The sequence below is a fragment of the Bacteroides sp. AM10-21B genome (assembly GCF_003472565.1).
GTDB classification, from domain to species: domain Bacteria; phylum Bacteroidota; class Bacteroidia; order Bacteroidales; family Bacteroidaceae; genus Bacteroides; species Bacteroides propionicigenes.
In genome coordinates, this window is record NZ_QRME01000012.1 from 1 (window position 1) to 103697 (window position 103697).

The 103697-nt window shown below is 43.7% G+C and carries 84 protein-coding genes and 3 tRNA genes; 62 read left to right on the plus strand and 25 right to left on the minus strand.

The features are described 5' to 3' along the window. Positions 1-173: 173 nt before the first annotated feature. The 4 genes from DW121_RS14300 (at position 174) to DW121_RS14315 (ending at position 6774) form a co-directional block, all read left to right on the plus strand. Entirely contained in the window at positions 174-698 is a 525-nt protein-coding gene (locus tag DW121_RS14300; RefSeq protein WP_118324194.1) for a glycoside hydrolase family 108 protein, read from the plus strand. A 64-nt stretch (positions 699-762) separates the two neighbouring features. Further along, a complete protein-coding gene (locus DW121_RS14305) occupies positions 763-1305 on the plus strand; it encodes a hypothetical protein (protein WP_118324196.1) in 543 nt (180 codons plus the stop codon). After that, positions 1292-5002: a phage tail tape measure protein gene (locus tag DW121_RS14310; protein WP_118324198.1), complete on the plus strand. Its 3711-nt coding sequence runs from the start codon at positions 1292-1294 to the stop codon at positions 5000-5002. Before DW121_RS14305 ends, DW121_RS14310 begins: the two co-directional genes overlap by 14 nt. Then, a complete protein-coding gene (locus DW121_RS14315) occupies positions 4999-6774 on the plus strand; it encodes a hypothetical protein (protein ID WP_118324200.1) in 1776 nt (591 codons plus the stop codon). The genes DW121_RS14310 and DW121_RS14315 overlap by 4 nt, the downstream gene beginning before the upstream one ends. A 54-nt stretch (positions 6775-6828) precedes the next feature. On the opposite strand, the gene DW121_RS14320 is transcribed toward DW121_RS14315, so the two are convergent. Beyond that, positions 6829-7248 (minus strand): DUF5053 domain-containing protein, encoded by a 420-nt coding sequence (locus DW121_RS14320; protein WP_118324202.1) that lies wholly within the window; start codon positions 7246-7248, stop codon positions 6829-6831. Between the two features lie 44 nt (positions 7249-7292). Continuing rightward, a complete protein-coding gene (locus tag DW121_RS14325; protein ID WP_118324204.1) occupies positions 7293-7490 on the minus strand; it encodes a hypothetical protein in 198 nt (65 codons plus the stop codon). 282 nt (positions 7491-7772) lie between these two features. Between DW121_RS14325 and DW121_RS14330 the strand changes: the two genes are divergently transcribed. The 6 genes from DW121_RS14330 (at position 7773) to DW121_RS14355 (ending at position 11217) form a co-directional block, all read left to right on the plus strand. Continuing rightward, positions 7773-8144, plus strand: coding sequence for a hypothetical protein (locus DW121_RS14330; RefSeq protein WP_118324206.1), 372 nt, complete (start codon positions 7773-7775; stop codon positions 8142-8144). A gap of 388 nt (positions 8145-8532) precedes the next feature. Beyond that, a complete protein-coding gene (locus tag DW121_RS14335) occupies positions 8533-9846 on the plus strand; it encodes an exonuclease domain-containing protein (protein WP_118324208.1) in 1314 nt (437 codons plus the stop codon). Between the two features lie 337 nt (positions 9847-10183). Further along, the gene (locus tag DW121_RS14340; RefSeq protein WP_118324210.1) at positions 10184-10381 is read left to right on the plus strand and encodes a hypothetical protein; all 198 of its coding nucleotides are present in this window, start codon (positions 10184-10186) and stop codon (positions 10379-10381) included. Further along, the gene (locus DW121_RS14345; RefSeq protein ID WP_118324212.1) at positions 10378-10737 is read left to right on the plus strand and encodes a hypothetical protein; all 360 of its coding nucleotides are present in this window, start codon (positions 10378-10380) and stop codon (positions 10735-10737) included. The genes DW121_RS14340 and DW121_RS14345 overlap by 4 nt, the downstream gene beginning before the upstream one ends. Further along, on the plus strand, positions 10734-10919 hold the full coding sequence (locus DW121_RS14350; protein ID WP_118324214.1) for a hypothetical protein: 186 nt from the start codon (positions 10734-10736) through the stop codon (positions 10917-10919). Before DW121_RS14345 ends, DW121_RS14350 begins: the two co-directional genes overlap by 4 nt. Beyond that, entirely contained in the window at positions 10912-11217 is a 306-nt protein-coding gene (locus DW121_RS14355; RefSeq protein WP_118324216.1) for a hypothetical protein, read from the plus strand. Before DW121_RS14350 ends, DW121_RS14355 begins: the two co-directional genes overlap by 8 nt. A gap of 62 nt (positions 11218-11279) precedes the next feature. Here the strand turns inward: DW121_RS14355 and DW121_RS14360 are convergent, their stop codons facing one another. From DW121_RS14360 to DW121_RS14375, 4 genes are all read right to left on the minus strand, one after another. Next, positions 11280-12434 (minus strand): tyrosine-type recombinase/integrase, encoded by a 1155-nt coding sequence (locus tag DW121_RS14360; protein WP_118324218.1) that lies wholly within the window; start codon positions 12432-12434, stop codon positions 11280-11282. A gap of 128 nt (positions 12435-12562) precedes the next feature. After that, positions 12563-12635 (minus strand) — tRNA-Pro (locus DW121_RS14365). A gap of 16 nt (positions 12636-12651) precedes the next feature. Continuing rightward, a tRNA-Phe gene (locus DW121_RS14370) sits at positions 12652-12724 on the minus strand. A 91-nt stretch (positions 12725-12815) separates the two neighbouring features. Then, positions 12816-13817: a malate dehydrogenase gene (locus DW121_RS14375; protein WP_117711536.1), complete on the minus strand. Its 1002-nt coding sequence runs from the start codon at positions 13815-13817 to the stop codon at positions 12816-12818. A gap of 220 nt (positions 13818-14037) precedes the next feature. On the opposite strand from DW121_RS14375, the gene DW121_RS14380 reads away from it, so the two are divergent. Both DW121_RS14380 and DW121_RS14385 read left to right on the plus strand, forming a co-directional pair. Beyond that, positions 14038-14886, plus strand: coding sequence for a S1 RNA-binding domain-containing protein (locus tag DW121_RS14380; protein WP_118324220.1), 849 nt, complete (start codon positions 14038-14040; stop codon positions 14884-14886). Between the two features lie 117 nt (positions 14887-15003). After that, positions 15004-15765, plus strand: coding sequence for a hypothetical protein (locus DW121_RS14385; RefSeq protein ID WP_118324222.1), 762 nt, complete (start codon positions 15004-15006; stop codon positions 15763-15765). 96 nt (positions 15766-15861) lie between these two features. Here the strand turns inward: DW121_RS14385 and DW121_RS14390 are convergent, their stop codons facing one another. Genes DW121_RS14390 through DW121_RS14410 form a run of 5 tightly spaced genes read right to left on the minus strand, consistent with a single transcriptional unit; the run spans position 15862 to position 21629 of the window. Then, positions 15862-17190: a TolC family protein gene (locus DW121_RS14390; protein ID WP_117711533.1), complete on the minus strand. Its 1329-nt coding sequence runs from the start codon at positions 17188-17190 to the stop codon at positions 15862-15864. Between the two features lie 29 nt (positions 17191-17219). Continuing rightward, positions 17220-18326 (minus strand): efflux RND transporter periplasmic adaptor subunit, encoded by a 1107-nt coding sequence (locus tag DW121_RS14395; RefSeq protein ID WP_118324224.1) that lies wholly within the window; start codon positions 18324-18326, stop codon positions 17220-17222. Positions 18327-18382: 56 nt separating this feature from the next. Next, positions 18383-19624: an ABC transporter permease gene (locus tag DW121_RS14400; RefSeq protein ID WP_118324226.1), complete on the minus strand. Its 1242-nt coding sequence runs from the start codon at positions 19622-19624 to the stop codon at positions 18383-18385. Between the two features lie 6 nt (positions 19625-19630). Beyond that, positions 19631-20887, minus strand: a complete 1257-nt coding sequence (locus tag DW121_RS14405; RefSeq protein WP_117711530.1) for an ABC transporter permease — start codon at positions 20885-20887, stop codon at positions 19631-19633. A 25-nt stretch (positions 20888-20912) separates the two neighbouring features. Continuing rightward, a complete protein-coding gene (locus DW121_RS14410) occupies positions 20913-21629 on the minus strand; it encodes an ABC transporter ATP-binding protein (RefSeq protein ID WP_117711529.1) in 717 nt (238 codons plus the stop codon). A gap of 177 nt (positions 21630-21806) precedes the next feature. Between DW121_RS14410 and DW121_RS14415 the strand changes: the two genes are divergently transcribed. Next, entirely contained in the window at positions 21807-22787 is a 981-nt protein-coding gene (locus DW121_RS14415) for an ROK family protein (protein ID WP_117711528.1), read from the plus strand. Between the two features lie 383 nt (positions 22788-23170). Here the strand turns inward: DW121_RS14415 and rplS are convergent, their stop codons facing one another. Next, positions 23171-23524 carry a 50S ribosomal protein L19 gene (gene rplS, locus DW121_RS14420; protein WP_009122351.1) on the minus strand — a complete coding sequence of 118 codons (354 nt, stop codon included), beginning with the start codon at positions 23522-23524 and terminating at the stop codon, positions 23171-23173. 170 nt (positions 23525-23694) lie between these two features. On the opposite strand from rplS, the gene DW121_RS14425 reads away from it, so the two are divergent. The 3 genes from DW121_RS14425 to DW121_RS14435 are packed head-to-tail and all read left to right on the plus strand — an operon-like array spanning position 23695 to position 28381. Then, positions 23695-24465, plus strand: a complete 771-nt coding sequence (locus DW121_RS14425; protein WP_118324228.1) for a 5'-nucleotidase C-terminal domain-containing protein — start codon at positions 23695-23697, stop codon at positions 24463-24465. A gap of 28 nt (positions 24466-24493) precedes the next feature. Continuing rightward, positions 24494-25339 carry a bifunctional metallophosphatase/5'-nucleotidase gene (locus DW121_RS14430; RefSeq protein ID WP_117711526.1) on the plus strand — a complete coding sequence of 282 codons (846 nt, stop codon included), beginning with the start codon at positions 24494-24496 and terminating at the stop codon, positions 25337-25339. A gap of 3 nt (positions 25340-25342) precedes the next feature. Further along, complete coding sequence (locus DW121_RS14435) at positions 25343-28381, plus strand: glycoside hydrolase family 3 N-terminal domain-containing protein (protein ID WP_118324230.1); 3039 nt, start codon at positions 25343-25345, stop codon at positions 28379-28381. Between the two features lie 113 nt (positions 28382-28494). On the opposite strand, the gene DW121_RS14440 is transcribed toward DW121_RS14435, so the two are convergent. From DW121_RS14440 to DW121_RS14450, 3 genes are all read right to left on the minus strand, one after another. Beyond that, entirely contained in the window at positions 28495-29124 is a 630-nt protein-coding gene (locus tag DW121_RS14440; protein ID WP_117711524.1) for a porin family protein, read from the minus strand. Positions 29125-29184: 60 nt separating this feature from the next. Then, on the minus strand, positions 29185-29838 hold the full coding sequence (locus DW121_RS14445; protein WP_118324232.1) for a DUF4136 domain-containing protein: 654 nt from the start codon (positions 29836-29838) through the stop codon (positions 29185-29187). A gap of 190 nt (positions 29839-30028) precedes the next feature. Beyond that, positions 30029-31030, minus strand: a complete 1002-nt coding sequence (locus DW121_RS14450; RefSeq protein WP_117711522.1) for an aldo/keto reductase — start codon at positions 31028-31030, stop codon at positions 30029-30031. A 195-nt stretch (positions 31031-31225) separates the two neighbouring features. On the opposite strand from DW121_RS14450, the gene DW121_RS14455 reads away from it, so the two are divergent. The 18 genes from DW121_RS14455 (at position 31226) to DW121_RS14540 (ending at position 59782) form a co-directional block, all read left to right on the plus strand. Next, on the plus strand, positions 31226-32113 hold the full coding sequence (locus DW121_RS14455; RefSeq protein WP_117711521.1) for a helix-turn-helix domain-containing protein: 888 nt from the start codon (positions 31226-31228) through the stop codon (positions 32111-32113). 148 nt (positions 32114-32261) lie between these two features. Further along, entirely contained in the window at positions 32262-34853 is a 2592-nt protein-coding gene (locus DW121_RS14460; protein WP_117711520.1) for a beta-glucosidase, read from the plus strand. Positions 34854-35157: 304 nt separating this feature from the next. Further along, on the plus strand, positions 35158-38301 hold the full coding sequence (locus DW121_RS14465) for a SusC/RagA family TonB-linked outer membrane protein (protein ID WP_118324234.1): 3144 nt from the start codon (positions 35158-35160) through the stop codon (positions 38299-38301). Between the two features lie 26 nt (positions 38302-38327). After that, positions 38328-39998, plus strand: a complete 1671-nt coding sequence (locus DW121_RS14470) for a RagB/SusD family nutrient uptake outer membrane protein (RefSeq protein WP_117711692.1) — start codon at positions 38328-38330, stop codon at positions 39996-39998. A gap of 39 nt (positions 39999-40037) precedes the next feature. Beyond that, positions 40038-41144, plus strand: coding sequence for a glycan-binding surface protein (locus tag DW121_RS14475; protein ID WP_117711518.1), 1107 nt, complete (start codon positions 40038-40040; stop codon positions 41142-41144). Between the two features lie 90 nt (positions 41145-41234). Beyond that, positions 41235-43022: a hypothetical protein gene (locus DW121_RS14480; protein ID WP_118324236.1), complete on the plus strand. Its 1788-nt coding sequence runs from the start codon at positions 41235-41237 to the stop codon at positions 43020-43022. Further along, positions 43019-46234, plus strand: coding sequence for a carbohydrate-binding protein (locus tag DW121_RS14485; RefSeq protein ID WP_118324238.1), 3216 nt, complete (start codon positions 43019-43021; stop codon positions 46232-46234). The genes DW121_RS14480 and DW121_RS14485 overlap by 4 nt, the downstream gene beginning before the upstream one ends. Beyond that, a complete protein-coding gene (locus DW121_RS14490; RefSeq protein ID WP_117711515.1) occupies positions 46231-47352 on the plus strand; it encodes a glycoside hydrolase family 26 protein in 1122 nt (373 codons plus the stop codon). The genes DW121_RS14485 and DW121_RS14490 overlap by 4 nt, the downstream gene beginning before the upstream one ends. A 28-nt stretch (positions 47353-47380) precedes the next feature. Then, positions 47381-48676 carry a glycoside hydrolase 5 family protein gene (locus DW121_RS14495; RefSeq protein WP_187120046.1) on the plus strand — a complete coding sequence of 432 codons (1296 nt, stop codon included), beginning with the start codon at positions 47381-47383 and terminating at the stop codon, positions 48674-48676. Position 48677: 1 nt separating this feature from the next. Then, positions 48678-51122 carry a glycoside hydrolase family 3 N-terminal domain-containing protein gene (locus tag DW121_RS14500; RefSeq protein ID WP_118324240.1) on the plus strand — a complete coding sequence of 815 codons (2445 nt, stop codon included), beginning with the start codon at positions 48678-48680 and terminating at the stop codon, positions 51120-51122. Positions 51123-51127: 5 nt separating this feature from the next. Continuing rightward, positions 51128-52384: a uroporphyrinogen decarboxylase family protein gene (locus DW121_RS14505; RefSeq protein ID WP_118324242.1), complete on the plus strand. Its 1257-nt coding sequence runs from the start codon at positions 51128-51130 to the stop codon at positions 52382-52384. Between the two features lie 24 nt (positions 52385-52408). Further along, entirely contained in the window at positions 52409-53047 is a 639-nt protein-coding gene (locus DW121_RS14510) for a B12-binding domain-containing protein (RefSeq protein WP_187120049.1), read from the plus strand. A gap of 17 nt (positions 53048-53064) precedes the next feature. After that, positions 53065-53763, plus strand: coding sequence for a vitamin B12 dependent-methionine synthase activation domain-containing protein (locus DW121_RS14515; RefSeq protein ID WP_117711511.1), 699 nt, complete (start codon positions 53065-53067; stop codon positions 53761-53763). A 5-nt stretch (positions 53764-53768) separates the two neighbouring features. Then, a complete protein-coding gene (locus DW121_RS14520) occupies positions 53769-54779 on the plus strand; it encodes a uroporphyrinogen decarboxylase family protein (protein WP_117711510.1) in 1011 nt (336 codons plus the stop codon). Positions 54780-54871: 92 nt separating this feature from the next. Beyond that, positions 54872-55984: a glycoside hydrolase family 26 protein gene (locus DW121_RS14525; protein WP_117711509.1), complete on the plus strand. Its 1113-nt coding sequence runs from the start codon at positions 54872-54874 to the stop codon at positions 55982-55984. A 13-nt stretch (positions 55985-55997) separates the two neighbouring features. Then, positions 55998-57188 carry a glycosidase gene (locus DW121_RS14530; protein ID WP_118324246.1) on the plus strand — a complete coding sequence of 397 codons (1191 nt, stop codon included), beginning with the start codon at positions 55998-56000 and terminating at the stop codon, positions 57186-57188. A 7-nt stretch (positions 57189-57195) separates the two neighbouring features. Next, complete coding sequence (locus tag DW121_RS14535; RefSeq protein WP_117711507.1) at positions 57196-58578, plus strand: MFS transporter; 1383 nt, start codon at positions 57196-57198, stop codon at positions 58576-58578. A gap of 13 nt (positions 58579-58591) precedes the next feature. Next, positions 58592-59782 (plus strand): AGE family epimerase/isomerase, encoded by a 1191-nt coding sequence (locus DW121_RS14540; protein WP_187120047.1) that lies wholly within the window; start codon positions 58592-58594, stop codon positions 59780-59782. A gap of 98 nt (positions 59783-59880) precedes the next feature. Here DW121_RS14540 and DW121_RS14545 read toward each other — a convergent pair whose 3' ends face one another. Continuing rightward, positions 59881-61218 carry an aspartate kinase gene (locus DW121_RS14545; protein WP_118324250.1) on the minus strand — a complete coding sequence of 446 codons (1338 nt, stop codon included), beginning with the start codon at positions 61216-61218 and terminating at the stop codon, positions 59881-59883. Positions 61219-61506: 288 nt separating this feature from the next. On the opposite strand from DW121_RS14545, the gene DW121_RS14550 reads away from it, so the two are divergent. The 8 genes from DW121_RS14550 to DW121_RS14585 all read left to right on the plus strand — a co-directional run bounded on the left by DW121_RS14550 (position 61507) and on the right by DW121_RS14585 (position 71154). Next, the gene (locus DW121_RS14550; RefSeq protein WP_118324252.1) at positions 61507-62850 is read left to right on the plus strand and encodes a sigma-54-dependent transcriptional regulator; all 1344 of its coding nucleotides are present in this window, start codon (positions 61507-61509) and stop codon (positions 62848-62850) included. Between the two features lie 486 nt (positions 62851-63336). Beyond that, the gene (gene kdpF / locus DW121_RS15955; protein ID WP_081446778.1) at positions 63337-63417 is read left to right on the plus strand and encodes a K(+)-transporting ATPase subunit F; all 81 of its coding nucleotides are present in this window, start codon (positions 63337-63339) and stop codon (positions 63415-63417) included. A 12-nt stretch (positions 63418-63429) separates the two neighbouring features. Beyond that, positions 63430-65136: a potassium-transporting ATPase subunit KdpA gene (gene kdpA, locus DW121_RS14560; protein WP_118324254.1), complete on the plus strand. Its 1707-nt coding sequence runs from the start codon at positions 63430-63432 to the stop codon at positions 65134-65136. Positions 65137-65161: 25 nt separating this feature from the next. After that, positions 65162-67210 carry a potassium-transporting ATPase subunit KdpB gene (gene kdpB / locus DW121_RS14565; protein WP_118324290.1) on the plus strand — a complete coding sequence of 683 codons (2049 nt, stop codon included), beginning with the start codon at positions 65162-65164 and terminating at the stop codon, positions 67208-67210. A gap of 17 nt (positions 67211-67227) precedes the next feature. Then, on the plus strand, positions 67228-67809 hold the full coding sequence (locus tag DW121_RS14570; RefSeq protein WP_118324256.1) for a K(+)-transporting ATPase subunit C: 582 nt from the start codon (positions 67228-67230) through the stop codon (positions 67807-67809). Positions 67810-67817: 8 nt separating this feature from the next. After that, the gene (locus DW121_RS14575) at positions 67818-68573 is read left to right on the plus strand and encodes a hypothetical protein (RefSeq protein ID WP_118324258.1); all 756 of its coding nucleotides are present in this window, start codon (positions 67818-67820) and stop codon (positions 68571-68573) included. Then, complete coding sequence (locus DW121_RS14580) at positions 68570-69694, plus strand: sensor protein KdpD (RefSeq protein WP_118324260.1); 1125 nt, start codon at positions 68570-68572, stop codon at positions 69692-69694. The genes DW121_RS14575 and DW121_RS14580 overlap by 4 nt, the downstream gene beginning before the upstream one ends. Positions 69695-69714: 20 nt before the next feature. Next, complete coding sequence (locus tag DW121_RS14585) at positions 69715-71154, plus strand: ATP-binding protein (protein WP_118324262.1); 1440 nt, start codon at positions 69715-69717, stop codon at positions 71152-71154. Between the two features lie 18 nt (positions 71155-71172). Here DW121_RS14585 and DW121_RS14590 read toward each other — a convergent pair whose 3' ends face one another. The 4 genes from DW121_RS14590 to DW121_RS14605 are packed head-to-tail and all read right to left on the minus strand — an operon-like array spanning position 71173 to position 76179. Then, entirely contained in the window at positions 71173-72039 is an 867-nt protein-coding gene (locus DW121_RS14590) for an AraC family transcriptional regulator (RefSeq protein ID WP_118324264.1), read from the minus strand. A 36-nt stretch (positions 72040-72075) separates the two neighbouring features. After that, positions 72076-73716 (minus strand): MFS transporter, encoded by a 1641-nt coding sequence (locus DW121_RS14595; protein ID WP_118324266.1) that lies wholly within the window; start codon positions 73714-73716, stop codon positions 72076-72078. 25 nt (positions 73717-73741) lie between these two features. Next, on the minus strand, positions 73742-74833 hold the full coding sequence (locus DW121_RS14600; protein ID WP_117711496.1) for an HlyD family secretion protein: 1092 nt from the start codon (positions 74831-74833) through the stop codon (positions 73742-73744). A gap of 20 nt (positions 74834-74853) precedes the next feature. Further along, positions 74854-76179, minus strand: coding sequence for a TolC family protein (locus DW121_RS14605; protein ID WP_117711495.1), 1326 nt, complete (start codon positions 76177-76179; stop codon positions 74854-74856). 347 nt (positions 76180-76526) lie between these two features. Between DW121_RS14605 and DW121_RS14610 the strand changes: the two genes are divergently transcribed. From DW121_RS14610 to DW121_RS14620, 3 genes are all read left to right on the plus strand, one after another. Then, entirely contained in the window at positions 76527-76826 is a 300-nt protein-coding gene (locus DW121_RS14610) for an RNA recognition motif domain-containing protein (RefSeq protein ID WP_117711494.1), read from the plus strand. Positions 76827-77027: 201 nt separating this feature from the next. Next, positions 77028-78146 carry a DEAD/DEAH box helicase gene (locus tag DW121_RS14615; protein WP_118324268.1) on the plus strand — a complete coding sequence of 373 codons (1119 nt, stop codon included), beginning with the start codon at positions 77028-77030 and terminating at the stop codon, positions 78144-78146. A 61-nt stretch (positions 78147-78207) separates the two neighbouring features. Then, the gene (locus DW121_RS14620) at positions 78208-78648 is read left to right on the plus strand and encodes a cold-shock protein (RefSeq protein ID WP_117711492.1); all 441 of its coding nucleotides are present in this window, start codon (positions 78208-78210) and stop codon (positions 78646-78648) included. A 236-nt stretch (positions 78649-78884) separates the two neighbouring features. Here the strand turns inward: DW121_RS14620 and DW121_RS14625 are convergent. Continuing rightward, positions 78885-78958 (minus strand) — tRNA-Met (locus DW121_RS14625). A 254-nt stretch (positions 78959-79212) separates the two neighbouring features. On the opposite strand from DW121_RS14625, the gene DW121_RS14630 reads away from it, so the two are divergent. The 4 genes from DW121_RS14630 to DW121_RS14645 all read left to right on the plus strand — a co-directional run bounded on the left by DW121_RS14630 (position 79213) and on the right by DW121_RS14645 (position 84088). Next, positions 79213-79599: an START-like domain-containing protein gene (locus DW121_RS14630; protein WP_117713405.1), complete on the plus strand. Its 387-nt coding sequence runs from the start codon at positions 79213-79215 to the stop codon at positions 79597-79599. Between the two features lie 76 nt (positions 79600-79675). Continuing rightward, on the plus strand, positions 79676-81586 hold the full coding sequence (locus tag DW121_RS14635; RefSeq protein ID WP_117713406.1) for an LptF/LptG family permease: 1911 nt from the start codon (positions 79676-79678) through the stop codon (positions 81584-81586). Between the two features lie 12 nt (positions 81587-81598). Beyond that, on the plus strand, positions 81599-82813 hold the full coding sequence (locus tag DW121_RS14640; RefSeq protein WP_117713407.1) for a bifunctional 3,4-dihydroxy-2-butanone-4-phosphate synthase/GTP cyclohydrolase II: 1215 nt from the start codon (positions 81599-81601) through the stop codon (positions 82811-82813). An 81-nt stretch (positions 82814-82894) separates the two neighbouring features. Next, positions 82895-84088, plus strand: coding sequence for a pyridoxal phosphate-dependent aminotransferase (locus DW121_RS14645; protein WP_118324270.1), 1194 nt, complete (start codon positions 82895-82897; stop codon positions 84086-84088). A gap of 134 nt (positions 84089-84222) precedes the next feature. On the opposite strand, the gene DW121_RS14650 is transcribed toward DW121_RS14645, so the two are convergent. The 4 genes from DW121_RS14650 to DW121_RS14665 all read right to left on the minus strand — a co-directional run bounded on the left by DW121_RS14650 (position 84223) and on the right by DW121_RS14665 (position 89440). Beyond that, complete coding sequence (locus tag DW121_RS14650; RefSeq protein WP_117713409.1) at positions 84223-84393, minus strand: DUF362 domain-containing protein; 171 nt, start codon at positions 84391-84393, stop codon at positions 84223-84225. A gap of 137 nt (positions 84394-84530) precedes the next feature. Then, positions 84531-85625, minus strand: coding sequence for a sensor histidine kinase (locus tag DW121_RS14655; RefSeq protein ID WP_118324292.1), 1095 nt, complete (start codon positions 85623-85625; stop codon positions 84531-84533). Next, positions 85622-87493: an ATP-binding protein gene (locus DW121_RS14660; protein WP_410492045.1), complete on the minus strand. Its 1872-nt coding sequence runs from the start codon at positions 87491-87493 to the stop codon at positions 85622-85624. The genes DW121_RS14655 and DW121_RS14660 overlap by 4 nt, the downstream gene beginning before the upstream one ends. A gap of 165 nt (positions 87494-87658) precedes the next feature. Further along, the gene (locus DW121_RS14665) at positions 87659-89440 is read right to left on the minus strand and encodes a DNA polymerase III subunit gamma/tau (RefSeq protein WP_117713369.1); all 1782 of its coding nucleotides are present in this window, start codon (positions 89438-89440) and stop codon (positions 87659-87661) included. 140 nt (positions 89441-89580) lie between these two features. Here DW121_RS14665 and DW121_RS14670 point away from each other — a divergent pair, with 140 nt between their 5' ends. The 13 genes from DW121_RS14670 to DW121_RS14730 all read left to right on the plus strand — a co-directional run bounded on the left by DW121_RS14670 (position 89581) and on the right by DW121_RS14730 (position 103627). Next, positions 89581-89889 (plus strand): FtsB family cell division protein, encoded by a 309-nt coding sequence (locus DW121_RS14670; protein WP_117713370.1) that lies wholly within the window; start codon positions 89581-89583, stop codon positions 89887-89889. Further along, a complete protein-coding gene (locus DW121_RS14675; RefSeq protein WP_117713371.1) occupies positions 89886-90221 on the plus strand; it encodes a hypothetical protein in 336 nt (111 codons plus the stop codon). The genes DW121_RS14670 and DW121_RS14675 overlap by 4 nt, the downstream gene beginning before the upstream one ends. Positions 90222-90356: 135 nt before the next feature. After that, on the plus strand, positions 90357-91355 hold the full coding sequence (locus DW121_RS14680) for a tyrosine-type recombinase/integrase (protein WP_118324274.1): 999 nt from the start codon (positions 90357-90359) through the stop codon (positions 91353-91355). Between the two features lie 380 nt (positions 91356-91735). Then, the gene (locus tag DW121_RS14685; RefSeq protein ID WP_118324276.1) at positions 91736-92983 is read left to right on the plus strand and encodes a DUF3575 domain-containing protein; all 1248 of its coding nucleotides are present in this window, start codon (positions 91736-91738) and stop codon (positions 92981-92983) included. Positions 92984-93010: 27 nt separating this feature from the next. Next, positions 93011-93928 carry a FimB/Mfa2 family fimbrial subunit gene (locus tag DW121_RS14690; RefSeq protein WP_118324278.1) on the plus strand — a complete coding sequence of 306 codons (918 nt, stop codon included), beginning with the start codon at positions 93011-93013 and terminating at the stop codon, positions 93926-93928. A gap of 187 nt (positions 93929-94115) precedes the next feature. Continuing rightward, positions 94116-94925, plus strand: coding sequence for a KilA-N domain-containing protein (locus tag DW121_RS14695; protein ID WP_117713379.1), 810 nt, complete (start codon positions 94116-94118; stop codon positions 94923-94925). 71 nt (positions 94926-94996) lie between these two features. Further along, positions 94997-96961 (plus strand): fimbrillin family protein, encoded by a 1965-nt coding sequence (locus DW121_RS14700; protein ID WP_118324280.1) that lies wholly within the window; start codon positions 94997-94999, stop codon positions 96959-96961. 245 nt (positions 96962-97206) lie between these two features. Further along, positions 97207-99021, plus strand: coding sequence for a fimbrillin family protein (locus tag DW121_RS14705; protein WP_118324282.1), 1815 nt, complete (start codon positions 97207-97209; stop codon positions 99019-99021). 333 nt (positions 99022-99354) lie between these two features. After that, positions 99355-99672 (plus strand): hypothetical protein, encoded by a 318-nt coding sequence (locus tag DW121_RS14710; protein ID WP_117713382.1) that lies wholly within the window; start codon positions 99355-99357, stop codon positions 99670-99672. 143 nt (positions 99673-99815) lie between these two features. Next, a complete protein-coding gene (locus DW121_RS14715) occupies positions 99816-100085 on the plus strand; it encodes a hypothetical protein (RefSeq protein WP_117713383.1) in 270 nt (89 codons plus the stop codon). Positions 100086-100869: 784 nt separating this feature from the next. Beyond that, positions 100870-101475, plus strand: a complete 606-nt coding sequence (locus DW121_RS14720) for a hypothetical protein (RefSeq protein WP_118324284.1) — start codon at positions 100870-100872, stop codon at positions 101473-101475. A 12-nt stretch (positions 101476-101487) separates the two neighbouring features. Beyond that, on the plus strand, positions 101488-102864 hold the full coding sequence (dnaB, locus tag DW121_RS14725) for a replicative DNA helicase (RefSeq protein WP_118324286.1): 1377 nt from the start codon (positions 101488-101490) through the stop codon (positions 102862-102864). Positions 102865-103126: 262 nt separating this feature from the next. Next, complete coding sequence (locus tag DW121_RS14730) at positions 103127-103627, plus strand: HU family DNA-binding protein (RefSeq protein ID WP_117713386.1); 501 nt, start codon at positions 103127-103129, stop codon at positions 103625-103627. The last annotated feature ends 70 nt before the right edge of the window (positions 103628-103697 follow it).

Here is a 103697-nt window from a genome sequence, read left to right on the forward strand (position 1 = left end):
AAAGAAAGCCTTATCCGTACAATGCTTGAATATGGATACAGCAAGGCCGCTATTTGCCGAAAACTGAAATGCAATCCCAAAACTCTTAATGATCATCTTCAGCGGATGAATGTCCTATGTAATGGATAAACCACACACTACTTTTGCTTCGATTTTATTAATTCAAAATATCTATGGCAAAAGCAGAAGTCTTATTTAAAATCATCCGTAAATGGGAAGGCGGATGGAGTGACCACAAAAAGGACAAAGGTGGTAAGACCAATATGGGAATCACCTTGTCTACATGGAAATCATGTGGTTATGATAAGGATAGTGACGGAGATATTGACGCAGACGACCTACGTATGATAACTCCGGACGATGTTTTTCATGTTTTCAAGAAGCATTATTGGGACAGGTATCAGGCTGATTTTATACACAATCAGTCCATTGCCAACATTTGCGTGGATTGGATATGGGCATCCGGACGTTCCGGTATTACAAGAGTACAACAACTCCTGCAAATCAAGGTGGACGGCATTGTAGGACCTCAGACTGTTGCCAGTATCAATCTGGCCAATCAACGTCAGCTGTTTGAAACCATCAAGGCAGATAGAATTCGATTTGTTGAAGAAATATGCAAAAGAGACCCCTCACAAGTTGTATTCCGGAAAGGATGGATGAACCGGATTAATGATTTCAAGTTTTCTGTCCGCTGAATTCTTGTCCTTTTTTTCACTCTTCTCAGCCTTTAGTTTTGCGTCCGGAACTAAAGGCTTTTTTATGGCAATAACTGAAGAAAAGAGTTTAATGACCTCCGAGAAATTCAATCGAGGGGTTGAGAACTGGACGTGGAAAGTCAGGAATACTTCCGTAAGCATTCTACAACAGACACACGCAACTGGTAGATTACGTAGGGAACTGCAATCCCGTTGGCTGAAAGACCGTGAAGGCGGACCGGCTTATGTCGGTCTGGGCTTCCGTTTTGCCCGATATGGTGCATACCGGGAGTATGGCGCCGGGCGTGGATATATCGTCAAGAACGGAATTATAATGAAGGGACATTCGGCATGGAGCGATAAGAAGAAACGTCAGGAACTGCGTTCTCTACGTGTTTCTGAATATCGCATCCGGCGTATGCGCACCATTGATGAACACTATGCTGTTATCCGACGAAGTCCCCTACCCTGGTTAGACCCTCCCATTGTGAATAACATCGAATCACTGGCTGATTTATCCGGAGAGTATTACGGTGACCAGGCACTCAAGAATGTACTTCAGAAGTTTGATAAAATAACAATCGAAAAACGTTATGGCAAAAAGTGACAAGACTGTCAAAAGAGGTGTCTACTTGTACATCGATGGCAAAGAAATCAAGAATGACATCAATTCCATTGATTTGGAGATGAAACGTCTACAGCGTGACATTAAGGAAATGACACGCGGTTCTGAGGAATACAACCGCACCATGGCGAAGATACAGCATCTTCAGGGGATTTTAAAACAACATCGCCAGGAGATAAAAGGCATCACTACTGAAACCAAGAAGGCTACAATCAGTATCGGTAGCATGGTGGACTGGTTCAACCGGTTTGGTGGGGTTATCTTGTCCGTAATAGGTTTCCTGACCGGTTTTACCCTTGCCTTGCGCGCCATCAGAGACGAACGCAACAAGTTAGAGGAATCCCAGGCCGGGCTGAAAGCCTTGACCGGACTTGATGATGACAGCATTGCCTGGTTGACCGCTCAAGCTAAAACACTTTCTACTACCATGACTAAAGAGGGATTGCGTGTCCGACAGTCGGCAGCTGAAATCCTTGATGCCTTCATGTTGGTTGGTTCGGCTAAACCGGAACTGCTTGGAGATAAGGAAGCATTGAAACAGGTCACTGAAGAAGCGATGCGATTGCAAGCGGCAGCCAAAGATATTACACTCAATGAAGCGGTTGACTCTCTTACCTTATCACTTAACCAATATGGTGCGGCAGCTGACCAGGCAGGACGGTTTACCAATGTATTGGCAGCCGGTTCCCAAGCTGGTTCCGCCAACATTGCAAGTCAGGCAAAAGCTATCCGGAATGCGGGTACGGCAGCTGCTTCTGCCAACGTCCCCATCGAGCAGACGGTTGCATTGATTGAAACACTTGCCTATCGAGGCATTAAGGATGAAGTGGCCGGAACGGGATTGAAGAAATTCTTCTTGGTTCTTCAGACAGGAGCCGATGAGACAAATCCTAAAATTGTCGGATTGGATAAGGCTCTGGAGAATTTGAAGAATAAAAATATGGATGCAGGCGCCATTAAAAAGATGTTCGGGGAAGAAGGTTATAACACGGCATCCGTAATCCTTCAGAACACGGAAATGGTGAAGGACTTTACCGCTGCTGTTACCGGAACCAATGTGGCGTATGAGCAGGCGGCAATAAACAGTGATACGGCACAGGCGAAATTGGAACAGGCACGTAATAAAATGAAGTTGGCAGCTATTGACCTTGGCGAAAAGTTGAATCCGGCTTTGACGGTGAGTACCAATATGCTGACTAATGTCATTAAATATCTTCCGGGACTAATTGACTGGTGCAATAAATGGGGTGGCACCATCCTATATGTGGCGTCCTGTATAGCTATCTATACCTTACGCACCAAAGCATCCACCATTGCTACTGCAGCATGGAATGCTGTTACCAAAATTGCTACCGCATTACAGCTTGCCTACGGTATTGCTGTCAATACAGTTTCAGGTTATACAATCACTTCCTTTACACAACTGCGTAGACTCAGTACGTTAATGGCCGGTCATAATGTATTGCTCAAGGCCGTCCGGGTATCTACTTATCTCTTTGCCGGAACCATGCAAATGCTACAGGGGCGTGTGGATCTTGCTGCAAAATCCATGAAGGCTGCTTGGACGGTTATGAAACTGAGCCCTGCAGGTGCTCTATCTACGGTTCTTTTTGCAGGGGGCGCCGCTTTTTTATACTTATACAAACGTGCCAACGAGTACGTTGATGTCCAAAAAGCCACTAATCGTCTCCAAAAAGAGGCAGCTAAATCCACCGCTGACCAGCGCAAAGAGTTAGATGCCTTGTGGATGGTAGCGCAAAACGACCGTGTAGCTATGGATAAGCGTAGAGAAGCCATGGAGAAAATCAACAAGATTGCTCCCGATTACTTGGGTGATATCACTTTGGAGACAATCAATACGCAGAAGGCGGCTGATGCCAAGGCCCGATATGTGGAACAGTTACAAAAAGAGGCGATGTTGAAAGGTGCGTCATCTTATATTGAGTCTGAGAGCAAGAGGCTAATCGAATACCAGGTAGAACTGAACAAAGCATTGGCTGGTCAAAAGAAAGCGCGTGAAAGTGCTACGTATGCCCAGACTGGTTTCACCAGTTACGATGCTGCAGTGGAACAGCTAAAATTCGACATTGAGCACACTAAAAAGGCTATCGAAAGCTATATGACCATTTATGAACAGATTAGCAAAGAGTTGGAAGTCTCCACTAAAACAAAAGATGGGATGAATGGAAATTCAGGTGGCAATGGTGGCGACAACGGAGACAAATGTCCGATATGTGGGAACAAGCCTTGCACCTGCGATAAAAACAACACTGCTAAAGACAAATTGGCTCAAGCTGAAGAAGAACGTAAAAAACGCGTGAATAAGGAACTGGAAAGAATAGAAACTAAGCATTTGGCAGAACAGGCTCAATTGAAACAACAGTATTTGTCCAATGATAAAATGACACAAGAGGAATATTTGCAGTTTTTATCAGATTTGGAGATTAAATATTTGAATGAAAAGCTCAAAATTGCTGGCTTGGAACCGGAAAAACAGGAAGAGATAAATAATCTGATTCTTGATAAACAACTCAAGTTAAAAGAAAAAATCCGTGGTATTCTCAGTGCGATAGACCGATATACAGATGATGAGAAACAGAAGCAGCTGAATAAGTTGGATGCACAAGAAAGAAGTGAGCTACTGACGTTAAAGCAGGGGCAAGAACGCAAGCTCATGTCTGAAGAAGAATACCAGCAGGCTTTATTGGACATTCGTAAAAAATATCAGAAAGAACGGGAAAAGCTACAAGGCAAAGAGGATAAAAAAGAGCAGGAATATTATAATGAAAAACTTAAAAACATAATCTCAGATGCATATAAGTCCAAAGAAGGTAACCCGTTGAACTTTAAAGGATATTTTTCTTCATTGTATGAAGAAATGCAAAATGCACAAGAGGAATTGGACCTTAATCCGGAAAACTCCCCACTTACAAAATATCTGGGAGGATTGGAAAATGAAGCTGAACAAAAGTTGAAAGACATTATCAGCTTACTGCAAGAAACATCTACAGAAATAGGTAATGCGCTTGGCAATCTCATGACCGGTAATCAAGAGAGTTTCCGTGAATCTTTGAGAAGTATCCTTCAAACAATGCTTAGTTTCGTAGAGAAGGAAATGATATTGGCCATCGGCAGCGTTACGATAAAAAGTTTTTTTCTCAACCCGATAGGAGCTTTGGCCTCTGTTGGTAAAATACTCGCCATCAAAGCAGCTTTTGCTGCTGCTAAAACTGCTATCGGTAATTTCTACACCGGCGGCTACACCGGCCCGGGTAGTTGGGACCAACCACAGGGTATCGTCCATTCAAATGAGTTTGTCGCCAATCGTTTTGCTGTGGCCAACCCAAGTCTACGGCCGATATTTGATGCCATTGATGTGGCGCAACGCAGTGGAAATGTCGGCAATCTGACTACTGAAGATATAGCTGCTGTGGCAGGTCCCGGAAAGAGTACACGTTCCGTACCGGCCAAGGCACCTGCTGCCAGTGCAACAACGACGACCAATGACCCGGCGATGGTGGCGATGCTGATAGAATGTACCCGTATACTTCGCAAATTAAAGACTCGTTTGGACGAGCCGTTGGTGGCGGAAACTTATGTTACCGGCAAACGGGGTATCAATCAGGCTCAGAAAGAATATCAGAAGTTGAATAACAATAAATCACGTAATAAGCAATGACCGAATTATATATTAACGGACAATTGGCTGTTCTTCCTGAAGGGTTCAACATCACGTTCACCTCCGAGAATCCGTATTTCACCCGTAGCTCCAATTATTCCTTGGACATAGAACTCCCCATGCCTGCCAATCATGCCATATTCAAGCACGTAAACAGACTGGATGTAACGAAGAAAAAAACTATTCTTCCCGCCATGCTTATTGTTGACGCTAAGTGTCTGCTATATGGTAGCGCGGTGCTGCTGGCAGTAGAGGACACATTGGTCAAAGTACAGCTTGTGTCGGGTAATGCGGAATTTAACCTTCTGACAAATGATGATATTTATATCGATGAACTTGATTTGGGAACGGTCAGTTGGCCAAACAATAATCAGAACCGTTTCCAACCACCTGCCAATATGGTAAATTACTATGGGTCGGTGGATAATAGTGAAGCTGTATGGCTGCCGGTATTCTATCAGGAGGCCAAATGGGAGAATCTTCAGAACGATGCAATTTATGAGTTTGGAACGAACAATTTCACTCTCTGCCCTTATTATGGTCGTCGATGTGTACAACCATATCTTCTGACCGTTATAAAAAAAATAGTGGAGTATTTCGGTTATACGTTTGATACCTCTTTCTTTGATAATAATTTCTTACGAAATATTTATGTATGTAGCGCAGTGAGCAGTAACCGTATATCCGCAGCATTGCCACATTGGACCATTTCCCAATTTTTTGATGAATTGGAGAAATTTCTTTGTGCGGTTACAACAGTCAATGAACATACTAAAGTTGTAAAACTTGTAAAGCTGAATACCTATTTTACAGAATCCAGCAAAGAGATTATCCATGCTTCTTCTCTACTGCAAGAATTCATTGTGGATATTGAGGATGAAAAGAAAGAGAAAGATTTGAGTATCGGTAACGTGAGTTACAATCTTCCTTCTCATACAGATGACGGTTATTTGAGACTTGATAAGGATTTATTAAATGCAGCACATAAAATAGAATATACCACCTATTCGAATATGAAATACGCCTATGACAATATGAATAAGGAAGAGAGAAAGAAAGTGATATTTGTCGTAGGTAAGCGTTACTACATCAACTACAATGAAAACAATACAGATACCTTGCGTGAAGTAAATCTATATTCAGATTTGATTCGCAATCCGGAATCTTCAGAGCCGGATACCTCGCTTAATATCGTTCCAGCCAAAATCCTTCAGTTTAATGTTGGTGTGTATGGGTCTGTAGCCGAGTATGATCTGAACCAACCATATACCTCTATGGTATTGAATATTCCGGCAGTGGGATATCAAGTCACTGTGGACAAACAAGAATATTTCAATATTCAGGAAGCAATAAATGGTAATGTTGAGTTGAAAGATAAACAAGAGAAAAACGAGCGTATGGAAGTGGCCATCAATACAGGAGAGTTCAACCGTCAGCGTGTAACTTACAGTGGCCAGACGCATTTATATGATTATGCCTACCCTTTTACAGACTATCGACAGTACACTGAAGCTCAGGAAACAGCTTTCCTTAGATATTCCCTCAGCCTGAATGATGTCTGTACGGACAGTGTAGGTAATCTCATGACCAATCTTAAAATATTTCATTCTAATATTCCTTACACCATTCAATTTACAGCCAATAGTCTGCCGGATGTGAATAAGGTATTTCTCATAGGCAATCAGCAGTACTTATGTGAGAAGATTGAGGCAGAGATAGATGCAGATGGATTGAATAAGGTATTGAAAGGGACTTTTTACAGGATAGAATAAAAATCCCCGCAGTGGCTCGAAACTGCGGGGGTAAAATGTTCAATAAAACGTCTATCAAGCTATGGATAGCGAGCCTAATTTGTTACAAATGTCATGGATGGCATTATTAAAAATCAGCCTGTCCTGTTCACTTAGCGTATAGACACGGCCACGCACTTTATAACCGTAAATGCGCTGTTGCAGCCAAGCCGTACTTTTCCCGAAATAGTTACGAGCTATATAAGAGATTGGTACTATTTCTTTCATCTCTTTTATCCTTTCCTGTAAGGCTATCATACGGTTCAGTTCGTCCGCTTCGGCAGATAGTTCATGATACCCGTTCAGTAAGTAGTCAGCAATAGCCTCTGAATCGGCTTCCGTAGTGTAATGTTCCTGTATGTATAGGAATTTCTGTTGGTATTCCTCTTCTTTGTTAATTGAATCTCCATTCAGAATGGCAGTGAGTTCCTTCAGTTCATCATTGATTGTTTTCATAAGCGGCTTTTTTTGCCCCCTCTTTTTGCTCGAGGGGGCTGTTTTTACTTTTCTAATTCTTTCAGTTTGGTTTCCAGCATTTCTATCAGATGGTCTATTCTTAACTTCTCATCAAGTATGGCATTCATTTTTTTTTCTGGTAACCCTTTACTGTTTTCAAACGTCCATTGCAGCATTTTTTGCTTCAATCTTAGCTCGGTTAGCTTCTGGGCGATTAGCAAAATCTCTTTTTTGTTTTCCATTACTTCCTTGTTTTATTGAACACTACAAAGATACATAGTATTTTTGATATGTGCAACAATAACACATAATAAATTTACTATGTGTTATTGCTTTTTATAAATCTGTACCTCTTCCATTTCCAGGAACTTTTAGTATCTTTGCAGTGCCCAATATAAGCCAAACGTTTCAATTCCTTATGCCGTGCAACCTGTACTCAATCGGGTTCCGGGTGGTTCCGGTGGGCGCGCGGCATAAGGAATTGATTATTTAGATATGAATTCATTGGAAGATTTCATTCATATATGTCAGAACAAACCATTATTCATCCTAAGGATATTAAAGACAAATTTCGGGAAAAAGGTTATAATATGGAACGTATAACGCAAGCTATAACGGAAATAGATTCAGAAGGATTAATTTCTACAGCACGAGGAAAATCTGAATCTATTTGTTTGACCCGCGAAGGCAAGAAAGCTGCAAAAATGGGGTTTGCCAAATATTTGGAAATGAAGGAAAAAGAAAACGAACTGGATAGCAGGATAAAGGAAACGACATTGTGGGGAAACTATATCAATATTGCCAGCGCTGTTTGGGGAGCGGTGGGTTTTATATTAGGAGTCCTAACAAAAGACCGATTAGCAAACTTATGGGAGTGGTTATCTGCAATGTTCTGATTAAACTGCATTTCCGTTGCAAACGAAACAGCTGTTCTTCCATCTCGATGGAGTAATCCTCTAATTCAGAGCATTTATTGGCTGCATATTGTGAAAGCTCTATAATCTTCTGTATATCTTTATCAGTATATTTCATGATAACTTTCTTTTTTGCAAAAATACTATAAATAATTGACGTTGAAGCGGAGAAGTAAAAAATCTCCGCTTTTCTTTTGTTATCTCTGTGTTATTTACCACTTTTGCATAATCCCAAAAAATTATAGTGACTTAGTTATCTTGATACTGAGAAACGAACATGAATCCCTTTTCAAAACGTAATCCGTAAAATCGGATTAAGGTTTCACTAATACCTTTGGGAGCGTTTTGATAAGGGATTCGCCATATCTATATGATGGAAAATCATTCATTCATAGCAGTAGATTTTGAGACGGCTACCCATAATAGATTTGCCTGTCAAGTAGGCATTGTTGTTGTAAAAAATGGTATCATACAAGAACGGATATCACGATTGATTCAACCACCAGGCAATAAATATGATGACATTACAATACGTGTTCATCACATAACTCCGGAAGTTACCGAGCAGGCACCAACCTTTGACAAGGTATGGGAGGAAATAGGCCATTATTTTTCAGAGACTACAATTGTATCACATAATTCTCCATTTGATTCAAGTGTACTGTTTATAAACTTGGAGTACTATGGTATTATGCCTATGGGTATAGAGCCTCCAATGTTTTGGAAAGACACATGCGGTATTTATGACCATATGAGCCTACATAAACTCTGTGAAGCGTTTGGAATGGATACAAACAAACACCATGACGCATTGTTTGATGCTGAATGTTGCGCACAATTCTATCTGAACTATTTGCAAGGTATAAAGCCGGATTTTACTCTTATAACTTCAGAGCCAAAGAAAAACAAATTCCAACGTAAAATGTCACGCCAAATTTGTGGTGATGTCTTAAAGAAAGACTTATCTCATGCCAATCCCAATAATCCTTTCTATGACCGAAAAGTAGTTATTACAGGAGAATTTATCCAAGACAGAAAATGTATTGCCCAATTCTTAAAAGAGATGGGAGCTGATGTGGATACGGCCATAACCAAAAGAACAAACTTTGTTTTGATAGGCATTGATCCAGGTCCCAAAAAGTTGGAAAAGTTAGAGAAACTTATACACGATGGCTTTAATATTCGCAAAATATACCAACATGATATAGATGCAATCTTTGAAGGAAACTGGGAAGGTTATCATGCTGAAAAGGAAGTAAAAAAAGAACTATCCTTGACGTATGACCATTATACAGTGCACCATATAACGTTTGAGAACAAATACAATATTATTGCTTCCAAAGAATTATTCTATGGTAAGGGTTTTAAAGGTAATTTCGATTTATTCAATCAGATTACAGGTAATTTAGGAGCTTCTGGAGACACACAGATCTATCCGGAAACGAACATCTGTGTGTTAAGTGATTCTACAGTTGAAAAATTAAAGGTAGGCGAAAAAGATGAAACCATTACATACATAGAAAATTATTACAATAACAACAAGTCTATTGTGTTTGACTTCTCTTTTATCTCAGAAAGTGACATTTTAAATTTCTGCAAAGATAGATGTGAATGGTGTGGTGATGAAGTAACGTTGGAGTTATATAAAAAGTATATGAAGTCAGTGCCTCAAACGGGGATATAATCTTATCTTATGAATAAGAAAAGCGGAGATAAAAAAATCTCCGCTTTTCTTTTGCCATTCTAAAAACAACCTCTATATTTGCAATGACTTCCATTTGATGTAGGCGACGAGTAGTTCGCCAACCGATTGCCGTTGGCATTTTTTATGGCCATCGGTTATCTATATAGTTCCGACCCCCGTGTGGAGCGTTAATGCGCCCACTGCCTGCATCAGGTGGAAGTCAACGGGAAAGCGGAACTTTCTTTTTTTGAAACATGTTTTCTTATTTTTTGGGTATTGAAAGTCTGCTTTCCCGTCATTTATTAACCATATTGTTTCATTTTAATTGACTTCCAAAATGAAAAAACAACCTCAAAGCGCCCGCGGACGCTATGTATCCGCAGAGAAGGTTCAAGAACTGTTTGCCCGGTTGGGTATCGAATTGTGCGCCGGACGTAAACGTATCCGTGCTGCACGTAGTGACAAATCCATTTCCATCTATGTCAATGGTGGGACAGTCAACATTACTTTTAATGAGAAGGGAGGCAAAGCATGATGTTCTTTGTTTACCATCTGCAGACCTATTCACCGAAGAACCGGGCATGGAAAAAGGTGATTGACCATGTAAAGAAGTACGAGTATATTCTTATCAAGGATAATCTTTCTTTGGATGCACTCAAGCATGAATTATGTGATGTGGTCAACCGCATTAATGCCGAACACCCCAAAACGAAACGTATGCAATACACCGCTGGTCCGATTGACAATAGCCGTACCATACGTATTGAAGCTTATGTAATGAGTGGCGGATATCCGGACACAATATTCATTATCGATATTTGCAAAGTACGTTCCGTTTATCAGTTCAGTGAGAAGACGAATTTGCTGGAACAGAAAGGAGGTGAGGCATGAATGATGAATTCTTTATCACCAAGACTATAGACATAGGCAGTGAAGGAACCAATTCTGTGAAATATCATGTGTATGCACGCAATTGTGATGGTGAGATTAATGAGATAAGCTATGAAGAACTGGTGCGATTTAACAAGTTCCTTACTAATTATTTAAAAAAAGAGGAGGATAGCCATGAATAGTCGTAGGAAAATAGGCTTTCGAGCATACAATGATGATGTTCGGGATTCCGAAGAAGACGAACAGAAGAAAAAACAAGCCGAACGGCAAAAAGCTATAGCCGATTTTATCGGCCATAACTATTCGCCTATTGGTACTGCTTCTCAAAAATGCTACAAGACTTCTGCGGAATTGGTGTATGACATTTCCAATATTGTAGATGTCCTCCCCAAAGAATTGGCTAAACAGCTCGGTGATGCCGGATACCATGTAGAATATCTGGCCGGACAGCCGTACTGGGTATTGTATGAGAAGCCATAAAAACATTAACCGGATATTTTTTTTATTTTTGAAGTCCTTGCTCGTGAGAGTAGGGGCTTTTTTTAAAATATTCCATCGTAATTCTTTATCAGGCTATTTGCTTCCTGAATGTCGTGCGGTGTATATATATCCGTCATGAGGATGCTGCTATGTCGTGCCTGGTCACGTACGCTCAATACGTCATAATGCCGAAGCATGTTGGTGATTCCGGTATCCTTCAATGAATAGAACTTATACTTTACCGATAATTTTAAATCTTTCCGTACATGCCGTGACCACCAGTCGCGGAACATCTTTTCGGATCGTTCCGTTTTTCCCGGCTTTAATCCATCTGAAAACAGGTAGTAGTCTCCTGGGTAGTCGAATATTTTTAGGTCGAGCATGAGGTGGATGACTTTTGTCGGTAATGTGATGGTACCGTCTTTCCGGTTTTTGGATATGGTGTCCTCGACGAAGATGGTTTGTCTGACCAGACTGATGTTTTTCAATTTGAGACGTGTCATCTCTGCCGGACGTATGAAACAGTAATATAGAATATAGCTTGCCAACAGCATATATGGGTTCTTTTCGAGCAGATAGCCATGTATCTTTTGCAGTTTGTCTTCCTCGATGACACACCGTATTTTCTTCTTTCCACGTCGTCCAAGGCTGCTGATGCCTTCAGTCGGGTTTTTAGTGATATAGTTGTGATTCAAACAGAAGGTGGAGAAGGATTTTAAAAATCCCAAGTAGTTGTCACGGGTAAAAGCCGTGTTGTCCCTTGTAATGTAAACTTCATCCAATAATAGAACACAAAAATCCTTGTCGAACTGGTAGATATAGGTGATGGGTATTTTCTTCTCCTCATTGAACGTTTCCATATTCCGGAGATAAGAGGAATAGGACTTGATTGTTTCCTGACGATAGCGTCCATCGCGTAGCATCTTTGCAAGAAATGTGCGGTACAGGTCTATGACTTCGCTGAAGAGCATATATGCGGAACTGGATTCCTGCTCTATCCAAGGATTCCAACCGACAGCCAGCTTTTCTGATATACGGTTCATGAAGTCTTTGGCATACTTCCGCCTCTCTTTGATTGAATCAATATAGTTAAGTTTGAATTTCTTGCGCTTCATGACTCCAGTGGTCGGACAGAAAGCATAGAAGTCAATGTACCAGTCTTTACCGGTGTGCAGTACTGGAGGTGTGTAACTTTTGATTTGCTGACAATTAGGCATTTTTTTTATTTGTTTTCGCCCGGAAGCAAAAACAAATACGTTAATATTTCTCGTCCCGATTTCGTCCCGGCTGTCTGCCTTAAAAACGAAATAAGTCACTGTAAAACAGTGACTTATTCTATAAATAGTCGGAATGAGGCGACTCGAACGCCCGACCCCTACGTCCCGAACGTAGTGCGCTACCAACTGCGCTACATTCCGCTACCTTTTCGGAAAGTGGTGTCACCAGGAATCGAACCGGGGACACAAGGATTTTCAGTCCTTTGCTCTACCAACTGAGCTATGACACCATTTTCGTTTGCGGGTGCAAAGATAAGGAGATTTTTTTATACTGCAAGGCTTTTTGAGGAAAATATTAGAAAAATCCCTTTTGTAACCATTCTAATCTATATTGGCATTAATGCTGTGCCAATCCTTAATCGGTGGCAATACTCCCATTCCGATAACTTCATCACGCAGTTTGCAAAGGTGTACGTAGCTTTCTTTCAACTTTGCCTCTTCTTCGGGAGTCCCTTTCAGTTCTTTGTAGTGCACCCCCTCTTTATTGATTTCAGTTTCCATAGCCATCATGATGTGGTCGAAACCATGACTGTGCACATATGTACCTACCGGCCAGCGGAAAGGCTTTCCGCCCATAGCGGCGGCAATCATTTCAATAGAGATATAGGCCGGGCTTTGGAAAGAAGATCGTCCGCGCAGGGCGATGATGTTGGCGCCGCCTTTGGTAACCTTGGATTGTATCTCTATCCATTGTTCTTTTGTCAGGGCAGGAGTTCCGATAATGTCCAACAACGGTTTGCCGTCTACTTTAGCGGTAGAGGCATATACAGCCATTTGCTCGCCATGTCCGCCATAGGTGCGGCAGTTCTCTATCTTGTCGGGAGCTATTCCAAAATGTTTGGAAAGTTCGCTACGCAGGCGGGTGCTGTCAAGAGCGGCTAATGTTGTGACTTGCGATGGTTTTAACCCTGAATACAGCAATGTAATCAAGCCGGTGATGTCCGCCGGGTTAAAGATAACCACCACATGCTTTACATCCGGGCAGTAGGCTTTCACATTTTTACCGAATTCTTCGGCGATGGCAGCATTGCCTTTCAGTAAATCTTCGCGGGTCATGCCGGCTTTGCGGGCTGCTCCGCCGGAAGATACTACGTATTTGGCATCGGTCAGTGCTTCTTTGATGTCGGATGTGAACGTAAGGTTCAAGCCCTCGAATCCGCAATGAAACATCTCTTCGGCTACACCTTCCAGACCGGGAGCATAGGGATCGTATAAACAGATGTTCGGGGTGAGGTGCATCATGATTGCAGTCTGTGCCATGTTGGAGCCAATCATGCCGGCTGCACCTACAATGGTCAATTTTTCATTTGTAAGAAATTCCATAATTATATTGTTTAGAGGTTAATAACAATCACTTTTTTCGATTGTTGTATTGCAAAGATAACCGTTTCCCGGCAGAGTTGTTCATATAAAAAAGTTATCTTTTAGAGTGAAAAGTTATTCCTTATCTTTATCTTTGCACTGAATGCAGCTGAATGCAAAGGTTGGCTCTTTACCTCCTTTTGCTTTTTGTTTGTTACAAACGTCACGAAATATAATTTATATGAGTATAGAGTTAGGAAAGTTCAATACCTTGAAGGTAGTAAAAGAGGTTGATTTCGGTATGTATCTGGATGGTGGTGAAGAAGGAGAAATCTTGCTCCCATTGCGTTACGTGCCAGAAGACTGTAGACCGGGAGACGAACTGACTGTGTTTATCTATTTGGATAATGAAGAACGGTTGGTTGCTACCACATTGACGCCGTTGGTGCAGGTCGGACAGTTCGCTTGTTTGGAGGTGGCATGGATAAATCAATACGGCGCTTTCCTTAACTGGGGATTAATGAAGGACTTATTTGTTCCTTTCCGGGAGCAGAAAATGAAAATGCAGGTTGGAAAGCGGTATGTAATTCATGCATATCTGGATGATGAGAGTTACCGTATTGTCGCTTCTGCAAAAGTAGACCGTTATCTTTCAAAAGAGAAAGCGCCTTATGAGCCCGGACAGGAAGTAAGCGTGCTTATCTGGCAGAAAACGGATTTAGGCTTCAAAGCCATCATTGAGAACCGGTATAGCGGCTTGCTGTATGAAAGTGAGATATTCCAGCCTTTACATACAGGCATGACATTGAAAGCTTATGTAAAGCAAGTTCGTGAGGATGGCAAAATAGACTTGATACTGCAAAAACCGGGTCTGGGCAAAGTGGAAGACTTTGCTGCTACCTTGCTGAACTACATTCGCGAACAGGGAGGACGAATTGCATTACATGACAAGAGTCCTGCTGAAGAGATTTATGATACATTTGGTGTCAGCAAGAAAACATTTAAAAAGGCGGTTGGCGATTTATATAAGAAGCATCTGATAGTGTTGCAGGAGAACAGTATCGAGCTGGAAAATTCCTCTAACCCCTAATCATAATAGGGTTTTCCCTATAGCATATTAGAGAGAAACAAAAGAATAGGGGAAAATCTTCCCCTATTTTTGTTTTACTGAAAGGTCGATAGAATAAAACTTATAAAAAGCGTCACCATGAAACGAATATTATTTATATTATTTGCCGCAGTTATGAGCACGACAGTTTGCCATGCGGCTATGAGCAACAGTAAAGTGCGTAAAGAAACACGTTTCCTTACGGATAAGATGGCTTATGAACTGAATCTGAATACAGAACAGTATAACGATGTGTATGAAATCAATTATGACTTTATCTCAGGTGTACGTTATCTGATGGATGATGTATTGAGGGGTGAAGAATGGGCGCTGAATCGCTATTATGATTATCTGGATGTACGTAATGACGATTTGCGTTGGGTGCTGAGCAGCAGGCAGTATTCCCGCTTCATGCAGGCAGCTTACTTCTTCCGTCCAATCTATGTGAGCGGCGGACGATGGTCTTTCCGGATTTATGTTACTTATACTAATCCGAATCATTTCTATTATCCGCGGCCTTACCATTACCGCACTTACTGCGGAGGGCATTACCGTACCCATTACCATAATGTAAGTTACTATCGGGGACGGCATAACCATCCCACTTATAATGGTCCTTTTCGTATTCGTGATAATAAATCGTACCATACGAGCCGGCGTTCTGATTTTGGTTCTATTAATCGCCGTCCGGCTGTTGGCGGATCGACGCATCGCTCTGATGGTAAATCGGTAAATACTCCGAGGCGTGAGAAGGGCATCAAGAAAGAAAGTGTGAGACGCAGTTCTTCTTCCTCTGCACGTACAACACGTTCCTCTTCCCGTTCGTCAGAAAAAAGTAATGGAACGTCAAGACGGAATTAAACTCTTGTCTATGTGTGTTTAACTGAAAAAAGCCCCTTTCTCTCTATATGAACAGAGGAAAAGGGGCTTGTAAACACACAACAACTAAAATTATATTTATTCGATAGGCTCTCCCTTGTAGAAATCCAGTATCTTGGTACGGAAGAGATATTCGTACTTGGCTTGCAGTTCGTCAGATTGCGCCTGCATCAAGTTCTGCTTCGCTTCATTATATTCTACGGCATTCGCTTTTCCGTTTTCATACTTTTCACTCATCAGCCTGAAAGAGGCTTCGCTGGCTGATGCTGCCGTACTGCTGCTTGTATATTTGCTCTCGGATGCGGCTGCATTGTACCATGCCTGTTGAATCTCTTTATAGAGGTTCTTCTTGGCGTTATCCAACTGCAAAGAATAATTCTCGCGCTGCAGACGGGCCGTACGCACCCGGTTGCGTGTAGCCAGTCTGTTGAAGATAGGTATACTCAGGTTGAAGCCGATATATTTATTGAAGTTATCATTCATCTGCTGACTGAAGGTGCGGTTGATTGTTGAATAGTAGTTCGTACCGAGACTTCCGCTGAAACTCAGTTGCGGATAGTAGCTGCTTTGGGCAATACGGATGCTGTGCTTACTTCCTTCCAGACGGTACTGTGCTGCTTGTATGGAAGCCTTGCCGGTTAATGCCGCTTGGAAGACTTCATCCGGAGGAGTTAGCGGGGCGAGTTCTATCTTTACGGCGGGGTTTTCCAGAAGGAAGCCTTCGGGAGTCTCCAGTTCGATAAGCTGGCTGAGGTCGAGCAACGCCAATTGGTAGTTATTGTTTGCCTGCACCGCATTCATTTCATCCTGTGCAACGCGTGCTTTGGCTTCGGCAACCTCTGCGGGAGAGGCTTTGCCTACTTCCGCCAGTCGTTCTATACGTTTGTATTGTTCTTTGCTTAGCTCTACTTGACCTAAAGCCACCCGATGCAATTCCTCATTGAACAATACCTGCAAGTAGGCTGAGGCTATGTTGATGGAAATATCCTCTTTAGCTTTCTCCAAATCGGCGAGGGCAGCCTTGAGGTTTAATTTGGCCAGGGCGTATTGGTTGGGTAGTTCAAGTCCGGTAAATAACGGAATTGAGGTGGAAACGGACATGTTTGTCCCGTGGCTGCCTGTATTGACATATACGGTAGAATAATCACCGGTATTCTCGTCTTTTACAGCAGTCTGCGACCGTCCCCAGTTCCAGTTCTGTCCTGCATTGGCATTGAGGTTCGGGAGTCTTGCCCATTTGGCGGTGTTTACCTCGATACTACTTTGTTCGGCTACGTTGGCTGTCCGTCGGATGTCGATGTTGTGCTCAATAGCGTAGTCTATACATTGGCGTAACGACCAACGCTCTTGTGCCTGAACTTGCATACAACCCAGAATGGCCAGCCATATGAATATATTTTTCTTCATGGTGTTTCCGTTTTGTCTGATACTAATGGTTATTTATCTTTTTTCTCGGCACCGCGCACCTTGTCTTGGGCAGTCAGGCCGCTTTTGACGGCAATCTTAAGACCGTCGCTCATACCGACCTCTATTTGTTGGCGTTTGAACTTTTGCCGGGGCACGCTGTCGGTCAGTACGTAGACAAAGGTACTGTCTCCGCTGAATTCAACCGTACTCTCAGGCAGAGCGAGCGTCTTTTGGGCACGTTCCAGTACAATCTCCGCATTGGCAGAATATCCTGAACGGATTTGTACGCTGTCCGGCGCTTGGATTGCAGCTTTTATTTCAAACTGATTGGCTCCGTTTTCTTCCACGCCTTTCGGAGAAATGTATTCCAGTATGGCATTGAACGACAGGTTTTGCAGGGCGCCGATAGTCAGTTTTACCGGCATTCCTTCGTGTACACGTCCAACTTCGGTTTCATCCAAGTTGCCCCGGAAGATGAGGTCGTTCATGTTGGCAACGGTGGCGATTGTAGTGCCGTCATTGAAGGTGTTGCTCATGATGACAGAGTTACCGACTTTGATAGGTACATCCAGAATCAATCCGGTGATAGTGGAGCGAATAAGTGTGCTGCTGAATGAGGCGCTGTTTTTGGTAATACCTTCTTTTACGATTTCCAAGTTATCTTTGGCTGTTTGCAACTCTTCGCGCGCTTGTTGTACGTTCACCTCACCTTTTTCATACTCTTCGTCGCTGATAAGCTTATCTTTAAATAGTTTCTCGACGCGTGCGAAGTCCGTTTCGGCCTGTCGGGCATTGATTTCTGCCAGACGAACACGGCTTTCGGCGGAATTCAGCGTACCCAATTCGGGAATAACCTTTACTTTGGCAATCACTTCGCCTTGTTTGATACTCTGTCCGGCTTCCTTATACACTTCGGAAATGATACCGGATATTTGCGGTTTGATGAGTACTTCATCTCTTGGCTCAACTTTACCGGTAGCTACGGTAGTCTTTTCCAAATCGGCTATTTCCGGAACAATCGTTTCATACACCTTTACCTTAGGTTGGGACTTTTGATACAAAAATACAAATGTCCAGATAAATATGGCAGCTACCACTGCCAATGATGCAATTTTCAGATACTTCTTTGTTTTCATCTTATTTATTGTATTATTATTTTATTGCTTTGTCCTATCACTTTATCACCTTTTTCTCATTCATCCCTAATTGCCTCAATCGGCTTGATAGCCATTGCGCGATAGGCCGGGGCAAGCCCTGCCAATACACCTAATGCAATGAGAAGGGCGCAGGTGCCGATAGCCAATCCGAAGGATACCTGATAGTGGGTTCTTATGGCTCCCGGATCATTTGTGGCGCTTTCCAAAATTTGCAGTATCAGTACGGCAAAGGAGATGCCTGCCATACCGGCTACGGTTGTCAGTACCATACTTTCCGAGAGGATTTGTTGCAGGATGTCTTTAGGACGGGCGCCGATGGCACGCCGTATTCCTATTTCCGTGGTGCGCTCTTTTACCGTAACCATCATGATGTTTGATACACCGATGGCGCCGGCAAACAGGGTTCCCAAGCCTACCATCCAGATAAGGATGCGTGTGCCGGTCATTAAGGTGTCCATCATAGAGAACATAGCCTCTGCATTAAGGAACATGATGGCCTGTTTGTCGTCCGGTGCGATGTAGTGGGCGGCTTTGACGAGGCGTTCTACTTCGGGTTCTACGTCCTTTACCTTCACTCCCGGCTTCATGATAAAGCACACTACATCTATTCTTTGTCCCAAATTGTACGTTTGCTGCATGGTTGTAAAAGGCAGGGTGACGGCTTCCGATGCCTGTCCCTGTATGTTTACATTACCCTCGGAGGAACACATTCCGATAATGCGGTAATAGATGCCGTTTACTCTGATATATTTTCCGCAGGGGTCTTCACCGGGCTTGAAAAGGCTTTCGTACACACGCTTTCCTATGACGCATACTTTTCGGGCTTCGCGTATGTCTACATCATTGATAAAGCGCCCGTAGGTCATTTCCTGATGTTCCACCTGTTCGTATTCGGGATACAGACCTTTGACGCTGCATTCGTATTTGTTTTCCCCGTAAACGGCTGTTTGTCCCCAAAGGGCAAACGAGGGGGTTGCTATTTTTATTCCGTCGATGTTGCGTACTCTGTCCACATCCTCCATTTCCAGATTCCACCAACGGCCTTTGCGGAAACCTTTGTAGGCTTCACTTGTCTTTTGCGCAGCGATGAATCCTGAGTTCGTGGCAAAGCCCTCGAACTGTGATTTCATTTCCTCCTGCATACCTTGTCCGCCGCCAATGAGTGCTACCAGCATAAAGATTCCCCAGAATACGCCGAATGCCGTCAGCAGGCTGCGGGTCTTGTTTCTTGTTATCGTGACGAGAATTTCCTCGCATGTATCTATGTCTATTCTCATAATCGTTTAATCTGCTCTAAGTGCTTCAATAGGACTGATGCTTACTGCCTTTTTTGCCGGGAAAAAGCCTGCAAGTGTGCCTGCGACAATCAAAGTCAGCGTGGCTTGTATAGCGATGCCGATGTCTACTGTGGGGTCGGAGAACATTCTGGCTTGGAACATACCCGCGTCCGCAGTCTGGTTGCCGAAGGCGGAATTCATCCACTCTGTCACTCCGATGCCTGCCACCATGCCGATGTAGCCGAAGAAGGTGGTAATCGTAACACTTTCCACGATAATCAGCCAAAGGATGGAGAGAGGTTTTGCTCCCAGCGCCTTACGTATGCCAAACTCGCGCGTGCGTTCCTTGACGGTAATCAGCATGATGTTCGATACGCCCACGATGCCGCTTAAGAGCGTAAAGATACCTATCACCCAAATGGCGGTACGAAGTAGTCCGGCAACGTTCTGCGTCTGTATGTATTGCGTGAAGCGGTTCCATATCCAGATTGCGCTTTCGTCTTCAGGGTCGAAACGGTGATTGGAAGCGATGACTTTGCGGTATTCTTTTTCAAAGGCTTCGTTGGCTTCTTCACTTGTCAGGTTTTTGGTGGTGAAGATGATATTGTTAAGCTTGTCACCTTTGTTATAAATGGTTTGCAGGGTGGAGAAGGGGACAAAGGCTACGCTGCTTTGGTCGCCCTGGTCTTCGTACAATCCCGCCACCCGGTAAGCCACACCGCCGACGTTGACAAACTTGCCTATCGGTTCGGTATGTGACTTCTTGAAAAGAATCTCTGCCGATTTCTTGTGGAGGATAATGACTTTCCGCCGTTCTTTTATATCGTTTTGGTTGATGAAACGTCCGGTTGCTGTTTTTATGGCTTCGGATTGTACGTAGTTAGGATGTACGCCCATTAGTGAGATGTTGATGTATTCTTGCCCGAAGCTGATATTTACATCACCTTGCCGGAGGGTGGCGCCGGCTGTGATAATGTTATCCGGGAAGTACTTCTCGGTCGCGGTGAGGTCTTTGTTGTCCATTTGGATACGCCGTCCCTCTTTCAGCCCTTCGTATGACTTGGTGGTCCAGCCGCCACCCAGCCTGATGGAGTTCAGCGCACGTTCGGAAGCATTCTGTTCGAAAGCGTGGATAATGCCATTACCCGCTCCCAGCAGTACGATAAGCATGAAGATGCCCCATGCTACCGCAAATCCGGTGAGAAATGTGCGCAATTTGTTACGTTTGATTGTACCGTATATTTCTTGCCAAAGGTCTATCATGTGATTGGAAGGTTATAAAGTAGTTCTATTTCATAAATCCGTTTTTCCCGAATGGTGACGCGTCATGATTCAGATTTTCTTCGATACTGCCTATTACGCCGTCTTTAATGTGGATAATCTTATCCGTCTGGTTGGCGACACCGCTTTCGTGGGTTACGACGACAATGGTCATTCCCGTTTGATGCAAATCTTTTAGAATCTGCATGACCTCCACGGATGTTTTGCTGTCGAGAGCGCCGGTCGGTTCGTCTGCAAGAATTATCTGGGGTTGGGTAATCAGTGCGCGGGCAATGGCGACACGTTGTTTCTGCCCGCCGGACATCTCGTTGGGCATATGGTGTGCCCAGTCTTTCAGTCCCAACCTGTCCAGATACTCCAATGCCATGGCGTTGCGTTTCCGGCGACCTACTCCTTGATAGAAGAGCGGGAGAGCTACATTCTCTACCGCATCTTTGAAAGAAATCAGATTGAATGACTGAAAGATAAAGCCTATCATGCGGTTTCGGAACTCGGCGGCTTTGGTTTCACTGAGGTTTTTGATAAGTGTGCCGTTCAGGTAATATTCTCCGGTGTCGTAGTTGTCCAGAATACCTAATATATTAAGCAGCGTGGATTTCCCGGAGCCTGAGGCTCCCATAATAGAGACAAATTCTCCTTTCTTGATGTCGAGATTGATACCTTTGAGGACGTGTAGCGGTGCTCCGTTATTGTAGGTTTTGTTAATGTCTTTTAGTTGTATCACGGTATTTCCTGTTTATTGCTTTTTCTTACTTAATTTTGCTTATTAGACGCAGTAACGTCACGAAAAGTTGCAAATGAAGCGAAGTTTTTTAAAAAAAGATTTTGCAGTGTCGTTTTTCTTTGTGTAATTTGTAACCATTAATGTTATAACTAACCCTTTAAACAAAAAGTAAATATCATGAATTCAAACATGGAGAAGCCCTATGTAGTAGGGATTGACATAGGCGGAACGAATACCGTCTTTGGTATCGTAGACGCACGTGGTACTATCATTGCAAGCAGTTCCATCAAGACGGGAGCTTATGAACAGGCAGATGATTATGTGAACGAAGTATGCAAGAATCTTCTTCCTTTGATAATTGCCAATGGCGGTGTCGATAAAATAAAAGGTATCGGTATCGGCGCTCCTAACGGCAACTATTACAGCGGTACGATAGAATTTGCTCCAAATCTTCCGTGGAAGGGAGTAATTCCTTTGGCAGCCATGTTTGAAGAACGTTTGGGCATTCCTACTGCACTGACCAATGACGCCAATGCTGCCGCTATCGGTGAAATGACTTACGGAGCTGCACGCGGTATGAAAGATTTTATCATGATTACTCTGGGCACGGGTGTAGGTAGCGGTATTGTTATCAACGGACAAATGGTATACGGGCACGACGGTTTCGCCGGAGAGTTAGGTCATACCATTATACGTCGCGAGAACGGCCGTATTTGCGGATGTGGCCGTCACGGATGTTTGGAAACTTACTGCTCGGCTACGGGCGTGGCACGCACCGCACGCGAGTTCCTCACCGCACGTACTGAACCGAGTCTGCTGCGCTCCATCCCTGCTGAGAATATTACGTCTAAAGATGTATACGATGCAGCCGTACAAGGCGACAAGCTGGCACAGGATATTTTTGACTTTACCGGTACTATCTTGGGTGAGGCTATTGCCGACTTTATCGCTTTCTCCAGCCCGGAAGCTATTATTCTGTTCGGTGGATTGGCTAAATCCGGCGATTACATCTTCAAGCCTATCCAGAAAGCCATCGACAGCAATGTGTTGGCTATTTATAAGGGTAAGGCCAAACTCATGATGTCCGAACTGAAAGATGCTGATGCTGCTGTGCTGGGAGCCAGTGCTTTGGGTTGGGAGTTGAGAGACGTTAAGTAAGAGAAACTGATTATTGATAAGGTATAGAAGGATGCGTTTCATTATGAAGCGCATCTTTTTTGTTTGTATCAAACAGAATTATCAAGCGCATCAAATAGAATTATCAAGCGCGTCAAACAATTTTTTCAAGTGTATCAAACGGATTCATCATCGTGAGAAGAACAGATTATCTGTTTCAATAAAATACATGGTCTGTTTCATTAAAACACATAGTCTGTTTCATTAAAACACATAGTCTGTTTTATCGATACACATTATCCGTTCTATCATTAGCTTTGCTCAAAACCTCTTTCATCTTGCTCGTATGCCTCCTGCGGTGTAAGTAAAAAAGGGAAACCGATGGATTCGGCTTCCCTTTTTTATTTAGAAATAAGAGTTTGGAATTAACCGTTAACTCTTTTTTCTTTAATTCTTGCTTTCTTACCGGTAAGAGCACGCAGATAGTACAATTTAGCGCGACGAACTTTACCCACTTTGTTCACTTCGATGCTGTCGATAGCCGGTGATTCAATCGGGAAAATACGTTCTACACCTACGGTACCAGACATTTTACGTACAGTAAAACGCTTCTTGTCTCCATGTCCTGCAATCTTGATAACAACGCCACGGTACAACTGTACACGTTCTTTGTTACCTTCGACGATACGATATGCTACTGTAACAGTGTCACCTGCCTTGAAGCTCGGGTGTTGTTTGCCGGTAGCAAATGCTTCTTCTGCAATTTTAATTAAATCCATTGTTCTTATTATTAAATTGTTTGATCGTTACAACGCAACATACCAGGCTTCTCACTCAGTGTCCTGACAGCGATTGCGCGAAAGCGGTGCAAAGGTAGAGTTTTTCTTTTGATTGACAAAGGGATGTGAGTTTTTCTTTCTATATTTGTAGCAATTTAAAACGAACAAATATGAAGAAAGGTTATTTGAAATTCGTTTCCGGACTGGCATTGGCAGTGATGTTTTCGTTTACATCTTGTCATTCGGCTTATGAAGTGACGAAAGTGGAGGGACGTATGCATCCGATGGATTCTACGTATGATGTGAATTCTGATGCGGAAGCCGTGGCATTGCTCGCTCCCTATAAAGCGAAGATAGACAGCATGATGTACCGGGTGGTAGGCACAGCCGAGATGTCTATGGACAGAGGCGCTCCCGAAAGTCCCCTCTCCAATCTGGTGGCCGATGTGCTGCGCGGGGCGGCTGTGCAGGTACTTGGAAAATCTGCCGACATGGGGCTCGTAAATATGGGCGGTCTGCGTAATATGCTTACGGAAGGTCCGATTACTTGCGGTAATATCTACGAAATATTGCCGTTTGAGAATTCACTTTGTGTGCTGACTTTGAAAGGCGCTCATCTGAATCGTCTGTTCGAGAATATAGCGGCCCGCGGGGGCGAAGGAGTCAGCGGCGTGCAGTTGCAGATTACTAAAGACGGAAAGCTGCTGCGGGCCACCGTGGCCGGTAAGCCGGTTGTTGATGACAAACTGTACACCGTTGCCACTATCGATTATCTGGCCGACGGCAACAACGGTATGACTGCCTTGATTCAGGCGGAGAAGAGAGAGTGTCCTTCGGGTGCCACTTTGCGTGGGCTGTTTATGGACTATGTGGAACGACAGACCGCGGCGGGTAAGAAGATTACTTCGCGCATGGAAGGAAGAGTTGCTGTGGAAGATTAAGAACCGAAAACTAAAAAAAGGAAATCTGATGAAACGTATATCTATATTTTGCTTGCTGGTATTTTACATATTGTTGACGGCATCGGCACAACAGGGCAAACAATTGGCCATTTTGCACACAAGTGATACTCATAGCCGTATCGAACCGATTGATCCGCATGCTGCCGACCCGTATGCCGATATGGGCGGTGTGGTGCGCCGCACCACTTTCTTGAAAGAATTTCGTACAAAGAATCCGGATGCCCTGCTCTTCGATTGCGGTGATATTTCACAGGGTACACCGTACTATAATCTTTTCCGGGGTGAGGTGGAAATCAAGATGATGAACCTCATGGGCTATGATGCCATGACTATCGGTAATCATGAATTTGATTTCGGACTGGAGAATATGGCGCGTTTGTTCCGTATGGCAGACTTTCCGGTGGTATGTGCCAATTATAACGTTGCCGGAACTGTTCTTGAGGGACTGGTGAAACCTTATGTTGTATTGAATCGCAGTGGCGTGAACATCGGAGTGTTTGGGCTGAGTCCTCAAATGGAGGGGCTGGTGCAGGCCGATAAGTGCGAGGGCATCGTGTACAAGGACCCGATTGCTGTGGCGCAGGAAGTTACGGACTTGCTGCGAACCAAGGAGGGATGCGATGTAGTAATCTGCCTTTCTCATCTTGGATTCCGAATTAAGAATGAAGTCTGCGATGAAAAGCTGGCGGCGGAAACCAAAGGCATCGACGTAATTCTGGGTGGGCACTCTCACACTTTCATGGAGAAACCGGCGTTTTACTTGAATGCCGAGGGGAAGAATGTTTCGGTATTGCACACCGGAAAGAGTGGAATTTTTGTAGGAGAACTGGATTTGACATTGACTAAAGAGTGATAAATGAAAAGGCTGTTACTGTTTGTTCTTATTATAATGGGATGTTGCGGGCGTTTCGCTTCGGATGCAAAATTACGTCCGGCGACACCGGCTGTCGTGCTCCCCGTAGAACCTTTGCTGGTAAAACCGGTGCAGGATGATGTGCGATGCAGGCAGTGGGTAGATTCGGTACTGGACAAGTTAAGTCTGAAAGAACGTGTAGGACAGCTTTTTATTTATACAATCGCTCCTTATCAGGATAAGCGTAACAAGGAGTTGCTGCGCAAGGTTGTTGAAGACTATAAAGTCGGCGGTCTGTTGTTTTCGGGCGGCCTGATGCAGAACCAAGTCATGCTGACGAATGAAGCGCAGCGTATGGCGGATGTTCCTTTGCTGATTACCTTTGACGGAGAGTGGGGACTTTCCATGCGCTTGAAGGGTACTCCCGTCTTTCCCAAGAATATGGTGCTGGGCTGTATCCGAAATGACAGTTTGCTCTACGAATATGGTCGTGAAATGGCAAGGCAGTGCCGTGAACTTGGTGTGCAGGTGAATTTCGCTCCGGTGGCGGATGTTAATATCAATCCGGAGAATCCGGTTATCAATACTCGCTCGTTCGGTGAAAATCCGGTAAATGTGGCTGATAAGGTTATCGCTTATGCCAAAGGGCTGGAAGACGGAGGGGTACTTTCTGTATCCAAGCACTTTCCCGGTCATGGAGATACGGATGTAGATTCACATAATGCACTCCCAACACTGCCTTTCACACGCGAACGCTTGGACAGTGTGGAACTCTATCCTTTTAAGAAAGCCATCCAAGAGGGGCTGGGCGGTATTATGGTAGGGCATCTGGAGGTTCCTGCCTTTGAGGAGACAAGCGGAGTGCCTTCCTCTCTTTCCCGTAGTGTGGTATATGATTTGCTGACGCGTGAGTTGAAATTCCGCGGACTTATATTTACGGATGCCTTGGCCATGAAAGGGGTATCGAATAATGCGTCGCTGTGTCTGAAAGCACTGAAGGCGGGCAATGACTTGCTGCTCGTTCCCCGCCGTATCAAAGAAGAAGTAGATGCTGTGCTGGCTGCCGTAAAAAGTGGAGAGCTGACGGAACAGGCAGTGGAGGAAAAGTGCCGTAAGGTATTGACGTGTAAATATGCTTTGGGTCTGAATAAGAAGCCGGTGGTTCGTCTTTCGGGTTTGGGAACACGGATTAATACTCCTTATACGCGCGATTTGATTCATCGTTTGAATATGGCGGCCATCACTGTATTGGGCAATGCAACGGAGGTATTACCGCTGGATCCGGCTATCGGGGATGTTGCTGTGCTCAATGTCGGCGCAGCTACGGAGATACAGCCTTTTATCAAACAGCTTTCCATGTATACGCATCCGGTGGAGTTTCAGTTGGGAAAAGATTTGCCGGAAGCGGGACGCAAGGCTTTGAGAGAGAAGCTGTCGAAATATAAACGTATTTTGGTGTGTGTCACCGAACATCGTCTGGCAGCTTATCAGTCTTTCTTTGCTGAGTTTGCTCCGGAAGTTCCGGTGGTGTATGTGTTCTTTATTCCCGGTAAACAGCTGTTGCAGATACATCGGGGCATATCGGTTGCCGAAGCTGTGGTATTGGCGCATTCTTCGGGTGATGATGTACAGCGGCAGGCAGCCAAGATACTTTATGCGGATGCTGTGGCGGACGGCAGGTTATCGGCAAGCATAGGCGGTTTGTTTGCTGCGGGAGAAGGATTGGACTTGAGTCCGCAAACCGAACCTCATTTTGTTCCCGAAGAACATGGTATGGATTCCCGCTTGTTGGCGCAGATAGATACGATTGCGCGGGAAGGCATACGTGAAGGTGCCTATCCGGGATGTCAGGTGGTGATTCTGAAGGACGGAAAGGAGATGTATAATAAGGCTTTTGGTACTTATACGTGGAGTACTGCCAAGGATAAGGAGGCTACTCCGGTGACACCGGTGTCTGTATATGATATGGCGTCTTTAACGAAAACGACGGCTACTTTGCTGGCTGTGATGAAACTCTACGACAAGGGACGCTTGAATCTGACTGACCGTGTGTCCGACTATCTTCCATATCTGCAAGATACGGATAAACGTGACATAACTGTCAGGGAATTGTTATTCCATCAGTCCGGTTTGCCGTCTACTCTGTTGTTCTATCAAGATGCTATTGATAAAGACAGTTATGATGGCACGTTGTTTAAGGCACGCCCGGACAAGCTGCATCCTACCCGCATCGGGCGACAGACATGGGCCAATCCCAAATTCCGTTTCCGTCCGGGGCTGACTTCTAAAGCACGTACGGATGAATGTACTCTACAGGTATGTGACAGCCTTTGGCTGAACAAGTCTTTCAAAAAGGAATATCTCCAAAAAATAGCCGATACTCCTTTGAAGGATAAACGGTATCGTTATAGTTGTGTGGGCTTTATCCTGTTGCAGCAACTGGTTGAGGCGCGTGCAGGAATGCCTATGGATGAATATCTTGCTCAGGAATTTTATGCTCCTATGGGTTTGCGGCGTACCGGGTATCTGCCGTTGCGCTTCTTGCCTAAAGAAGGAATTGTTCCTTCTTCCGTCGACCCTTTCTTGCGGAAAACGATTTTGCAGGGATTTGTGCATGATGAGTCGGCTGCTTTCCAAGGCGGCGTTTCCGGCAATGCCGGATTATTCTCTACGGCGGAGGAAGTGGCGCAGGTTTATCAGATGTTACTGAATGGCGGTGAATTGAATGGAAAACGTTATTTGAGCAAGGAGACTTGCAGGCTTTTTACGACAACGGTTGCCAAGAACAGCCGCCGTGGTTTAGGGTTTGACAAGCCGGATGTGCAGAATACGGAGAAGAGTCCTTGTGCCCCTTCAGCTCCGGCATCAGTGTACGGGCATACAGGCTTTACCGGTACTTGTGCGTGGGTGGACCCTGACAATGGGCTGGTCTATGTCTTTATAAGTAATCGTATTTATCCGGATGCATGGAATACGAAATTGCTGAAACTGGATATTCGAGGAAAAATACAGGAGGCAATGTATCAGGCAATATTGAAATAAGGGTAATCATATCCGAATATAAAAGAAGAAGGGAACGACTGACTTAGAATTGTCAGACGGCCCCTTCTTTTTTTGAAACAATTAATTTACTCTGTTAAGTTTAGGTGTATATGTTAGAATGCGATACCGATACGTAAACCTAAGTTGTTCATTCCGTCTACACTATAAGTGAAGAGGTCTCCTTTGTTCGTTCCGTAGCTATAGTAAGCTGCGAAGTGTAGCCCCGGACCATAAGCCCATGGGTAAACATTAAATCCGATTTCCGGAGATACGTAGAAACCCCATGTATCTTTATTAGCTTCGAATGCGTTGAAAGTGGACTTCAGTTGTGCATATTGTGCACCGAGTTTTACACCTAAATATGGTTGAAATGCACCGCCGCGGTTCCATGCGTAGCGTGTGGCAAGACCGAAAGGCAATTGGAATGCGGTGTGTTGCTGGTCGGTATTCAAACTGCCGCTTTCACCAACCGGCAAGGTCTGACGGCCAATGTATTCATGGTTACTATGGTAGGCAAGGAAGCCTCCCAATGCAAAATTTGATGTCAGGAAGTAACCGCCTTCAAAATTCATACCCCATCCGCTGCCTTTATCAGCAAAGTGGTTGTTTAAGGGGAAGTTGAACTGCCAGTCGATGTTGGCATAACCGTTATCGGTCATCTGAGCCTTTGCCGGCATGGCAAAGACAAGGGCGAGGGCGGCAATTGCGAATACCCTCAAAGATATATATTTCAATGTTTTCATACTTGTTCTTGTTTTATAAATTCAACAATAGCTTTTGATAGAATAGGAAAAGCTAACTGCTTATCTGGGCTGAGCGGTCATTCTGTTAAGATAGGTAGATTGCGTAAAGGATTGGTTTACACCTTCTACAGCCATTTTTGTGTTGAAAGAAGTTGATCCGCTCAATAATCCGCTCATGTAGCTGGTCCACAGTACAGGGAGTTTTTCTTTCTCACCTTGAGGAGCATCAAGGTTCAGCAATTCGGTGATGAAGGAACCGGTGCTATAAGCATAATTTACAGCATATGGATAGTACCATCCACCCCAGTTACCCCAGTAAGGAGCATCCCAATAACCCGGGTAGTTCCACCACCATTCGGGACGCCCGTAGTCTGTGAAGTAGTAGGTGCTCTTTATATAGCTGACTTGCAAACCGAGATCGGCTTCTTGGCGGTTTTCTACGCGAACATAACCGCGGTTGTTCATATTGGTGACGTACGCGCTGAGGATTTCCTGTGCGCTTTCGTCTTTCCAATATTCGGCGTCTTTACTGTTGCCGATAACGAGGATGCTATCCGGTAAATAGTAAGTTTCGAAAGCTTTGAAATCTGCTTTCGTGTCATAATTGGTATAAACCAGATACTTGCTGTCCTGCTTATCCATGTCGGGGTCTTTTTCGCAAGATACGAATGCTATTGCGAAGACCGCTAATAATAAGGGAATAAATTTCTTCATACTTCTATAATTGTTTAGGTTAAATATAAATTCCTGCCCTGTTGGTACCTTAGGCTTTTGGAGAAAGAACAAGATAAAAAATAAAAGGTTCAAAAATAAATGTGTTAAATGTGCAGCGAACTATAAAGAAATAGGGTGATAAATGTATGGTAAATACATCATCACCCTATTGTGTACGGGCTTATCGCAACTATTTTACAATCTGATAAATGCTTTCTAATTCTTCTGCGGAGAAAGTCGTGTTTTCTATCGCTTTCAGATTATCTGCCAACTGTCTGACGGAACTTGCCCCGATAATAACCGAGGTCACCAAGTCGTCTTTCAGTATCCATGCAAGCGCCATTTCGGCAAGTGTCTGACCGCGATGAAAAGCAAGTTCATTCAGTGCCTTGATTTTTCTCAGAATTTCTTCTGTCAGTGCTTCTTTTTTAAGGAAACCACCTTTGGCAATCCGCGAGTCTTCAGGGATCCCGTTAAGGTAGCGGTTGGTAAGCAATCCCTGTGCTAAAGGGGAGAAAGCAATAAAGCCTGTACCGTTTTCTTTAGCTTGTCGCAGAATGCCTTCTTCCTCCGGTTCGCGATTGAACAGATTGTATCTGCCTTGGTAGAGGAGACAGTGAACATCTCTCTCTTCCAGATATTTATAAGCTAATTCTGCTTTGTCCTTAGGGTATTTGGAGATACCGATGTAGAGTGCTTTCCCTTGCCGTACAATATCAACCAGTGTTTGAAGTGTTTCTTCAAGAGGAGTATTGGGATCGTAGCGATGGGTATAGAAGATATCTACATAATCCAAATTCATTCGCTTCAGGCTTTGGTTGAGGCTGCTCATCAAAGACTTTCGGGAACCCCAGTCGCCGTAAGGTCCTGCCCACATTTCATGTCCAGCTTTGGTGGAAATGAATAACTCGTCCCGGTAGGGCATAAATGATTTCTTCATAATCATGCCGAATGTTTCTTCAGCCGAACCGCAGGAAGGACCATAGTTGTTGGCAAGGTCGAAATGGGTAATACCTCGGTCGAATGCGTAATGTGCCATTGCTAAAGAGTTGGAGAATGCATTGACATCACCGAAATTGTGCCATAGCCCTAAAGATATTTCAGGGAGCAGAATGCCGCTTTTACCGCAACGACGGTACTTCATATTGCTGTCGTATCTGTCAGGGACTGGAGAATAGATGGAATTGATCATATCTGTAGGTTTTAGTTGAACTTTATTATAAGGTAGTAAAAACTGTGAAAGCAAAAGTAAGTAAATTCTTTAAAATACTCTGCGCTTTTTTGCAATAATAAATTAGTCATTTAAGAGTTAAAATGGATTTTGTAAATATTGGAATGAAAATAATGGCTATATTTGCAATATGTGATACTTTTTTAACTGATTGAAATGGAAAACCCAAACTACATTATGAGGGAGATAACCCCTTTGTCTGAACGTGATTGTTTTTATATTGCAGATCGTCGTAAAACCGAATTTACTTATCCTATTCATTGCCATGCCGAATATGAGTTGAATTTTACGGAACATGCTTCCGGAGTGCGTCGGGTAGTCGGTGATTCTGCGGAGGTTATCGGGGATTATGATTTAGTGTTGATTACAGGTAAAGAGTTGGAGCATGTGTGGGAGCAACATGAATGTACTTCAAGGGATATCCGAGAAATTACAATTCAGTTTTCTTCAGATCTCTTCTTTAAAGACTTTATCAATAAAAATCAGTTTGATAGTATTCGCCGGATGTTGGAAAAAGCACAATGTGGTATTAGTTTTCCAATGCAGGCTATTATGAAAGTCTATAATTGGTTGGATAAGTTGGCTTCTGAAGAACAGGGATTTTATGCGGTAATGAATTTTCTTCGAATACTTTATGAACTATCTCTGTATGATAATGCAGAAGTGCTTTCTAGCTCTTCGTTTGCTAAAATAGAAACTTTCTCTGACAGTCGACGTGTGCAAAGAGTGCAGAAATATATTGCTGATCACTATCAGGAGGATATTCGTTTAAGTATTTTAGCAGACATGGTAGGGATGACATCTGTTTCGTTCAGTCGTTTCTTTCGGTTACGTACGGGAAAAACATTTTCTGATTATATTATTGATATTCGTCTTGGCTTTGCTACTCGTTTATTGGTGGACTCTGCACATACGATCGCAGAGATATGTTATGATTGTGGATTTAATAATTTATCTAATTTCAATCGATTATTTAAACGTAAGAAAGGATGTTCGCCGAAGGAATTTCGGGAAAATTATAGAAAGAAGAAAATTGTGATATAGTGCTACGATATTAGTCTCTAACATATATCTTTTATCTTTGATTTTTTTGTTTGCTAAAATGTATAATGAAAGGATAAAATAGTATCAAATGAAGTGTTAGGAAGTTGCTATATTTGCCAATGGAAAAGACATTTTAATCTATTAAAATATGCAAGTGAGATGGCATTTATTAGTTGTAGTATTTATACTGGCAAATATTTCTTTGAAAGCTCAAGATAATGGTGGATGTAATGATTGTCCAGCTTTTAATGCAAGTGGCAAAATAGAGGTGCGTGGAGTAAAAGAGAGGATTATCGGTGATTTATCTCAACCGATATCAGTGCGCATCGAGAATATCATTCGACAGATGACACTTGAAGAGAAAGTAGCTCAGTTATCGAATGAAAGTGATAGTATACCTCGTCTGAATCTTCCTTCCTATAATTATTGGAATGAATGTTTACATGGTGTGGCTCGTGCAGGAGAAGTAACTGTATTTCCACAAGCTATTAATTTGGCTTCTACTTGGGATACATTGTTGGTTAAAAGAATAGCCTCTGCTATTTCGACAGAGGCTCGTTTGAAATATCTGGACATAGGAAAAGGGCTTACTTATTGGGCTCCTACTATTAATATGGCTCGTGATCCTCGTTGGGGGCGAAATGAGGAAACTTATGGTGAAGATCCTTATTTAACTTCTCGTTTAGGAGTAGCTTTTGTGAAAGGATTGCAGGGAGATCATCCTAATTATTTAAAGACAGTTGCTACAGTTAAACATTTTGTAGCTAATAATCAAGAGAATGACCGCTTTTCTAGTTCCTCACAGATACCCACTAAACAATTATATGAATATTATTTCCCGGCTTATGAAGCATGCGTGAAAGAAGCAAATGTACAATCTATAATGACTGCTTATAATGCTTTTAATGGGATTCCTCCGAGTGGTTCAACTTGGTTATTAGAGGATGTTTTGAGAAAAGAATGGGGATTTGATGGTTTTGTTGTGTCTGACTGTGGTGCTATTGGAGTCATGAACTGGCAGCATCGAATTGTTAATTCATTGGAAGAAGCTGCAGCTTTAGGTATAAATAGTGGTTGTGATCTAGAATGTGGGGGGACCTATCGTGAGAATTTGGTGGCGGCAGTGCAACGAGGGCTAGTGTCAGAGTATGCTATTGATAGAGCGCTGACTCGTGTGTTGACAACGCGTTTTAAATTGGGAGAATTTGATCCCATTGAACTTGTTCCTTATAATCATTATGATAAGAAGTTACTTGCAGGAGAACAATTTAGAAGATTAGCGTATGAGGCAGCGGTTAAATCTATTATACTTTTAAAAAATGAAGATAATTTTCTACCTATAGATAAAAAAGATGTTCGTTCTATAGCTATTGTAGGACCATTTGCTGATAATAACTATTTGGGAGGGTATAGTGGTAAACCGGTTCATAATATTTCTTTGTTACAGGGTGTTAAGAAAATGGTGGGTGAAGAGGTTGAAATTTCATATATTGAAGGTACTTCCGTCGTTTCTCCGGTTGATTCAAGCTATTTATTGGCTTCTGATGGAGTGAACAATGGGCTTACGGCAGATTATATAGACGGACATGATTTGAATAGCCCTTTTTTATTCTCAAGAATTGATAAAACTGTTGGTTTTGATTGGGGAGATGGTACACCGGATCAACGTTTAACTAAGAATGATTTCTCTGTTAGATGGAGTGGGTATCTAAAAGCTCCGGTAGATGGTAAGCATGCTATTGGTGTATATGCTGATGGTGGAGTGCGTGTTTGGTTGAACGGTAGTCTGGTTTTAGATGAATGGAATGCTCATGGTTTACAATATTATTCAGTGGAAGTTTTGTTGGAAAATGGTAAGAAGATACCGATCAAAATAGAGTATATAAATAGAATAGGAGCTGCTACCTGTATATTGGTTTCAGATTTTGGAAATATTAATCAGATAGATAAAGTGAAAAAAATTGTATCTAGAGCTGATTTAGTATTAGTTGCTTTGGGGAATGATGGAAAATTGGCTCGTGAAAATCGTGATCTGCCTTCTATTTATTTGCCCATGACGCAAGAACTATTGTTGAAAGAAATTTATAAAGTAAATCCACGTATTGCATTGATACTTCAAACAGGGAATCCCTTAACTTCGCAATGGGCTGCAGAACACGTTCCCTCAATTCTTCAAGCTTGGTATCCGGGACAAGAGGGGGGGGCAGCTTTGGCTGGTATTTTGTTTGGTTTGGAAAACCCATCTGGAAAGTTGCCAATGACTATTTATGAATCAGAACAGCAATTGCCAAATATCTTAGATTATGATATTTGGAAAGGGCGTACCTATCAATATCTATCAAGTAAACCTCTTTATGGATTTGGGCATGGTTTAAGTTATTCAAATTTTGAGTATGCGGATTTGCAATGTAATGATGTAGTTCATGTAGATGGAACTTTACAGTGTTCTATTAAGGTTAAGAATATAAGTGACGTAGTGGGTGAGGAAGTCATTCAAGTATATGTTTCTCGTGAGAAAACTCCGGTTTATACGTTTCCATTAAAGAAACTAATAGCTTTTGCGCGAGTTAATTTGAAACCGAATGAAAGTAAGACGGTTACTTTTACTATAACTCCTCGTCAGCTTTCTGTGTGGCAGGATGGAGAATGGAAAATGCTTTCTGGAAAATATTCCTTATTTGTAGGTGGTGGTCAGAAAGAATTATCGAAAGGAATGAATAAAGATTTTGAAATAAAATAAGGCTTGCAAATTAAGTTGTTGCTTCATTTAGTAGGAGAGGAATTGCTTAATGATTTGTTATAATAATTGCTTTAGCTCTAAAGGGAGATTATACAAAAATAATATTGATCCTACTTTAACTATGTTGGTTAAAGGTTCTTTAAGTTGTTTAGTATATAGCTTTGGTTGGATATCCTCTTTTAAATCAGATGTTTATTGGATGGTTTGAATAGTATTAGCTAATGATAAAATAGTATTTGTTTGTCATGGCTATGGTGTCTATATTTGCGGTGTTGAAAATATTATTATTTTAAATCAGTGTTATATGAAAAACATTATTTTGCTTTTAACGGCGCTCTTAATGAGTTGCCATGTGATGGCCCAAGAAACTATTGTTACAGGTACTATTACTGATGTCAGCGATGGTTCCCCGCTGATAGGGGCTAATATTCTAGTAAAGGGAACGGGGATTGGTTCTATTGCCGATGTGAAGGGGGAATATAGTGTAAAAGTTCCTGTAGGTAAGCATATCTTAGTTTTTTCTTGTATAGGTTATAAAGAACAAGAGATAACTATTAAGGCTGGACAAAAGGTTCTGAATGTTATGATGACGGAAGATACTGAACTGCTTGATGAGGTTGTAGTAGTGGGATATGGTACAATGAAAAAAAGCGATTTGACAGGTTCTGTTACTAGTATTAAGAGTGAGGAACTCATGAAAACAAATCCGGTTAGTATTAATCAAAGTTTACAAGGGCGTATTGCTGGTGTGCAAGTTAATCAAAATGATGGTGCTCCGGGAGCTGGTATTAGTATTCAAATTCGTGGAGCTAATTCATTTTCAACCTCTACAGAACCGCTTTATGTAGTGGATGGTATTCCTTTTACTACTGGAGGAACCCCTGGAGCTGGTCGGGATGAAGATGGTATGCTTCAATCTGCAAACCCTTTATCTTCTATTAATCCAGCTGATATTGAATCTGTGGAGGTGTTGAAAGATGCTTCTGCTACTGCTATTTATGGTTCTCGTGGTGCAAATGGTGTCGTTTTAATTACAACTAAACGTGGGGTTAAAGGAAAAGAAAACATTAGCTTTAGTGCAAATTTTGGCATATCGAAAGTAGTGAAAAAGATGGATATGTTGGATGGGTATACATATGCAAAATATCGTAACGAGGCAACAGAAATGTTTAATGAATATGATGGTGCGAGAGAGACGTTGCCTTATCCAGGTAAAGAGCTTCTAAACACTAGTACAGGCGAGTATGAATATGCTCCTGGACCAGATGATTATCGGAATGGTACTTGTGCATGGACAAATTGGCAAGATCAAGTGTTTGAAACTGCTCTTTCACAAGAATATAATTTGAGCGTAAATGGTGCAAGTGATAAAGGATATTATGCTATATCAGGAAATATTCTTGATCAAGAAGGTACTATACGAAATTCTGGTTATAAACGATATTCATTTCGTGCTAATATTGCAAGGAAAATTCATAAATGGATTGAGATCGGAACTAATATGAGTTTTACTAATTCACTTAATAAATTGGCAAAAACTAATTCTGTAAGTAATGGTATTATGCATGGTACACTATTTTATCCTGCTACAGAAGCGTTGGATAATGGGACTGATAATGCACAGTTGAACTGGTTCTCTTCTAATCCATATGTTTATACCCGTGCAGCAAAAGATGAATTGACTACTAATACTTTTTTCTCTTCTTCTTATTTAGAATTGACTCCTATAAAGGATTTAAAAATACGTCAGAATGTAGGCTTTTCTTATAATATGAATGAGCGTAATGTGTATTATAACAGAGAGACGGTAGAAGGTAAAGATCCGGATAATGGTTTTGCTTCTAAAGCAGATAATTGGGCTAAAAACCTTGTGCTTGAAACAATGGCTACTTATAATAAGGAGTTTAATAAGAACCATTCACTGAATGCTGTAATCGCTTTTTCTTATGAAAGAGGTGATTATGGGAATAAAGCTATGACTGCAAAAGGTTTTCCGCAAGATATAACGGAAGATTTTGATATGAGTGCAGCAGTAAACCCTAATAAGCCAATTAGTGGACGAGGAATGACTTCTTTAGTATCTTTTTTAGGACGTGCTAATTATAGTTTAATGAATAAATATTTGTTCACAGCTTCTTTCCGTAGAGATGGTTCTAGTAAGTTTGCTCCGGGTAATAAATGGTCCAATTTTGCATCAGGTGCGATAGCGTGGCGTGCTTCTGAGGAGGAGTTTATTAAGAGTTTAAATATTTTCAGTAACTTAAAAATACGCGCAAGTTATGGTCAGACTGGCAATCAAGCTATTGGTGCATATGCAACACGCGATTATTTGACGGTCGCTAATTATCCTATCAATGGAGCTTTAGCGAGTGGCTTTGCAAATCTTACTTGGAGAGGGCCTGCTAATCCAGATTTAAAATGGGAAACAACTACTCAATATAATGCGGGTATTGATATGGGCTTTTTCGAGAATAGAGTAAATTTTACTGTTGATGTATATTATAAGAAAACCTCAGATTTGTTGCAGAATATTCAAATACCTCAGAGTACGGGCTTTTCTAATATGACGACTAATTTTGGTGATGTTATTAATAAAGGATTGGAAATCACTGGTAAATTCTATCCAATAAGTGGAAAAAAATTCAAGTGGGATTTTGATGCTAATATATCTTTTAACCGTAATAAGATAGAAGAGCTTCCTGGAGACCAATTTGCACAGTCATGGAGCGATGCTGATGCAGTTTTTATTCAACGTAATGGAATGCCTATCGGTACCATATTTGGTTATGTTGAGGATGGTTTCTATGATAATATAGCAGAGGTAAGAGCCGATCCTTTTTATGCCAATGAATCGGAAGCTGTTTGTAGATCAATGATAGGTGAAGTGAAATATAAAGATCTTGATGGGAAACCAGGTATAACAGACGCTGATAGACAAATTATAGGTGACGCCAATCCAGATTTTACATTTGGTATGACTCACAACTTCTCCTATAAGAATTTTTCATTAAGTTTTTTCTTGCAAGGATGCGTTGGAGGGGATATCTTTAATGCTAATTTAATAAAGGTGACTATGAGTGGTATAGGTAACATCCCACAAGAAATGTATGATACTCGTTGGACGCCAGAGAATCGAGATTTGGCAAAATGGCCCAAAGCGTATTCTGGGTATGGTAGAACAATGAAACTATCGGATCGGTATGTGGAAGATGGATCTTATTTGAGAATGAAGAATATTAATTTAGGCTATAGATGGAATGCACCAATAAAAGGTATTGAATATATTAATTTTTATACATCGGTAAGCAATGTATTTACTATTACAAATTATAGTTGGTTTGATCCAGATGTGAATTCTTTTGGGGGAGATGCATCTCGTCGTGGTGTGGATATGTTCTCTTATCCAAGTAGTCGTACTTTCTCATTTGGTGTACAATGCACATTTTAATATTTAATTTTTTAATTAAAGAAACTATGAAAAATATTATATTAAAGTCTATGTTATTATTATGGACTGTTTTTGCAGTACTTTCTTGCGATGATTTATTAGAAGAAAAAGTGTATGATTTTATATCTCCAGAGCAGTTGGGAGATAGCGAGAGTGCGAAGTCTCAACTATTAACAGGGACTTATAACACGATTATCTCTAGTTTTATTGCTCCTTCATCTTATTTGTACTTAACAAATATGGATTGTGATTATGCTTCTGGCGCTTCTTGGGCTTTTGGAAATGTTGGCGCTGGAAATGTTAGTGGCTTTTGGGGAAAAGATCATCTGTGGCAAGGTTGTTATACTTTAATTCATCGTGCCAATCTTGCGATATCAAAAATTTCGGCAATGTCTAATATCTCTCAGGAAAGTAAGACAGATGCTATTGGACAACTTTCTTTTTTGAAAGCATGGGCATATTTTAATCTAGTAAGAAACTATGGAGGTGTTCCTATCTTTAGAAAGTCAATATCTGAAGGTGAAGATATGAATCAACCTCGCGCTTCAATTCCTGATGTATATACCCATATTATAGAGTTATTAAAAATAGGTGAAGGTATGTATTCTAAAAATAATAATGCTTTTATTGAAGGACATGCTTCGAGTGGCGCTGCTAAGGCTTTATTAGCTAAGGTATATGCTACTATGGCTTCTGGTGCACTGTCTGGAGTTCCTGTAGTTGTGAAAGGGGGGACGCCTAATCTCCCAGAACCTCAGCCTATTACACATATTGCACAAACGGTAGTTGGTTATGAGACGTTTGACCCAGATACATATTATGCATTGGCACGTGATAAAGCATGGGAGGTAATAGAGGAATATACATTATTTGATAAATATATGGATGTGTGGGCTATTGCTAATCGTAATAAGGGAGAGCATATATGGATGGCTCAAGCTAAAAGTGGTGATGATGACTTTGGAAATACAATATGTAAGGACTATGTTGGCATTATGGAAAGTGATGGTTCGCTAGATGGTAATTGGTATGGAATGCGAGATCATTGGTATTTATTATTTGAAGAGAAGGATTTGCGTATTATAGACGGAGTTATTCATCGTTATCCTGCTACTGACTTGGATGAGAATGGTAAAGTTGTATATAATTATTATCCTCGATGGTATGCGAATAAGGTTGCAAACCATGAGGTATATGATAGTGAGGGAAATAGGTTTGATGGAACGGAAGTTTATAAAGAAGGTGAAGGATGGAGTTTGGCAAAATTGACAAAATTTACATTTGTAACAGACCGGAAGCAAACGAAGACTGATTTCCATTTTCCATTACTCCGTTTACCTGATATTATATTAATATATGCAGAAGCGGTAAATGAACTGAATGGCGGTCCTACTGAAGAAGCTTACAAACAAGTTAATAGAATACGTACTCGTTCTAATGCAACTCCTTTTTCTAATATGAATCAAGATGAATTTCGTTCGGCAGTTCTTGAAGAACGTGCGCGTGAATTAGCCTATGAAGCAGATCGACGTTATGATTTATTTCGTTGGGGAATTTATTTAGGGGTAATGAATGCTATTGATATGGATGAACATAATGTAACTAAACGCCGTACAGAACGTAACCTTCTCTATCCGTTACCTACAAGTGAAGTTAATGCAAATGATAAGATTGATTCTAACAATCCTGGTTGGTAACTGCAAATAAGTATTTAGAATAATAAAAATGAAAAAATAATGAAAACTGTAAAATATGTTTTAGTCATGTTGATGACTGCAGGACTTGGAATATTTGCTTCCTGCTCGGATAATGAAAATAGTTGTACCCCTCTTAGTATAACGAGAATATCAACTGTGACAGATAGGGAACAAGGGCTTGAAGTCGCGAATTTAGCACAATATATCATAGTTCAAGGGACAGGATTAGATGGAGTTAAATCTATTCTAGTAAATGATGTTCCAGTAGATATGTCAAATGCATATACAACAGCAAATGAAATAACGTTTCCAATTCCTAGAGTAATACCTGTTGAAGTTAATAATTTAATTACATTATCGACTGCTACAGAATCTACTACAGCTCCTCTTTCTGTTTTTATTCCAGATTTGAGAGTGGATGGTATGTATAATGAATTTACTCCTGCTGGGGGAACAATGAAAATTGTAGGTGATTTTTTTGATTTATATGAAATTACAACAGAGAGTGGACAATTATTCTTTGGCGATCAAGAGATGGATATTATACGAGCTGTGCAGGATACTCTTTATTTTAATTTACCAGAAGATGCTATAGCGGGTACTAAAATAAAAATTGTTAGCCCAATAGCTGGCGAGAGATTAGTTCCTGGCAGATATTATGAGAGGGGAAATATGTTATGTGATTATGACCCATATACAGGTTGGGGAGGGAATAATTATGTGAATAATGGACCGGTTCCTGAATCTATTACAGGGAATTATTCACGTTTTAAAATTGCTAAAGAAGATGCTGCTGATTGGGAATGGAGTGGTACTGTTGCAATAGCTCAAATAGGGGTTAATTATTGGGATGATGTAAAGGCTAATCAAGATAATTATCAGTTAAAGTTTGAGGTAAATACTTTGACAGCATTAAGTAAGCGACAGATTCGTTTCTATTTTGAACAAATTAATTATGATTGGGAACCTTTTGCTTCTGGACTCGCTTTTAAAACAAATGGTGAATGGCAGACGATTAGTATTGATCTAAATGAGGTTTGGAAAGGGGATGTGCCTAATACTGGCACATTACAAGTTATGGGAAATAGCTTTGCAGAGGATACAGATATTTGTTTTGACAATTTCCGAATTGTACCGAAAAACTAAAATAAGCAATAGCTTAAAATCGTATATGGTTAAGAGAGGTAGCTGCTCTTGCATTTTTACCTCTCTTTTGTTTTCTTAAATAACATAAAAATGATCTATAGAATTCAGTATTTGTTGATTTTGTTATGTTTGCCCTTTTATTTGTTTGCACAGGACCAATTTGAAATAAGGGGGGTACTGCCTTGGCATAATTTTTTATCAGGACCAACATCTTGGAATATAGAAGACTATCAGAAATATCTTGATGAGTGTGAGAGGAATGGAATTAACTTTATTGGGTTCCATAATTATACTGGCGGTGGAGAACGTTATGCCACTTATGTAGAACCGATGATCAAGATAGAATATAAGGATATTCTTCCTCAAGCTTGTTTTGATAATTCTCTTACTGCACGTTGGGGGTATTTACCTATGAAAGTGAAAGATTATGCTTTCGGTACTGACCGTGTATTTTCTTTGCCAGAAGGTGCGGAGGCTTTTGGTAGTGATGCTTCTGTAACTTCTTCTACTCCACGAGAGCATTATGAGAAATCGCAGACATTGATGCGTGATGTTTTGAGCATGGCCCATGAACGTGGTATACGTATGGCAATGGGATTTGAATTTGGAGTAATTCCTCCTGAATATTTTTCTTTGAATGTAGCGGGCGACTGTTTTTACTGGCCTGGGGAGTCTAACATGATTCCGAATCCAAAAAGTCAGATAGCGATAGAGATACATTATGCAGCACTTGATAATGTTTTGGAAACCTATCCTGATATTGATTATGTCTGGCTATGGTTGAATGAACACTCATTCATGGGAGTGAATATAGAGAAAGCTTTGGAGAATGCTTCTTTTGCTGAAGCATATAACGCCGGACAAGGTTATTTTAAAGAGGCAGCTGATAGTGCAGCCCGTTTTGTCGGAGTTTGGGCACTTGAATATATGAAATTGACATCGGACTATTTGAAATCTAAAGGTTCGAATGCAAAAGTAATTCTTGGAGGATGGGGAGGTGGTCATCAATTACCTTCCTTATTGAAAGGACTGGACAGAGCTCTGCCAAAGGATATCATATTCAGTTGTTTAAATCCTGATTTAGGAAAAAGTCCACAGCCTGAATTCTTGTCTGATATAGCTAAGAACAGAACTGTGTGGGCAGTACCTTGGTTGGAGGGAGATCATCAGCTTTGGCATTTTCAACCACGTGTAGAAATGATGCGTGATCATGTGAAACTTGCTGCAAAGCAGAATCTGGATGGGGTGATTGCTATTCACTGGCGTACGGAAGAGCCTCGTTTTAATTTTAGAACATTTGCTCATTTTGCTTCAAATAAGACAGACAACAAGACTGTAGAACAGTTATATGAAGAATATCTGACTGAGGATATGGGTAATAAGGCTGCAAAACTATTGGCTCCTCTGTTGGCACAAATGGATATTAAACAAATACAATGGAATGTCCCCTCACCAGAATTTTATGCCTTCACTCCTGAATGGGGATTATTGGATGATCAAAATGTGAAACTGCGGGAAAGTTTGATTCGGACTGCTGAACAGGTCCTGAAAAAAACAGAGGGCAGCCAGCGAGATAATTTGCAACGTTTCATTGCAATGTTCCGTTTTGAATTGCTATTGGGAGAGGTTGATAAAGCTATGATGCCTGCATTTATTCTTAAGAAGAATGACAGACAGGGCGTTGCGGCCAGTTCGTTCGAAGAATATGAAGAGGCTTATCGTAGCCTTATGGCGGCTCCGGTGAAAGATATGTTTGAGACTTATATGCAAAGAATTCATTCTCGTGGAGAATTAGGTGTGTTAAGCTCTTTAAACCAGCGTTTATGGAGAGAATACAATGATTTGAAGTCTTATCTTGAAACAAAATTGAAGAGATGATGAAATATTGGAAGAAATATTTATTAGGATATTGCCTGATAGCTGTTTTAGTTCTACCTGTTCAAGCACAGATTTTACAAATAGGTAGTGGAACCTCATTAGAAAACTATGCAGCATTGGAACTGCAGAGATACTATTATCAGCTATCCGGTAAACTTTTGAATATCAAGAGGACAGCCTCGGCAAATCAAAAATCAGATTTTATATTAATTACATTAGATAATCCATTAGTGGATGATTGGCAAAAGAAAGGTATACTTAAGCTAAAAGAGAAACCAGGAGAGCAAGGGTATATACTTCAGACAGTAAAGAATGCAGGTCGTCGTACTTTATTGATTGCCGGAACAGATCCTTGCGGGTTACTTTATGGAGTATATGGTTTGCTTGAGGATCATTTGGGAGTGCGTTTTTATATGAGTGGTGATATCTTGCCTGAAAAAAGAATGAGAGCTCACCTTCCTGTGATAAACGATGTACGTACTCCTCAAATGCGTATTAGAGGATTTCTTCCATGGACCAATTTCCCGCAATCAGCTACTATTTATTCCTGGAATGATTGGAGGTATGTTATTGATCAAGCGGCAAAAATGCGTATGAATTTTATTATGATTCATAATTATAATGGTTTTTGTGGGCATAATGAAACTTTTCATAATTTTGAATATAATGGCTATTTATCCAGAGGGTGGATGCCGACTATAAAAACAGGACATGGTTGGTTGTGTCCGGGATGGGATATTAATGAATACCGTTTTGGAGCTTCTGAAATTTATGATGATTATGATTTTGGAGCAGATTATGGACTTCATAATGAGACATTGACTAATAGTCAGATAAAAGAAAAAGGTGAAACCGTTTTTCGTAAGGTGATAGATTATGCACATCAGCGCGGAGTAAAGATTGGATTAGGACTTGACATTGATGTGATTCTTCCTGAATATCAAGTATCTGCTGATGAACGCGGTGTAATTGCTGCGCAAACAGCACAGTTAGCCAAGCAATATCCATATTTGGACTATTTGTTCTGTTTTCAATCAGAGGGAAGCAAAGATTCCGTTTTCTATGCTAAATGGCAGAGAGTTTTTGATGGTTTTTATGAAGATATGAAGCGGCTTTCACCGTCAACTCACATTGTTGTATCAGGTTGGGGAATGACGGCGGAATCTGTTGCTCGCCTACCGAAAGATGTTATTTGTGCTCCGATATCTTATTATTCCGCAGCATTTGAACCGGGGAATATATATGGAGAGCGTGAATATTGGGGATGTCCATGGTTAGAGAGAGATTGGAGTAGTTCACAGTATTATTATCCTTATAATGTGGATTTATCAGAAACAATTCATGCTTATGAGAAAGCTTCGGAGAATATGAAAGGATTTTATGCTTTAACTTGGCGTTTAACGGATGCAGTTTCTCCTAAAATGTGGTATATAAGTAAAGCACCTTGGTATGAAGCTGAAGAATTGAACTCTTCGGAAAAAGTTTATGGAGACTATGCTAAAACAAATTATGGAGAGTCTGTTGCTGAACCGATTACTGCTATTATAAACCAAAATGAACCATTTGCTACAGATTTTGCAGAGTGTCAGGCGACACCGGGTTTTAATGAGGTTGTAAATACTTATCCTTTAATGAATATTCAGTCGTTATCCTTTGCCGGAAAACATGGTGAACTTATGAAGATAGATGCAGTAAACTTTCAGGAAAAAAAAGGAACAAAAAATGCGCCAAGTGATGAGGGAGGAGAATGTGTAGGTTATATAATGGCTGGTGATTGGTTGAAATATGATCAAGTTCATTTTAAGGATGATGTTTCTTTCATATCTCTCAGAGTTGCTTCTGCCTCAAATGGTGGTATTATTACTATTTCTATAGGGAAACTTGATGGACCTATGATTGCCTCTATTGATGTGAAAAACACAGAAGGGTGGCAGGCATGGAAAAACTTGACAGTTCCAGTTAAAATAGATAAAGGAATTTATTCTCTTTATGTTAGCTTTCATTCTTTCAACGATATAATACAGGCTAATAAATTGGCTGAAAAGCAATTGAATACGATTGACAGTTGCATGGCTGTGGTTACTAATTTAGGGCAGAGGAAACGTTTATCTTATTTACGTGCACGTATTGCAGGTGCTAAACACCATATTGCACTAAATTCTGGGTTTGAGAAATACCAATGGACTGATTTGCCGGGTCAAATGGATAGTTGGGCTCGTAGTTTCTTGTACCGTATTGATGACATTTCATCTTTTGGAAATATTATGAGTACACAAAACCGCTTTGTACAGCAGAATTACGTAGAGAAGATAAATAAATTACGTAAATACCAAAGAGTGAAAGCTCCTTCCCATGTTACTGCTAAAGGAACACAAAATGGAGCGTTGGTGACATGGTGTAATGAAGAACCGGGGGCAGACATTTTTGTTGTGTGCCGGGATGGTAAGGAAATTGCATCAGTACCTGTCAGTGCTAATCAATATGTCGATACATTTAATGGAAAAGCCTCTTATACAGTATATGTGATTGATACGGATGGAAATAGAAGTCTTGCTAGTATTCCGTATTATTGCTTAGCTGGTGATGCCGATAATGAGGCTCCTGTTATTGTAAATCCTTCTCCAGTGACCTCGGTTGCTCAGGGACATGATGTTAACATAAAACTGTCTATGGTTGATAATCGTTCCGTTGAAGATCTTTCTGCTGTGCTTCATTACCGTACTATAGGTTGTAAAGAGTGGAAGCAGATACCGTTTAAACATAGAATAAGAGCTGCTTTTGCGATAACTATTCCTGCTGAAGAGTTTTCTATTCAAGGAATGGAATATTATATTACTGCCTCTGATTCCCGTAATGTGGCTATGTATCCGGCAGACGCACCTGCACGACTCCATACAATTATTGTGACGGGCAGTGGAAGTAATAAATTACCTTCTCCGGTTGTAAGACTCACTGCCGGTAATCGGTTAAAGTGGGAAAAAAATCCTGATGTGGATATGTATCGGATTTACCGTAGTAAATCTTCTGATTTTGCAACGGATGCTTCTTCCTTTATAACATTTGTAGGAGGACAGACAACTTCTTTTTATGATAATGGGATAGATTTGGACGGCACTTCTTTGAAAGGAACTTACTTTTATCGTGTAACGGCCGTTAGCAGTGATGATATGGAAAGTAATGCTTCTGAAATCGTTAAAATAGATTATAAATGAAAAGAGTATATATTTATATAGTGATTGCTCTATGTGGAGTTTCTGCATGTACCTCTTCTCGTCAGCGGATTTTGGAAGATACCAGATTAGGCTTAGTGGATAAACACGCTACCGACTTAACTGCTATTCTGTTTCATAATCTGAAGCAAATGACCGGAAAGTATGTAGTATATGGACAACACAATTATGAAATGGATGGATTTGATTCAGATACCAGCCGTTGGCGTGATGAGCAGAATCGTTGTGATGCTTATGATGTGACAGGGGCTTATCCGGCCATGGCCAGTTTTGATTTTCTGCATTTCACGAATCCGGTCAGTTGGGAGACGAAAAATCTGGATTATATTAAGAGTAAATTTTATGCTGCTTATGAGCGTGGAAATGTGCTCACTTTTTGCTGGCATTACTATAATCCGGTTACGGGGAATAATTTCTATGATACTACGCAGGTGGTGAAACATATTCTTCCTGGCGGATCACGTCATGAAACATTTAAAAGCGATTTGAGGATTATTGCAGACTTTGCCCATAATGCTAAGAATCATGCCGGTGAACTGATTCCTATTATTTTTCGACCTTGGCATGAGTTTGATGGAAATTGGTTTTGGTGGGGAAGGAACCATTGTACAGTAGAAGAGTTCAAAGAACTCTACCGTTTTACTGTCACCTATTTAAGGGATTCTCTGCAAGTACATAACTTTTTATATGCATTTTCTCCTGATTGTGGATTTACGACTGAAAAGGAGTTTTTGGAGCGCTATCCGGGAGATGAGTATGTGGATGTAGTAGGTATGGATAATTATTGGGATTTTAGGTCGGATGGTGGAGATACAAGTTTAGTCGTATTAAAATCTCGCATTCTGACTAAATATGCCAAGGAACATAATAAGCTGTCTGCTATTACTGAGACTGGAACGCAGACTAGAGACTCTTTATGGTATTCACAACTACTGAATATTTTATATTTTGAAGGAGTAGAGTTGAATTATTTGTGTACCTGGTCAGGTTTTGCTCCTTATAAAGGACATCCTGCTGCATCGGATTTTTATCAGTTTAAAGAAGACTCTTTGATTTTATTTGCTGATGAAGCACCGGATTTTTATGTTCTGACAAAATGAAATAATATTATAGAAAAAACAAATAGCCATGAAACAGATAAGTATTCTCTTTTTCACTCTTCTGCTGTTGGGAGCATGTGTGAAAGCACCTAAGCAAACAGATAATTTTGTGAAGATTGTTGATGGACGTTTCTCTATCAATGATAAACCGTATTATTATATCGGCACTAATTTTTGGTATGCCGCTATATTAGGATCACAGGGGCAAGGCGGTAATCGGGAACGTCTGCTTAAAGAACTTGATTTCATGAAAGCCAATGGTATTACTAATTTGCGTGTATTAGTTGGCGCAGATGGAATAGATGGAATTATGACAAAAGCAGAACCAGCGCTTCAAACGGCTCCCGGTGTGTATAATGATACTATTTTTGATGGCTTAGATTTCTTCCTGTCGGAGTTGGGCAAAAGAGGTATGCACGCCGTATTGTTCTTAAATAACAGTTGGGAGTGGTCCGGAGGATATTCACAATACCTCTATTGGAGTGGTCATGGTGAAGTACCTATGCCTAAAGTAGCAGGATGGAATGCCTTTTCAAACTATGTTGCTCAGTATGCAAAATCAGAGAAAGCCCATAAATTATTTGAGAATCATGTACGTCAGGTGGTGAGTCGTGTCAACCGCTATACTAAGCTGAAATACAGTGATGATCCGGCTATCATGGCATGGCAGATAGGTAATGAGCCCCGTCCGTTTGGTGAGGAAAATAAGGAGAGTTTTGCTAAATGGATAGCTGAATGTGCTGCACTTATTAAGTCTATTGACCCTAATCACTTGATCTCCGTTGGTTCGGAAGGTATGGCAGGTTGTGAAGGAGATTTGGGTTTGTGGGTGAAACTCCATCAGGATATCAATATAGATTATTCAACGATTCACATCTGGCCGAATAATTGGGGGTGGATAGATAAGACTGATATTCCGGGAACCTTGGATAAAGCCATTGCAAATACTCGTGAATATATTGATGTACATGTTGCGGAAGCACAAAAAATGAATAAACCGTTAGTTCTTGAAGAATTTGGACTGCCGAGAGATAGCGTGATGTTTGATAGGAAGAGTTCTACTGTTCTGAGAGACCGGTACTATGAAGAAATTTTTGAAATAGTAAAAGAACATGCTATACAAAAAAGTGTATTTCAAGGATGCAACTTCTGGGCTTGGGGAGGATTTGCACAACCACAACATCTTTTCTGGCAAAAAGGAGACGACTATATGGGGGATCCGGGACAAGAAGAACAGGGGTTGAATTCTGTATATGATACCGACACTACAGTGAAGCTTGTTGCGGATATTGTGAATGAAATAAACCAAATCACACTCAGATGAAATGAAAAAGAAAGTCATATGCTCAGTTTTGTTAGGCTTGATGGTATCTGGACAATTAATAGGAGCAGATTATATTAAGCCGAAGAAAGATAAAAAAACAGGAATATCCTACTATGATTTGAATAAGAACGGCCATCTTGATATCTATGAGAATCCTGCTTTTGCAGTAGAAGAACGTGTCCGTGCTTTACTCTCTCAGATGACTCTAGAAGAGAAAGTCGGCCAGATGCTTACTTCTTTAGGATGGCCGATGTATGAGCGCCAAGGGAATACAATCCGCCTGACTGAGCAATTGGTTCGGGAGATTGAAGAGTATCACACTGGTTCGCTTTGGGGATTTATGCGTGCTGACCCATGGACACAACGTACGTTGACTACCGGGTTAACTCCTGCATTGGCAGCCAAGGCTTCAAATATGCTTCAAAAATATGCAATTGAACATGGGCGTTTAGGAATTCCCCTGTTTTTGGCAGAAGAGTGTCCGCATGGACACATGGCTATCGGAACAACTGTATTTCCGACATCTATTGGGCAGGCTAGTACCTGGAATCCTGAGTTAATCAGAAGAATGGGGCGTGCTATTGCTACTGAGGCAAGTGCACAGGGAGCGCATATCGGTTATGGTCCGGTACTTGATTTGGCTCGTGATCCCCGCTGGTCCAGGGTAGAAGAAACGTATGGTGAGGATGCTTATCTCAATGGCGTGATGGGGGCTGCTTTAGTAAAAGGTTTCCAAGGTGAGTTTCCAAGAACTAAAGGTAAAGTAATCGCTACTTTAAAACATTTTGCAGCTTATGGCTGGACAGAAGGCGGACATAATGGAGGAAGTGCCCATGTTGGTAATCGGGAAATGGAAGAAGCTATTTATCCCTCTTTCCGGGAAGCAGTTGCTGCCGGAGCATTGTCTGTGATGAGCTCCTATAATGAAATCGATGGTATTCCTTGTACAGCTAATTCTAATTTATTAACCGGATTATTGAAAGAACGTTGGCAATTTAAAGGTTTTGTCGTTTCTGATCTTTATGCAATCGGAGGGCTTCGGGAACATGGAGTTGCAGATACGGATTATGAGGCAGCAGTGAAAGCTGTAAATGCGGGTGTGGATAGTGATTTAGGAACAAATATTTATGCCGGGCAATTGGTAAATGCCGTAAAAAGGGGAGATGTGCAGGAGGTTGTGATTAATAAAGCTGTCAGCCGGATACTTGCTCTAAAGTTCCATATGGGTTTATTTGATCATCCTTTTGTTGATGAGCGGGAACCGGAACAAGTCGTGGCATCAACAGAACATCTGGAATTGGCTCGTGAAGTAGCTCGTCAATCCATCATTTTATTAAAGAATAAGAATGAGTTGCTCCCTTTGAATAAAAAGATGAAGACTATTGCGGTTATTGGTCCGAATGCTGATAATATATACAATATGCTGGGAGATTATACGGCACCTCAAAGTGAGTCTTCGGTAGTTACGGTATTGGATGGTATCCGTCAGAAAGTTTCCAATGATACACATATTATATATGCTAAAGGGTGTGCTGTGCGTGATTCTTCTAAATCGGGTTTTCAGGAAGCAATAGAAGCAGCCCGGCAGTCGGATGTGGTTGTAATGGTGATGGGTGGTTCCAGTGCCCGTGATTATTCTTCAAAGTATGAAGAAACGGGTGCAGCAAAAGTCTCTGATAGTCATATCAGTGATATGGAGAGTGGAGAGGGCTATGACCGTTCTACTCTTGAGTTGCTGGGAAGACAGCGGGAACTGATACGAGAAGTGGGAAAATTGAATAAACCTATTGTATTGGTATTGATTAAAGGGCGCCCCTTATTACTGGAAGGTATTGAAGCAGAAGTCGATGCTATCGTTGACGCCTGGTATCCGGGTATGCAAGGAGGAAATGCAGTTGCCGATGTATTGTTCGGTGATTATAATCCAGCCGGGCGCTTGACTATTTCAGTACCACGCTCTGTGGGACAGCTTCCGGTATATTATAATACAAAACGGAAAGGAAACCGCAGTAAATACATAGAAGAAGAGGGTACACCTCACTATCCTTTTGGTTATGGACTCAGCTATACATCTTTCAATTATTCGGACTTGAAGGCGGAGGTTGTAGAAGCAGAAGATAGCTGCCTGGTAAATATTTCAGTGAAGGTACGGAATGAAGGCTCACGGGATGGAGATGAGGTCGTTCAACTTTATCTTCGTGATGAAGTGGCTAGTTTTACTACTCCTTTTAAGCAGTTATGTGGATTTCAACGGATACATTTGAAAGTTGGTGAGACAAAGGAAATAACATTCCGGTTAGATAAGAAATCACTGGCACTCTATATGCAAAATGAAGAGTGGGCTGTAGAACCCGGTCGTTTTACATTGATGCTTGGTGGTTCTTCTGAACAAATTTATCAGCAAAAAGAAATTGAGATAACCAAAAGATATACTTTTAAAATGTAAATATCATGAGTAAATCAAGAGATAGAGTGCTCCAGGCACTGAATCATCAGAATACTGATTATGTTCCGGTAGATTTTGGTTCTACCGCAGTGACAGGTATTCATTGCCGTATTGTAGAAGCTTTACGAAATCATTATGGATTGGAATCTAAGCCTGTGAAAATAGTGGATGCTTTTCAAATGTTGGGTGAAGTTGATGAGGAACTTGTAGAACTGTTGGGAGTAGATTGTATAGGTATTGGTGGAGCGAAGGATATATTTGATCTGGATACCACACAACTTCATGAACAGGTCACTCCGTGGGGGCAGCGTGTATTAGTTCCTTTGAGTATGGATCTTACGCCGGATAGCCAGGGAGATGTTTATGTTTATGCCGGTGGTGATAAAACATATCCTCCCAGTGCTGTGATGCCCAAAGGATGTTATTTTATCAATGCCATTGAAAGACAGCAACCTATTGATGAAGAAAAATTGAATCCCGAAGATAATGTTGAAGAGTTTACATTGTTGACGGATGCTGATCTTGCTTACTATAAAGAACTAGTGGATAAGGTGTCTGGTTCAGGAAAAGCCGTAGTTGCCAGTTTTGGAGGGACGGCTTTAGGGGATGTAGCATTTGTTCCGGGTATGGGATTGAAAGAACCGAAAGGTATCCGTAGTGTCGTAGAATGGTATATGTCGACAGCTATGCGTCAGGATTATCTCCATCAGGTATTTGAGAAAGAGATTGATATCGCGATAGCCAACTATGAAAAACTTTGGAATACATTGGGAGATAAAGTCGATGTTGTACTGACTTGTGGAACTGATTTCGGTTCTCAGGAATCTCAGTTCTGTTCTCTTGATACGTTCAAAGAACTTTGGTTACCTCATTATCGTCGTATGAATGACTGGATACATCAGCATACTACATGGAAAATTTTCAAACATTCATGTGGGGCTATTATTCCTATCCTTCCGGGTCTGATAGAGGCGGGGTTCGATATTATCAATCCGGTACAGATTAATGCCAAAGATATGGATTCACATAGGCTGAAGGAAGAGTTTGGTTCTCAACTCACTTTTTGGGGTGGGGGAATCGATACGCAACAAATATTGCCCTTTGGTACTCCCGATGAAATCCGTCGCCATGTGATAGGACAGTGTGAGATCCTGGGGCGTGATGGAGGTTTTATTTTTAATGCAGTGCATAATATACAGGCTAATGTTCCGATTGAAAATGTAGTTGCTTTATTTGATACTTTGAAAAGTCTTAGAAATTAATAACCTAAATATAGAAAAGTAATGATGAATAATCTGAATGAATTATATGATGCAATTTTGGTAGGTAAACTGGAAGATGCAGTAAAAGTAACCAAAATAGCAGTTGAAGAAGGAATGACTCCTCATGAAATTATAAACCAATACATGATTAAAGCGATGGAGGAAATCGGAAGTCGTTTTGAGGCAGGTAAAGTTTTTGTTCCGAATCTTCTGATGAGTGCCCGTGCCATGCGTGGCGCTTTGGATGTCTTGAAACCTTTGATGCAGGGACAAGTCGATTCTTATATTGGGAAGATTGTGATAGGTACTGTAAAAGGAGATCTGCATGATATCGGTAAGAATCTTGTAGCTTCCATGTTTGAAGGGTGTGGCTTTGAAGTTATTAATCTGGGAGTTGATGTGTCGAGTGATAAATTTATCAGTGCTGCTCTGGAGAATAAGGCGGATATTATTTGTATGTCGGCTCTACTTACCACGACCATGAACTATATGAAGGAAGTAGTTGTAGCCGTTGAAGCTTCCGAATTGAAAGGAAAGGTGAAGATTATGGTTGGAGGAGCTCCTGTGAATGATGCTTTTGCAAAAGCAATAGGTGCCGATGCATATACCAGTAATGCCAACGCTGCTGTTGTAATGGCCAAGAAACTCATTGCTGCAAATTAATTTTTGAAAAGAATCTTATGATGGATAGGGAGATTTATCAATACGAGCTACCTTGGAATGCACTTCAACTTAATTCGGAAGATATTTATCTTTCAATGGGAGTTGGTTATGTCCCGAATGAAGAGATGCTAAAGCAACTTGATCTTTTGAAAAAAGAGATTGCTGTTCGATGTCGTCCACGTTGCCTTTATGCTTTTTTTGAAGCCAGTCTGGCAACTAATAATCATATAGGCATAGGTGGTGTGGAGCTACATACCGGTGCAGTTATTACTCCCTATTTGTTGGATGCTGACCGATATGTATTGTTTATAGCTACTGCCGGACAGGAGTTCGAACAGTTCCAGCATGAAGTAAAATCTTCCGGTGATATTTTGCAGGAGTTTTTGCTTGATTCCTTGGGCTCTGCAATTGCGGAGGCAGTTGTACGCGAAGTGTGTAGTAAAGTTGAAAACCATGTTTTGCCACTGGGATATGGTGTAAGTCATCCGTATAGTCCGGGATATTGCGGTTGGCATGTGACACAGCAAAAGTTTTTATTTTCTTTACTGCCGGAACAACCTTGTGGAGTTCGGTTGAGTGAGTCCTCTCTAATGTCTCCCATTAAATCGGTAAGTGGAGTAATTGCTGTAGGTGAGAGAATCGTGAAACGTAAATATGGCTGTGAGCTTTGTGGCAAAGCAGACTGCTATAAGAATAGAAACAAATTAAAAAAGTGATTGCCATGAATATATCAAAATGGATTGAAGATATAATTACTTCTGATAAAAGTTTGTCTATGCCTATCATGACTCATCCGGGTATTGAATTATTAGGTAAGAAAGTACTGGATGCCGTGACTGATGGTGAAGTTCATTTCCAAGCTATTCATGCTTTGAATGAGCGCTTTCCCCAGGCTATGGCATGTACCGCCATTATGGACCTGACTGTAGAAGCTGAAGCTTTCGGGAGTCAACTCTGTATGAGTGAACATGAGGTTCCTACGGTTACAGGCCGTTTGTTGACCTCATTTGAAGATGTGAACGCATTACAGATTCCTTCTTTGGATAGTGCCAGAGTTCCCCAGTATCTGAAGGCGAATGCTATGGCTGCTGCCGGAATAAATAAACCTGTCTTTGCCGGTTGTATAGGTCCTTATTCACTTGCCGGACGGTTGTTTGATATGACTGAAATAATGATGGCGATATATACTGAACCTCAGACTGCTACTTTATTACTTGAAAAATGCACGGAATTCCTTCTTAGTTATTGTCAGGCAATAAAGGCAACAGGAGTGGCCGGAGTCGTAATGGCAGAGCCAGCGGCGGGATTACTTTCTGATGAAGATTGTTTTCAGTATTCTTCATTATATGTAAAGCAGATCATTGAAGAGGTACAAGATGATTCGTTTGCAGTGATTCTTCATAACTGTGGTAATACAGGACATTGTACTCCTGCCATGTTGAAAACCGGTGCTAAAGGATATCATTTTGGAAATAAGGCTGATATGGTAGAAGCACTGAAAGTTTGTCCTGCAGATGTACTGGTTATGGGTAATCTGGATCCGGTTGGTATTTTCAAGATGGCCTCGCCGGAAGTAGTTGCCCGTCAGACAGAGGAGCTTCTGAATTGCACATCTTCATATCCGAATTTTGTAATTTCAAGTGGTTGTGATACCCCTCCGGAAGTTCCATTTGCCAATATTGAAGCTTTTTATCAGGCAGTGGAGAGATATAATAATGAATGTGGCAGATAAAGACAAAAAAGAGATAAAATTGTATCAGTTTATCCATTTACAGTCAGCTATCTTTGTCGTGTAAAATAAATGGGAACCTAAATAGAATAAAAATGAATAAGCTTAAAGGGATTACGTTAACATTGGCCACTACTGCTCTTGTAGCATGTGGACCGGGTCAGAAACAGTCAAATTTTAGTTCGTCTTCTATGCATACAACAGAAACGGAGAATTTACTTGCTAACCTTAAAAAAGTATCATCTAAAGGGATTATGTTTGGACATCATGATGATACTAACTATGGTATAGGTTGGGATGGTGAAGAGGGACGCTCCGACGTAAAAAGCGTGTGCGGAGATTATCCCGCTGTTATCAGTTTCGATCTGGGACATATAGAACTGGATGATACAGTGAGTCTGGATAATGTTCCGTTCAGTAAGATTCGTCGAGAAATACTGAACCAATATAAAAGAGGAGGAATGTCTTCTTTGAGCTGGCACTTACGTAATCCTCTGACAGGTGGAGACTCATGGGATGTATCAGATACAACAGTGGTGAAGTCTGTTCTTTCTGGAGGAAGCAATCATGAGAAATTCACCGGCTGGGTAAGTAAAGTTTCTGCCTTTATTAATTCTCTGCAGACAGAGGATGGAGTAAAAGTCCCCGTACTTTTCCGACCGTGGCACGAGCATACAGGTAGCTGGTTCTGGTGGGGTGAGAAGCTCTGTACTCCCGAAGAATATAAAGCACTTTGGCAAATGACGGTGGATATTCTTCGTGAAGATGGTGTGAATAATGCTCTTTATGCTTACTCCCCCGGTTCCGAGCCACAAGATACTGTACAATACCTGAATCGTTATCCGGGAGATGAACTGGTTGATGTAATCGGCTTCGATACTTATCAATTTGATCGTGATAGTTATATTGCTAATCTTGAAAAATCGCTTGCCATTATAGATAGTATCGGTAAAACACACAATAAAGTAATTGCTATCACTGAAACCGGATATGAGGGTATTCCCGATTCGAAATGGTGGACTGAAACTTTATTACCTGTCATAGAGAAGTATCCGATAGCTTATGTGCTAGTTTGGCGCAATGCTCGTGAGCGCGTAACTCATTTCTATGCTCCTTATCCAGGGCAAGTCTCTGCTAATGATTTTGTGGAGTTCTATAAAGACCCTAAAACTTTATTTGCAGCGGATGTAAATTCTTTATATAAATAAGAAAATCATCAATATGGGAATTCTTAATGATAAGATAAAACAACTCATTCAAGGACATGAGGAGTTGATAACAAGAGAAAATGAGCCAGTAAAGGGTGGCAACGGTATATTCACCCGCTATAAATATCCTGTACTAACCGCCGCGCACACCCCTGTCTTTTGGCGATACGATTTGGATGAAAACAGTAATCCTTATCTAATGGAACGAATCAGCATTAATGCCACGATGAATTCCGGTGCCATAAAATGGAACAATAAGTACTTATTGGTGGTTCGAGTGGAAGGGGCCGATCGTAAATCATTCTTTGCCATAGCCGAAAGTCCGAATGGTGTTGACAATTTCCGTTTTTGGGATTATCCGATAATGATGCCTGAAGACATTGTTCCGGCAACTAATATTTACGACATGCGTCTCACAGCCCATGAAGACGGTTGGATATATGGTATTTTCTGTGCGGAACGGCACGATGAAACAGCTCCAGTGGGAGATTTGTCTTCTGCAACGGCTACGGCAGCTATTGCCCGTACCAAAGATCTGAAAACTTGGGAGCGTCTGCCGGACTTGAAAACTAAAAGTCAGCAACGTAATGTGGTGCTTCATCCGGAATTTGTAGATGGTAAATATGCACTTTATACCCGTCCGCAGGATGGTTTCATAGATGCCGGAAGCGGTGGAGGTATTGGTTGGGCATTGGTGGATGACATAACGCATGCTGAAGTAAAGGAGGAAAAGATTATTGACCAACGCTATTATCATACTATCAAAGAGGTGAAGAATGGCGAAGGGCCGCATCCTATCAAAACCTCTAAGGGGTGGTTGCACTTGGCACATGGAGTACGTGGTTGTGCGGCAGGATTGCGTTACGTACTTTATATGTATATGACAGCCTTGGACGAACCCTCCAAACTGATAGCTGCTCCCGGTGGTTATTTCATGGCGCCCGAAGCGGAAGAACGTATAGGCGATGTAAGCAACGTACTTTTCTCCAACGGGTGGATTGTTGATGATGACGGAACGGTATTTATCTATTATGCTTCTTCCGATACGCGGATGCATGTTGCAACCTCTACTGTCGATAAGTTAGTGGATTATTGCATGAATACTCCTGTTGACGGTCTGAGTTCGTCCGCATCGGTGGACACTTTAAAGAGATTGATAGATAAGAATTTGGAATTATTGAAACAGCAACCTGTTTCTAAATAAACATAGTATGATAAAACTTACAGAGAAAATAGGCTATGGATTTGGAGATATGGCCTCATCCATGTTCTGGAAACTGTTCGGCGCTTATCTGATGATATTCTATACGGATGTTTTCGGTTTGCCGGCTGCGGTGGTAGGAACTATGTTCCTGATAACAAGAATATGGGATTCGGCTTTCGATCCTATTGTCGGAGTTGTTGCCGATCGCACACACTCCCGTTGGGGAAAGTTCCGGCCTTATCTCTTGTGGTTGGCCGTTCCGTTCGGTATCATAGGTGTGCTGACTTTTGTTACTCCGGACTGGAGCCCGACCGGTAAGTTGGTTTATGCTTATGTCACCTATTCGTTGATGATGATGATATATTCTGCCATCAATGTCCCTTACGCTTCTCTATTGGGTGTGATGAGTCCTAATCCTAAAGAACGCAACACACTTTCTACATATAGAATGACCTTTGCCTACATCGGTAGTTTTATAGCTTTGCTGCTGTTTATGCCGTTGGTAAACTTTTTCAGTGGTAACAGTAAGGACTTGGGCGACCAGCAGACCGGTTGGACTATGGCGGTTGTTGTTATAGCCATATTATGTATTATTTTATTCTTTGGTTGCTTTGCCTGGACAAAAGAGCGGGTAAAGCCTATCAAAGAAGCACAGAATCCGTTGAAAGAAGATCTGAAAGATCTGTTTAAAAACAAGCCTTGGTGGATCTTATTGGGTGCGGGTGTGGCTGCTTTGGTATTCAACTCCATTCGTGATGGCGCTACTGTCTATTACTTCAAGTATTTTGTTGTAGAGGAAGATTATGCAACTGTCTCCTTTTTCGGTATGTCATTCGTGTTGAGTGGATTATATCTCGCTTTGGGGCAGGCTGCCAATATAATAGGCGTGATAGCTGCTGCTCCTGTCAGCAACTGCATCGGCAAGCGTAATACCTATATGTGGGCTATGATTATAGCCACAGTCCTTAGCGTTATTTTCTATTGGTTTGATAAGGAAGACCTGATATGGATGTTTGTATTTCAGGCACTGATCAGCATTTGTGCGGGTAGCATCTTTCCGTTGCTTTGGTCCATGTATGCCGATTGTGCTGATTATTCGGAACTGAAAACCGGTAATCGTGCCACCGGTTTGATATTCTCCTCTTCTTCCATGAGCCAGAAGTTCGGTTGGGCTATCGGGACGGCAATCACCGGCTGGTTGCTCGGCTTTTTTGGCTTTCAGGCAAATGCCGTACAAAGTGAAGAAGCGATTAGCGGTATCAAGATGTTCCTGAGTTTTCTACCGGCGGTAGGCACGATATTGAGTGTGGTCTTCATCAGTATGTACCCGCTTACTGAAAAGAAAATGAAAGATATAACAACTGAATTGGAATGCAAAAGACAATTATAAGAAAATGATGTGTATGAATATACTAAGCGAGATGCAGCTTGAGATGCGTACTGTGCTGGAAGATAATATTCTTTCGTTTTGGGAAGATAAAATGACAGATTCGGTGCATGGTGGTTTCTATGGCCGCATCACCGGGACAGGTAAGCTGGAACCGCAGGCTGTGAAAGGAGCTGTACTCAATGCCCGCATATTGTGGACTTTCTCGTCGGCTTACCGCCTGTTTGGGAAAGCCGAATATCTGGAGACAGCCACCCGTGCCAAACGTGTCATTATCGATCAATTCTACGACAAGGAACAGGGTGGAATATATTGGTCGCTCGACTATGCAGGTCGTCCTGCAGATACCAAGAAACAAATTTATGCCTTAGGTTTTGCCATTTATGGCCTGAGTGAATACCATCGTGCTACCGGAGATGAAGAAGCGCTGACCTATGCCATCCGTCTCTTCAAAAGCATTGAACAATATAGTTTCGATTCCGTAAAGAACGGTTATTGCGAAGCATTAACTCGTGATTGGAACGAAATTTCCGATATGCGTCTCAGTGACAAGGATGAGAATGAACGCAAGACCATGAATACCCATTTGCACATTTTGGAGCCTTACACAAATCTCTATCGCGTGTGGAAAGACGCCGTTCTTGAGAAGCAACTTCGTAACCTGATAGAGCTTTTCACAGATAAGATATTGAACCAGCAAACCGGACATTTGGAGCTCTTTTTTGATGATGATTGGGTGAGCAAATACCGTATCATATCCTATGGACATGACATTGAGGCTTCCTGGCTGATTCATGAGGCGGCTTTAGTCTTGGGAGATAAAGCACTGTTGGAGAAAGTGGAACCTTTGGTGGAGTACATCGCGGCCGCAGCCGATGAAGGATTGACGTCCGAGGGCGGCATGATTTACGAGACTTTCCCCGACAAAGGCACCACAGACCGGGATTGCCATTGGTGGGTGCAAGCCGAAAACGTGGTGGGGCACATTAATCTTTATCAACATTTCGATGATGAAGTGGCTCTTCAGAAAGCATCTCGCTGTTGGGAGTATATCAAGAAGCATTTGATAGATTACAAAAACGGAGAATGGTATTGGAGCGTTCGTGCCGACGGAACGGTAAACACAGCCGATGATAAGGCGGGTTTCTGGAAATGTCCCTATCATAACGGGCGCATGTGTATGGAAATGATAGAGCGCTTTTCATAAAAAAACAGGTTAGTTGTTTTCAGGTTGAGGCTATATTAGAGTGAGGTATTGGGGAATATCCATTCTGATATAGCCTCTCCGTTATGTATAGGAACGTATTATCCTGTGACTTTGTCTGTCTCCGGTTCGAAGAGTTTATTGCTGAGTGCCTGCAAAGCTCTTTTCTTATCTTCCGTCTTAATGACGAATGCCACGTCACTGTCATTGCTGCCATACGAAATCATACGTAGCGGGATATCTGCCAGGGCTTCTATAATTTGTGTTTCGACACCGGCATACTGCCAGCGCATGTTTCCTACCACGGATACAATAGACATGCGGTCTTCCATCAGAATTTTGGCATATTGTTCCAGTTCCGCAAGGATTTTGCATAGACGCTCGCTGTTGTCTATGGCGACGGACACATCCTGATTGGATGAAACCAACAAACAAAGCGGGGTTCTGTGCTTGGCAAACGTATCAAAAATCTTACTGATAAACTGATAAGGACATAAGCAATGTTTCGACTCGAATTTCACGTAGAAGATATTGTCTTTGGCGGCTATGGCCTTGATGATATTGTCGTCTTGCAAATTCGAAATCAATGTTCCCTCTGCCTGAGGATTCATTGAGCTGAGTAACCGTACCGGGATATTGCGCTTGCGTGCCGGAGCGATGCAAAACGGGTGCAATATTTTTGCTCCGTAAAAGGCCAGTTGTTCGGCTTCGTTGAAACTGAGATGCTTTACGGAACGGGTTCCCGATACTTCACGCGGGTCATTATTGTGCATCCCGTCAATGTCTGTCCATATCTGTATTTCCTCTGCGCAGATGGCAGCGCCGATGAGCGATGCAGTATAGTCGCTGCCGCCCCGTTTCAGGTTGTCCGTTTCATTATAAGCATTTTTGCAGATATACCCTTGAGTAATAAAAAGATTGATGCCGGGATACTGTGCCAATTGCGCCTGCAGTTTTTCCTCTATATATTTCAAGTCCGGTTCTCCTTCCGGTCCGGTACGCATAAAGTTGAAAGCGGAGAGCAGGATATTGGCAATCTTTCGTTCCCGCAGGTAGAAGTGCAGCAGGGCTGTACTGATAAGTTCTCCTTGTGCCAATACCTCTTTTTCTTCAATCGAGGTGAATTCATCATTGATAAATTGCCAGAGTCGCTGGAAGCGGTCGAGAATATAATCTATTGCTTCTCGCTTTGTGGACTCGTCTGTCAACAGTTCGTTGGCGAAGTCAATGAACTGGAATTCCATCCGGGTTATTTTCTCGTGTGCCTGCTCTATATCGCGGTTGAACAGGTTGGCTGCAATTTCTTCCAGATGATTGGTTGTGCCTGCCGTTGCGGACAGGACTACAATCTTCGGTGTGGACTCTGAAATGAGTTCCGCTAAGTGTTTCATTCTCTCTACTGTGCCGACGGAAGTACCGCCGAATTTGTAAACTTTCATTTTTAATTCATTTTTAATTATTCTTTTTTTGTTGCCGGATGAAGCCTCTGTATTCCTTTTCGTTTTAGAAGGCTCATGCCCAAAATGGAAGGGTGAGTTTCTTTTTCTGTTCTCTTACAATGTCTCTGAGGATACATTGTAAGGCGTTTTTCTACTTCTCCGTAGCCTTATGTACAGTCCTTTCACTTATAAAAGTTCAAAAGACATGCCGTTTGTTTCCCGGAAAACGTTTATATTTGCACATCCCCTGTTTTTACCATTTATTACTTTAAACTTATCCGAAGAAATATGAGCAAGATTTTAATCGTTGACGATGAAGTACAAATCCGTACCCTTTTGTCACGTATGTTGGAGTTGGAAGGATATGAAGTATGCCAGGCCGGTGATTGCAGGAATGCTTTGAAGCAGTTGGAACTCCAAAGCCCGGATGTCACCCTGTGCGACGTGTTCCTTCCTGACGGTAATGGGGTAGACCTTGTGTCGTCTATCAAGAAAACAGCCCCTAACGTCGAGATAATCCTGTTGACTGCACATGGAAACATTCCGGACGGTGTGCAAGCCATTAAGAACGGTGCTTTCGATTATATCACTAAAGGTGATGATAACAATAAAATTATACCACTCATCAGCCGTGCTGCAGAGAAGGCGCGTATGAACGTCCGTTTGGAGAAATTGGAAAAGAAAGTGGGACAAACGTATTCTTTCGATTCTGTTCTGGGGGATTCAAAAGTTGTGAAGGATGCTATTTTGCTGGCGCAGAAAGTGTCGGGCACAGATGTACCGGTATTGCTGACAGGTGAAACGGGTACGGGAAAAGAGGTCTTTGCCCAGGCCATACATTATAATAGCAAGCGTGCCAAGCAGAATTTCGTTGCGGTTAATTGTTCCTCTTTCAGCAAGGAATTGTTGGAAAGCGAGATGTTCGGTCATAAGGCCGGTTCGTTTACGGGAGCATTGAAGGACAAGAAAGGACTGTTTGAGGAAGCAAACAACGGTACAATCTTTTTAGATGAGATTGGAGAAATGGCTTTTGAACTGCAAGCCAAACTTCTGCGTATCCTTGAAACGGGTGAGTATATAAAGATTGGCGATACGAAACCTACTCGTGTGAATGTACGCATTATTGCTGCGACCAACCGTAACCTGCAGGAAGAGATTGCTGCAGGACACTTCCGTGAAGATTTATTTTATCGTCTCTCTGTATTCCAGATACACCTGCCGCCATTGCGCGAACGGGCAGGTGATGTACGTCTCTTGGCGAAAGCTTTTGTAAGGAGCTTATCTTGCAGTTTGGCGCGCCCCATTACGGAAATAGCGCCTGCTTTTCTTGAAGCCCTTGAGCAACAGCCTTGGAAAGGCAATATTCGTGAACTGCGCAATGTGATAGAACGCAGCCTGATTGTTTGCGAGAGCGAACGGTTGGATGTTGCCGACTTGCCGCTTGACATACAGAACGCACATTACGAACAATCCAGTGAAACCTGTCCCGGCAGTTTTGAACTTTCGGCCATGGAGCGTCGTCACATAGCCCGTGTGCTGGAATACACGAAGGGCAATAAGACGGAAGCTGCCCGCCTGCTCAAAATCGGACTGACTACACTCTACCGTAAAATAGAAGAATACGGAATATAAGCTACTTTATCTTATCGCTTGTCGGAAGTTTCCCTGTATGGAACAAAGTGTTTCAACGCATGAAACTTTCTGTTCCACCGCTTGAAACAACTCGTTCCACCGCTTGAAACTAACAGTTTTCTACGTTGAAATTGTTGGTTTTCCCTATTGAAACCAATGGACTCTGCGAATGAGCCTCGAATCATGCCATGATTCTTTTCTATTTTGATAGACACCCTTTCATTTTGGAAGGGTGTTTTCTTTTCTTGTAACCCATTACTTTTTTATATGTCCCTGCAACTCATTGTTTTATCTTCTCGACCGGACTTTTGGCATACATTTGGCATTTATGGAGTCGGTAAAAACATGAATATTAAATTAACGAAGTAAAAACATGGGAATAACAATTTCATTTATTGTCTGCCTGTTGAGCGGTTTTCTCGCTTTCTGGCTGTTCTGGAAAAGTGTGGATTGGTTTGAGAAGATTTAAAGAGGAGAGAAAAGATTATGTACACAGTATTATTTGTATTAGGTGTTGCAGTGTTCGGGTACTTGATGTATGTGCTGGTAAAACCCGAAAAGTTCTAAAAGATTAAAGAAATGAATACGGAAATTTTAGGTGTGGTTTTGCAGATTTTCCTGTTGGTGGTAATTTCTTACCCGTTGGGAAAGTATATTGCAAAGGTTTATAAAGGAGAGAAGATATGGTCGGACTTTATGAAACCGATAGAGAGATTGATATTTAGGATAACAGGTGTTAATCCCAATGAAGAAATGAACTGGAAGCAGTTCCTCAAAGCGTTGCTGATATTGAATGCTGTCTGGTTTGTTTGGGGAATGGTACTGTTGGTCAGTCAGGGGTGGCTGCCGTTGAATCCGGACGGGAATGGTCCGCAAACTCCTGACCAGGCGTTCAATACTTGCATCAGTTTTATGGTGAACTGTAACTTGCAGCATTATTCCGGTGAGAGCGGGCTGACGTATTTCACTCAATTGTTCGTCATCATGCTCTTCCAGTTTATTACTGCAGCGACAGGTATGGCGGCCATGGCGGGCATTATGAAGTCCATCAGCCGTAAAACGACGAATACAATCGGCAACTTCTGGAACTTTCTTGTGTTGAGTTGTACGCGTATCCTTTTACCGCTCTCTCTGATTGTCGGCTTTATCCTTATTACACAAGGTACTCCGATGGGCTTTGACGGTAAGATGGAAGTGACTACGCTTGAAGGACAAGAACAAACGGTTTCACAAGGGCCGGTGGCTGCCATCGTTCCTATCAAGCAGTTGGGTACGAACGGAGGCGGTTACTTCGGTGTAAATTCGTCTCATCCATTGGAAAATCCTACCTACTTGTCCAATATAGTAGAATGCTGGTCTATCCTGATTATACCTATGGCTATGGTTTTTGCGTTGGGCTTTTATACAAAACGCATGAAACTGGCTTATAGTATTTACGGTGTAATGCTCTGTGTCTATTTGGCGGGGGGCGGCATCAACGTCTATCAGGAGATGAACGGCAATCCCCGTATCGATGATATGGGCATTGCACAGGACAACGGGGCGATGGAAGGCAAGGAAGTCCGTTTGGGAGCAGGCGCCACTGCCTTATGGAGCATTACGACTACGGTTACTTCCAACGGTTCAGTCAATGGTATGCACGATTCCACGATGCCTTTGTCCGGCATGATGGAAATGTTAAATATGCAGATTAATACTTGGTTTGGCGGTGTCGGAGTAGGGTGGATGAACTATTATACGTTTATTATTATTGCAGTCTTCATCAGTGGGCTGATGGTAGGGCGTACGCCGGAATTCTTAGGAAAGAAGGTAGAAGCCCGGGAGATGAAAATAGCGACAATCGTTGCACTGCTTCATCCGTTTGTGATATTGGTGGGTACGGCTTTGTCTTGTTACCTTTTTGCTCATCATCCGCAGTTTGTAGAGAGTGAGGGCGGGTGGCTGAATAATCCCGGTTTTCACGGACTGAGCGAACAATTCTATGAGTTCACTTCATGTGCTGCGAATAACGGCTCAGGTTTTGAAGGCTTGGGAGACAATACCTACTTTTGGAACTATGCCTGTGGTTGGGTGCTGATTCTAAGTCGTTTCCTTCCTATTGTGGGGCAGGTTGCGATAGCGGGTCTGTTGGCACAGAAAAGGTTTATTCCAGAAAGTGCCGGCACACTGAAAACGGATACGTTCACTTTTGCCGTAATGACTTTTGCCGTAATCTTTATTGTGGCAGCACTATCCTTTTTCCCGGTACATGCGTTGAGCACAATTGCTGAACATTTCAGTTTGTAATGGATAAGAATAATTAGATATGGTAATGAAAGATAAAAAATCAGCTTCTTTGTTTCAGAAGGAGCAAGTTGTGGAAAGTTTAAAGCAGTCATTCGTGAAATTGAATCCGCGGGTGATGATAAAGAATCCGATTATGTTCACTGTAGAGTTGGTGACACTGGTGATGCTGGCAGTCTGCATTCTCTCTTTGGGAACATCGGAATATGGTACGTTCGGCTATAATTTCTTGGTATTTACAGTATTGTTTGTCACTTTATTGTTCGCCAACTTTGCCGAAGCTATTGCCGAAGCCCGTGGTAAGGCACAGGCGGACAGCCTGCGCAAGACGCGCGAGGAGACTCCTGCCAAAGTATTGGTGGAGGGCAAACTGCGCACAGTCAGCAGTGCACGCCTCAAGAAAGGAGATTTCTTTGTTTGTGAAGCGGGTGATACGATTCCTGCCGATGGTGAGATTGTGGAAGGACTAGCTTCTATTGATGAGAGTGCCATTACCGGTGAATCGGCTCCGGTAATCCGTGAGGCAGGCGGTGACAAAAGTTCCGTAACCGGTGGTACGAAAGTTCTTTCGGATAAGATAAAGGTATTGGTAACACAACAACAGGGGGAGAGCTTTCTCGATAAAATGATTGCGTTGGTAGAGGGTGCTACCCGTAAGAAAACGCCGAACGAAATAGCGCTGACTATCTTGTTGGCAGGATTTACGTTGGTATTCGTGATTGTATGTATTACGCTGATTCCGATGGCAGACTATACCAATATCGCTCATCCGGGCACCTGTATCTCTATTGCAGCCATTCTCTCTTTATTTGTTTGCCTGATACCGACAACCATCGGCGGTCTGCTTTCGGCTATCGGTATTGCCGGTATGGACCGTGCCCTGCGCGCCAATGTCATTACAAAATCGGGTAAAGCCGTAGAAACGGCCGGTGATATCGATACGCTGCTATTGGACAAGACTGGTACGATTACTATCGGTAACCGCAAAGCTACCGGGTTTCATCCGGCTCCGGGTATCGATGAAAAGGTGTTTGTAGAGGCTTGCCTGCTGTCCTCGCTTTCCGATGAAACTCCGGAAGGAAAGTCCATTATCGAGTTGGGACGTGAGAACGGTCATCGTATGCGCGACCTCAACACTGCGGGTGCTCATATGATTAAGTTTACCGCTGAAACCAAATGCTCCGGTGTAGACCTGCAAGATGGTACTCAAATCCGTAAAGGTGCATTCGACGCTATTCGACGCATTGTGGAAAGTGCCGGAAATAAATTCCCGAAAGAAGTGGAAGAAGTGATTGCCGCTATTTCGGGCAATGGCGGTACTCCGCTGGTGGTATGTGTCAATAAAGCGGTGCTGGGAGTCATTGAATTGCAGGACATCATCAAACCTGGTATTCAGGAACGTTTTGAACGTCTTCGTAAAATGGGAGTAAAAACGGTTATGGTGACTGGTGACAATCCGTTGACTGCTAAATATATTGCCGAAAAGGCCGGTGTGGATGATTTCATTGCCGAAGCAAAGCCGGAGGATAAAATGGAATATATCAAGAAAGAGCAGCAGGCCGGTAAATTGGTTGCCATGATGGGAGACGGAACCAATGATGCCCCCGCACTGGCGCAGGCAAATGTGGGTGTTGCCATGAATAGCGGCACACAGGCTGCAAAGGAAGCCGGGAATATGGTAGACCTTGATAACGACCCGACCAAGCTGATTGAAATTGTAGAAATTGGCAAACAGTTACTGATGACGCGTGGTACGCTTACCACCTTCTCCATTGCGAACGATGTCGCCAAGTACTTTGCTATTATCCCGGCACTGTTTATGGTTGCTATTCCTCAGTTGGCTCCGTTGAACATCATGGGGCTGCACAGTCCTGAAACAGCCATTCTTTCGGCCATAATCTTTAATGCTATCATTATTCCCATACTGATACCGTTAGCTTTGAAGGGTGTTCAGTACAAGCCTATCGGTGCAAGTGCGTTGCTACGCCGCAACTTGTTGATTTATGGCTTGGGTGGTGTCATTGCACCGTTCATAGGCATTAAGTTGATAGATATGTTTGTCAGTTTGTTTTTTTAATTTAAAGTAGAAAGAAAATGAAAACTCTTTGGAAATCAGTAAAAATAACAGTTGCTTTCTGTATATTCTTTTCGGTATTCTATATCCTTATCTTATGGATATTTGCACAATTTGCAGGACCGAATAAAGGTAATGCCGAGGTCTTGACTTTGAACGGCAAGGTAGTGGGCGCTGCCAATGTAGGGCAGATGTTTACGGAAGATATTTATTTCTGGGGACGGCCTTCCTGTGCCGGTGAAGGTTACGATGCAAGTAGTTCGGCTGGTAGTAATAAAGGTCCTACAAACGAGGAGTATCTTGCAGAGGTGGAAGCACGTGTTGATACATTCTTGCTGCATCATCCTTATCTACAACGCAAGGACGTTCCTGCCGAAATGGTAACGGCCAGCGCTTCGGGATTGGACCCTGACATTACGCCTGCCAGTGCCTATGCACAGGTAAAACGTGTGGCTGAGGCGAGGGGACTGGATGAGGTTGTTGTCAGGAATATCGTTGACAAGACCATTGAAAAACCCTTATTGGGGCTGTTTGGTACAGAGAAAGTGAATGTTTTGAAGTTGAATATAGCATTGGATTTGGAAAAAACGAATGGAAAATAATTAGAGATATGAATCATTTTAAAGTAACAATAATAGGTTTTATAGCAGCTGTGGTGGTAAGCTTTTATGGGGGAGATAAAGTGTGTGCGCAAGAAGTCCGGATACAGGGAGATTTGGTAAGTTCCTATGTGTGGCGCGGCTTTTATCAGACCGGAGTTAGCTTTCAGCCGACTTTAGGTTTTGGAATAGGAGATTTTTCGTTGACAGCATGGGGCTCTACCGATTTTGACGGAACAAGTTCTTCTGAAGGTGCGGCAGCTAAGGAAATAGATTTGACGGCGGCGTATACGTTCGGCGATTCCGGTCTTACTTTGTCCGTTGCCAGCCTTTGGTGGGCTGGTCAGGGAGCTAATAAGTATTTTAACTTCAAGAGTCATGAGACGGCTCATCATTTTGAAGCGGGACTTGCCTATACATTACCGTTGGAGAAGCTCCCGCTTTCGATAGCTTGGTACACGATGTTTGCCGGTGCGGATAAAAATGACAAAGGAGGGCAGAACTATTCTTCTTATGTTGAACTGAACTATCCGTTCAATATCAAGTCTGTCGATTTGAATGCCACTTGCGGTTTTCTTCCTTACGAAGCCGGTGTGGGTGTTTACAGAGTTCCAAACAGGGGCTTTGCCGTAACCAATCTTGGCTTGAAAGCCACGAAAGATATAAAGGTAACGGATAAATTTGCTGTACCGATATTTGCACAAGCCATTTGGAATCCCCGTATGGAAGATGCGCATCTGGTGTTTGGCATAACCCTGAAACCATGAGCCGGGAAGAGAGCGTACAACATTTCCTCGACTTGATTAAGAAATCACGTCGCGGCAAGTTTAAGGTCTATATTGGTATGATTGCCGGTGTAGGTAAAACTTATCGTATGCTTCAGGAGGCCCGTGACCTGTTGGATAATGGTGTGGACGTAAATATTGGCTATGTGGAAACGCATGAGCGTGCCGGCACGGAGGCACTGTTGAAGGGACTACCCGTTATTCCCCGCCGTAAGATATTCTATAAGGGGAAGGAACTCGAGGAAATGGATCTTGACGCCATTCTCCGTATTCACCCGGAGCTTGTCATAGTGGATGAACTGGCGCATACTAATGTGGAAGGCAGCCGGAATGAGAAGCGCTGGCAGGATGTGATGGATTTGTTGGATGAAGGGATAAACGTCATATCTGCAGTCAATATACAGCATATTGAGAGTATCAATGAAGAGGTACAAGGCATTTCCGGCATCGAGGTAAAGGAACGTATCCCCGATAGTGTATTGGAAGAAGCAGATGAAGTTGTGAATATTGATCTGACGGCGGAAGAATTGATAACCCGTCTGAAAGCCGGTAAGATATACAAACCGGATAAGGTAGCTCTTGCTCTGAATAACTTTTTCAAAACAGAAAATATTCTGCAATTACGTGAGTTGGCTTTAAAAGAAGTTGCGTTGAGGGTAGAGAAGAAAGTTGAGAATGAGGTGGTGGTCACCAGTGTAGGTGTGCGGCATGAGAAGTTTATGGCATGCATCAGTAGTCAGGAAAAGACACCGCGCCGCATTATCCGTAAGGCAGCTCGACTGGCGACCCGTTATAACACATCCTTCGTCGCACTTTATGTGCAGACTCCCCGTGAGAGTTCCGACCGGATTATACTCGCAAATCAGCGGCATCTGCTGAATCATTTCAAGCTGGTGACCGAATTGGGTGGGGAAGTTATGCAGGTGCAATCCAAAGATGTATTGGGTAGTATTGTTACAGCTTGCAGAGAGAAGCAGATTACTACCGTTTGCATGGGAAGTCCCTCGTTTACTTTGCCGCAATCTCTGTTTATGGTGCTGAAATATAGAAAATTTGTGAGTGAACTGGCGCAAGCAAACGTAGATTTGATTATACTTGCATAAAATTTAATTCTTTGAGTATTATGAATATTCGTACAAAATTGATACTTAGTGTGGGCATTCTAACCGGTATGATTATACTGTTGGTAGCGCTTTCTGTTGTAAACCTTCAGATATTGACGGCTACCGAACCGGATAGTCCCGCCGCCATGCCCGGTCTGCAACGTGCCTTGTTATGGATTTCCGTTACAGGCGGTGTTTGCATTCTTGCCGGTATTGTGCTGCTGGTATGGTTACCCCGCTCCATAAACAAACCTATCAGGGAACTGACGCAAGGTATCCTCGAAATAGCCAACCATAACTATGAAAAGCGTCTTGATATGAGTGAACATGAAGAGTTTCGTAAAGTAGCTGACAGCTTCAACAGTATGGCAGAGCGTCTCACGGAATATCGTACCAGTACGTTGAATGATATATTATCTGCCAAAAAGTTTTTGGAGGCTATTGTAAACAGTATCCATGAGCCTATTATAGGTTTGAACTGCGGACACGAAATCCTTTTTATAAATAAGGAGGCACTGACGGTTCTTAACCTGAAACGTGAAGATGTCATTTGCCGTTCGGCTGAGGAATTGTCGCTGAAAAATGATTTGCTTCGCCGGTTGGTCCGAGAACTGATTAATCCGGGTGAGAAGCGGGAACCCCTGAAGATTTATGCCGATAACAAGGAAAGCTATTTTCAGGCGTCCTATATCACCATTGTGAATACGGATGCCGATACAGACGAACCTCATAATTTGGGTGATGTTATCCTATTGAAAAACATTACTGAATTTAAAGAACTGGATACGGCGAAAACTACTTTTATCTCTACGATTTCGCATGAACTGAAAACTCCTATCTCCGCAATCCTTATGAGTTTGCAGCTTCTGGAGGATAATCGTATCGGTGCTCTGAACGAGGAACAGGAACAACTTTCTAAGAGTATCAGGGAGAATGCCGACCGTCTGCTGGGTATTACGGGTGAACTTCTTAATATGACTCAGGTAGAAGCCGGTAAGTTGCAGATGATACCGAAGATAACAAAACCTATAGAATTGATAGAATATGCCATCAAAGCCAATCAGGTACAGGCTGATAGGTTCAATATCCAGATTGAGGTGGAATACCCGGAAGAGAAGATGCCGAAGTTGTTTGTGGATAGCGAGAAAATAGCATGGGTACTCACTAACCTATTAAGTAATGCCATTCGTTACTCTAAGGAAAACGGTCGTGTCTTGATTGGTGCAAAACAGGAAGATAATTTTGTGGAACTCTATGTACGGGACTTTGGTAAAGGTATTGACCCGCGTTATCATCAAAGTATCTTCGATCGCTACTTCCGTGTACCCGGTACTAAAGTGCAGGGAAGCGGATTAGGACTCTCCATATCCAAAGACTTTGTTGAGGCTCATGGTGGTACGTTGACAGTCCAAAGTGAGTTGGGGAAAGGGAGCTGTTTCGTTATTCGGCTGAAAGTATAATAGTTTTGCGACGTTTCCTTATTTTCTACGATACTGTTGCGGTGACATTCCTGTCTGTTTCTTGAAGAAAGTGCCGAAGTAGGATGCGTTCGGGAAGTTGAAAAAGTCGGATATTTCCTGTACGTTTTTTTGTGTATTCTTGAGCAGTGAGATGCTTTTGCGGATAATAGATTTGAATACCAGTTCTTGTACCGTATATCCACAGATGGATTTGGACAAGGCTGAAAGGTATTTTGGGGATAGGCATAGTTTGTCCGCATAGAAGTCTACTCCTCGTTCTTCCGTATAGTATTGCTCTATCAACTGTACCAAACGGATGAATATATCATGCTTGTGGCTTACGGATGCTTTTTCTGCAATGAGCTTACGGGTATAGACCGAGCATAGCCTGTAAGTCAATGCGAGCAGGAGCAGTTTCTGTTCGTATCGGTTGAATGTATTCTCTTCGATTTTCAGCGTATTGTCCAGTAGTGACAGGTATTTCAAGACCTCTTCTTCTTCTCCGGTATTCCATACATAGCATGGCTCGGTGGCCAAATGAGAATACAAGTTCATGGATACTACCGAATTTCCCATGATATCCCGTATGGGGTCAGTTTGATAAATAAAGATGAATACTTCCACGTTACCGGATGCATACAGTACTTGAAACAAGGAATCTTTCGGAAGGAAGAGCGTATCGCCGGCTTTGGCGGAGAATGATTTCTGATTAAGAATAAAAGTAAAACTCCCCTGGCGACAAATTACCAGTCCCACGCCTTCTATCAGGAATGGGCTTTGCAAGGCAGGCGGAAACGAGTAAAGCATACCTTCCGAACTGCAAATTTGTTGTTTGCTCAATAATGCACTGTCAAGGTGCGATAGGCGTTCTTGCTGGGTATCCATGACATTAGGAATTATAGGTTTTGTCCGAAAACAGTGCTAAGTTAATAATTTCCGTTTAGGATAGGGCAGTGCAACTACAAATATCATACAAAAAAGACAGGCATATAGCGTCCATCCCGCTATTTCCTTGACTGCCGATAAAGTAGCCTGTACTTGGATGCGCCCCTTAGTGGACATGGCTGCCATATTGATAGCTTCTTGTTTACTCTTTCCTTGATATTGCATTCCTCGTACGGTTTGCGTAAATGAGGCGGATGCTTCGGGGTGCATCATGTCTACGTTTTGTGCATAGCGGGTGATGTAGTATTGTTGACGTTCCTGCAATACATTACTATATAGGGCTGTTCCGATGCAGGGAGCAAGCACCATACGTACGGTAAGCATCGTACAAATCCATGAAGAGAGGTATTTATAGGGCATACGCTGGGTCGCAAACGTCGGTATCAGCGAGTATAAGAGCATCATGCCCGTAGAGCGGATGATGATAGGATATTTCATTCGTTCGTATAGGCCTGCACCTTGTACCTCGAAATACATATACATGGCAGATAGCCCCAAGAACAGGAATCCTGCGGCAAAAAGGTATTTAAAGTGCACTCCTTTTACGCTAAGCCAAATTGTTGCAATCCCACCGATAAAATACCCTAACATAGACCAGTTTCCCAATGTGGCGTTTTGGTAATTGTCCAGTTTCATCCCTATGCCTGTAAATACGTTGACAAACAAAGAGCTGGAGTTCAATACCATTAACAGGAAGTAGAATAGGAAACCAAAACGGATAGTACGCAGTTTAAGCACATCGAATTGATAATAAGGATTGCGTTGAGTTGCTTCTATATAGATAAATAAAGCTCCTGCAGCTACAGCCCCGAACGTTGCCCATTGTATAGTAGGATTATCGTACCAGTCAAGAACCTTGCCGTAAGTCAGTACATAGGTGATGCACATCAGTGTGATGCAGAAGATGGAAGCGTTGCCAAATTGTTTGAAGTTTATCGGGAAACGACGTGTGGCATACTTGTGATAGGGCATCGTGATGAAAGAAATAAGAATACAGAGCAATAACAATCCCATCATGAAGTAATAAACGTACTGCCACTCGTATTCGTAGGTGAGCCATGCGGTGAGCGATGTACCCAGCTGCCCCAGTACCATAAAGAACAGATAAATGGCGGGTTGTGCGGCACTTCGTTCAATGTCCAGTTTGTCCCAACCTTTGCCGGTGGCAGGTTCGTTGCCGGGAGTGATTTTCTCGGTTGCTTCCACATGACCGGCATATTTGATGAGGGTGAACAGATTAACCATCATCAGTACCATGCGCAGGAATCCCATGAACAGGCTGCATAGCGCTAACAGGAATATGCTGTCTGTCTTGGCACAGATGTAACTGAAGATATACATCAGTGAGAATCCGGCAATACACATCATTTTCTCTCTGCGGATACATACCAGTCGGTACAGGAAAGGACAGAATGCCGCCATACCTATGGAGGTGGCGAAATTGGCAAATTGGATATGTTCGGATATGATGCCCAGGCCGCTCATCATCTCTGTACCGTTGGCGGAGTAAGTTCCTCCTACCGTAAGAATAGGAAGGAAGAACATAAACAGGATAATGATACCTATCGGTTTAGGCACCCAGTTGTAGAACGGGTAGTTTTTAGGATATGAGGGCATCTTTTCAATAATTAATAATTAAAAATCAGAGTTTGGCTTTTACTATCACCATCATGCCGGCCGCCAGTTTCTCGTTATCTTCTTGGGATAGGTGGGTGAAATCTATGCGTACGGGTATGCGTTGCTGTATTTTTACGAAGTTTCCGGCAGAGTTATCGGTAGGAACCAATGAGTATTTGGAACCTGTTGCACCTGAAATGGCGGTGATGGTTCCTGTGAACTCTTTGTCGCTGATAGCATCTACGGTGATAGTAACCTCTTGTCCTATATGGAGGTTCTCTACCTGTGTCTCTTTGTAGTTGGCGACAATCCATTTTTGAGTATCGGGCAGAATGTAGGTGATAGTTTGTCCGGCTGTAATGAACTGTCCTTCTTCCAATGCCCGCCTTCCCAATTTACCGTCGCAGGGAGCTACTACTACGGTATAGGAGAGGTTCAGACGCGCCATTTCCAAAGCTGCCGTGGCACGTTGAATGGCGGCTTCCGTACTTTCACGGCGGTGTGAAACTTCATTTACTCCCGATAGAGCGGCTTTTTGCTGACGTTTTGTTGCTTCAAGTTTTTTGCGAGTGGCTTCGTACTCTGTCTCTATCTGTTCCAACTGTATGGGAGTAGCGGCATTCCTTTGTACCAGATTTTGGTAGCGTTGGCGGTCTTTCTCCAGTTTGGCAAGACGGATTTCTATTTCGGAAATGGAGGCGTCATATACGGAAGCAGTGGTCTGCGTGGTTTGCAGGGTAGCTCCGATTATGGTAGCTCCGGCTTGTGCATCTTTCAGTGCGGCTTCGGCTTCCATTACACGTATCTTATATTCGCGGTCGTCCAATACAAGAAGGGTATCGCCTTTGTGCACTTCCTGGTGCTCGGTGAAATAAATCTTCTTGATATAACCCGATGCGCGCAGGTTGATGGGGGAGATGTATTGTTCTATCTGTGCGTCATTGCTGACTTCCGTTTGTTTATAATCAAGGAAGAGACAAACTACCTCTATTACTCCCCAAATGACGATTGCAGCTCCCAACAGGCTGATTACGATTTGCCAACGGCGTAGCTTACGCAGTTTCTTGGCTTTCTCCTGATGTGTGTTCGATGCGTTATTTCTTTCTTTTGTTTCCATATGCTGATTTGATTAACTTGTTATTTAACTAATGAGTCTATTTGTCCTGTCAGTTTCAGCAGTAACAGGGTGGTAACCCGATAACTGTAATGGGCGCTGATGTAATTATTCTGTGCTTCGCTCATCTGCATTTCGTCTTGCAGAACCTCGGTCATAGAAGCGATTCCTTCGCGGTAACGGTCCATGGTAACGGTGTATACGTCTTCGGCAAGCAGGTAATTGTCTTTTTGTTTTTTGAAGTTACGCTGATTATTCATCAGGTCGTTGGTAGCATTCAGATATTGGGTTTGCAGATTTTTGCGGGTATTTTCTTGTGCCAATCGCAGGTTTTCAATGTCTATTGCAGCTTTCCGGGTTTTGTAGCGTTTATCCAGCCCGTCAAAGATAGGGACGCGCAGTGACAGTCCCAGCCCATAGGAACGGAACCAGTGATTGGACGGTCCGGAGTGGAACCAATGGTAGGCTTTGTCAGTATAAGCAGAGAACATCCAGCTACCGGTCAGGTTCAGTGAAGGGATGTAGCCGTAGCCAATCATCTTTTTTTGTTTTTCGGCCATTGCTTTTTGTGATTGCAGCAGCTGTAACTCGTATAGATTCTCGGATAATCCGGTCAGTGCCACGGGAGTGATGTTTTCGGAATTTACCGGGACTAACGCTATTTGCTCATCGGCCGGATAGTCCATAATATATTTCAGCAGATTTAGTTGCTGTTCTTGCATGGCCTGTACATTATCGTATTGCACTTTCAGATTTTCCAAGTTGATATTTACCCGCTTAACGTCTACTTCCATAGCCATTCCATTATCATGGAAGGCCATAGTAATGTCTTTCAATTCTTCCAATCGGGTAATATTGGCTTTTATCAATGTGATTTGTTCGGCAGTGGTCTGTCCCAGATAATACATTTTGCATATCTCCAGAATGAGATCCTCACGTGCCTTTTCGTAAGAAAGACGGTTTATTTCATCCATAATTTTGGCTATGGATACGGTGGTGTAAAGTGTCTGGTTGTAAAGAGGCATTTGTAGCTGTAGCCCTGCGTTAGCATTGAATCGCAAAGTCTGGGTTATGTTATATGGGTTTCCATAGGCAGAACCGTCCGTAACGGATACAGGGGGATCTATATTGTCATTATAGTTGGCAAATCCATTGATTTGAGGCAATAGTCTTGCTCTGTTTTCGGAAACTCCGTATTTGCTTTTCTGCATTTCCTTACGTTTGCTTTCCAAAGACAGGTTGTTTTCTATACCTATTTCCAGACACTCTTTCAGTGTCAAGGTCTTTTGGGCATCCCCTTTAGCTATTGCCAAACAGAGAAAGGCAAAAGTGAATAGTAGTTTTTTCATAATAATCACCAATAATTTGTGCAAAGTTAGCGGCTTATTATAGAAAAATACTATCCATATATAGATTGCTTATGTTCATATTTTCCTTTTTCTAAGGGTGAAAATAGGTAAATAGCAACTGTTTTGAATTTCTGTATGTACTTAATAAATGATAATAATCGTCTTTCTTGTGAAAAAAAACAGATAGAAACGTATTTATCAAGTTTATTATACTACCTTTGTCGCCAGAGTTTGAGTTACGAATCATTATCGTATAGTTCTTCTTTTAATATATTATTAGTAAGCAGTCCTCTTCTTTAATTATCCTCCTCACTCCAATTTATTATTTATTTTATAACATTTTTAGAATGAACATTTACATTTCAGGTTTAAGTTATGGCGTTAATAATGCCGACTTGACAAATTTATTTGCAGAGTTTGGAGAAGTTTCTTCAGCTAAAGTAATCCTTGACAGAGAAACAGGTAGATCCAGAGGATTTGCTTTTGTCGAAATGAACGACGACACAGAAGGACAGAAAGCTATTGACGAACTGAACGGCGTAGAGTATGACAGCAAAGTCATTTCAGTAAGCGTTGCACGTCCTCGCGAGGAAAGACCCTCAAATAGTAGACCCCGCGGCGGTTATAACAACTCCAGAAGATATTAATATCAGGATAAAGGCAGGAAACTTGATTTCCTGCCTTTTATAAACAACTACCGTATTTTTTATTTAGCGGAAGCGCTCCGCTCCACCACCTGCACTTTTCATTCTAAAAAGATTTATCAGACTTTTTGTATGGGCCACTTGAGTGAAGCGTGCTCAGATTATACTTGTGCTAATATTTTAGTACACCCAAAAACAATATATATGACATTTAAAGATTTAAATATAACCGAACCGATTTTAAAAGCAATTGAAGAAAAAGGATACACTAATCCCACCCCTATACAAGAAAAAGCGATTCCTGCCGCATTAGCGGGAAAAGATATATTAGGCTGCGCGCAGACCGGTACAGGAAAGACTGCCGCATTTGCCATCCCCATCATTCAGCATCTGCAAGCTAATAAGGATAAAAACAAAAGCATCAAAGCCTTGATACTGACGCCTACCCGTGAGCTGGCCTTACAGATTAGTGAGTGTATAGACGATTATGCAAAATACACACAAGTTCGTCATGGAGTTATCTTTGGAGGAGTGAATCAACGCGCGCAGGTAAATATGTTACATCAAGGAATTGACATACTGGTTGCTACTCCGGGACGTTTGCTTGACTTGATGAATCAAGGATATATCCGTCTGGATGATGTGCGTCACTTTGTGTTGGATGAGGCAGACCGTATGCTTGATATGGGATTTATCCATGATATCAAACGCTTGTTGCCTAAGCTTCCGAAAGAGAAACAAACATTGTTCTTTTCGGCTACTATGCCCGATACTATTATTGCTTTGACCAACTCTCTTTTGAAACAGCCGGTAAAGATTAGTATAACGCCCAAATCATCTACGGTAGATGCTATTGAGCAAACTGTTTACTTTGTAGAGAAGAAGGAGAAAAGTAAATTGCTGATTTCTATTTTACATAAAGCGGAAGGGCAGTCCGTGCTTGTCTTTTCACGTACCAAGCACAACGCAGATAGAATAGTCCGGGTGTTGAGTAAGGCAGGTATCGGTAGCCAAGCCATTCATGGAAACAAGAGCCAGAATGCACGGCAGTCTGCGTTGGAGAATTTCAAATCGGGTAAGATACGTGTTATGATAGCGACTGATATTGCAGCCAGAGGTATTGACATCAACGAATTGCCATTAGTTATTAATTACGATCTTCCTGATGTACCTGAAACTTATGTACATCGTATAGGACGTACAGGCAGGGCCGGCAACTCAGGAACTGCATTGACTTTTTGCTCACAGGAAGAACGTAAGTTGGTCAATGATATTCAAAAGCTGACGGGGAAGAAGCTCTGTAAAGCGGAATTTGCTATTTGAGATTGTTTCTAAGTTTATTATTTATTCAACAGTTATACATCAATTATAAAATATAAGTTCTATGGCAAAATCCATGACAGTAGGAAAACGTGAAAATGAAAAGAAAAGACTTGCTAAACGGGAAGAGAAACTGAAGAGAAAAGAAGGTAGAAAGTCTAATAAAGGCAGTTTCGACGATATGATTGCTTATGTGGACGAATATGGAATGATAACCTCGACTCCGCCTGAAGAGAATATCAAGAGGCAAGAGGTTAAGATAGAGGAGATAATGATTTCTACACCCAAGAAGGAAGATGAAGGGCCGGTGGTTCTGAGAGGGCGGGTTGAGTTCTTCAATGAGTCCAGAGGCTTCGGTTTTATTAAAGACCTTTCAGGAGTTGAGAAATACTTCTTTCATGTGAACAATGTTGTTACGGAGATTAAAGAAGGTAACATTGTTACATTCGACCTTGAGCGCGGAGCAAAAGGAATGAATGCTGTTAATATTTGTTTGGAAAAGTAATTTATCTAAGCCCCCCTTCCACCCGCTATCTCGTATAAACAGGAAACTTCGGAAGGGTGGAAGGGGGCAGGTGCAAACTGAAATCCAAGAATATTTCCTGTTTTGATGTATATCATAATCCGTTTTGATGTACATCAAAACGGATTATGATATACATCAAAACAAGTTTTTTCCGGCTTAAAAACAAAAAAGACCGCCAAGAGTGGAAGCCTCTCAACAGTCTAAATCTTCATTTGTAGCGGGACCCGGGATTGAACCGGGGACCTCATGATTATGAATCATGCGCTCTAACCAGCTGAGCTATCCCGCCATCATTTCTCGATTGCGGGTGCAAAGATATAGCTTTTATTTAAACTGCCAAAATTTTTGAGTGGATTTTCTATTATTTATTTTGTTGAAGGGAGTGGGTAAACAATTTTATTCTTTTCTTTTTGTGACATTGTGCTACATTATCAGCTACTTAGCTCGGTTAGATAAAGCTGTGCTGAATAAAATTAATGAATTATTTTTTCTAATTAGAAAAAAGTATTTATCTTGGCTGACGCAATAAAAGCAGAATAGACTATGGAAAGAAAAAAAATACATTTGGAATATCTCTTGAATGCGACTTCTAAAAGTATTCTTTGGACGGCAATAAGTACTCCTACCGGTTTGGAGGGCTGGTTTGCGGACAGGGTTCAGTCGGACGACAAGATCGTCTCTTTCTTCTGGGGTAAAACAGAAAAGCGTGATGCCGAGATTATTGCCGTACGGGCATATTCTTTTATTCGTTTCCGCTGGCTGGATGATGAAAACCCGCGTGAGTATTTTGAATTAAAGATGACAAACAATGAGTTAACCAATGATTTTGTACTTGAAATTACCGACTTTACCAATGCGGATGAAGCAAGCGATTTGCGTGAATTGTGGGAATCTCAGGTAGATACTTTGCGTAGAACATGCGGTTTTTAGTTAACTTTCAATTAAAAATTTCCCGTACTCCCTTTTTTGTGCTACTTTTGTGCGTTCATTGCATGAAACGAGTAAAATGCTGCGCATAAAAAAGTTAGATATATTTATATTAAAGAGCTTTGGTATGCTCTTTATGGGCACTTTCTTCATTTGTCTTTTCATCTTCATGATGCAATTTCTGTGGAGATATGTAGACGAAATGGTAGGGAAGGGGTTGGAAATGAACGTCCTTGCTCAGTTTTTCTTCTATTCGGCACTGACGTTGGTGCCGGCTTCATTACCTTTGGCTATTTTGCTGGCAGCCCTTATCACTTTTGGTAATTTTGGAGAACGTTTTGAGCTGCTTGCCATGAAAGCGGCGGGTATTTCTTTGCTGAAGATTATGCGTCCGCTGATAATTTTCATATCCATTATTTGCTGTGTTTCTTTTTATTTTCAGAATGTTATCGGACCTAAGGCGCAAACTAAATTATGGACGCTGTTGGTATCCATGAAACAGAAGTCTCCCGAAGTGGACATTCCCGAAGGGGTGTTCTACGATGAGATAGACGGCTATAACTTGTACGTCAAGCATAAGAACCGCGAGACGGGTATGCTGTATGATGTACTGATTTACAATTTCGAAAAAGGGTTTGAGAATGCGCAAATAATCAAGTCGGACTCCGGCAGACTGGAAATGACAGCAGACAAACAGCATCTTTATCTGCACCTTTACAGTGGTGAACAGTTTGAGAATTTGAAGTCGCAGAATATGAACCAGAAGAACGTACCTTACCGTCGGGAAACCTTTGTTGAGAAGCATGCGATTATAGAGTTCAACTCGGACTTCAATATGGTGGATGCCGGATTTATGAGTAATCAGTCCAACAGCAAGGACATGAAGATGCTGCAGGCAGGTATTGATTCTATGAAAGTTCAGAATGACAGTATCGGGCGTACCTACTATAAAGAAGCTATGGCAAGTACCTATAAGGCTACCACCAATACATTGAGTAAGGCAGATACAGTAAAAATAGAATCTGCCCGTTTGGGCAGTTACGATGTGGACAGCCTGTTCAATGTGGCTACTCTGACGCAGAAGCAGAAGATAATGTCTACGGCGGTCAGCCGTGCGGAGAGTGCGGCAAGTGACTGGAGTTTCAAGAGTTTCAATCTTTTGCAGACGGAGACCAGCCTGAGACGTCACATGACTTCTTGGCATGAGAAGCTGACACTTTCTTTGGCGTGTCTGATTTTCTTCTTTATCGGTGCACCGCTGGGTGGTATCATTCGCAAAGGCGGTCTGGGTATGCCTGTGGTGGTGTCCGTGCTTATTTTCATTATTTATTATATCATTAATAATACGGGCTATAAAATGGCGCGTGACGGCAAGTGGATTGTATGGATGGGTATGTGGACCAGTACGGCGGTGTTGGCGCCATTGGGTGCATTCCTTACTTATAAATCGAATAATGATTCGGTGGTGCTGAATGCTGACGCTTATATCAATTGGTTCAAGAAGATAGCCGGAATCCGTAGTGTCCGTCATCTTTTCCGGAAGGAAGTGATTATCCATGACCCGGATTACGTCCGTTTGCCGGACGAACTCCGGCAGTTGTCGGCAGATTGCCGGGCGTATGCCGACAAGAAGGCTTTGATGCGTGCGCCCAATTACTTCAATTTATGGATGAACGATACACCGCACGATGAGGAAGTGGCGGCGCTCAATGATCGTATGGAGGCTTTGATAGACGAAATGTCCAATACCAGATCGATACCGTTGCTGACGGCGCTGAACAATTACCCTATCATAGCCGTTCATGCCCATGTGCGTCCTTTCCGTAACTACTGGCTGAATATGCTGTGTGGAGTGATAGTTCCTGTCGGTTTATTTTTCTATTTCCGTATTTGGGCATTCCGTATCCGATTGAATAAGGACATGGAACGGATTATCCGTACGAATGAAGAAATACAGAATATTATAAAGGTCAATCAGAATAAACAATAAAAGAATAAATATATGGAAAAAGTAAAGTTGAATACAATAGAAGAGGCTATTGAAGACTTCAAGGCCGGTAATTTTGTGATTGTAGTCGATGATGAAGATCGCGAAAACGAGGGCGACTTGATTATTGCTGCCGAAAAGATAACGCCGGAGAAGGTGAACTTCATGCTGAAACACGCACGTGGAGTGTTGTGTGCTCCGATTACGGTGTCTCGTTGCAAAGAACTGGATTTGCCTCACCAAGTGTCCGACAATACCTCTGTGCTGGGTACTCCCTTTACGGTAACTATTGATAAGCTGGAAGGTTGTACAACCGGTGTTTCTGCGGCTGATCGTGCCGCAACCATTCAGGCTTTGGCCGATCCGTCTTCCACTCCCGCTACTTTTGGTCGTCCCGGGCACATCAATCCGTTGTATGCTCAGGAGAAAGGTGTGTTGCGTCGTGCCGGTCATACGGAGGCTACAATTGATATGTGCCGTCTGTCCGGTTTCTATCCGGCCGGTGCGCTCATGGAGATTATGAATGAAGACGGTACGATGGCACGTCTGCCCGAACTGCGTAAGATGGCGGATGAATTTAACTTGAAACTGATTTCTATCCGCGACATGATAGCTTATCGTCTGCAACAGGAATCCATTGTAGAGAAAGGTGTAGAGGTGGATATGCCGACAGAGCATGGACACTTCCGTCTGATACCTTTCCGGCAGAAGTCCAACGGCTTAGAGCATGTGGCTTTGTTCAAGGGTACTTGGGCGCCCGATGAGCCTGTTTTGGTGCGTGTGCACTCCTCTTGCGCCACAGGAGATATCTTCGGTTCTATGCGTTGCGATTGTGGCGAACAGTTGCACAAGGCTATGGAGCTGATAGAAAAAGCCGGTAAAGGAGCTATCGTATACCTCAATCAGGAAGGTCGCGGCATCGGATTAATGGAGAAGATGAAGGCCTATAAACTTCAGGAAGACGGTATGGACACAGTGGATGCCAACATTTGTCTCGGACATCTGGCAGACGAGCGCGACTATGGAGTAGGGGCTCAAATCCTGCGTGAGTTGGGTGTGCATAAAATGCGTTTGCTCACAAACAATCCGGTGAAACGTGTCGGTCTGGAAGCCTATGGTTTGGAGATTGTAGAGAATGTACCGGTAGAAACAAGCCCGAATCAGTATAACGAACGCTACCTGCGTACGAAGAAAGAACGTATGGGACATACTCTTCATTTTAATAAGTAACTGTCTTTTTGTTTTAGTATATCAAAGAAAATCGCTTATTTTGCAGCCGGATTTGCATAACAACCATTAAATAGTAACAAAATGAACCAATTATCAGATCGTTTGAACAGCTTGTCGCCTTCTGCGACGCTGGCTATGTCTCAAAAGAGCGCAGAGCTGAAAGCTCAAGGCGTAGATGTAATTAACTTGAGTGTCGGAGAACCTGATTTTAATACACCCGACCACATAAAAGAGGCTGCAAAAAAGGCGATAGACGATAACTTCTCTCGCTATTCTCCCGTTCCGGGTTATCCGGCCTTGCGTAATGCTATCGTAGAGAAACTGAAGAAAGAGAACGGTCTGGAATATACAGCTGCGCAGATTTCTTGTGCCAATGGAGCCAAGCAATCGGTTTGCAATGCAATTCTGGTATTGGTAAATCCGGGTGACGAGGTGATTGTGCCTGCACCGTACTGGGTTAGCTATCCCGAGATGGTAAAGCTGGCAGAAGGCAAGCCGGTGATTGTTACAGCGGGTATCGAACAAGACTTCAAGATTACGCCTGCCCAGTTGGAAGCGGCTATTACGCCAAAGACCAAAGCCTTGATTCTTTGTTCTCCTTCCAACCCTACCGGTTCTGTATATAGCAAGGAAGAACTTGCCGGACTGGCTGCCGTATTGGCTAAGCATCCGCAAGTGGTTGTCATAGCTGATGAAATCTATGAACACATCAATTATATCGGCAAGCACCAGAGTATTGCGCAATTTCCGGAAATGAAAGACCGTACGGTTATTGTAAACGGTGTTTCCAAGGCTTATGCCATGACCGGCTGGCGCATCGGCTTCATTGCCGGACCGGAATGGATTGTGAAGGCTTGTAACAAACTGCAAGGTCAGTACACATCAGGTCCGTGCTCTGTATCTCAGAAAGCTGCGGAAGCGGCTTATACAGGAACGCAAGTTCCGGTAGAGGAAATGCGTAAGGCTTTTGAGCGTCGTCGCGACCTCATAGTGAAGTTAGCTAAGGAAGTGCCGGGATTTGAGGTTAACGTGCCGGAAGGCGCTTTCTACCTGTTCCCGAAATGCAGTTCCTTCTTCGGCAAGTCTGTGGGTGGCCGTAAGATTGACAACTCCGATGATTTGGCTATGTACTTGTTGGAAGTAGCCCATGTAGCTTGCGTAGGTGGTACATCGTTCGGCGCTCCCGAATGTATCCGTATGAGTTACGCTACCAGTGACGAGAATATCGTAGAGGCTATCCGCCGTATCAAGGAAGCCTTGTCAAAACTTGCATAAACTTTTTTATCGGCAACCCGCTGCAGATTGAGACACAGTCATTTGCGGGCGGGTTGCGATATAGCTTTCTCGGTGTTAAAATAAAAAGGCCCGGTTTCAATGAAACCGAGCCTTTCTTTTTTCTTAGGATTGTATTATTCTCCCGGATGAATTGCTTCAGAGGGGCAAACATCTGCACAAGTACCACATTCAGTACAAGTTTCAGGGTCGATAGAATAGATATCGCCTTCAGAGATAGCGCCTACCGGACACTCGTCGATACAAGTTCCGCAAGCAATACAATCTTCACTAATTACGTAAGCCATTTTCTTTAATTTTTTAATTATTAGTACTAATTGGTTCGGCAAAAATAGCTGTTTTCTTCAATACTTGCTACCAATCTTGATTAAAAACATTTAATTTGTATGCTGTCTAAATAGTAGTAAATGTAACCTGCATAGAATCAGGTTGTAAGCGATGGATATGTGAATACTATAGTTGGAATTTCCCATGATTCTTTCTCTATCCGGAAGCTTCCGCCGAAATGTTGAAAAAACAGTTCGGCGATTCTCTGGTGTATGGCGGTCTTTTGTGATGCAAAGGCCGGATCTGCCAGCGGGCTGTTTTCTATTCGGCAACTAATCTCTTGGTTCTCCGGCTGGTAGTTCAGTTGCATTCTTACCTTTCTTGTTTCTTGGCACTCAACGGGGTAAAGCAGCATATTGAATATCATTTGGGTAAATCGGCTGACATCTGTGTGGATAATGGCATCGCCAGCATCCGCTTGCAACTCCAAGAATATCCTTCCTTCACTCTGCATTTGTATGAGGCAAGGCAGTTCGTTGCACCATTCCTGCACATTATAGTTTTGCAACTGGAACTTCATCATATTGGCTTCCAAGCGCGAGAGGTCGAGTACATTGTTTACAAGCTGAATCAGCTCCGTCGAGTTATTCTGGATGATGCCGGAATATTCTCTTTTCTCCTCTTCGTTCAGGCCTGTATCCTCGGTCATTAGTTGCGAGAATCCCACTACATTATTAAGCGGGATGCGTATGTTATAGCTCATATTCGTCAGGAAGCGGCTTTTTATTTCATTCGCTTCTTCGGCGATGGCGGTTAATCTTTTCATTTCTTTTTCATCTTCTTGCAGGCGTTTCCGGCTTCGGTATATGCGGATGTTGAAAAACAGCAGTGCAATAATGATGATAATGGATATTAGCAGGCTTATTTGATGAAACAGACTGCGTCTTTGCTCCTTTTGCAGTACGAGTTTGTCCACGTTGTACAGAGAGAGTATCTCTTTCATCTGCGAGGTAGTGACAAGGTTGTATAGCGAGTCTTTGGCTTTGAGGCTTTTTTTATAAAAAGAGAGTGCCTCTTCCGGTTTGCCTGCCCTGACCAATGAATCGGCTTGCCGGATACCCCGGTTTATGGCATATTGCATTTCCATCAGTCGCTGATGTGGAAGGGGGTGTTGGGATGTAGCTTTTGTATCGGCAGCTTGTGCGGATAAGAGCAATGCGAGGACAGCTCCTATGATGAGTAACTTTTTCATACTTCCTCCTCCTTTCTGCCTTTGGTGGTGCATGGTTGTTGGACGGGGTGGGTGAAACAGAACCGTGAGCCTCCTGTGTAGTCGGGGTCAATCCATATTTTTCCGCCGATATGTTCAATGATAAGCTGGCAGATGGAAAGTCCCAGTCCGCTTCCTTGTGTGTTTTCGTTCAGTTTCTCGAAACGTTGGAAAATATTGGCCTGTTTGTCTTTCGGAATGCCGCAGCCTGTATCTGTTACGGAGAAAAGCAATTCCTTTTCCGATGCTTTTTTAAGTTCCAGCGTAATGCTGCCTTGTGGTGTAAACTTGGTTGAATTAATCAGCAAGTTTATCAGGACTTGTTGCAGGCGTGAGTCGTCAGTCTCTATCTCCATGCTTTCCAGTTCCGTTGCGAAGTGTATTTCAGCTTGGGTCTGTTTCACTTTGCTGACGGTGTCGGTCACATTCCGGCAGATGGTGACAATGTCATGTTTGGCGATGCTGAATTGTATTTTGCCGAATTCAAGGCTCGACAAATCTATCACATCATTAATGAGTTTCAACAATAATTCGGAGTTCTGCAAGATGACCTCATTGCATTGGCGGCGTGTTTCATCGTCCAGACTTTCCTCTGTCAGCAGTGAAGAGAAACCGGAGAGGGCATTTAGGGGGGTACGTATCTCATGGCTCATATTCGAGAGGAATATGCTCTTGGCAGACGTAGCGTTTTCTGCACGGGTGCGCAGGCGTTCCAACCTTTGGGTGGACATAGCTACTTTCTTCCGCTGTTTTCTAAGTCTGAAAGCTATAATGGTGAACAAGAACAGCAGTATGATACTTCCTGTCAATATTCCGGTGATAAGCCGGTTGTATTCTTCCCTATTGGCTATCTCCATTTGGTCTACCTGATATTTGGCACGCAGGATATTGATTTGCCGGGTGTAGCCTTCGGCGGTAAGCGTGTCTACGGTGGGATATAACTCCTGATACAACCAGCAGGCGGCCATTGCTTCTCCTTGTATCTTATGCAGGTATATTGTTTCCAGTGTAATCCATCGGTAGTAGGTAGACCGTTTGTTGACCGAATACTCCTGCCTTAACTCTTCATATAGTTGCAGTGCTTTCTTCCAGTTGTCCTTGTCCCAGTTGCCCATTGCCCGGTAGTAGGCAGCGGCGGTATATTTCAGGTGGAAGTAGTAAAACGTTTCGGGGTGCAGCCGGTAGATGGAATCCATGCTTTGCAGGCATTTGGCGGCATCTTTTAGATAAGTTTTCGAAAGATGTCCGTGCGAGATGGCGTAGTTGGCTTCTTCGATGGCAGCGAAGAAGTCGGTGGCGTAGTCGGGTCTTTGTAAAAGAGTTTTTTCTATCTCGTCCAATACCTTTCTCGCTTCTTTCAGTCGTCCTTTACGTTGCAAGGTGTTGGATTTCTTTAGCAGAAGTTGGATGCGGTAGGGGTGTTGCGGGGAGATAAGATTCAGTTCCTTCAGAGCATCTTGATAAGATTCCAGTGCTTTTTCGCATTGGTTGGCTACGGTGTAGGCATCTCCGATGGCTTGGTTGGCAACTACTATTCCGAAGTTGTATTTTGTTTCTTTGGCTTCTTCGTACATCAGCCGTGCGCGGTCTATGGCGAGACTTATGTCTCCTCGCAATGTGTAGGCATTGGCAAGTTGCAGTTGCAGTAAGAAGTAGTTTCCTTTATCTTGATTCTTTGTCCTGAGGTCCGGCAGGACGCTTTCGCTCCAGCAGATTACACTGTCTAATGGTATATATTCGTTATAAAGTATCTTTTTCTTGACAAAAGTTTTTAGTGTGTCCAATTTGTTCACATTGGTTGCAGCGCATATTGAAGTGGCGAATGTTATACATATCCCCCATAGTATCATCAATATTGCACTACTTTTTCTCACCATTTATTATGTTTGTCTATTTTGATTATAATTGGCAAAAATAAACATAAAATACGATGTACAAAATAAAATATAATGATTTTATTACCAACAAGTTCTGAACAGGGAAGCTGAATGCTCTTCTTGGTTCTGTCGGAACATTTAGTAGAGTTCCAGTCCGAATTCCTCTTTCAGTTGCAGGAGGGCGTCATTCTTTTGCGCCATCATTTGGAATTTTTCGACGCGGCCGTATGCACGAACCTTTTCTGTGGGTGCGCTGATGCGTACTGTCATAGTTACCTTTCGGTTCTTCAAGCGGGTGCGCAGATACTCCTGCAGTTGGGGAATCATGGCGGTAAATTCTTTTGCAATAATTTCATTATCTACGACAGCTTCAAAAGTCGTTGCATTTAGCAGGCTGACGTGCATATTTTGCATACGCTTGGCGATGGCTACCTGTTCTTTGGGCATACGTCCTGCATACTCCTGCCAGTAGTAGTTCACATCTCTTTCATTGAAGATGTAGTCTTCTTCCGGCTGTGCAGCTTGTTGTACGGCGGCAGTTGCAGCGGTGTTCTTGGCTTCTTCTTCCGCTTTCGGGCGTTTAATGGATACGCCGAGACCTGACATTTTCACTACCGGAATTTTTCTTTCTTCCTTTCCCTGCGCCAGCAATATGGCGGCAGGGGTGGTACGGGTGGTCGTTGCGGCCGCTTGTGGCTTGGCGTTGGGTGTTGCTTGCGGCTGGGGCGCAACAGGGGCTGCCTGCGGCTGTTGTACGGCGGCAGGTTGCGTAAATATGGGTTTTATAGCTTGTTTAGGGCTACGCCCATTAGCTACATCGTCCCCCTCGGCGGTGATTTGGGCTACCTGTATCAGGGTCAGTTCCACCAGAAGCCGTTTGTTTTTGCTGGCGCGATAGTTCAGGTCGCAATCATTGCACAGCTTCATGGCTCGGTAGAGGAAAGGCAGCGGGCATTTCTGCGCTTGCGTTTGGTAGCGTTGGCGGATGCTTGCGCCTACTTCGAGCAGGGGCAGTGTACCCGGGTCTTTGCTTACCAACAGGTCGCGGAAGTGCGAGGACAGGCCGGTGATGAAATGGCTGCCATCGAATCCTTTGTTCAGCACATCGTTCAGCAACAGCAGGGCATCGCCTACTTTATTTTCAAGGAAGTGGTCGGTCAGTTTAAAGTAATACTCGTAATCCAGTACGTTCAGGTTCTCGATTACGCTTTGGTAGGTGATGCGTCCGCCGGTGAAGCTCACTACTTGGTCAAATATGGACAAAGCGTCGCGCATACCGCCGTCGGCTTTCAGGGCGATGACGTTCAGCGCTTCCGGTTCGGCGGTGATGCCCTCTTTGGAGGCTACGTAGGCAAGGTGGGCTACGGTGTCCTCCACGCTGATGCGGTTGAAGTCGTATATCTGGCATCGCGACAGGATAGTCGGCAATATCTTGTGTTTCTCGGTGGTGGCAAGGATGAATATGGCATGGCGGGGCGGTTCTTCCAGAGTTTTCAGGAAGGCGTTGAAGGCTGAAGCCGACAACATATGTACCTCGTCGATGATATATACCTTGTATTTGCCTATCTGGGGTGGGATGCGTACTTGCTCCACCAGTTGCCGGATGTCGTCCACCGAGTTGTTGGATGCGGCGTCCAGTTCGTGGATGTTGTAGGAACGCTGTTCGTTGAAGGCGGTGCACGATTCGCATTGGTTGCAGGCTTCTCCCTCTGCCGTGGGACTCATGCAGTTGATGGTTTTGGCAAAGATACGTGCACAGGTCGTTTTGCCTACACCGCGCGGACCGCAGAAGAGGTAGGCGTGTGCCAGTTTGCCTGTGGCGATGGCATTCTTCAAGGTGGTAGTCAGGGCACGTTGTCCCACTACCGATTCAAAGGTCGAGGGGCGGTATTTTCGTGCCGATACGATATAATTTTCCATATTCAGGGTGTTCTTATCACTTATACAGAGTGCGGAGACGTTGCGGTTCGTCTCAGCTTTTGTGCAAATGTACGCAAAAAAAAGAAATTTTTCAGTTATTCCTCTTATCTTTGTGCTCAAAGAAACAATAACTGAATTACATGGATAAACTTGCTTCCCTCTGGTTGTTTGTCCGCAGGCGCAAATATTTGATAACGCTTGTGTTGTTTGCCGTGCTTGTCGGTTTTCTGGACGAGAACAGCATTGTGCGTCGTCTCGGTTACTATCGTGAGGAGACGCGTTTGCGCGGAGAGATAGAGAAGTACCGGGCGGATTATGAGGAGAATACCCGCCGCTTGAATGAGCTTGCGGTAGATTCCGGCGCTATTGAGCAGATAGCCCGTGAAAAGTACCTGATGAAGAAGCCCAATGAAGATATTTATGTATTTCAAGAAGATATAGAAGAATGAAACAACTGATACCCGCTCTTTTCACAGTAGGAGCCATAATGCTCTTGATAGGTGCTGCCGTTTACGTCACCGGTTGGCAACTTTCACCTTATATATATACGATAGGCGCAACGTTTGTTGCTTTGGCGCAGATTAACTCACCTTCAAAATATAAGACTCCCACTATCAAGCGTCTGCGCCGTCAGCAGATATTCGCTGCATTGTTGCTGGTGCTTACCGGAGCGTTCATGTTCTTTACGCATGGCAATGAGTGGATTGTTTCGTTGACGATTGCGGCAATTCTCGAACTTTATACATCGGTACGCATTCCGCAGGAAGAGGCTAAGGTTTAGGGACTGTGGCTTGTTTTTCTATGTATTTTATTTACTACATATTAACTTCAATATTATCCTTTATTCATAAACTTTGCCTATATCGTCTCGTTTTAGGTTGACGTTGACTTACAGCGTAACTTTAAAAGCGAGAAAATGAAAACAAAAGTAGAAGAAGAAAAAGATGTAGGAGCGGTTGATTTGTCGCACTATATGCAGTGGGTGATTGGGGTGTTGAGTAGGGAGCATAAGTATCCTGCGGTGCATACCTATCGCAGTACGTTGCGTTCTTTCCGGGCTTTTTCCGGAGGAGGGGCAGAGGCACTTCCTATGTCCGAGGTGTTTACGCAGGGGCGTTTAAAGGAGTATGAGGAGTGGTTGATGCAGCGTATGCTGAGTTTGGATACGGTATCCACCTATATGCGTACATTGCGTGCGGTGTATAATCGTTGGGCGGTTCCGGGCACGGCGGGGCATAACCCGAAGCTGTTCGATGATGTCTATACCAAAGTATCTTCCCATACCAAACGTGCGCTGACAGAGCGGCAATTCGGCAAACTGATGTATGCCGATGCACAAAGGCTGTCCGAAGAGCAGCGGTGTGTACTTGCCTATTTCCTGTTGATGTTCCTTTTTCGGGGGATGCCGTTCATAGACCTTGCCTACCTTCGCAAGAAGGATGTACAGGGCAATACGATTGTGTATCGCCGCCATAAGACGGGCAGGCAGCTTACGATTCACATCCCCAAGGAGGCGCTTCCGCTGATAAATGGCTGCAAGAACCGTAACTGCGATTCCATTTACCTTTTCCCCATATTGGACGGGCAGGCAAAGAATAGCGGTTGGAACCTATATCGGTTCTATCAGGCGGCTTTGCGCAGCTTCAACAGGATGTTGCGGCGGGTGGCGAAGATACTGTTGCCGGGTGTGAAGGTAAGCTCATACACCGCACGCCACACGTGGGCTACGCTGGCTTTCCATATCGGGATGCCTGTCGGTATCATCAGCCAGTCATTGGGGCATTCTTCTATAAAAGTGACGGAAACCTATCTGAAACCTTTTGAAAATGAATTGGTGGATAAGGCGAACCGCGAACTGATTTCCTCTGTTAGGAAAAGTAAAAAGAGGGATGACTTGATGCGGAACAGGCTGTAAAGCACAAAATTAGGTGGAAATTACTTACCAAGTAACGGCACGTTATATTCGCAAAAATGCTATTTTTTCTATTCATATGCAAACAAAAGTAAATGTTTTATTAAACCTTATATCATTTCCTTGAAACGACAAACCGGAAGATAATTAAAAAATACATAATCTTACTGTTCCTGTCCGAGCATTGACATGGGATTTGTATTCCGCTTTTATGGCTAAAAACGGAACGGACTCTTTATACCCTATTTTATCATAAAGTCTTTGTTATTCTCCTAAATGAAGCCACTTGAAAACTCTTTTTCGTGCAGTTTCATATAGTAGAGATGCCGTTACTTGGTAAGTAATTCCCGCCTGCCTCGTAATCGTGCAACTAACTCAATATTATGAATATTCTAAAGAGTATTTCGAGTAAAGCATTCTCGCTTTCTCTTTTCTTGTGGGTGTTTGCCCCATTAGTCTCCGGCAGTCTTCGTGCCGCTTCTCCTCACCCTTTTTCGCAAGACACCTGTTATGTGTTTCGTTTCAAGCCTGCCAGTGACATTTTTTTTGTACCTTATCAGGACAATGAAGCCGAGTTGCAACGCCTTGCAGCCACTTTGCGCGAGTGTACTTCTCCTTTGCGTGAGGGGCAGATGTACATCAGTGTGAGCAGTTACTCCGCCTCCCCCGGTGTGGGCGGCGCTTCGGCACAGCGCATGGCTTACCTTCGTTGTAGTCGCGTAAAGTCCGAGTTGATAGTGAAGCATGGCATTACCGAACAGATGTTCGTCACCGACCGTCTCATCCCTTCTCCCTATCGGGACAGTCTGCGTGATGTTGTAGTAGTGGTTGTTCCCGCAGCAGTTGCCAAAGTGGCTGTCCTTGCGGGAGAGGAAGCCGCCGCGCGTGTGGAAACTTACTTGGAGAAGGCATATGGCTATCCCTCTGCCGCCCGCCTTGCCCGCGAACAGCAAGAGCGAGACAGCCTTGCCCTCCTGCAACAGGAGCGCGAACGCCAAGCCGCTGCCGCCCGCGAGCACGACCGCAGGGAACAGCAGCACCGTGCCGCCGACCGTGCCGAAGCCGAAATGAACCGCCGCCTTGCCGAACGCGAACGGCTGCGCGCCGACTCCATCCGCCGTGCCGGGCAACCCTCGAGCATCTCTTCTTCTCTCTCACTCCACTTCAACCTCCTTCGCTGGGCTACGCTCACCCCCGACCTCGGCATCGAATACCGCATCCCCCGCTCCCGTCTCGGCATCCTTGCGGGCGGTTCGTGGACATCGTGGAGCCGTGACAACCGCAACCGACGCTACGCCCTTTGGAGAGTCTCCCCCGAACTCCGCTACTATCTCGGCAAGAGGCAGAGCGGCTACCTCGGCGCCATGTACCACCTCGGCGGGTTCAACTACAAACCGGGCGATACGGGCAAGCAGGGCGACTACCGGGGCGGCGGCATCACAGGCGGCTACCGGCTGATGCTGAACCGCACCCTGTCGCTGGATTTCCATGCCGCCCTCGGCTATACCCGTGCCGATTACGACAAATATACGGTGACAGACGGCGTCCGCATCCGCCGCGGCAGCGAAGTGAAGAACTATTGGGGCGTCAACAGGCTTGGCGTCATGCTGGTGTGGAGAGCCTTTAAATGAAGAACGAAGAATTAAGAATGAAGAATTATGAAGAGATACGATTTATATAATGTAATAGTTGTAGCGGCACTGTCCCTCTCTCTCGCTTCTTGCGTGAAGGACGAACTTTACAACACCCCGCATCCCGACAAAGGCGCGGTGCAGATAACGGCGGACTGGACAAAGCACTCCGCAGACGCATTGATGCCCGACCTTTATGTGCTGCGCATCGGTCACGAGGAGCAGACGGTGCGCCGCGGAGAGCCGGCGGGCAGTGAGACAACGGTATTCCGCTCCCTTTTCCTTCCGGGCGTACAGAGCCTCTTGGCATATAATCCGGCGGAGGGTTTCGGCATCGACGGTGACATAGCCTCGGTGAATACTCTGGCGGACGGTACGCTCTATCCCCTTCCCGGTTTCCTTTTCTCCGCAGCCGGCGAGGTGGAGGTGTTGCAGGACGATACGATGAAAGTGGCATTGCCCATGCAGCAACGTATCCGCGTGCTGAAACTGACATTGAAACTTGCCCCCGGTGACGAGCAACGCATCGTGAAGACTGCCGCCACCCTGACGGGTGTCGTTTCCGCTATCAACCTGAGGAGTGGCGCTGTGGCTGCCATTGAAGGCGCAACGACAGCCCCGGTTTTCACCCTGACTGCGGATGCGGCTGCCACCCGTGCCGAGAGCAATCCTGTGCTGACGGCAGTTCTGCATCTCTTGGGTGTGATGCCGGGTGAGAAGCAACAGCTCACAATGGCTGTTACCCTGACTGACGGCAGTGTGCAGACGGTTGTCACCGACCTGACCGGGGCGCTGAAAGACTTTGGCGGCGACGGAAAGGAAGCGTTGGCTTTGGATGCCACGCTTGCACTGCCCGACGGCAGTTCTCCTGTGGAAACCGCCACTGTCATCACCGACTGGATACCCGGTGCAGGTGATGCTGACGGCGAAGCCGATATGGGGTAAGCCATCTTTTGATAACGCTCTTTGGCTTTTTTGCCGGGGCGGTGGCGCCAATAATAGAGTAACAAGCGTTCTTTGAAAGATTGTGTTGGAGATTGAAGGGAAAACGGGTGATATACTTGGCTGTTCGGCAGCGAATCGGTACTTTTGTAACCGAAACCATACCCCGTAAGAAAGGAGAACCCTAAAAATGGCAAAGATAACCGTACAAAACAAAGAAATTACTGTTGTATCAGCAAATGATTCAGACTACATCTCCTTAACAGATATGGCAAACGCCAAGGAAAGTGAAAGCCGGGCGGCAGACATTATAAAGAACTGGCTTCGCAACCGATATACACTTGAATTTTTGGGAACATGGGAAATGGTTCACAATCCTAATTTTAAAGTGGTCGAATTCGACCACTTTAAGTTACAAGCCGGATTACCGAGTTTTGTAATGAGTGTGTCAGAATGGACGGAAAAGACAGATGCCATAGGCATTATTGTAAGAAAAGGAAAATATGGTGGGACATATGCTCACAAAGATATAGCATTTGAATTTGGATCGGCTATCAGCGTGTCATTTAAAATCTACCTGATTGAAGAGTTTCAGCGTCTCAAAGCGGAAGAACAAGCCCAATTGGGCTGGTCGGCCAAGCGGGAACTGTCGAAGATAAACTACCGTATTCACACCGATGCCATCAAGCAAAACCTTATCCCCGGAGAGGTTACGCCACAACAGGCTTCACGTATTTACGCCAGCGAAGCAGATGTGCTGAACGTGGCTATGTTTGGCATGACTGCCCTCGAATGGCGTGACGCGCATCCTGACCTCAAAGGCAATGTGCGTGACTATGCCGGTATCAACGAATTGATTTGTCTCTCGAATATGGAGAATCTGAATGCTGTTTTCATCAACGACGGTCTTCCACAGCACGAAAGGCTTGTCCGCCTTAACCGGATAGCCATAGAGCAGATGCGGCTTCTGGAAGACGTAAACAAGAAATATCTGAAATAATCCCTCTCCTCCGACATTCCCCCTTTCATACAGAACGCTTAATTTTTTTAAGAACTAAAAGTTAAGCGTATATGAACAAGAAAACATTTTTATCATTTATCTGCGCACGCAGTGCCCGAACCATTGCCCTGCCGATGATAGTCACCCTTGCCGTGCTTGCCTCGTGCGGCGATACGGACGACGGGAGTCTCTTGCCTGCGGGGCAATACCCCCTGACCTTTACGGCAGCCATAGACGGGGAGACGACCGCTCCTGCCGGTGCAGCCACCCGTGCCAATACGGTGGGCGGAGTGTGGACTGCGGGCGATGCGATAGCCGTAATGGTGGCGGACGAAGAGGGTGGGGGAGACATCGTGAAGCAGTACACCCCGAAACCCGACGCACCCAATACCTTGCAGGCAGCTGCCGGCGTAGCTCCGTTCTACTGGCAGAGCAGCACCGAGAAGAAAACCGTTTCGGCATGGTATTGCGGTGACGGCTCCACAGCCGCAGGCGGCACCCATGCAGGCTCCGTTCCTACGACTTGGAGCGTACAGACCGACCAGAACACCGCTGACGGCTATCAGCGGAGCGACTTCCTCTATGCTCCGCCCAAGGAGATAACCTTTACTCCCGCAAGCGGTGCGGACAATACGCTGGCTTTCTATCATCAGACCGCCAAAGTGGTGATAAACATCAAGAATGCGGAAGCCGCTACGGATGCCGCCGACCTGAGTGTCACCCTTGCCGCCTATGACGCAAGCGGTGCACCGGCAGGCAGCAACACCGACAACGCCCTTGTCGTGTCGTGTCCTTACACTCTGCCCGGCAGCGGACAAAACATCGGCGCATGGAGCACTGACCTCGCAACCGCCGATGTTGTAACAGGCGCCATCACTCCGAAAGCCATCACCCCTGCCTCCGGCAGCGCATACCTGAAAACCTACACCGCCCTCGTCATTCCTCAGAACGTGACGGGCAAGAAGTTCATTGCCGTCACAGTGGGCAGTGACACCTATTATTACATTCCGAAGCAGAAAGCCGACGGCACCTATCCCGGAGACTTGCAAGGCGGCAGTGTGCACACCTACGACATCACCGTGAAGTACGGCAGTCTGGAGGTGGTGGAAACTGCGGGCAGCGGCAGCGGTGCATGGAATAGTGGCGGAAGCGCTACCGATGTCACGAGCAAAACCATAGATGCGAACTTCACTGCCGATAAACTGAAAATCGGTGATTTCTATTACAGTGACGGAACGACTTCCGACGGTGGCTATCGCAAATATACGGACGGCACAATAAAGCGATGGAACATAATGCCCGTGCTGACGAACCCCGAAACAGGGAAAGCCCGTACGGTTATCGGCATCGTGTTCTGTACGGATGCAAGTCGTATCGGTGACGGAGAGAAAAAAAAGCTGTCGGATTTAGGCGTCACGGCTCCTCACGGACTTGTCATGGCTCTGACGAATGCCGGTGGCGGCTGCAAGTGGGGAGAGTATGGTAAAGATGAAAATGCGGACGGGCAGAGTGGTAAACCTTTCGTGGAAAACATCACTACCCTGCAGAAACAGTATAATCATATCAGCGGCTACGCCGAAACCCATTGGATTGGCGACAAAATGAAGGATTTAGCAGAAAGCAGCTATACCGCCGATACTTACAAGGCCTTTGATGTTGCGCTCAATTATGGCGCCACGACAGAAACAGCCCAGTATGCCGCTCCTGAAAAAACTACCGGTTGGTTTCTCCCCGGCATGGGGCAGTGGTGGGACATTTTGGAGAACCTCGGTGGGGTGGATTTGAGTAGTTATAAGACATCGACGAATAATTATGGATATATAGCCGATGCCGGTAATACCGCATTAAATAATCTTAACATATATATGGGAAAGGTAACCGGTGCTGCACCATTTGAGACCTATACATATTTTTGGTCCAGTTCGGAGTTTAGTAGCTACTACGCTTGCTTCGTGGGCTTCTACGATGGCTACTTGCGCTTAGGTTGGGACGGTAAGGACTGCGGCTTCGGGGTCCGCCCGGCGCTTGCTTTCTGACCTATTTTATCTATTTATGAATTCATCTATTATCACCTATTTACAAGTATCTATGTTTAATAACCTTATCCCCTCCGTCATTCCCCTCTTTCATCCTCTCTGTCATTCAGAGCGCAGCGAAGAATCTCTTCCCCCTCTGTGCATTGAGGGAGCAGATTCTTCGCTGCGCTCTGAATGACAGAGAAAATAAACCATTAGAATCACTTACTTAAAACCATTACCTAACAATAAACCATTACGAAATCATGAACATCCTTCCATGCCCTCATCCTTCCCTTTTCCGCCGCTTGCTTCTTCTTGCAGGCTTGGCAGCGTTTTCGGCCTGTTCGGTAGACGAACTTCCCGACAACACCCCCGACGGCGGTAATGCCTCCGACGCATACCCCCTTACCATTACCGTGAGCGACAGCGGCTACACTCCGGCATCCGGCACCGCTACCCGCACTACAGATGTTACCCGTGCGTCCGGTACTTCTACCCGCACCGCAGAGAATCAGTACACCACCACCTTCACTGCCGGCGATGCAATAGGCGTGTACGCCATAGACAAGAACGGGCATATCCTTCCTGCCGCAACCAACCTCCGCCTTGAAGCCGTTACCGTTGCCGCTTCTGATGCGGCAAGCGGTGGCAGCATCCTCACGTGGCAGACAGCGGACGGCAAAACCCCTCTGTACATCCCCGGTGGCACCTACTATGCCTACTACCCCTATCAGGCGGACAGCTACATGGCCGGTAAAGTCCCCGATACCGCCACCGGTCCCCTTGCCGCTTCCACCACTGCCGCCGACTTCTTCAAGGACTTAACCGCCGCTTGGTCTCCCTCCGCCGATCAAAGTTCTCACGACAAATATACCGCGCAGGACCTGATGATAGCCAAGGGCAGCATGGCAGAAGACATCCCGGCAGAGAGGCGGAAGTTGTCCTTCAGCATGGCGCACCGGATGGCTTTGGTGGTGATAGACCTGCCGAAGACGAAGTACACGCTAAAGGATGCCGTAGGAAATTCGCTTCCCGATTACATTATTAATGCCCCTCTCAACGTCGCTTTCTCCGATTTCATCCCCTGCCATACGGACAACGGCGCCTATCGCTACCTGATAACTCCCGTTCCCGCTGATGCTGCCGATGCAGCCAAGCCCCTCCTTTCCGGCAGCTACACCAAGAGCGATGCTTCCGTTGCCGACTGGAGCTTCAATGCCGATGTCGCCGCAGGCGATTACAAGGAATATGTAGTGGATGGCGGAAGTGCTACCGTCATAACCAAAGCACATACCTTGCAAGCGGGCGACTTCTACATGAAAGACGGCTCGTTGATAGGAAAAAACGAATCCCTTAGCGCAGCGCAACAGGTAAACTGCATCGGCATCGTGTTCTGCACGGATGCAAGTCGCATCGGTGCGGGAGAGAAAACAAAGCTGAAGGATTTAGGCGTCACGGCTCCTCACGGTCTTGTCATGGCTCTGACGAATGCCAGCGACGGCTGCAAGTGGGGAGATTATACCAAAGATGAGAATGCGGACGGGCAGAGTGGTGAACCTTTCAAAGAAAACATCGCTACCTTGCAGAAACAGTATAATGACATCAACGGCTATGCCGAAACCCATTGGATTGGCGACAAAATAAAGGGTTCAGCTGAAAGCAGCTATACCGCTGATACTTACAAAGCCTTTGATGTTGCGCTCAATTATGGCGCCACGACAGAAACAGCCCAGTATGCCGCTCCTGAAAAAACTACCGGTTGGTTTCTCCCCAGCATGGGGCAGTGGTGGGACATTTTGGAGAACTTCGGCGGGCTGGATTTGAGTAGTTATAAGACATCGACGGATAGTTATGTATATATATACGGTGCCGGTAATACCGCAATAACTAATCTTAACGTATATATGGGGAAGGTAACCGGTGCTGCATCATTTGAGACCAATACATATTTTTGGTCCAGTTCGGAGTTTAGTAGCAACGTCGCTTGCAGCGTGAACTTCAGCAGCGGTGGCTCCTTGAACTTGAATTGGCTCAATAAGAACCGCGTCTTCGTGGTCCGCCCGGCGCTTGCTTTCTGACCTATTTTATCTATTTATGAATTAAGTAAATGTTGAAATTTAATTTATATCAAGAGTAACTGTCATTCAGAGCGTAGCGAAGAATCTCTTCCCTATGCAAAACATAAAGAGAGTAGATTCTTCGCTGCGCTCTGAATGACAGATACCCTCTGAATGACAGAGAGAATCGACCCGCCCCAAAAGAATAAACGAAAAAAAGGAGAATGATAAATCTCCGTATTTTAATATTAACCAATTAAAAGCATTTGTAAAAATGAAAAAATTAAGAAGACGTGTCATCATGGCACCGGATGCCTTGGAGGCACCAAAAAAAAGACAACGCGCGATGTAATCATGCCCTATGTACGCTGGACGGAAGCCCTGCGTGTGGTTCGCGCCTGTCATCCCGAAGTCACCATCATCATGCCCGAAGAGAAGATTCAGATTTATCCCGGCGATGATGTGCGTGCAATCATCACCCCCTATGTCCGCACCATCTGCCGTGCGCTGGACGAAGGCAAGGCAGGAGGGTGGCATGGCTATACCCCCGAATGCCGCATCCGCCAAGTGCGCACCATCCTTACCCGCTACTTCCGCTTTCACAAAGGCAGCATCAGCGACGCCGAGCTGGACCACTTGCTGGACGACTTGATATATGTGCATAAAGGGTAACGGAAACCCTGTCTCCCCCCGGTGGGGGAGATAAGTAGCGGATTGAAAGATAATGCTGAAATATAAAAAAAAGGAGAAAATATTGTTCTTACTGCATAAATCGTTATCTTTGTACTGAAACTAATTGAAAAAGGAGAAATTGTATGTCTACTGTTGAACTGAATGCAGATGAAATATTTCGCAAGGATTTGTTGCATTTAGGCAATGAAGCGAAGCGGCGTTTAATTGAATTATTAGCATCATCTTTGACTTTTTCCGATTCACATGATGCTCTTGCCAAAAACAGAAAAAAGGGACTGTTGGATAAGGCAAATGGAGCATGGTGTAATGACGGGGTAAGTGCGGACGAAGAAATTGAATTATTACGCAATGCCCGTGTGCAGGGTAAAACCCGGAAACTGGCAGAATTATGAGTGTAGCCCTCACTTTCCATCCATGAAGTTATTGAAACATATGCTGATGTGAAAACTATCTTAAACAGCAAAGGTGTTTTGATTGATGATTTTGATTTATTAATAGGTGCTACGGCGTTAACATATAACATGATAATGGTAACAGATAATGTGAAGCACTTCTCCCCAGTATCCATTTTTGCTTCAAGACAGTGCAAATATAATCATTTGCTGTTTGCAAACAGCACTCTGTCATTCAGAGGAGCTTGCGACGAAGAATCTCTTCCCTCATTATGTAAGGAAAAGAGATTTTTCGCTCCGCTCTGAATGACGGATAAAATAAATTACTTACTTGCCAACAGATAATGTGAAGCGCCTCTCCCCTTATCCGGTTTGTAACCAATATTTTACCTCTCTCATTCGCGTAAATATTTATATTTCCTCCCTCAGACTATTGGCGTATATTTGTCTGTTGATAGCGTGTGGCAGATGTTTTGCATTGCCGGGCACGCAGAAAAATATTATAACAAATATATAAACAAAGTCAAACATGAAATTACATCATCCGTTACATCGGCACGCATCATCCGCAGTGCCCGGATGCATGGTGCGTTTTGCACAAACGCATCATTCGTTCTCTCCGACAGAGATATACTTTAGTATATCTTTTCTTTATTAATTATGTTGTGTCAGTAAGCTGGCAGTTGCACTGGCTGTAAAACGGGCTATCTGTCTGGAAATGAACCGAAAAATTGGCAGTTGGACTGGCTTTTTATTGGCACCTTGAAAAAACGGAAAATTATCAATGGATTTGAATCTAACAAACACAGGCTATGTCATGGTTTCGCGGGCATTGCTGATGAGTGTGTCCCAAAAACACCACATTGCGAGCGGAGACGAAGAGGCGTTTTTACGCGTGCTTCTTCATGTGAACTACAAAAACAAAGTGCTTAAGCACAACGGGGCGGAGGTGACCTGTGCCCGGGGAGAGTCTGTAATCTCTTATCTGGGCTGGGCCGATATCTTTGGCTGGACGCGCGGACACACCCGCCTCTTTTTTGAGCGTTGCTTTGCCGACGGGCTTCTGGAGCAGGTGCCCGGTAGCTGCATGAGCCATATACGCGTTCCCCACTATGACGCATGGACGGGAACCCCCGCCCCCAAACAGCCCGTCGAACGCAAAATGGAGGAAGAAGTGAAGAACTTCATCGCCCGTTACAGCGAAGTGACCCATAAGCCCATAGAAGCCAAAGGACGCATCCGGAACCTTTGGAAACGCCTCTCCGTCCGCGAACGCGAACTCGCCATGGCGCGTATGGAAGACTACTATTTCACTCTCCCGAATACCAACTTCTGCAAGACGGCGGTGCGCTATCTGGAAGATAAAGTCTTTGACAACCTGATTAATTAAATCATAAATCTCATGTCCGAAATACTCAACCCTCATGATTCCGACCTCGAAGCCGTGATTCTTGGCGCCTGCCTCATTGAAACCACCGCAATGGTGACCGTGGCAGACGCGCTCCGTCCCGAAATGTTCTACCAAGACTCCCACCGGGAAGTCTTTGCCGCCCTGCTCTCCATGCACCACACCGGCAAGAAGATAGACCTTATCACCGTAAAGAACGAACTCTCCGCCCGTGGCACGCTGGATGCCGCGGGCGGCGCGTACGGGCTGACGCAGCTCACCATGCGCGTGGCGTCCTCCGCCCATCTGGAGCAGCACGCCGCCATCTTGCTGGGGCTGTACGTGCGCCGCGAGATGATTTGCGGATTGCACAAGCTCTTGGCGTCCGCCGCCGACGAGTCGGTGGACCTGGACGAGGTACTGGTGCAGCTGCACCGCCTCTCCGACCACTTGGAAGGCGAAGCCGCCTTCAACGACTATCTCCGCGATATGGACCAACTGATGCTCGCCACCCTGAAACAAATGGATGCCCGTGTGGCAAACAACTGCAACGGCGTCACGGGTGTGCCAACCGGTCTGAGCGACTTGGACAAGCTGACGGCAGGCTGGCAACCCGGCGACCTGAACATCATTGCCGCCCGTCCCTCGGTGGGCAAGACCGCCTTTGCCCTGCATCTGGCGCTGGCTGCAGGGCGCGCGGGCAAGCACGTGGTGGTGTACAGCCTCGAGATGCAGGGCGAGCGTCTGGGCGACCGCTGGCTGTGCGCCCAAGCCGCCGACATCAACGCAGGGCATCTGCGCACGGGTTTGCTCACCGCCGACGAGCAACATCAGGCGCTGGAGGCAGCCCGCGAACTCTCCCGCCTGCCCGTCTGTGTAGACGATAACCCCAAAATGGGGATGGACCACATCCGCTCCTCCGCCCGTCTGCAAAAGAGCAAGGGGCGTTGCGACCTCATCGTGATAGACTATCTGCAGCTCTGTGAAATGAAGTCCGAACAGAAGAACCGCAACCGCGAACAGGAAGTGGCGGAGGCAAGCCGCAAGGCAAAGCTGCTGGCAAAGGAGCTGAACGTGCCCGTAGTGCTGCTGTGCCAGCTGAACCGCGAGTGTGAGTTGCGTGGCGACCGCCGTCCCGCACTGAGCGACCTGCGCGAAAGCGGCGCCATAGAACAGGATGCGGATGTAGTGTCACTGCTCTATCGCCCTGCCGTCTACAACCTGCCCACGGAGCGCAAAAGCGGTTACCCCTCGGAAGGCCTCGGTATGCTGATTCTTGCCAAGCACCGCAACGGCGAAACCGGAGATGTGTACTTCTCGCACAACACCAGCCTTACGAAGATAGGAGAGTATGTGCCGCCTATGGAGTGGCTGATGAAACACGCGAAATGAGGCGTCTTTTTCTCGTTTTTGTCGAAAAAAAACAACGAAAAACTTGACATCGCCTCTCTGATTTTGTATCTTTGTAATGTGCTTAAGGAAAGGAATAATCATTGATTAAGGCGCCTTATTTCTCCTCTTATACACTTTTCTTTTATAGTTCCGGCCGAACTGTTTGCTTAGAGATTTATCTTTACTTTTTGAGACCTGTTTCCTTTTCTCCGCTATTGGGCGGAGGCTGATTTTTTTAACTTAAACCTTAACTGTTTTTTTTATGGATGTAATTGTAGAGCGCTTTCAGCGCAGAAGAATCGTGAGCGATAAAAGTTCGCCCATGTTGTACTATCTCCGTCAGAAACCCAAGACTTGCGGTACGGTAGATATTGATGTCCTTGCCGCCAGTATTCAGAAAAACTGCGCCATGACAAAAGGCGATGTGAAGCACGTCATCGAAGCCCTTGTGGAAGAAATCCAATCCAACCTTGCCAACGGCGATAAGGTGAAGCTGAACCAACTCGGCACGCTTCACATGACATTCCGCTGTCCGGGCGTGGAGAAGTCGGAAGACTGTACGGTGAGGAATATTGCCAAAGTGAACATCCGCTTCGTCCCCGACAAGGAGCTGAAACTGGTGAACGGTAGCACCGCTACCACCCGTAGCCCGGCCAACGTAGCCTTCGCGCTGGACAAACCGACTGACGGCTCCGGTGGCGGCGGCAATGGCGGCGGTGGCGTGATTCCCGACGAGGGTGACAAGGAAGACCCGCTCGGATAATTGAAGTGTGATGCATTGCGGGCATCATTGATACTTAAACCAACATCATTATTCATACTAAAACCAATAA

What these genes read in the sequence shown, in the direction of transcription:
- DW121_RS14300 (WP_118324194.1), top strand. Translation starts at nt 174, where the DNA reads ATGGCAAAAGCAGAAGTCTTATTTAAAATCATCCGTAAATGGGAAGGC.
- DW121_RS14305 (WP_118324196.1), top strand. Translation starts at nt 763, where the DNA reads ATGGCAATAACTGAAGAAAAGAGTTTAATGACCTCCGAGAAATTCAAT.
- DW121_RS14310 (WP_118324198.1), top strand. Translation starts at nt 1,292, where the DNA reads ATGGCAAAAAGTGACAAGACTGTCAAAAGAGGTGTCTACTTGTACATC.
- DW121_RS14315 (WP_118324200.1), top strand. Translation starts at nt 4,999, where the DNA reads ATGACCGAATTATATATTAACGGACAATTGGCTGTTCTTCCTGAAGGG.
- DW121_RS14320 (WP_118324202.1), bottom strand. Translation starts at nt 7,248, where the DNA reads ATGAAAACAATCAATGATGAACTGAAGGAACTCACTGCCATTCTGAAT.
- DW121_RS14325 (WP_118324204.1), bottom strand. Translation starts at nt 7,490, where the DNA reads ATGGAAAACAAAAAAGAGATTTTGCTAATCGCCCAGAAGCTAACCGAG.
- DW121_RS14330 (WP_118324206.1), top strand. Translation starts at nt 7,773, where the DNA reads ATGTCAGAACAAACCATTATTCATCCTAAGGATATTAAAGACAAATTT.
- DW121_RS14335 (WP_118324208.1), top strand. Translation starts at nt 8,533, where the DNA reads ATGATGGAAAATCATTCATTCATAGCAGTAGATTTTGAGACGGCTACC.
- DW121_RS14340 (WP_118324210.1), top strand. Translation starts at nt 10,184, where the DNA reads ATGAAAAAACAACCTCAAAGCGCCCGCGGACGCTATGTATCCGCAGAG.
- DW121_RS14345 (WP_118324212.1), top strand. Translation starts at nt 10,378, where the DNA reads ATGATGTTCTTTGTTTACCATCTGCAGACCTATTCACCGAAGAACCGG.
- DW121_RS14350 (WP_118324214.1), top strand. Translation starts at nt 10,734, where the DNA reads ATGAATGATGAATTCTTTATCACCAAGACTATAGACATAGGCAGTGAA.
- DW121_RS14355 (WP_118324216.1), top strand. Translation starts at nt 10,912, where the DNA reads ATGAATAGTCGTAGGAAAATAGGCTTTCGAGCATACAATGATGATGTT.
- DW121_RS14360 (WP_118324218.1), bottom strand. Translation starts at nt 12,434, where the DNA reads ATGCCTAATTGTCAGCAAATCAAAAGTTACACACCTCCAGTACTGCAC.
- DW121_RS14375 (WP_117711536.1), bottom strand. Translation starts at nt 13,817, where the DNA reads ATGGAATTTCTTACAAATGAAAAATTGACCATTGTAGGTGCAGCCGGC.
- DW121_RS14380 (WP_118324220.1), top strand. Translation starts at nt 14,038, where the DNA reads ATGAGTATAGAGTTAGGAAAGTTCAATACCTTGAAGGTAGTAAAAGAG.
- DW121_RS14385 (WP_118324222.1), top strand. Translation starts at nt 15,004, where the DNA reads ATGAAACGAATATTATTTATATTATTTGCCGCAGTTATGAGCACGACA.
- DW121_RS14390 (WP_117711533.1), bottom strand. Translation starts at nt 17,190, where the DNA reads ATGAAGAAAAATATATTCATATGGCTGGCCATTCTGGGTTGTATGCAA.
- DW121_RS14395 (WP_118324224.1), bottom strand. Translation starts at nt 18,326, where the DNA reads ATGAAAACAAAGAAGTATCTGAAAATTGCATCATTGGCAGTGGTAGCT.
- DW121_RS14400 (WP_118324226.1), bottom strand. Translation starts at nt 19,624, where the DNA reads ATGAGAATAGACATAGATACATGCGAGGAAATTCTCGTCACGATAACA.
- DW121_RS14405 (WP_117711530.1), bottom strand. Translation starts at nt 20,887, where the DNA reads ATGATAGACCTTTGGCAAGAAATATACGGTACAATCAAACGTAACAAA.
- DW121_RS14415 (WP_117711528.1), top strand. Translation starts at nt 21,807, where the DNA reads ATGAATTCAAACATGGAGAAGCCCTATGTAGTAGGGATTGACATAGGC.
- rplS (WP_009122351.1), bottom strand. Translation starts at nt 23,524, where the DNA reads ATGGATTTAATTAAAATTGCAGAAGAAGCATTTGCTACCGGCAAACAA.
- DW121_RS14425 (WP_118324228.1), top strand. Translation starts at nt 23,695, where the DNA reads ATGAAGAAAGGTTATTTGAAATTCGTTTCCGGACTGGCATTGGCAGTG.
- DW121_RS14430 (WP_117711526.1), top strand. Translation starts at nt 24,494, where the DNA reads ATGAAACGTATATCTATATTTTGCTTGCTGGTATTTTACATATTGTTG.
- DW121_RS14435 (WP_118324230.1), top strand. Translation starts at nt 25,343, where the DNA reads ATGAAAAGGCTGTTACTGTTTGTTCTTATTATAATGGGATGTTGCGGG.
- DW121_RS14440 (WP_117711524.1), bottom strand. Translation starts at nt 29,124, where the DNA reads ATGAAAACATTGAAATATATATCTTTGAGGGTATTCGCAATTGCCGCC.
- DW121_RS14445 (WP_118324232.1), bottom strand. Translation starts at nt 29,838, where the DNA reads ATGAAGAAATTTATTCCCTTATTATTAGCGGTCTTCGCAATAGCATTC.
- DW121_RS14450 (WP_117711522.1), bottom strand. Translation starts at nt 31,030, where the DNA reads ATGATCAATTCCATCTATTCTCCAGTCCCTGACAGATACGACAGCAAT.
- DW121_RS14455 (WP_117711521.1), top strand. Translation starts at nt 31,226, where the DNA reads ATGGAAAACCCAAACTACATTATGAGGGAGATAACCCCTTTGTCTGAA.
- DW121_RS14460 (WP_117711520.1), top strand. Translation starts at nt 32,262, where the DNA reads ATGCAAGTGAGATGGCATTTATTAGTTGTAGTATTTATACTGGCAAAT.
- DW121_RS14465 (WP_118324234.1), top strand. Translation starts at nt 35,158, where the DNA reads ATGAAAAACATTATTTTGCTTTTAACGGCGCTCTTAATGAGTTGCCAT.
- DW121_RS14470 (WP_117711692.1), top strand. Translation starts at nt 38,328, where the DNA reads ATGAAAAATATTATATTAAAGTCTATGTTATTATTATGGACTGTTTTT.
- DW121_RS14475 (WP_117711518.1), top strand. Translation starts at nt 40,038, where the DNA reads ATGAAAACTGTAAAATATGTTTTAGTCATGTTGATGACTGCAGGACTT.
- DW121_RS14480 (WP_118324236.1), top strand. Translation starts at nt 41,235, where the DNA reads ATGATCTATAGAATTCAGTATTTGTTGATTTTGTTATGTTTGCCCTTT.
- DW121_RS14485 (WP_118324238.1), top strand. Translation starts at nt 43,019, where the DNA reads ATGATGAAATATTGGAAGAAATATTTATTAGGATATTGCCTGATAGCT.
- DW121_RS14490 (WP_117711515.1), top strand. Translation starts at nt 46,231, where the DNA reads ATGAAAAGAGTATATATTTATATAGTGATTGCTCTATGTGGAGTTTCT.
- DW121_RS14495 (WP_187120046.1), top strand. Translation starts at nt 47,381, where the DNA reads ATGAAACAGATAAGTATTCTCTTTTTCACTCTTCTGCTGTTGGGAGCA.
- DW121_RS14500 (WP_118324240.1), top strand. Translation starts at nt 48,678, where the DNA reads ATGAAAAAGAAAGTCATATGCTCAGTTTTGTTAGGCTTGATGGTATCT.
- DW121_RS14505 (WP_118324242.1), top strand. Translation starts at nt 51,128, where the DNA reads ATGAGTAAATCAAGAGATAGAGTGCTCCAGGCACTGAATCATCAGAAT.
- DW121_RS14510 (WP_187120049.1), top strand. Translation starts at nt 52,409, where the DNA reads ATGAATAATCTGAATGAATTATATGATGCAATTTTGGTAGGTAAACTG.
- DW121_RS14515 (WP_117711511.1), top strand. Translation starts at nt 53,065, where the DNA reads ATGATGGATAGGGAGATTTATCAATACGAGCTACCTTGGAATGCACTT.
- DW121_RS14520 (WP_117711510.1), top strand. Translation starts at nt 53,769, where the DNA reads ATGAATATATCAAAATGGATTGAAGATATAATTACTTCTGATAAAAGT.
- DW121_RS14525 (WP_117711509.1), top strand. Translation starts at nt 54,872, where the DNA reads ATGAATAAGCTTAAAGGGATTACGTTAACATTGGCCACTACTGCTCTT.
- DW121_RS14530 (WP_118324246.1), top strand. Translation starts at nt 55,998, where the DNA reads ATGGGAATTCTTAATGATAAGATAAAACAACTCATTCAAGGACATGAG.
- DW121_RS14535 (WP_117711507.1), top strand. Translation starts at nt 57,196, where the DNA reads ATGATAAAACTTACAGAGAAAATAGGCTATGGATTTGGAGATATGGCC.
- DW121_RS14540 (WP_187120047.1), top strand. Translation starts at nt 58,592, where the DNA reads ATGAATATACTAAGCGAGATGCAGCTTGAGATGCGTACTGTGCTGGAA.
- DW121_RS14545 (WP_118324250.1), bottom strand. Translation starts at nt 61,218, where the DNA reads ATGAAAGTTTACAAATTCGGCGGTACTTCCGTCGGCACAGTAGAGAGA.
- DW121_RS14550 (WP_118324252.1), top strand. Translation starts at nt 61,507, where the DNA reads ATGAGCAAGATTTTAATCGTTGACGATGAAGTACAAATCCGTACCCTT.
- kdpF (WP_081446778.1), top strand. Translation starts at nt 63,337, where the DNA reads ATGTACACAGTATTATTTGTATTAGGTGTTGCAGTGTTCGGGTACTTG.
- kdpA (WP_118324254.1), top strand. Translation starts at nt 63,430, where the DNA reads ATGAATACGGAAATTTTAGGTGTGGTTTTGCAGATTTTCCTGTTGGTG.
- kdpB (WP_118324290.1), top strand. Translation starts at nt 65,162, where the DNA reads ATGAAAGATAAAAAATCAGCTTCTTTGTTTCAGAAGGAGCAAGTTGTG.
- DW121_RS14570 (WP_118324256.1), top strand. Translation starts at nt 67,228, where the DNA reads ATGAAAACTCTTTGGAAATCAGTAAAAATAACAGTTGCTTTCTGTATA.
- DW121_RS14575 (WP_118324258.1), top strand. Translation starts at nt 67,818, where the DNA reads ATGAATCATTTTAAAGTAACAATAATAGGTTTTATAGCAGCTGTGGTG.
- DW121_RS14580 (WP_118324260.1), top strand. Translation starts at nt 68,570, where the DNA reads ATGAGCCGGGAAGAGAGCGTACAACATTTCCTCGACTTGATTAAGAAA.
- DW121_RS14585 (WP_118324262.1), top strand. Translation starts at nt 69,715, where the DNA reads ATGAATATTCGTACAAAATTGATACTTAGTGTGGGCATTCTAACCGGT.
- DW121_RS14590 (WP_118324264.1), bottom strand. Translation starts at nt 72,039, where the DNA reads ATGGATACCCAGCAAGAACGCCTATCGCACCTTGACAGTGCATTATTG.
- DW121_RS14595 (WP_118324266.1), bottom strand. Translation starts at nt 73,716, where the DNA reads ATGCCCTCATATCCTAAAAACTACCCGTTCTACAACTGGGTGCCTAAA.
- DW121_RS14600 (WP_117711496.1), bottom strand. Translation starts at nt 74,833, where the DNA reads ATGGAAACAAAAGAAAGAAATAACGCATCGAACACACATCAGGAGAAA.
- DW121_RS14605 (WP_117711495.1), bottom strand. Translation starts at nt 76,179, where the DNA reads ATGAAAAAACTACTATTCACTTTTGCCTTTCTCTGTTTGGCAATAGCT.
- DW121_RS14610 (WP_117711494.1), top strand. Translation starts at nt 76,527, where the DNA reads ATGAACATTTACATTTCAGGTTTAAGTTATGGCGTTAATAATGCCGAC.
- DW121_RS14615 (WP_118324268.1), top strand. Translation starts at nt 77,028, where the DNA reads ATGACATTTAAAGATTTAAATATAACCGAACCGATTTTAAAAGCAATT.
- DW121_RS14620 (WP_117711492.1), top strand. Translation starts at nt 78,208, where the DNA reads ATGGCAAAATCCATGACAGTAGGAAAACGTGAAAATGAAAAGAAAAGA.
- DW121_RS14630 (WP_117713405.1), top strand. Translation starts at nt 79,213, where the DNA reads ATGGAAAGAAAAAAAATACATTTGGAATATCTCTTGAATGCGACTTCT.
- DW121_RS14635 (WP_117713406.1), top strand. Translation starts at nt 79,676, where the DNA reads ATGCTGCGCATAAAAAAGTTAGATATATTTATATTAAAGAGCTTTGGT.
- DW121_RS14640 (WP_117713407.1), top strand. Translation starts at nt 81,599, where the DNA reads ATGGAAAAAGTAAAGTTGAATACAATAGAAGAGGCTATTGAAGACTTC.
- DW121_RS14645 (WP_118324270.1), top strand. Translation starts at nt 82,895, where the DNA reads ATGAACCAATTATCAGATCGTTTGAACAGCTTGTCGCCTTCTGCGACG.
- DW121_RS14650 (WP_117713409.1), bottom strand. Translation starts at nt 84,393, where the DNA reads ATGGCTTACGTAATTAGTGAAGATTGTATTGCTTGCGGAACTTGTATC.
- DW121_RS14655 (WP_118324292.1), bottom strand. Translation starts at nt 85,625, where the DNA reads ATGAAAAAGTTACTCATCATAGGAGCTGTCCTCGCATTGCTCTTATCC.
- DW121_RS14660 (WP_410492045.1), bottom strand. Translation starts at nt 87,493, where the DNA reads ATGATACTATGGGGGATATGTATAACATTCGCCACTTCAATATGCGCT.
- DW121_RS14665 (WP_117713369.1), bottom strand. Translation starts at nt 89,440, where the DNA reads ATGGAAAATTATATCGTATCGGCACGAAAATACCGCCCCTCGACCTTT.
- DW121_RS14670 (WP_117713370.1), top strand. Translation starts at nt 89,581, where the DNA reads ATGGATAAACTTGCTTCCCTCTGGTTGTTTGTCCGCAGGCGCAAATAT.
- DW121_RS14675 (WP_117713371.1), top strand. Translation starts at nt 89,886, where the DNA reads ATGAAACAACTGATACCCGCTCTTTTCACAGTAGGAGCCATAATGCTC.
- DW121_RS14680 (WP_118324274.1), top strand. Translation starts at nt 90,357, where the DNA reads ATGAAAACAAAAGTAGAAGAAGAAAAAGATGTAGGAGCGGTTGATTTG.
- DW121_RS14685 (WP_118324276.1), top strand. Translation starts at nt 91,736, where the DNA reads ATGAATATTCTAAAGAGTATTTCGAGTAAAGCATTCTCGCTTTCTCTT.
- DW121_RS14690 (WP_118324278.1), top strand. Translation starts at nt 93,011, where the DNA reads ATGAAGAGATACGATTTATATAATGTAATAGTTGTAGCGGCACTGTCC.
- DW121_RS14695 (WP_117713379.1), top strand. Translation starts at nt 94,116, where the DNA reads ATGGCAAAGATAACCGTACAAAACAAAGAAATTACTGTTGTATCAGCA.
- DW121_RS14700 (WP_118324280.1), top strand. Translation starts at nt 94,997, where the DNA reads ATGAACAAGAAAACATTTTTATCATTTATCTGCGCACGCAGTGCCCGA.
- DW121_RS14705 (WP_118324282.1), top strand. Translation starts at nt 97,207, where the DNA reads ATGAACATCCTTCCATGCCCTCATCCTTCCCTTTTCCGCCGCTTGCTT.
- DW121_RS14710 (WP_117713382.1), top strand. Translation starts at nt 99,355, where the DNA reads ATGCCCTATGTACGCTGGACGGAAGCCCTGCGTGTGGTTCGCGCCTGT.
- DW121_RS14715 (WP_117713383.1), top strand. Translation starts at nt 99,816, where the DNA reads ATGTCTACTGTTGAACTGAATGCAGATGAAATATTTCGCAAGGATTTG.
- DW121_RS14720 (WP_118324284.1), top strand. Translation starts at nt 100,870, where the DNA reads ATGGATTTGAATCTAACAAACACAGGCTATGTCATGGTTTCGCGGGCA.
- dnaB (WP_118324286.1), top strand. Translation starts at nt 101,488, where the DNA reads ATGTCCGAAATACTCAACCCTCATGATTCCGACCTCGAAGCCGTGATT.
- DW121_RS14730 (WP_117713386.1), top strand. Translation starts at nt 103,127, where the DNA reads ATGGATGTAATTGTAGAGCGCTTTCAGCGCAGAAGAATCGTGAGCGAT.